The sequence below is a fragment of the Actinomadura sp. GTD37 genome, assembly GCF_041951365.1.
In the GTDB taxonomy this organism is placed as follows: Bacteria; Actinomycetota; Actinomycetes; order Streptosporangiales; family Streptosporangiaceae; genus Spirillospora.
In genome coordinates this window covers 436,543-549,624 of the sequence record NZ_JBGNUS010000001.1, presented here as the reverse complement: position 1 = coordinate 549,624, position 113,082 = coordinate 436,543, and the positions used below count along the sequence as shown (strand labels likewise).

The following is a 113,082-nucleotide window of genomic DNA, read 5'->3' as shown; positions in this document are numbered from 1 at the left end:
TGCCGGGGGTGATCCGCTCTCGGTGCCGCCGCCGGGCAGGAGCCCGGCGGCCCGGCGGACGGCTACGTGTTGTCGATCTCGCGGATGACCTGGCCGCCGAGTTCGCGCTGGATGAGGGCCATGCCGCTCATCTCGGCCTCGTTGCCCTCGGCGTCCGCGTCGCCTTCGGGGTCGACCTCGTCGCTCTCGTCCACGGGCATGGGCTCGTCCGGCGGAGGAGGCTCGTCCGGCGGCGGCGGCAGCGGCCCCGGGTCGACCTGCCTGCGCGGACCCTCGCCGTTCGCGGGGCGCGGGACGGGATTCGAGGACGCGTTCGGCCGTCCCCCCTGGGGCGCGTTCCGCGGGGACTGCGCTTGCGGGGCGCTGCCGAAGCCCCCGGATGCGGACGATCCGCCGTCCGCCGATCCGAAGCCGGAGGACGAGGCGGAGCCGAAACCGCCGTTCGGGCCGTTGCCGGCGGCGCCCGGCCGTCCGCCGCCGCCGGGGCCCTGGCCCGGGGGACGTCCGCCTCCGGACCCGCCCGCGCCGCCGACGACGGTCTCGATGCGCCAGTCGACGCCCATCCGCTCCTTGAAGACCTCGCGGAGGACGGTGTCTCGGCCGCCGTTGACGAAGCCCAGGCGGCGTCCCTCGGCGTCGAATCCCAAGGTCAGGACCTTGCCTTCGAGCGAGAGCGGCTGCACCCCGGCCATGATGACCATCCAGGTGGCGCGGCTCTTCTGCTTGACCGCCTCGACGACGTCCGGCCAGAGCCGCTGGATGGACGAGAAATCGACCCCGCCGCCTCCGCCTTCGGAAGGCGCCCCGGAGGAGGTCTGAGGGGAGCCGGTGGATTTCGGGCCTGGGCCTGTGGCGGGCGCGGGGGTCGGGGCTGGGCCTGGGGCGTGGGCTGGGCCGGCACCGGAACCGGAGCGGCTGGGGCGGTTATCCACAGAACTGCGTTCTGGCGGCGCCGCGGCGGGTTGGGGGTTGACACTGGAAGTGGGGTCGCCCCCCTGGGCGGGCGGGGTGGCTTCTCCACGCGACGTGTCTTCTCCGCGCGTACGAGGCGCAGCGCCATGCCCTTGTCCGCCGCCCCCCTGCCCCTGGGCGGGTGTCACCGGGGGCGCGGCCGCGAACGCTTGCGTCGGCCCGCCGCCCGCGTCCTGCCCTCCGGCCAGGCCGCCTTGGGCGGCTTGGCGTTCCAGGCGGTCGAGGCGGGCGAACATCGACGCCTCGTCCTCGTACGCCCCCGGCAGCAGGATGCGGGCGCAGATCAGTTCCAGCAGCAGCCGCGGGGACGTGGCGCCGCGCATCTCGGTGAGCCCGGTGTGCAGCAGGTCGGCGGCGCGCGTCAGTTCGCCCGGCCCCATCGAGGACGCCTGGCGCCGCATCGCGTCCAGCTCGTCCGGCGGAACGTTCAGCAGCCCCGACCCGCCCGCCTCCGGGACGTTCGAAAGGATCACCAGGTCGCGGACGCGTTCCAGCAGGTCGGTGGTGAAGCGGCGCGGGTCCTGGCCGCTCTCGATCACCCGGTCGACGGCGGCGAAGACGGCGGCGCCGTCGCGGGCCGCGAACGCCGCGATGACCTCGTCCAGCAGCGCGGAGTCGGTGTATCCGAGCAGCGAGACCGCCCGCGCGTACGTGATGCCCTTCTCGTCCGACCCGGCGAGCAGCTGGTCCAGGATCGAAAGCGTGTCGCGCGCCGACCCGGCACCCGCCCGCACCGCCAGCGGCAGCGCGGACGCCTCGTACGGGACGTCCTCAGCCTGGAGGATCTCCTCGACGAGCTCCTGCAGCACCCCCGGCGGGATCAGCCGGAACGGGTAGTGGTGGGTCCGGGACCGGATCGTCCCGATGACCTTCTCGGGCTCGGTGGTCGCGAACACGAACTTCAGATGCGGCGGCGGCTCCTCGACGAGCTTCAGCAGCGCGTTGAAGCCCCCGCTGGTGACCATGTGCGCCTCGTCGATGATGTACACCTTGAAGCGCGCCGCCACCGGCGTGAAGAAGGCGCGTTCCCGCAGGTCACGGGCATCGTCGACGCCGCCGTGGGACGCGGCGTCGATCTCGATCACGTCGATGTGCCCGGTGCCGGACGGGCCGAGCGCGACGCACGAGTCGCACTTGCCGCACGGGTCGGGGGTCGGCCCCTGCTCGCAGATCAGCGAGCGGGCGAGGATCCGGGCGCTGGACGTCTTGCCGCAGCCGCGCGGACCGCTGAACAGGTACGCGTGGTTGATCCGGCCGTTGCGCAGCGCCTGCTGCAGGGGCTCGGCGACATGCTCCTGCCCCTTCAGCTCGGCGAACGTCGCCGGCCGGTACTTGCGGTACAGCGCCAGACTCATCGGGGGACCGCCCTCCTGGAGAAGCAGAGCGTCGGAAGCACAGTGTCGCCTTGAATCACGATGTCGGCTTGATCCACGGTGTCGCCTTGAAGCAAAGGACCCCCCGCACACCCGCCAGAGCCTGTTTATCCTTGCTGCCTTCCGGCCCTGGGGAGGTTCACAGGATGACGCCATGCGAGGGGTCTGCCCAGAGTCTATGACATCCCCGGCCCTGGATTGCCACGCTTCCGCGTAGTCTCCGCGTCATGCCTTCCCCGACCCGGGACACGCTCCTGCACATCGCCGAACGAACCCACTGGGAAACCGCCCGCGCCGCGGGTGTGTCGTACACGATGTCCACGCTGGGCCGGACGCTGGACGACGAGGGCTTCATCCACTGCTCGTCCGAAATGGACCAAGTGGACGGCGTCCTCGCCCGCTTCTACGGCGCCGTCCCCAGAGAAGACCTGGTCCTGCTGGTCGTCGACGTGTCCCGGCTGGACGCCCCCGTCCGCCACGAGCCCGTCGGCGACGACGTCTTCCCCCACGTCTTCGGACCGATCCCCGTGTCCGCGGTAATTGAGGTCAGGTCACTGCCTCAGAACCGGTAGGCTTCACCGTGGAGGATTCGCCTAGTGGCCTAGGGCGCACGCTTGGAAAGCGTGTTGCGTGCAAGCGCTCGCGAGTTCGAATCTCGCATCCTCCGCCACACCGAGGCCGGTGCCCGACGCGGGCACCGGCCTTTCGCGTGCCGCCGCCCGGCCGCCCACCGGGCGCCCACCGGGCCCGGCCGGCGCTTCCCCGCCTCCGGCACCGCCGGACCGCAACTAAGTGACGAGTGGCCTGAGCTGCGCGGTAACTGGTTTACCAAAGGCGGTAACTCCAGTGACGCATGTTGTTATGTTGCCTTCTCCGCGTAGGGCCGACGCCGTAGACTCGGAGGGTGATCTTCAAGGCGGTGGGCGACGGGCGGCCCTACCCGGACCACGGGTTCTCCTCCCGGGACTGGGCCAAGATCCCGCCTCGACAGGTACGCCTCGACCAGCTCGTCAGCACCAAACGCGAGATGGATCTGCAGTCGCTGCTCTCCAAGGACTCCACGTTCTACGGCGACCTGTTCCCGCACGTCGTCCAGTGGCAGGGCGAGCTCTACCTGGAGGACGGCCTGCACCGGGCGCTCCGGGCGGCGCTGCACCAGCGGCTCGTCCTGCACGCGCGCGTCCTCGACCTGGACGCCGTCGACATGGGCTGATCAGCGCGAACGGGCGGGCTCCAGCGCGGGAAGCTCCTGCGGCCGGACCCGCGGACGCGCCGGCCGGACGAATCCGGGACGCGCGGCGAGCAGCCCGAAGACGACCTCCGGCACGACCAGCACGAGCAGGAGGACGATCGGAACGTTCCAGCCGCCCGTGGCGTCGTGCAGCACCCCGACCGCGAGCGGTCCGGCGGCGGCGAGGAGGTAGCCGCCCGTCTGCGCCATCCCGGACAGGCCCGCCGCCACGGACGGGTTCGGCGAGCGCAGGCTGAGCAGCGTGTAGGCCAGCGGGAACGCGCTGCCCGTGCCGATCCCGAGGATGAGGACCCACGTCCAGCCGGCGGACGGGGCGAGCAGCAGCCCGAGGGTGCCCACGACCATGGTGGCGGCGACGGCGACGACCAGGGGACGCTGGTCGCGCAGCCGCGCGGCGAACACGGGGACGACGAAGCCCAGCGGAATGCCGACGATCATCATGGCGGAGACCATCATCCCGGCGGCCGCGGGCGCGTAGCCGGCGTCCTGCATGATCTCCGGCAGCCACGACATCAGGACGTAGAACATCAGCGACGCCAGGCCCATGAAGGCGGCGACGTACCAGGCGGTCGGGGAGCGCACCAGCGACCCCTCGTCGCGCGGAGCCGGGACGGGGACGTCGGGCGCGCGGCGGGCGCGGCGGCCCCGGACGGCGAGCGGCCCCCACACGAGCACGGCGACCAGGGACGGGACGGCCCAGACGGCGAGGGCGAGCCGCCATCCGCCGGCCTCGTCCAGCGGCACCGCGAGCCCGGCCGCGACGGCGCCGCTGGCCGCCATCAGCATCATCGCGAGGCCGGTGAGCGAGCCCACCCGGGACGGGAACGCGCGCTTGATCACGGCCGGCATGAGGACGTTGCCCATCGCGATCCCCGCGCCCGCGAGGACCGTGCCGGTGTAGAGCGACACCGGCGACTGCACCACGCGCAGCACGATCCCCGCCGTGATCATGACGAGGGATCCGGCGATGGCGACCTCGGCGCCGACCCGCCGCGCCACCACCGGCGCGAGGCCGGCGAACGCGCCCAGGCACAGCACCGGCAGCGTGGTGAGGACGCCGACCTCGGCGCCGGACAGGCCGAAGACGTCCCGCAGGTCGCCGAGCACCGGGGAGATCCCGGTGATCGCGGCCCGCAGGTTGATCGTCAGCAGCACCAGCCCCGCGAGCGACCAGACGGCCGTGGCACGGGAAACCGGAGTCGTCACAGAACTGTTCATCACACCTTGCTCGTCATCGCGTCGTCCCGGCGTCGAGCGCCGGGTCATTTCTTGCCTGACCGCGCCTTCTGGGCGGTGGCGGTCAGGACTCGTGTACGGCCTCGCGCCTCGGCTCGGCGCCGGGCGGGGTGGTGGAGGCGAGGATCTGGTCGAGGCACGCGTGCGTGGCCCGGGTCGCGGCGTCGGCGTCGCCGGCCTCGACGGCGGCGGCGATGGGGCCGTGCGGGACGTCCGCGTGCTCCAGCAGGACGCCGGCCGCGCCGATGCTGGCCCGCAGCGCGGCGCTGAAGTCGCGGTAGAGGTCCGTCAGGACGCGGTTGTGCGTGGCGTCGACGACGGCGGTGTGGAAGGCGAGGTCCGCCTCGACGAACGCGGCGTGCTCGCCGGCCGCCCAGGCGGCGTCGCGGCGCGCGAGGGCGACCGCGATGGCGGCGACGTCGGCCTCGGTGCGGCGGGTGGCCGCGAGCCTCGCGGCCTCGACCTCCAGGCCGCGCCGGACCTCCAGGATCTCGACGAGTTCCGCCGTCTCCAGGCGCCGCCGGACGGCCCCGGACAGTTCGCTCGTCGCGCGCACGTACGTTCCGTCGCCCTGCCGGCTTTCGAGGAGTCCCGCGTGCGTCAGGGCGCGGACGGCCTCGCGGACGGTGTTGCGGCCGACCCCGAGCGTCTCCGCGAGGACCGGCTCCGGCGGGATCTTGCCGCCGACCGCCCAGGTTCCCCCGACGATCTCGTCCCTGAGCTGGCCGATCACCTGGTCGACCAGCGACGACCGGCGAGCCGTGCGCAGTGTCATCGCTAACCTCCGGTCAACCAGTCATCCCATGTTTAAGAGTAAAGGAGGATCGGACCGCGCTTGTTCCCGCGCACGGGGAGATCCGTCACATCGCCGACGGGCGCGCGCGCCGGGCGGCTGCGGCCGGGGTTCTGCCCCGCGCCGTCAGATGCCCGGGTCGTCGTGGGGGCCGTGCAGGGACGGCGTCCTCGCACCGGCGGGCGGCGACGTGGTCAGGGAGGCGGAGAGACCCGCTGCCTGGAGGGCCTGTCGGTAGGCGGTGGCCGCGCCCTCGGAATCCTGGACGAGTTCGAACAGCTCGCCCAGTTCCCGGAACAGATGCGCCGCCGGACGGCCCGGAGCCAGCATCGCGAGCTGGTCGGACGCGGCACGCAGCACGACCAGGGCCGCCGTGCGGTCGCCCTGGGCGACGCGTGCGCGCGCCAGGACGAGCCTGGCCAGGATGGTCTTCTGCGTGCGGACGGCGAGGTCGCTGCCAGGCTGCGGGGTCACCGACATGGTGCGGCTGCTCGGCGGGGCGGCGAGGGCCATCCCCGTGTCGAGGAACCGTTCCAGGGTGGCGATCGCGTCGTCCAGTTCGCCGACGAGGACCAGCGCGCGCGCTTTGGCGAGCGTGCTCTCGGTGCTCTCGTCACCGTCGAGATCCGTCGCGCCTTGCAGGAGATCCAGTGCCTCTTGCGCGGCCTCACGCGAGCCCTCGGGCCGCGGACGTTCGAACGCGCCGGACGGCATCGCACCCGGCGGCGCGATGACGGAGAACGGGAGGACTCCCCTGAGCAGTGCCTTTGCGCCGGCGAGGGCGAGACGGGCACGGCTCTGCACGGGCGTGGCGTCGGTGCGCGCCGCCAGGGCCTGATCGGCGAAGTACAGCGAATCGCCGACGGTCCCCTCGTCCAGCGCGCGCATGCTCGCCCGCTGGTAGTGGACGCTCACCGGCTCGGTCTCCGCGGACTGCTCGGGGTGGAGGAGGCGCCGTCCGAGCTCGTGCGCGCGCGCCGGGTCGGAGCGATCGACGTAGGCGAGCAGCAGGATGCGCCCGGCCTCGGTGTACTCGTGGCCGACGCCGAGCCCCAGCTGTTCGAGCCGTGCGACGGCGCGCTCGCCGAGCGCGATCGCCTGCCCCAGGTCGCCGACGGTGTGGTAGCACCTGGCCAGCGCGATCACGGGCGGCAGCCAGCTGGCCCGGCCCGGGTCGCGTTCGGCCTGCTCGCGCAGCTCCTCGAACAGCGCGATGGCGGCGTCCGTCCGGCCCAGCTCCTCCAGGGCGCGGGCGCGGCCCCAGCGGGCGCGGGACGTCAGGTCGGGATCGTCGCTGCGGGCGATCACCTCGTCGAAGCCGGTCTCGGCGGTGGCGGCGTCGCCGCGCAGCAGCGCGAAGTGCGCGTGCCGCTCCCGGACCTCGAGGTGGGCGCGCTGCTCCGGCTCGACGCCCTCGGCGAGGTACTCCGGGGTGCAGCCGAGGCGCTCGGCCAGCATGCGCAGGACGGTCGGGGTCGGCGTGCGCTTCCCCGACTCGATCAATGAGATGTAGCTGTCGGAAAGGTCGTGACCGGCGAGCTGTGCCTGCGACAAGCGTCTGGTCAGCCGCAGGTTGCGGACACGTTCGCCGACATTGCCTGGACCCGGCATGTGGACTCACTTAGCGGAAGTAAACAGGCGGCTGGGGTGCCGACATGATTGCACATTGCGGGTAATCGCACATCGAGAGCAATGAAGCGGGGATCGGAGAGACCGTCCGGCCGGACCCGTCCGGCTCCGGCGCGCACGCTGCTGGAACGCGGTGGCGCGGCGGCCCGTGCCACTGGCCCGTGCCGCTGGATCGTCCGGCGGTCGCGACGTCTGTCACCCCGCCGACGGTATCCGACCGGGCGCGCAAGATCTCGGACACCGCCGATATTGACCAGTCCGCCGCGCTTTCCGGCCACCTGTTCCGTCTCGGCGCGGCGCGCGGATTCCCGGCCGTCCGGCCGGACGTCCGGCGCCGGGCCGCGGAATCACGGCTCGGGGTCGGGGCCGCCCGCGGGGCCGGACGCGGTCGGGACGTCGTCCGGCTGCTTGGGCCGGCGCGGCGGCGGAGGCGGCGGAAGCGTCTTCTCCGGCGGCTCCGGGTTCTTGTTCGGGAAGATCATTTCGCAGACTTCGAGGTACAGCTGCTCGGGGTAGGGCAGGTAGTCCACGTTGGTGAGCGCCTGGTCCTGGCCGGCGGACTCCAGGATGAACTCCCCGTAGCCGAGCATGCGGCCCGCGATCGTCCGCTTGAAGCTCATGTCGGTGACCTTGGCCAGCGGCATCATCGCGACCCTGCGCGTGATCAGGCCGGTGGTCAGCAGCATCCGCTGGTTGGTGATGACGAAGTAGTCGACGGACCATTCGGCCACGCGCCAGACGAACCAGGCGAGCAGGATCAGCCAGCCCCACCAGATCCAGCTGATGACCGTCGTCCCGCCGCCGCTGGCGACGGTGTTGCTCAGCACGCCCGCGATGATCAGGCCGCCGAGGACGAGCCCGACCGGGACCATCAGCACGGCCGGATGCCGCCGCACCGTGATCACCTGGTTCTCGTGCGGGAGCAGGTACTTGTTGACCGACGCGGGCGCCGAGTCGCCGGGGGTGACGAGTCTCATCGCGCCCCCGTCACGCGAGCGCGTTGACGAAGGTGGCCAGGGAACCCGCGGCGGAGGCGATGCCGTTGGCCGCGCTCTCGACCGACTGGGCCGCACCGTCCGGCTGCTGGATGACGTAGAAAGCCACGAAGGCCGCAGCGGCCCACGTCATGTACTTCTTTGCGGGCACCGCAGCCTCCCGGAGCGTTGACTCACGAACCCCGGTTCAGTTTCGCACAGCCCGTCCGACCGGCAAAGCAAGGGCTGTGGCGCGTTGCCGTGACCCAAGGGGCGCCGCGCCGGCGAAGGTCCGTTATGGGGCGTTGTCCAGCGACGACCGGGCCGCCTTGCGGCGCTTCTCGGCCGCGACCGTCGCGAGCACCTCCAGGTGCCGGCGTGCGATGCGTTCCACGAGGTCGGGCGGCGCCGCCCCGGTGACCTCCTCGGCGCCGTAGCGCGCGGCGGAGACGCACCGGTCCACCGTGTCGGCCCCGTGCACCCCGTCGAACTCCTCGGTGAGCCGCTCGCCGATCGCGGCGAAGCGCGGCAGATCGTCCCCTTGGTGAGCCATCACGTTGTCCTCGTCGAGGTCGCTCGCACCGCCCGGTCCGTTACGGTCCCCTGTGCCGGGACGGCGGAGGGGAACGCGCGCCGGCGTTCCGTAGGGGGTTGCTACCCCCTGCGCACCGGAACGAACATCGCAGGTCACGTCGGGTTTCGAGGGCCGGACGGGCCCGGCGGCGGCCGGTTTCAGACGACGCCGTAGAGGCGGTCCCCCGCGTCCCCGAGGCCGGGCATGATGAAGCCCTGCTCGTTCAGGTGGGAGTCGATCGCGGCGGTGACGACCTTGATCGGCGCCGTGATGCCGGTGAACGCCTGCTCCAGGTACTTCAGCCCTTCGGGCGCGGCGAGCAGGCAGATCGCGGTGACGTCGTCGGCGCCGCGCTCGACCAGCAGCCGGATCGCGGCGGCGAGCGTCCCGCCGGTGGCGAGCATCGGGTCGAGGACGTAGCACTGCCGTCCCGACAGGTCGTCCGGCAGCCGGGTCGCGTACGTCTGGGCCTGCAGGGTGCCCTCGTCCCGGATCATGCCGAGGAACCCGACCTCGGCCGTGGGCAGCAGCCGCGTCATCCCGTCCAGCATGCCGAGGCCGGCGCGCAGGATCGGCACGACGAGCGGCTTCGGGCTCGCCAGCTGGACGCCGCGCGCCTCGACGAGCGGGGTCCGGACGGTGGCCTCCGCGACCCGCACGTCGCGGGTGGCCTCGTAGGCCAGCAGGGTGACCAGCTCGTCCGCCAGGCGCCGGAAGGTGGGGGAGTCGGTGCGGACGTCCCGCAGCGTGGTGAGCTTGTGCGCGACGAGGGGGTGATCGACGGCGAGGGTCTGCATGGGCTCACCGTAGCCCACCCCGTCCGCCCGGCCGGACCCTGCCGATCCAGGATAGGACGCCGCTGAGCTGGGCAGTATGGCGATATGAACAGCGAACGCGATCACCAGCCGAGAGGACCGGCGCCGGCGCGCGAACCCGCGCCCGATCCGCCCGGTCCGGGGGCGCCGCCGCCCGGATCCGCCGCTCCCGGACCTCCCGGGACGCCCGGACCCGCCGCTCCCGAGTCCGCCGCTCCCCCGCCTGCCGACGCCGCGGTGACCGAAGTCACAGAGCCGGACGCCCCGCCGCGTCCGGGCCCCCAGGGCAACATCTCCCCCGAGGAGGTGCGCGAGCACCTGCGCCGCCGGGCGATCTTCCTGCGCGAGCTGGCGGAGGCCCGCGAGCTGCGCCGCCGGGTGACGCCGCACCGGTCCCGCCGGGCGCGGATCCACGCGGCGCTGCGCCGCCGCACCTTCCGCATCAATTGATGCGGATTGGATAGGTTCTTGGCGCCAGGTACCAATACGTGGTGTCGACTCCCGGTCTTACTCGGGGGTGCGGCGCCGAGTTTGACGGTGGGGCACGCGAGCGCGCGCCGCATCTGCGACCATGCCCTGGCAGGAGACGCGCCGGTGGGGTGGAAATGACGGATGTGGACGCGACGGACTTCGCCGTGGTGGTGTACCGGGAAGACGAGGGCTGGGAGGCCGAGATCCTCCCGGTCGCGCTGACCGAGGACCTCGCGGGGCTGGTCCATGCCCTGCGCCAGCAGCCGAGCCTCGGCGGCACGGTCGGGCTGGTCTCGGTCGGCGACGACTTCTTCGTGGCGATCCGGCTGCTCGGCGACGACGTCATGGTGTTCCTGTCGGACGTCACGGCCTCGGTCGACTGGCCGCTGGCCGGCCAGGTCCTCGACTACCTGGACATCCCGATCCCCGACGACGAGGAACTCGACCAGGTCCTCCCGGTCGGCGACATGTCGATCTTCGCCGATCTCGGGCTGGACGAGATGGAGCTCGGCGCGATCTCCGGCGACCTGGAGCTCTACCCGGACGAGATGCTCCTCAGCATCGCCGGGCGCATCGGCTTCGCCCCCGCCTTCGAACGCGCCCTCGACGCCGTCTCCTGAGCCGCGGCGCCCGGCCCGCCGTCCGGTCAGGCGGAGCCCGGGAAGCCGTTGGCACGGGCGTAGGCGCTGAGGCCCGCCCAGTCGTCGCCGGTGTGGCTGTGGGCCGGGTCCAGGCAGCCGAGGCTGATCGGGCGGCGGGCGTCGTAGCGGGGTGCGCGCAGGTCGGGCGGCCCGGAGAAGTCGAGGACCTCGGCGATGTTGCGGGCGGCGGCGTCCCGGACGGTCAGCGGCTCCAGGCCCCAGCGCCACTCGATCGCCTTCAGGACGGACGTGTGGTCGTACACCTCGTGCGCGACGGCGCCGCGCCGGGCCCGCGGGGAGATCAGCAGGCACGGGACGCGGAAGCCGCGCAGGCCGGTGCCGAGGTCCGGGCGCGGGTCGGGGCCCTCGGGCGGCGGGACGTGGTCGAAGAACCCGCCCCACTCGTCGTAGTTGATCACGAAGAGGGTGCGCGGCCAGTTCGGCGAGCTCACGACCGTCGTGTAGACCTCGTTCAGGAACGCCTGCCCGAACCGGATGTCGGCGAGCGGGTGCTCGTCCTCGGACATGCCCGGCAGGAAGAGCTCCCCGAGGAAGCCGGGCTCCACGAAGCTGACGGCGGGCAGGCGGCCCTTCCTGGCGTCGCTGCGGAACTCGGTGATGTGCCGGCTGATGTCGAGGTGGCGCAGCCCCCAGAGCGCGGTGATCGGCGCGTCGCTGAAGTAGTAGCGGCACGAGACGCCCTTGGCCTTCAGCCGGTCCCAGATCGTGGTGACCTCGGAGATCGTCAGCGCGTTGTCGATCCGGTCGGTCTGTGCCGCGTGCTGGAAGATCCGGTTCGGGAACGTGCACGACATGATCGCCGAGAAGTAGCGGTCGCAGACCGTCCAGTCGAGGGCGGCGTGGCCGTGGAAGCCGAGGTCGGGGCCCTCGTAGTAGCCGATGGAGAACACGTCGTTGTCGCCGGCGCGCAGCCATCCGTCGCATGCGCCGCCGTTGTACTCGGCGCGTCCGCCCTCGTAGGAGTGGTCGGGGTCCTGGAACCCGCAGCCCCACGGCGCCTTCAGATGGTGGGTGGCGTGCTCGTTGCCCGCGGCGTCGGTGTAGGCGAGTCCGGCCTGGCGGCCGTCCGCGCCCGGGACCCAGCCCATGTAGTGGTCGAAGGACCGGTTCTCCATCATCACGACCACGATGTGGTCGATGCCGGAGTCCTCCGGGTCGGGGAGGTCGGCGACCGGCGCGCGTTTCGCCGCCGCGAGCTGGGCGGCATGGGCCTCGGTGGAGGATCCTCCGGCGGCGCTCGTCGCGAGGATCGCCGCGGCGCCCGCCGTCCCCGCGAGAAACCCGCGCCTGGTCAGTTCGTCCGCACCCATGGCTCTCCTCCCGGAAGGGGACCGCTGTGCAGTATCCGGACCCGTGGGGCGCGGGGGAAGGACGGCGGGCCGTCCGCCACCGGACAAAACCCGAAGTTTATTCACGACTGTTGCCGGGCACGCGGTGCCCGGATTCCGCCGCCGCGAAGGGTGTGACCATGGCAACCACGTGGGTCACAATGAGCACGTGTCATACTTCGCCGCCGTGTTCGCGCAGACCCCCCAGGGCTGGGTCGGCACCGAGGCCGTGCTCGCCGAGGCGGACCACGTCGACGACGTCGCCGACCTGATGCGGGAGGCCGCAGTCGAGTCCTACGGCGACCCGGTGCTGCTGATGATCGAGCAGGACGACGACTGGTTCGCGATCGTCCGGCTGGACGGGGAGGGCGAGCCCCGCGCCTACGTGTCCACCGTCCGCGAGGACCGGCTCGGCTCGCTGTTCCAGCAGCTCGTCGGCGAGGTCCCGGACGGCGACCCCGCAGGCGACCCGGCCCTCCTCCACGACCTCGGGCTCGACGCCAAGCGGCTCGCCGACCTCGGCGAGCGCGCCCTCCCCGGCGACGCCCTCCTCACCGTCGCCGAACACGCCGGTTTCGGCGAAGAGTTCGACCGCCTCCGTGACTGACCGGAACGACCCGGCGGCCGACCCGGTGCTCGCCCGGTTCGCACCGGCGATGCGGCGGGCGCTCGCGGAGGCGCGCAAGGCGGCGCAGGAGGGGGAGATCCCGGTCGGGGCGGTCGTTCTGGACGCGTCCGGCGCGGTCATCGGCACGGGCCGCAATGACCGCGAGCGCTCGTCCGACCCGACCGGGCACGCGGAGATCGTCGCGATGCGGGCCGCGGCGGCGTCCCTCGGGACGTGGCGGCTGTCGGGCTGCACGCTGGTCGTCACGCTGGAGCCCTGCACGATGTGCGCGGGCGCGTCCGTCCAGGCCCGCCTGGACCGCGTCGTCTACGGCGCGGTCGACCCCAAGGCGGGCGCGGCCGGGTCGCTGTGGGACGTCGTCCGCGACCGGCGGCTCAACCACCGCCCCGAGGTGATCGCCGAGTTGCTGGCCGACGAGTGCGCCGCACCGCTTATCGAGTTCTTCACGAACCGCAGAGTCAGGTAGGCTCTCCCGCGGTGGTGTCGCCTAGTGGACGAGGGCGCACGCCTCGAAAGCGTGTGAAGTGCAAGCTTCCGTGGGTTCGAATCCCACCACCACCGCCACCCGAACGGCCGTTCACCTGGCCAGACGCCTAGAGGGCGGGACCGATGGTCCCGCCCTCAGCGCTTTCTAGTCTCAGTTTTAGTCTCGTTTGCCGCTGCTAGGCCGCCCCCTGACCCCCGTCGGGGTCGTCGTCCTGGTCCTCAGTCGGCTCCCAGAGGAGTCCCGCCACGCGCTCCGCGACGTCGCTCCGGATGACGTCGCTCATGTGCTGGTACCGCTTGGCCATGGAGGCGCTCGACCACCCCATGATGGCCATCGCGGTCGGCGTCGGCACTCCCAGGATGAGGAGGACCGTCGCGGCCGTGTGCCGAGCGTCGTGTAGCCGGGCCTCGCGGAGGCCGGCCGTCACGAGGAGGGCTTTCCACTCGTGGTAGTCAGTGAAGGGGTTGAGCGGCTCACCGTCCGGCTTGGTGAAGACGTATCCCTTGTCGGCCCAGAGTTGCCGCGCCTGCTCACGCTCGGCGTCCTGCTGAGCCCTGTGCGCCTTGAGAAGCTCCAGGAGCGGCGCGGGTAGCCCGATCATTCGACGTCCGGCCTTGGATTTGGTGCGGCCGGTCTCCGCCCGAACCTGTTGCCCGGCGTGACGGGCGCGCGGCCCGACCGGTCCCGCCGCGCCGCATCCGCCCGACCGCCGAGGCATAAGCGTTGACCTAACCCGCGAGCAGATATCGATTCGCCTTATGTGCAAGAATATGCACCGCCACGGGGAGGGCAGCTTCGTGATATGTCCAGCATCCTGCACTAACTAATCTTCGGAAGGGTTGCGCCCCGCTCACTCTGTCTCATTCCGAAGCGAGCGGAGTCAATTGCTTCCAGGGTTCGGCTCACGACATCGCTCAGACGCTGTGCGCCGACGGTCAGAGGCTGTCCGGTTGAAGCGGTCGGCAAGCTCCACGGAGTGACGGCGGCCTAGCTTGTCTGCTGCGTTGGGAGGCGAGCGAGGACCCACTCACAGAAGATCCGAACGCAGGTCAGCAGAGTGAGAGCCGCCGATGGTGCGGTTCTAAGCAGTTGACTGAACGGGCAAGGTTGAAAGTGTGGCCACGCCTGGTCGCCTGCCGCACTCACGTCCCCGCGGGTCGTTCCAGTTGCAGATTGTTACCGCGATGACGAGTTCTCCCCTTCCTCCGTCCGCCAGGAGTCGCCTTGCTCGGTCCAGCCCTTGTCGATGACCACACCGTGCCCGAACCGGGCCCGCCCGGCGACGGTCCTTCGCCCCGTGGGCTCTGCCTGTGAGCGACTCTGAAACCGAGGGCGACGGTCAGGAACAGGGGCAGGACGAAACCGCCCAGGCGCCACCCACCAGGCGGTCACTCAGGATCACGTTGCCGACCCAGGATGAACTCGACCGACTCCCCGCCGAGGTGCGACTGGAGTTGCGCGACCGACACCGGGCCGAACGACATCAATGGCTCAACTCGCTGGGCATTCTGTTCGGTGTGCTGTTCACCGCAGGCAGCCTGGTCGCCACCGGTATGGCCGTGCGCACCTCCCAGGAGGACCTGCGCAACTCTCAGAAGAACCTGAAGGTCGCCCAGGAAAGCCAGCTCACCGACCGATACGCCAAGGCCCTCGAAGCCTTAGCCGACGACGACACCACCATCCGCCTCGGCGCCATCCACGCCTTCACCCGACTCCTGACCGACTCCCCCCGCGACCGTGACGCCATCACTGCCCTGCTGGCCGGCTTCACCCGCGAACACGACCCCGCACCCACGATCAAGCAGGCCAAGCTCCCCATAGAACCCTCCACCGACATCGCCGCCGCACTCACCACCCTGGCCAACAACCCCTACCCCGTTCCGCCCCTCGACCTCCACCAGATCCGCACCCCCCACATCAGTCTTCCTAAAGCCCACTTCAGCAAAGCCAACCTGAACGGCGCGGACCTGCACTACGCGGACCTGATCGGCACGAAGCTGAGCGGCGCGGACCTGCGCGTCGCGAACCTGCGCTACGCGGACCTGAGCGGCGCGAAGCTGAGCGGCGCGGACCTGCGCGTCGCGAACCTGCGCTACGCGGACCTGAGCGGCGCGAAGCTGAGCGGCGCGGACCTGCGCGTCGCGAAGCTGAGCAGCGCGGACCTGAGCGGCGCGGACCTGAGAAGCGCGGACCTGAGCGGCGCGAAGCTGAGCAGCGCGGACCTGAGCGGCGCAGACCTGCGCGGCGCGAACCTGAGCGGCGCAAACCTGAGCGGCGCAAACCTGCGCGGCCCGGACCAGCGCAGCCCGGACCTGCGCGGCGCGAACCTGAGCGGCGCGGACCTGCGCTACGCGGACCTGAGCCAGAGTGCAGATGAGATCCGCCGGATAGCGAAGACCGACATAAAAACCAAGTTCTGAAGGACTCGGGCCCACTCGTGCCAGCCAGCGGGGGCCGTTGAGCAGTCTCACTTCTAGTCTCAGTTGGTCGCCGACCGAGGTTCGTTCAGGCTCGTTCATGGGCGTCTGGCCACGAACGCCGAATAGCCTCCTACGTGCCTTGACGACGCCTGAGTGAGTGCGAAGTACTCCGGCGATCATGAGTGGACAGGGGGTCGCAGACCTCGAAAGCGTGTGAAGTGCAAGCTTCCGTGGGTTCGAATCCCACCACCACCGCCTGTGCCGAGGGCCGCGACGCAGTTCGCGGCCCTTTCGCTTTTCCTGGGGGCTCAGCCCACCGTGACCAGTGCCACGCCCGCGACGGCAACGGCCATGCCCACCCGCTGGACGACGCGCAGGCGCTCGCTGTAGGCGATCCTCGCGAGCAGCACCGTGATCGCGGGGTAGAGGGACGTGAGGACGGCGGCGAGGCTGAGCATGCCCTCGTGGACGGCCAGGAAGTACAGGACGTTCGCACCCGCGTCCAGGCTGCCGGACAGCAGCGCCAGCCCGATCAGCGTCCGCCCGGACACCTTCGGGCCCCGGTCGCCGCCGCGGACCGCAAGGACCAGCAGCGCGACCGCGACGATGACCAGGTTGCCCAGCCGCGCGCCGACGATCGGCCACAGGCCGCTGCCGTCCCCGGCCTCCTTCAGCAGGACGAAGAAGACGCCGAAGCAGGCACCGGATATGCCGGCCATGAGGGGGCCCGAGTCGAGGAGCCGGCGCCGGCCGGCCGCACGCGGCGCCGCGGCCCCCGCGGTGTCGTTCGCCTCCATGCTGACCAGCCCGATCGCCACGAGGCAGAGCAGCACCCCGAGCAGGACGGACGCGTCCAGCCGCTCGCCCTTCGCGATGCCCGCGGCGACCGGGAGGACCGCGGCGGCGAGCGCCGACACGGGCGCCACCACGCTCATCGGGCCCCGGGCCAGCGCCCGGTAGAACGTGATCAGCCCGGCGCCGCCCGCGATCCCGGCCACGAATCCCCAGGTCATCGGCATCGCGCCGGGGCTGCCGCCGCTGAGCAGCGCGGCCGCCAGGACGACCCCGAGGCCGATCGGCACGCACCAGGTCAGCGCCCGGATCGCCGTCGAACCGCGGGTCACGGTGCCGCCGAGGAAGTCGGCCACCCCGTAGGCGAGCGCGGCACTCAGCGCGAGGATCGTGACCATCAGCGTCCGCCGAGCAGCCGGCTTTCGATCCGCGCGTCCGGTGTGATGGCGCGGAGCCGCTCCGCGAGCCGCTCGCCCGCCTCGGCCAGCCGCTCCAGCGGGTACGGCTCCAGGCGTTCGAGCAGGAAGAGGGCGTTCTTGGTGTGCTCCGTCACGCGCGTCCGGACGCACTGCCGCCAGTTCCAGCGCCGGCACGTCACGCCCGCGTCGTCGCGCCAGACGACCTCGCCCGCGTTGGGGTGCTCCACGGCGGGCTCCCCTCCGGCGACCACGTCGAACGGCTCGTCGCCGGTGGCGCGGACGAGCCGGGCCGGGCCCTGGTAGGCGTCGAGGTCCTCGCCGCCGATCGGCAGCGCGTACTCGATGCTGACCGAGTTGTAGGCGTCCACGACCTTGTTGATGGACGGGAGCGCGTCCGTGCGGCGGAGCAGCGCGTCCACCGACGGCCGGGTCCGCTTCGGCTTGGCCCCGAACGCCTGGTACGCCTCCCGCCACGCCGCCACGTGCGGGTCGCCGGCGTCGGCCTTCCCGGCGGCCTCGGCCAGCCAGCCCTCCGACACCTGGTCGCCGGGCCCGTTCACCAGCCCTTCGGCGGTCATGACGAGCACGGCGAAATCGGGCCGCAACTCCCGGACCGCCTCGTCCACGGCAACCCGCTCCAACATCCCGAACCCTCCAACGGTCACTTTAATGGTATGTCCATAACACTATACCGACCGCTCGGCGCATACGGTGGAGTCGCCGCGACCGGGCGGAACGCGCGGACCGCACCGCTGGAAGCCGGAGCGTCGCGGCCGCGTGCCGGGGCGGAGCCGGGCTGCGGGAAACTGATCGCGACGGTGCGGCGAAGCGATGCGCGCACCTCGCGCGGCGGGAGGGCGTCCGCTCGCCCGGCACGCCGGACCAACGCGGGAGGGTGATTGAGCGGGCAGGAGGCGATCGGGGAGGCCGTGGCGCGGACCGTCCGCGCGCTGCGGGCCGGCCACGGGTGGAGCCTGGACGAGCTGGCCGGACGCGCCGGCGTGAGCAAGGGCGTCCTCGTCGGGCTGGAGCAGGGGCGCGGCAACCCGAACCTGGGCACGCTCATCCGCATCTCGGACGCGCTCGGCGTGCCGTTGACGCGCCTCGTGCAGGTGGAGGTGGAGCCGCCGGTGCGGATGTTCCGGCCCGAGCGGCACGTCGTCCTGTGGGAGGGCGAGCACGGCGGGACGGGGACGCTGCTGGCGGGGAGCGACCCGAGGCCGTCGCTGGAACTGTGGAACTGGGTGCTCCAGCCGGGGGAGACGCGGGAGAGCGACGCGCACGTGCCGGGCACCAAGGAGATCGTCTACGTCCAGCGGGGCACACTGACCCTCGGCGTGGACGGCAGGACGGAACTCGTCGACGAGGGAGCCGCCGCCGTGTTCGTCGGCGACCGCCCCCACGCCTACGGGAACGCGGGCGAGGACGAGGTCCGCTTCGTCCTCGCCGTCCTGGACCTGTGACGCTGGGCGCGGGCGGTCAGGACGTGCAACGGGCGGTCAGGACGTGAGGCGGACGGGCATGGCCAGGTAGCGGTAGCCGGTGTCGGACTCGGGCGGGGCCTCCTCGTCGTCCTTCTTGTCGGGGATGGCGGTGAGGAGGGCGGCCTTGGTGGGGCCGGCGCATTCGAGGCGGGCGTACTCGGCGTCGATGCCGGCCAGGCCGTCCAGGAGGTACTGCGGCGCGAAGGCGATGTCGATGTCGTCGCCGGTGAGGGTCGCGGAGAGCGCCTCGTTGGCGCGGGCGGAGTCGCCCGTGGCGGCGCGGATGCGGACCTCGTCGGCGGTGAAGGCGAGGCGGATCGGGGTGCCGCGCTCGGTGACGAGGGCGGCGCGTTTGATCGCCTCGACGAACGGGGCGACGCGGATCTCGGCGACGGACGACCAGGTGCCGGTGAGGCGGGACCGGTAGTTGATGTACTGGTCGTCCAGCAGGCGGCTGGTCATGCTGCGGCCGCCGCCGGAGACGCCGATGAGGGTGTCGGCGGCGCCGCCGAGGTCGATGGCGACCTCCGCGCCCCGCTTGATCGACTTGGCGGTGTCGGCGAGGGTGCGCGCGGGGACGACGACGCCGGCGGTGAAGTCGGGGGCGTCGGGCGACCACGTCAGCTCGCGCGCGGCGATGCGGTACCGGTCGGTGCAGGCGAGCCACATCGTGTCGCCCTCGATGTCGATGCGGACGCCGGTGAGCATGGGCAGGGTCTCGTCGCGCCCGGCGGCGGGGGTGACCTGGGCGACCGCGGCGGCGAACAGGTCGCCGGGGACGGTGCCGGCGCGGGCGGGCGGCTCGGGAAGGGTGGGGTAGTCCTCGACGGGCAGCGTCAGCAGGCCGAACTCGGCCGGGCCGCAGCGGACGACGACCTCGGAGCCCTTCGTGAAGACCTCCACGGGGTGCGGCGGGAGGTTGCGGACGATGTCCGACAGGAGGCGGCCGGGGACGAGGACGCGGCCCGGCTCGGCGACGTCGGCGTCCTCCCGGGCGTGCGCGGACACCTCGTAGTCGAACGCGGCGAGGGTGAGCCCGCCCTTGTCGGTGACCTCCACGAGCATCCCCGCCAGGATGGGGAGCGCGGGGCGCGTCGGCAGCGTCCGCGCCGCCCATGCGACGGCGTCGGCGAGCGTCTGCCGGTCGACTCGGAACTCCACCTCGATCAGCCTCCAAGGGTGAACGGCTACGTTGAGCACGTTAGCCGCCGCCTCTGACAAACGGTCAGAAGAGCGTTGCCCCGTCGGCTCCGGTGCGGGTCTCGCGCTCGAAGTCGAGGAGGTGGCGCTTGCGGTCGAGGCCGCCGCCGTAGCCGGTGAGGGAGCCGGTGGATCCGACGACGCGGTGGCAGGGGACGATGACGCCGACCGGGTTGCGTCCGTTGGCGAGGCCGACCGCGCGGGCCGCGGACGGGCTGCCGATCTCGGCGGCGAGTTCGCCGTAGGTGGTGGTCTCGCCGTAGGGGATCTCCTGGAGTGCCGCCCAGACGCGCCGCTGGAACGGCGTCCCGTGGAGGTCGAGCGGGACGTCGAACGCGGTCAGTTCCCCGGCGAAGTACGCGGTGAGCTGCGCGGCGACGGTCGCAAAGGGTTCGGTGTCCGGGTCGGCGAGCGCGCCGAAGGTCTCCTCGGACGGAAGGTGCCGCTGCATCTCCATGTAGAGCCCGGACAGGGCGCCGTCCGTCGCCACCAAGGTGAGGGGGCCGACGGGGCTGTCCAAGACGACGTGTGTAGAGGTGGCGACTTGTGTAGACATGAGGTTCCTCAGTGTGCGGGAAGCAGGTTGATGGGATGGTCGCCCGTGGCCCACAGGTACTGGACGGCGTAGGCCCGCCAAGGGCGCCACTGGGCGGCGCGCCGGGTCAGCGCGGCAGGTGTCGCCGGCAGGTCGAGGGCCTTGGCGGCGGCTCGGATTCCCAGGTCGCTCGGGATGAAGGCGTCCGGATCGCCGAGCGCGCGCATCGCGATGGTCTCGATCGTCCAGGGGCCGAAGCCGGGTAGCTCGGACAAGCGCGCGCGGGCCTCGTCCCAGTCGCTCCCTACGCCGAGGTCGATTCCGCCGTTCGCGAGGGCGTCGACGAGGGCGAGGAGGGTGGTGCGCCGGGTCTTCGGGAAGGCGAGCGCCTCCGGGTCGAGGTCGGCCAGGGCGGACGGCGTCGGGAAGAGGTGCGTCAGGCCGCCGCCGGGGTCGTCTATGGGGTCGCCGTAGGCCGTCACCAAGCGCGCCGCATGGGTGCGGGCCGCGGCCGTGGACACCTGCTGGCCCAGGACGGCCCGTACGGCGAACTCCGGGGCGTCCACAGTGCGTGGCACACGTCGTCCGGGGGCCTTGTCGACCAGCGGCGCCAGGACGGCGTCGGTGCGGAGCAGATCGTCCACCGCGATGGGGTCGGCGTCCAGGTCGAGCATCCAGCGGCAGCGGCTGATCGCGATCGTGAGGTCGCGCAGGTCGGTGAGGCTCAGCGTGCAGGCGACGTGGTCGGGCGTGGGCCGGAGGGTCGCGATGCCGTGTCCGTGGGGGAGGCGCATGGCGCGGCGGAACGCACCGTCCCGCCACTCTTCGACGCCTGGGACGGCGGTGGCCGTGAGATGCCCGAAGAGGTTGTCCGGGCAGAGCGGCGCGCGGAAGGGCAACCGCAGGGAGAGCGTCCCTGAGCCCGCAGGGGGATGTCCCTTGGCGACACGGTCGCGCAACCCGGTGGGAGTGAGCGCGAACACCTCGCGGACGGTGTCGTTGAAGGCGCGGATACTGGCGAACCCCGCCGCGAAGGCGACGTCCCCCATCGGGAGGGGCGTCGTTTCGATGAGGAGACGCGCCGTCTGGGCGCGCTGGGCTCGCGCCAGGGCGAGTGGACCTGCACCCAGTTCAGCGTTGAGCTGGCGTTCGATCTGGCGTGTGCTGTAGCCGAGCCGTCCGGCGAGGCCGGGCACGCCCTCGCGGTCGACGACGCCGTCCGCGATGAGGCGCATGGCCCGCGCGACGGCGTCCGCCCTGTGGTTCCATTCGGGCGAGCCAGGGGAGGTGTCGGGCCGGCATCGCTTGCAGGCCCGGAACCCGGCCTGCTGCGCCGCGGCGGCGCTGGGGTAGAAGCGCATGTTCTCGGGCTTGGGCGGGACGACCGGACAGCTAGGACGGCAGTAGATACCGGTGGTCACCACCCCGGTGAAGAACCATCCGTCGAAGCGGGCGTCCTTCGACTGGACGGCCCGTACGCACCTTTCCACGTCCTCGTGCATGCACCCAGCATCACCCATGGTGGTGCGCCGTCACTAGCGGAAAAGCGACATCAACGTCGCTGCCGCTACGATCCCGGAATCATGGAGCAACCGCCCGATAGTCCCGTGTTACCGGCTTCCGAGCCCGACGAGGTGGTGCTGAGGCCGCCGCGCCCCCTCAGATACGCCGATCGGGTCGTGCTCGGTTGACCGGGTATGACGTCCCAGGTAATCGATCTTCTGTCGCGATGTTGGCAGCGTGGTGGTCACCGGGGGACGAACACGGTCGATCAGACGGGAGTCATGACATGAGCGACGTTCAGCAGCGGGTCGAGCGGTACCTGGCCATCTGGAACGAGACGGACCCGGCCGCGCGGCGCGCCGCGATCGACGAACTGTGGACGGACACCCCGGTCTACGTCGACCCGCTCGGCGTGGCCGAGGGACGGGACGCGATCGACGCGTTCATCGGCGCCGCGCAGCGGCAGTTCCCCGGCCTGGTGTTCCGTCCGGCGGGCGCCGTCGACGCCCACCACAACGTGGCGCGCTTCACCTGGGAGCTCGGCCCCGAGGGCGGGCACGCGGTCGCCGCCGGCTTCGACGTGGCCGTCTTCGGCGACGACGGCCGCTTCGACCGCGTGACCGGTTTCCTCGACAAGGTCCCGGTCTGAAGGGCACTGCCCAATCGGCGGCGTGCCGGACGCCTCCACGGCGTCCGGCACGCGAACCTTCAGAGCCGGCCCCAGCCCCGCCTCGTCGATCCCGGCGGAAGCCGATGACGGTGCGAACCCTGCCACCGGGTTCGAGGTCCGCGGCGGCCCCTTTCAGGCGCGGCGCAGGAACGCGCCGACGAGGGCCGCTCCGGCGAGGACGACCACGGCGTTCACCGCCGTCGCGGTGTGCACGCCGCCGAGGACCGAGGAGTTCGCGGTGGCCACGGCGCTCATCACGGGGATGCCGAGCGTGATCGCGACCTGCTGCGTCATGGTGGCGAGGCCGGTCGCGAGGCCCTGCTCGCCGTCCGGCAGCCCGGACGTCGCGATCCCCATGAACGCGACGATCGCGACAAGGTTCCCGAAGCCCCCGATGGCGGTGGCGGCGAGCAGCAGGCCGAGCCCGCCGCGCGACTCGCCGAGGCCGAGCAGCCCGGCCGTCGCGGCGGCCTGCAGGACGAGTCCGGAGACGAGCGCCGCCCGGCCGCCGAGCCGGCCGATGATCCGGGGCGCGGCGACACCGCCGGCGAACGTCCCGGCGCCGAGGACGCCCAGCGCGAGGCCCGTCGCGAGCGGCGAGAAGTCCATGACCTTCTGGAGGTACAGCGTCAGCAGGAACACCAGCGATGTTTCAGTGGCGAAGGCGACGAACCCACCCACGTTGCCCCAGGTGACGGTCCGGCGGGTCAGGACGCGCGGCGGCGCGAGCGGTGCCGCCGAACGCCGCTCCACCAGGACGAAGGCGACGAGCAGGACGGCCGCGACCGTGAGCGCGCCGATCGCGGGCAGCGAGATGCGCGATCCGGCCGCCGTGATCCCGTAGACGAGCGCGAGGAGGCCGCCGGTGACGGTCACCGCGCCCGGGATGTCCAGCTTCGCGCCGTCCCGCGCCCGGCTCTCGGTGACCACCGCGGGCGTGACCGCGAGGATCACCACCGCGACCGGCACGTTGACCAGGAAGGCCCAGCGCCAGCTCAGCAGGTCGGTGAGCACGCCGCCGAGGATCGCGCCGGTGGTGAACCCGGCCGACATCAGCGCGCCGCTCAGCCCGAGCGCCCGCGTCCTGAGCCGCCCCTCCGGGAAGGACGTGGTGAGCAGCGACAGGGCGGCCGGTGTGGCGACCGCCGTGGCCAGCCCTTGCAGAATCCGCCCGAACAGCAGCATCGCCGGTGACATGGCCAGCCCGCCGATCAGGGACCCTCCGGCCAGGAGAGCCATGCCTGCGAGCAGCATCCGCCGCCGTCCGAACAGATCGGCGACGCGGCCGAACAGGAGCGTGAAGCCGGCGGCGGGAAGGGCGAACGCCGTCGCGATCCATTGCAGGTCGTCCAGGGCGAAGCTCAGCCCCCTGCCGACGACGGGCAACGCCACGTTCAGGATGGAGAAGTCGATGGCGAGCATGAACTGCGCGCCGAGCAGAAGGGTCAGAACCAGCTTGTTCCGCGACGACATCCGCTCGATGGGAGCGGACACAGGCGTGATGAGTGCGGTCATGCGACCGACCATCGCTGCCTAGGGCGCGCTTACCCAGACCCCGCTTGTTCGTACCACTCCCAGTAGCAGGTTCAGAGAACCTGGGAACCAGAACGAACCTGGTTTCCCAAGCATGGCCAGGGTCAGGAGGAGGTCAGCGCCTCCAGGCGGGTCGTGGCGTAGTTCCTCATTTTCTCATCGTTCAGACGGTCGGCGACGTCGCGGGCCTTCTCGTACATGGCGACCGCCTCGTCCTTGGCACCGGTGTCCCGGAGGCATCCGGCGAGCTTGCAGCGGGTCCAGCCCTCCATGAGACGGTCGCCGTGCTCGGTGGCGATGCGCAGGGCGCTCTCCAGTGCTTCCCTGGCCGCATCGAAACTTTCCCGTCCGCGCGCGGACTCGCCGAGGTCGTACCACGCCCAGCCCGCCCCGCCGTGGTTCCCGATCTCCCGCGCGGCCTGGGCGGCCCGCCGGTACAGCAACTCGGCGTTCTCGGGCTCGTCCTGCGCCAGCGCGCAGCGCGCCCTGCCGGCCAGGGCCTCATGCTGGATGTCCGGATGCTCCCGGGACGCGGCCACCCCCGCGTCGTAGCGGGCGGCGGCGTCCGCGGCATCGCCGCGCCGCAGCGCGAGACTCCCGAGGTTGCACAGGTTCCATGCGCGCAGCACGGTGTCGCCGACCTCCTCGGCGATGGCGAGCGCCGCGGCGAACGCCTGCCCCGCCGCGTCGTACTCGCCCCGTCCGTGGCGGCAGACGCCCACCCCGTCCCAGGCCCAGCCCTCGTCCTGGCGTGCCCGGACGGCGGCGGAGCCGTCCCGCGCCTCCTCGAACAGCGTCTCGGCACGGTCGAGCCTGCCCGAGTAGCGTGCGGCGTGCGCCTGGTCCAGCAGGCTGCTCGCCGCCAGCGCGGCGTCCCCGGCGGCGACGGCGATAGCGTGCAGGCCGAAGGCGATGCCCTCGGCTCGGGCGTGCTCGTGCGCGTCACGCGCGTCCTGGTAGGCGGCCTGGAGCAGGTCCACCTGCGGACGGTCCGCCATCGCCTCGCGCAGCGACCGGACGGACGGGCGGGCCGCGGGGTCCTTGGCGAGCGCCCGGCCGACGATGCCACGCAGCCAGCCGGGAACGCCGGATATATCCGGCTCCACGTTGAGGATCTGGTTGATGATCGCCGGTGTCGAGTCCGCCGCGAAGCACCGGCGGCCGGTCGCCGCGTAGGCCATGACCGCGCCCCAGCCGAACACGTCCGCCGCCTCGGTCGGCCGCCTGTCCGCCAGGAGTTCGGGAGCGAGGTAGCACCACGTGCCGATCGGCCTGGTCGTGATCCGGGTCCGGTCGATGTGGTGGGCGATGCCGAGATCGATGAGCACGGGCTCGCCGCCCGCGATGATGATGTTGGCCGGTTTGACGTCCCGGTGGATCAGATCCGCGGCGTGGAGGGCGTCCAAGGCCCGCGCCAGGCCGAGGCCGAGCCTGCGGAGGCCGTCCTCCCCGAGCGGCCCCTCCGCCACGACCGCGTCCAGGGGCCGCCCCTGGACGTACTCGGTGACCAGGTAGGGGGACGGGCCCGCCAGGTCGGCGTCGACGAAGGCGGCGACGTGCGGGTCGTCGACCTTGCGCAGCGCGGCCGTCTCCCGCTCGAACCTCCGGGGGCCGTCCTCGCTGTAGAAGGTGATCCGGTTCATCGTCTTCAGCGCGACGACCCGGCCGTCCGGCGCCCGCCCCAGATAGGCGGTGCCCATGCCGCCCTCGCCCAGTTCGGCCAGCAACTCGTACTTCCCGAACCGCTGTGGGTACATCCGCGGCCCCCGCCTCCCTCACCCGGACAAGTGCGGACAACGGTAACCCAGCGGCCGCGGATAGCCTCGGCGGCATGGCGCGCACCAACGAGCTCGGCGAGTTCCTGAAGTCGCGGCGCGCTCGACTGCGCCCCGGGGACGCCGGCGTCCCCGCGTACGGGACGCGGCGGCGCGTGCCCGGCCTGCGGCGCGAGGAGCTGGCGCAGCTCGCCGGCGTCAGCGTCGCGTACTACATCCGGCTCGAACAGGGGACGGCCGACGGCGTGTCGGCCGAGGTCCTGGACGCCGTCTCGCGCGCGCTGCGGCTGGACGGCGACGAGCACGCCCACCTGCACCGCCTCGCGCACCCGCCGCACCGCGCGGCCGTCGCCGGACCGCCGCGCCCGCGGGCCCCGCTCCAGCACCTGCTCGACTCGATCACGCAAGCGCCCGCGTACATCGTCGGCCACTGCACGAACGTCGTCGCGTGGAACCGGCTCACGGCCGCCGTGTTCGTCGATCTGGCGAACGTCCCGGCGGACGAGCGGACCTGGTCGCACCAGATCCACCTGAACGACGACTACCGGGCCCGGCTGGGCGACAACTGGACGACCGTGGCCCGCCGGAACGTCGCCTATCTACGCCTCCGTGCCGGGCAGGACCCGGACGACCCGCGCCTGCGCGCGCTGATCGACTCCCTGCGGGAGCGAAGCCCTGAATTCGGTCGGATGTGGTCGGACCATCACGTCACCGATCTGACGCACGGCGAGGCGCGCATCGACCACCCGCAGGTGGGGCGGCTCGTCCTGCCGTTCGAGACCCTGCATCTGCCCGGCGACCCCGACCTCAGCCGCCTGATGCTCTACGCGGCCGAACCAGGCTCGCCCTCAGAGGCGGCGCTACGGAAACTGTCCGAGACGTCCACGCACCTGTCCAGCGCGGACCTCGCTTAACGGTGCTCAGGTGGCGGTGCGGAAATGGGCTTCGCGGTCCAGTGTCGCTAGGGCGGTGTTGAGCACGACCACCACGGCGAACACGATCGCTACCGTGCCGTGCTCCACGCCGTAGAACGCCAGTGCGCCGGCGCCGAAAACGACGGCCTTCACCAGGAGGACGAACGGCAGTGCGACCTTGAACCGGGCGCGCGGCGCGGCGAACAGGCCCCACAGCACGATCGCGGCCGCCGGCGCGCCCAGCCCAAGGACGATGTTGAGGAGCACGTTGCCGCCGGTGGTGACACCCCACCACGCCAGCGCGACGATGGCCGCCACCTCCAGCAGGAAGGCGAGCCCCTCGTTCGCGGCATGCAATGCCCCAGGTAGACGCACGCCGGATACGGTACTCGGTGTGGACGAGATCTCCTGGCGGGAGGGCGGCCGGGACCATCGCGTCCGCTGGCGGTCGGAGAACGGCGCGCCGCCGCCCCGCCGCGTCGTGGTCGCCGACGACGAGACCCGCGCGGACGACGCCTACCGGCTGGCGTGCGAGGGCACCGCGCTGCTGTGGCGCGGCGACTTCCAGAACGCGCGGCAGCTCCTCACCGCGATGGCACGCCGGATCGACCGTCCGCCCCGGCGCAAGAAGGGCAAGCAGGAACCGTCCCAGGTGCAGGCGTTCCACCTCTACCGGCAGGCACGGGCCCAGCGCGCGCGGACGCTCGGCATGCTGCTCGTGCCGTTCGACCCGGGACACGTCATCCCGCTACGCCGCGCACCTTCCGTCCAGGACGCCTGTACGGAGGTCTACGGGCCGGACGACCATGCCTACGTCACGTCACTGCGTGAACTGCTCGGGCTGATCGGCGCGCATGAATGGCGTGCGAAGGGCGTGCCCGTCCCCGCGTTGGACGGCGACCGGATCCATCCTCATTACGGGGTCTTCTCTCCGGTCAGAGGGGAGTACGTGGACCTGGTCGCCGAAGCGCCGCTTCCGCCGACGAAGACGGCGTTCGACATCGGAACCGGCACGGGTGTCCTGGCAGTGGTGCTGGCCCGTCGCGGCGTGGAGCGCGTCGTCGCCACCGACCTCGACCCGCGCGCGCTTGCGTGCGCCCAGGAGAACGTCAACCGGCTGGATGTGGCGCAACAGGTCGAGGTCGTCCAAGCCGACCTTTTCCCCGAAGGACGGGCCGGGCTCATCGTGTGCAACCCGCCGTGGGTGCCCGCCAAGCCCAGCTCGCCCCTCGAACACGCCGTCTACGACCCGGACGGACGTATGCTCCGCGGTTTCCTCGGCGGCCTCGCCGACCACCTCGAACCGGACGGCGAGGGCTGGCTGATCCTGTCCGACCTGGCCGAACACCTCGGCCTCCGCTCCCGCGACGACCTCCGCGCGCTGTTCGAGGCGTCCGGCCTGGCGGTCGCGGGCAGGCTCGACGCCAAGCCCGTCCACCCGCGGGCCGCCGACCCGGACGACCCGCTCCACGCGGCCCGCGCCGCCGAGACGACGTCCCTCTGGCGGCTGACCCCCTCGCCCTGAGTCAGACGTGGCTGCGGTGGGCCGTTTCGGGCCCTATGACGCGGAGGAGGGCGAGAGCGTCGGCCGTCGCGCTGCCGGGGGGCGGGGTGAACGCGACGAGGCGCTGGTCCTCGGCCGGCGTGAGGAGGACCTCCGCGTCGAACTCGATCGGCCCCACCTGGGGGTGCAACACCCTCATCCGGCTGGTGCGGCGGACGGCGACCTCGTGGCGCTCCCAGTGCCGGCCGAACTCCTCGCTCGCCTCGCGGAGCCGCCGGACGAGCGCCCGCGCCGGTTCGTCGGCGCCCCGCCGGGTGACGGCGGCACGCAGGTCGGCGACGTGCAGGCGGCTGTAGTACCCGTGCTCCTCCGGCGAATACGCCTCCCGGACGAACGGGTCGGTGAACCACCGCCACACGATGTTGCGGTCGGGCCCTTCCACGGTGCAGACGCAGCCGAGAAGTGATTCGGCCATGGCGTTCTGCGCGAGCAGGTCGCCGAGGTCGCCGATGATCTGTGCGGGCGTCTCGTCCAGCCGGTCGAGGAGGTGCAGCAGGCCCGGCCGGACGTGCTCGCCCGCGAACGGCCCGGCGGGCGGACGGTGCCCGGCGAGGACGTACAGGTGGTCGCGCTCGTCCCCGGTCAGCCGCAGCGCGCGGGCCAGCGCGGCGAGGATCTGGGCGGACGGCTGCGGGCTGCGCGCCTGTTCGAGCCGCATGTAGTAGTCCGCGGACATGCCCGCGAGCTGCGAGACCTCCTCCCGGCGCAGCCCCGGCGTGCGGCGCCTCGGTCCCGCCGCGAGACCGGCGTCCCGCGGGCGCAGCCGCTCCCGCGAGCGCCGGAGGAAGTCGGCGAGGTCGCGGCGGTTCATGTCCATGCCCCAATGATCCGCGCTCGCGGCGCGGTTGAGACTGGGACCGCCTGTCCTAGCCAGAGCGGTCCGCTCCTCATCCCGGCCGCGTTCCGGCAGCGTCGGGGGCATGACGAACCTGACCGTTGGAAACGCCCGGATCACCTACCGGACGCGGGGCGCCGGGCCCGCCCTCGTCCTCGTCCACGGCGCCGGCCCCGGCTCGATCATGTGGGACGCGCTCGTCGACCGCTTCACCGACCGCAACACCGTGGTCCTGCCCGACCTCGCCGGTTCCGATCCCGCCGGGGACGACGGCGCGCCGCTGACCGTCGAGGCGCTCGCGGCCCAGGTCATCGCCGTGATCGAGGACACCGGCGGCGGCCCGGTGGACCTGGTCGGCTTCTCGCTGGGCGCGCCGACGGCCGCCGCCGCGGCCGCGCTGCGCCCCGATCTCGTCCGGCGCCTGATCCCGATCGCGGGCCTCGCGCACGCCGGGGACGAGTACGTCCGGCAGCTGTTCACGCTGTGGCTCTCGCTCGCCGGCAGCCCCGAGGGGTTCGGGCGGCTGGGCACGGTCGCCGCCTACAGCCGCCACTTCCTGAACCGGATCGGGCATGACGCCGCCGAGCAGTCGCACGGCTTCATGCGTCCCACGGACGGCATGCTGCGCCAGCTCGACCTGGTGCGGCGGCTCGACGTCCGGGCGCTGCTCCCGAAGATCGAGGCGCCGACGCTGGTGGTCGGCTGCACTCTCGACCAGACACTCCCCGTCGAGAACCACCGGGAGGTGGCCGCGCTCATCGAAGGCAGCGAGTACACCGAGTTCGACAGCGGGCACGTCCTGATGGCGGAACGTCCGGACGAATTCGTGAAGCTCGTCCGGGACTTCCTCGACCGTCCCTAGCGGACGAGCAGGCGGCCCGTACCCGCCTGCGCGCGCGCTCAGCCGACCTCGCTTCTCCCTACGGGCAGAACGGTGCGTTCTCAGGCATTCGCGACCTCCCAGATCGGCCGGGCCTGGACTCGCGAGATGCGCCAGCCGTCCCCCGTCCGGGCGGCCTCCAGTTCGTAGCGCTCGCCCAGCAGGCGCGGACCGGCCTCGTGCGCGAAGACGACGAGGAGGTTCGCGCCGATCGCGGCCTTGTCGCCGTCCACGTCGATGAGCGGATCGGTGATGAAGTGCTGGGTCGGCACTGTGTGGTTGCGGCGCGCCTGCTCGATGAGCGCGCCGACGCCCTTCGCGACGCCGCCGGGGGTGTGCGCCTCCGCGTCCTCGGTGAACAGGGCGCGCCCGTCGCCGGGGCTCTTGTCGTCCAGCCACCGCCCGAGGCGGCTGACCAGCGTGGACAGCTGCTGCAGATCGTCCATGACCACTCCAATCGTTGGCTCAACCAACAATATGACATTGTTGGCCATGCCAACAACCCCCTAGACTGAGCGGCATGATGACGGCCGACGCACGGACGCCCGCCCGCCTCCGGAACGCCCCGAGCTGGCTGATCAACCTCGTCTCCGCGCACAGCCACCGGCTGGTCGGCGCCGGCTTCGCCGCCGCGGGCGCCCGCGGCTACCACTACCGGCTGCTCGCGGCCCTCGACGAGTACGGCCCGGCCAGCCAGGCGACCCTCGGCCGCACCACCGGGATCGACCGCAGCGACGTCGTCGCCGCCCTGAACGAACTCGCCGCCAAGGGGCTGGTCGACCGCTCACCCGATCCGTCCGACCGGCGCCGCAACATCATCACGCTCACCGCCGGCGGCTCCCGCCACCTCCGGGAGCTGGACGAGGTGCTCGCCGGCATCCAGGACGACCTTCTCGCGCCGCTCTCATCCGCCGAACGCGAACAGCTCACCGGCCTGCTCACCCGCCTCGCCGACCACCACGCAAAGGGCCGATGACCCGATCGCGTCCGCACGATCGCGTCCGCACGTGACCCGGTCATAGGCTCGACCCTTCTCTCGAAAGGAGCCGCGTATGCCTCCCGCCATCCGTCTCGTGGAGCTTCCCCCCGCCGCGATGACCGCGCTCCTGGACGCCGACCTGCCGCGCGCCACCGCCGCGACCGGAATTCCCCTCACCGGCTACTTCACGACCGACGAAGCGAAATCGCTCTGGAGATTCCGCCTCGCCCAGATCGGCCGCGACCCGTCCCACGCACCGTGGATCGTGCGGGCCGCCGTCGCGGAACCGGAAGGGCAGGTCGTCGGCCACGCCGGCTTCCACGGGGCGCCCGAGGACGGCACGGTGACGATCGCCTACTCCGTCGACCCGGCCCACCGCCGCAAGGGCTACGCCCGCGCGATTCTCGCCGCCCTGCTGGAACGCGCCGCCGCCGAACCGTCCGCCACGACCGTCCGCGCCACGATCAGCCCCGACAACAAGGCGTCCCTCGCCACGATCGCCGGCCAGGGCTTCACCTACGTCGGCGAACAATGGGACGAGGAAGACGGCCGCGAACTCATCTTCGATCGCCCCGCCCGCTGACCGCGCCTCCGCGGCCGGGACGACTCGTGTCCATGGACAACGCGACCCGGGAACACGACTTCGCCTGATCTGCACCAAGTCCGGCGGCCGACGGGAACACCCCGCGCGGCCGCCGGTGAGTGCCTTCAGGTGCGGGCGGGGTGTTGCGGGGAGTCATGCGGCCGGACCTGTGCGGTGACGGGGTCGGGCATGTGCGCCCGCTTCGGCAGCAGGAGCGGGGTCGCGAGCAGCAGCACCCCGGAGATCGTGATCGCGGTGAGCGGGCCGGTGAACGTCGCGATCACGCCCCAGACCACCATCAGCGTGGCCTGGGCGAGTTTGCTGCTGATGCTCCACGCGCTGAGCACCCGCGCGACATGCCCGGAAGGCGTGCGCCGCAGGCGCTCTGCCGCGCTGAGGGGGTTGAAGACGCCCGCGCTGGTGATCAGCAGGGCCTCGACGGCGATCACCGTGAGGAGCCCGGGGACGCCGGGGCCGGTGAGCGCGAGTCCGAGGGGGAAGACCGAGCGCAGCCGGCCGGAAACGATCATGACGCGGTAGCGGCCCCAGCGGGCGACGAAGCGCGCGCAGAGGCGGGCGCCGGCGAAGCCGCCGAGCGCCGGAACCCCGAAGGCCAGCCCGTACTGCCAGGCGGGAAGGCCGTACTGGCCCAGCAGGAGGACGGCCATGAGCGGGCCGCACGCCATGATCAGACCGTTGACCGTCATGGTGTTGAGGAAGAGGCGGCGCAGGGCGCGGTCGTGGAAGATGCGACGCCAGCCGTTCAGAAGGTCGGCGGCGCGCATCCTCCTGGCCATGTCGCGCGGTGACGCCATGTCGCGCGGTGACGCCGTGTCGCGCGGTGACGCCGTGTCGCGCGGTGACGCCGTGTCGCGCGGCGACGCCGTGTCGCCTCCGCGGATGCGGAGGACCCCGAATGCGGAGAGCAGGTAGCTGACCGCGTCGGCGGCGACGGTGACGACCGGGCCGAAAACGCCGATGAACGCACCGCCGAGAGGCGGACCGGCCGCGGTCGCCATCCAGCTCGTCCCCTCGAACCGCCCGCTCGCGACGAGGAGATGGCGTGCGTCGACGAGGTGCTTCAGGTACGCCCCGGACGCGGCGGCGAAGGCGATGCCCGCCGTTCCGCAGACGACCGACACGACCAGCAGCTGGCCGTAGGTCAGCAGGCCGACGAGGTACGCGACCGGGACGCTCGCCATCGCGAGGAAGCGGACGAGGTCCATCGCGACCATCACGGGACGCTTGGCCCGGTGCTCCACCCACGGCCCGATCGGGACCGCGACGACCGCGGCGACGGCCAGGCCGGCGGCCTCCAGGACGGAGACGGCGAACGCCGACGAGTGCAGCACCCCGACCGCGATGAGCGGGAACGCCCCGAAAGCGATCCACGTGCCGTACGTGCTGACGGCGTACGCCGACCACAGCCACCTGAAGTCGGACCCCAATCTCACGCGCACATGGCTCCCCTCCGACAACCGGCGGTTTGGACGTCCGCAGCACATCAGCACTGTTCACGCGGGATCAAACAACCGGACCATGGCAAGCCACAACTCCTAGTTGTGCATGCCTAAGGTGAACCCGTGGACACCGAGGCATTGCGATCGTTCGTCCGGGCGGCCGAGCTCGGGCAGCTGCAACGCGCGGCCGATGAGCTGGACGTGACGCAGCAGGCGGTCTCCAAGCGCATAGCCTCCCTGGAGCGCGAGCTGGAAGTCCGCCTTTTCACGCGTACCGCCCGAGGGGTCGAGCTGACGCTCGACGGGCAGGCGTTCCTGCCCCACGCCCGGAGCATCGTCGCGGGCGTCGAGCGCGCCGTCACCGCCGTCAGGCCGGGCTCCCGGGCCCTTCGGATCGACGTTCTCGGCCTGCGAAGCGCGCAGGCCGTCGTCCTGCACGACTATTGGCGGTCGCATCCCGGAACCGACCTCGACGTGGTGACCCTCAGATTCGACGACCCGCGCGCGGCGGTCGCCGCCATCGAAGCGGGCGATATCGACGCCTCGTTCCGCACCGTCACCGATCCGGCCGCGCTGCCGTCCGGATTGCGGATGATCCCCGCGTTCGACTCCCCGCTCGAACTGCTGGTCGGCCCCGGTCATCCGCTCGCGTCCGCCCGCAAACTGACGCCGACGCAGCTGCGCGGACACCGGATATGGGTGCCGGGCATCGCACCCCGAAGCGAATGGGGCGAGTTCTACGACCAGCTCGCCACCGAATTCGACCTGCGCATCGACGCGGCGGGCCCGCATTTCGGAGACGAAGTACTCCTGGACACCCTCGCGGAATCCGCCGACGTGGCCACCCTCATCGGAGCACGCGACCGGTATATCTGGCCGACGAACCACGACCTGCGGCGCATTCCCGTCGTGAATCCGACCCTCGCCTACCCGCTCTCCCTCATCCTCCCCAGCACGAATCCACACCCAGGGCTCCGTGGAATCATCACCCACCTCGAAAGCCTGCCAAGCATTCCAGAGCCGGTCTGGCGCCCCTCTTGGGCAGCAACGCCCCGGCACCGCGTCAGCGGCATCGGCATCGCGAATGCGCGCAAACGCCAGCCCTGACTACCGCTCAGTACACAGAAAGGATCGCGGCGTGTACAGCGACCGTCTCATGCGCATTCACAGCGCCGAATTCCAGGCCATGTCCGAGCGGGTTCTGCGGACCACCGAACTCACCTCCCGCCTGAACGTCCTGCCCTTCGACGACGAAGCGGGCAAGGCCCGCCTGTTCGAGCGGATTCTCGGCAGGCCGCTGCCGGGGAGAGTCACGATCTATCCGCCCTTCTACACCGACCACGGCCTTCACCTGGACCTCGCGGAGCGCGTGTTCATCAACCAGAACTGCACGTTCCTGGACTACGCGGGCATCCGGCTCGGCGAGCGCGTCATGGTCGGGCCGAAGGCCACGTTCATCACCGTCGGCCATCCGGTCGATCCCGGGGAGCGACGCGAGTGGCTGACCGGCGGGCCCATCGACGTGGCGGAGAACGTGTGGATCGGCGCCGGCGCCACGATCCTGCCCGGCGTCGGCATCGGCCGCGACTCGGTGGTCGCCGCCGGCGCGATCGTGGCCGACGACGTCCCGCCGGCGACCCTGGTGACCGGCGGTAAGGCGACCACGCAGCGACAATGGTGAGAAGAGGCCGCTAGTCCGACGGGGGCCGGGGTTGCGGAAGAACACGGGCGAGCCGCCGCGCGGGCCTACTGCGGCTCCGTCACCCGAGTCTGCGCGGCGGTGGCCTCGCGCTCGATCTGGTCGAACTCCGCGCCCATCGCCTCGGCGAGCGCCTTGGCGGCCGAGAGCGGACGCACCATGACGGTGAGGTCGTCGATCAGGCCGTCCTCGTCGAGGTGCAGGAAGTCGCACCCGTGCACCTGGAGCCCGTTCACCGTCGCCTTGAACATGAGCGCGTGGTCGCGGCCGTCCGCACCGACGATCTCCCGCACGTAGTGGATGTCCTGGAAGACCCGCGCCGCGCCCCGCACGATCGCGGCGGTGATCGCCTTTCCCGCGTAGGGCTTGAACACCACCGGGCTCGTGAACACGGCGTCCTCGGCGAACAGCGCCTCCAGGGCCGAGACGTCGCCGGCCTCCACGGCACGTCGGAACGGATGCATGGGAGCTCCCCCGATAGGAAACTTGTTGACTAGGTGCGAATGACACTAGGCGGGGCCTCGGCCGCTCGTCCAGGGAGACGCGACGTGCGGATAGTCACAAAGTTGATTAATGGCGGAAGCACCCAACACCGCCGCTACGCTCGGAGCCATGTCGCTGCGCAACGCGGTCCTGGCCACGCTCCTGGAGGGCGAGGCCTCGGGATACGACCTGGCGAAGAGCTTCGACGCCGGGGTCGCCAACTTCTGGATGGCCACTCCGCAGCAGCTCTACCGGGAACTGGACAAGATGGCGGTCGAGGGCCTGATCCGCGCACGCGTCGTCCAGCAGGAGCGCCGCCCCAACAAGCGCCTCTTCTCCCTCACCACCGCAGGCCGCCGCGCCCTCCACGACTTCACCGCCACCCCGCCGCGTCCCGGCGCGATCCGCGAAGAGCTCATGGTCCAGGTGCAGGCCGTGGACGCGGGCGACACCCGGGCGGTCATGAACGCCATCCGCGAACGCATGACCTGGGCCGAATCCAAGATCGCCCGCTTCGAGCGCCTCCGCGCCCGCATCCTGGACGGCCGCACCGAGGACGAGCACCTCGCCACCGCCGGCCGCATCGGCCCCTACCTCACCCTCATGCGCGGCCTGGCCTTCGAACGCGAGAACCTCCGCTGGTGCGAACAGGCCCTCGCCATCCTCACCCGCCGCACCACCCACAGCCCCCGCTGAGGCGCCGGACGGCTACTGGGCCATGTCGACGAAGCGGCTGTAGTGCCCCTGGAACGCGACGGTGACGGTGGCGGTCGGGCCGTTGCGGTGCTTGGCGACGATCAGGTCGGCCTCACCCGCACGCGGCGACTCCTTCTCGTAAGCATCCTCACGATGCAGCAGGATCACCATGTCCGCGTCCTGCTCGATCGATCCCGATTCGCGCAGGTCGGACACCATGGGCTTCTTGTCGGTTCGCTGCTCGGGGCCTCGGTTGAGCTGCGACAGCGCGATGACCGGGACGCCCAGTTCCTTGGCGAGGAGCTTCAGGGAGCGGGAGAACTCCGAGACCTCGACCTGGCGGCTCTCCACGCGCTTGCCGGACGTCATCAGCTGCAGGTAGTCGATGATGACGAGCCGCAGGTCGTGCTGCTGCTTGAGACGCCGGCACTTCGCGCGGATCTCCATCATCGACATGTTGGGCGAGTCGTCGATGAACAGCGGCGCCTCGGCGACCTCGCTCATGCGGCGGGCGAGGCGCGTCCAGTCCTCGTCCTGCATGGTGCCGGAGCGCATCGCGTGCAGCGCCACCCGCGCCTCGGCGGACAGCAGCCGCATCGTGATCTCGTTGCGGCCCATCTCCAGGCTGAAGAACGCCGAGGTCAGACCGTGCTTGATGGACGCCGCGCGGGCGAAGTCGAGCGCGAGCGTCGAGTTGTGCGTCGGGACGCAGGACCGCCCCGCCAGGTACATGTGGTCGTCGTTGTCGACCTGGACGCACCGCACCGGCACGCTCTCGACGGGCCGCACATCCACGATGTGGCGGACCAGCGCCTCCGGAGGCGCACCCGTGCGCTGCCGGGCCGCTTTGCGCGGCGACCGGAACACCGTCCCGGCGGGCGTGAAGCCGATCTCGTGCGCGCCCTCGATGGCGGGACCGGGCCGCTCGGCGTGATGGCCGAGGCCGAGGACGAGTTCGCGCACCCCCTCGGCGAGCCGCGGAGCGGAGAAGACCAGGTCGACGCGCCCCTCCGCGGACACGTGCCCGCCGACGTCGAGCAGCCCCGCCAGCAGGGCGCGGCGCTGCGCCGCGGATGCCCGCAGGTAGCGCGACGGGACGTGCCTGCCCTCCAGCAGACCGAGCGAGCCGAGGTGGCGGCGCAGCCCCGGCAGCAGGTAGCAGCCGGGGATCGGCTCCGGGACGACCTCTTGCCCCGTCGCGACGATCTGGGTGATGACCTCGCCGTCCAGGCAGGTGATACTGCCGTCTCCGTCCTCTCCGGCGCCGAGCCACACGCCGAGGACATAGGGGTCGACGGGTAGATCGGCCTCGGGCAGGTCGAAGGCGGCGGCGACCTCCACGGCGTGGACGGAGCCCCCCTGGCCGCGCAGGCTCGCGAAGATCTCCTCGGTCGTCGTGATCCCGGGCCGGTCGGCGGACGGAGTGGGCGTCGCCCGAACGGCCTGCGGCGCGAGGTTCACGACGCCGTGACGGCGGCCCCCCGGCCGTTCGGCGCCGACCCGGCCGAACTGGCCGGGGCATCGCCGGCCGGACCCCCGGCGCGCCACGTCCACACGCAGGGCATAACGCCCGCCCCGCTGGGCGCTCCCTGTCGCCGCCGAGTGGACGGGCCTGGTCAAGGAGAACTCGGCATCCCCGACGCCATCCGGATCGGCTGCTCTGGCGCGGGCTTCCTCACCGGACCCGATCTCGTCTGCGCGCGGGCCACTGCTCATCCCCGGCTCGGCCCTGCCTCGCTGCCCCAAGTGGTGGGACGCGGCCTGGCCGGAGGAGGGCGTGATGCGCCACTGGTGCTGGGCGTCGGCGACGATGACCTCGCCGTCGGAGAACTCGACCTCGTAGCAGGGGCGATCGTGCATCACGTCGGTCGCGGCGACGACACGGGTGGGCCTGCCATCGGCCCCGATCAGGTGGTCGCCGACCTCCACCTCGCCCATCGTCGTCCACCCTGCGGGGGTCGGCAGCGGCGTGCCGAGCCCGAGCGCCTTCCCCATGGCGGGACGGGCGGCGACAACGATCATCTGGCCGGGGTGGAGGCCGTTGGTGAGGGCGTCGAGGTCGGCGAAACCGGTCGGGCAGCCGACCATCTGGCCGCCGCGGCTGCCGATGGCCTCGATCTCGTCCAGGGCGCCGGGCATGATCTCCGACAGGGCGACGTAGTCCTCGCCGGCGCGCTTCTCGGCGATCGCGAAGACCTCGGCCTGCGCGCGGTCGAGGACCTCGTCGGCGTCGGCGCCGTCGGCGGCGTAGCCCATCTGGACGATGCGGGTGCCGGCCTCGACGAGCCGGCGCAGGATCGCGCGTTCGTGGACGATCTTCGCGTAGTACCCGGCGTTGGCCGCCGTGGGCACCAGGGAGATCAGAGTGTGCAGGTAGGGGGCGCCGCCGATGCGGGCGATCTCGCCGTTCTTGGTGAGCTCGCCGGCGACGGTGACCGCGTCGGCGGGGTCGCCGCGGCCGTAGAGGTCGAGGACGACGTCGTAGATGATCTGGTGCGCGGGGCGGTAGAAGTCGGGGGTGCGCAGCAGTTCGACGACCTCGGCGATGGCGTCCGGGGAGAGCAGCATGCCGCCGAGCACGCCCTGCTCGGCCGAGATGTCGTGCGGCGGGGTGCGTTCGAACTCGTGCTCCTGTGGTCCGATGTCGGCCACGCTCACCGTGCACCCCCTTCGTCTCGGTCGCCGGCGCCCCGTCCGCCCATCGCCGACCGTTCGTCTCACGTCTACCTGACGCGTCGGACATTCTCCCGAGCCCCCGCGCCCCTGAGCAAAGCCGCCTGTGGACAAGCCTGTGGAGTCCCTGTGCAGACACGCCGTGCCAGTTGTGCACGACCTGTGGAAAACTTTGTGGATTCTCCGTGGACGACTCCCACATTGGCGCGCTGACCTGCAATAACGTCGTCCACCGGTTGTGCGGGAAAGAAAGTCGGCCGGGCATCGTCATGTAAGGCTTGAAGTTCTTAGAAAAGTTACACCGGTGGTAGCCTCGGCGCGGTGACGACTTCCCGGCGACTCGCGACCGCGCACGACCGCGAGATCCTGCGCCTGGCCGTGCCGGCCTTCGGCGCGCTCGTCGCCGAACCCCTGTTCCTGCTGTCGGACTCGGCGATCGTCGGGCATCTCGGCACCGCGCAGCTGGGCGGGCTCGGAGTCGCCGGCCAGGCGCTCAGCACGCTGGTCTACCTGTGCGTGTTCCTCGCGTACGGGACGACCGCCGGGGTCGCGCGGCAGATCGGCGCCGGGAACACGCGGGCCGCGATCAGGCAGGGCATCGACGGGATGTGGCTCGCGGTCGCCATCGGCGCGGTGCTGATCGTCGCCGGCTGGCCGCTGGTCCCGTGGATCGTGGACGCGTTCGGCGCGTCCCCCGCCGTGACCCCGTACGCCGAGACCTACCTCAGGGTGAGCCTGTTCGGCATCCCGTCGATGCTGCTCGTCCTCGCCGGCACCGGCGTTCTGCGCGGCCTCCAGGACACCCGCACGCCGCTCCTCGTCGCCATCGGCGGGTTCTCGGTGAACCTGCTGCTCAACGCGGTGTTCGTGATCGTGCTGGAGTGGGGGATCGCCGGCTCGGCCTGGGGCACCGTCCTCGCGCAGACGGGCAGCGCCGCCGTCTACGCGGCCGTCGTGCTGCGGGCGGCGCGCCGGCACGGGACCCCGGTCCGTCCCGATCTGGACGGGTTGCGGACGTCCGCCACGGCGGGCTTCGGCCTCCTGGTCCGGACGGCCGCGCTCCGCGTCGTCCTCATCGTCGGAACGTCGATCGCCGCCCGGATGGGGGACCCGGAGATCGCCGCCTACCAGGTCGGATTCCAGGTGTGGACGCTGCTGGCGTTCGCGCTCGACGCCATCGCGATCGCCGGGCAGGCCATCACCGGACGCTACCTGGGCGCGTCCGACATCCCGGGCACGCGCGCCGTCACGCGCCGGATGATCTGGTGGGGCATCGGCTGCGGCATCGCGTTCGGCCTGGTCATCCTCGTGGTGCGCCCGTGGCTGCCCGACCTGTTCAGCTCGGACGGCGACGTCCGCCGCCTGCTGCTCGCCTCGCTGCTCGTCGTCGCGGTGCTGCAGCCGGTCGCGGGCGTGGTGTTCGTCCTGGACGGCATCCTGATCGGGGCCGGGGACGGCCGCTACCTGGCGGTGACGACGCTGGTCGCGACGGCCGTCTTCCTGCCCGCGGCGATCGTCCTGTACCGGGTGGACGCCGGCCTCGTCGGGCTCTGGGCCGCGATCGGCCTGTGGATGCTGACCCGCATGCTCACCCTGGGCCTGCGCGCCCGCGGCGACCGCTGGCTGGTCACCGGCGCCGTCCGCTGACCGGACGCTCGCGCCCCGCTCATGTGTCGGGCGTCGTGTACCGGGTGCGGCGGCGGGCGATCTCCGGGTCGATGCCCTCGACCAGGGACCAGATGCCCGCCACCCGTTCCACGAGGGTCTCCGGGGGCAGCCCGGACAGGCCCTCGGCCGCCAGGTCGTCGATCGCCTGCGTCAGCCGGGCCATCCGCTCACCATGCGTGGAACACATGTTCGAATAGTAGCGGGAGTGACCTCCGGTGCGGGTGCGATTCGCGGATTCCGGACGGCGCGAGGCCGGCCACGGCTCCACCCCCGTGGGGACGCGCCCCTGACGGCGCTCAACGACGACCGGCTCAGGGCAGATCGAGCGAAGGAAGCAGCGGCAGGCCCGGATCCGGGTCGCCGGTCGCGTTGCCCTGGTTCGGGCTCGAACTCGGGGAGCCCTCCAGACGGTCGGCGACCGCCCTGCGAAGCTCGGGCAGGCGCGCGTACAGCCTGTCGCCCGGACACGACGTCTTGTTGTAGTCGCGGTGCCCGATGATGGCCTTGGCCGGATCCAGCTTGTACTCCTGGCACAGCCACACGCACACCTCCAGCAGCGAGTTCCACAGGCTGCCGGGGACCGCGCGCGTCATGTACGTCCCCTCGTTCTCGATGCCGATCGTGTGGCTGTTGTGGTGCAGGACCTGCGCGCCGACCGCGAGGTCGCCGGCCCGGATCGCCTTCAGGCTGCGGTTGCGGCCCTCCATCACGATGCCGCCCCGGCTGATGGTGAGCTGCTGACCGGCGTCGTCCCAGCCGTTCTTGTCCATGTGGATGTGCTGGATGGTCCGGGACAGCGCGAACGCGTGGGCGAGCGAAAGGTCGCCGGAGTTCGCCGTGGCCGTGTGGTGGACGATGATGTGGTCCGGCGCCCGATTCCTGACCTTCGCCGGCCGCCTGGGCGCTCTCGCCCTCCACTGCGCACGCGTATAGACGTGCGGGGCCTCCGCCGTGAACATGACCCGTTCGCCGCCGCCCGCGGACGGCTCGTCCGCCATGGCCCCGTGCTGGAGGGGCGACGCCATGGCCAGCATCTCCAGCAGGCCCGCCCCGGCGACGCCGCCGATGACCGACCGGCGTGTCACCGGTGTGCCGTGCCGCCCCCTGCCGTCCGCGCCGTCCCCCGAATGCGCGATCAACACCGTCCCCCTTCGTCCGGGTGATCAACTGATCACGGGACGTCATGGCCGCTGAGTTGATCACCCAAACACAGGGCGGTTCAGGGACGTTTCACAAGAAACCCAGTGTGCGAGCCCTTGGTTTGGGCGCCCATCGCCCTGCTCTTGTGGAAGAGATTGCGGGATCAAAAGCCGCATGCCGTCCCGGCGGGGGTCGGGAAGGCGGGAAGACGCGGAACGGCCCCCAGCCCTGGCGGGGCGGGGGCCGTTCGGCGGACGCGAGTGTCAGTCCTCGACGACGTTGACGTCGATCGTGGCGTTGACGTCGCTGTGCAGGCGCACGCTGACCCGGTGGGTGCCGACGGTCTTGATCGGGTTGCCGATCTCGATGCGGCGGCGGTCCAGGTCGGGGCCGTCGGCGGCGCGGACCGCCTCGGCGATGTCGGCGGCGGTCACGGCGCCGAACAGGCGGCCGTTGCTGCCGGTGCGGGTGCGCAGCGTGACGCGCAGGCCGCCGAGCCGGTCGGCGACCTCCTTGGCGTGCTCGACGGTCGCGATCTCGCGAGCCGAACGCGCCTTCTTGATGGAGTGGATCTCCTTCTCGGCGCCGCGGGTCCACTTGATGGCGAATCCGCGGGGCACGAGGTAGTTGCGGCCGTAGCCGTCGCGGACCTCGATGATGTCGCCGGGCTCGCCGAGCCCGGAGACCTGCTGGGTCAGGATGAGCTTCATGTTCGTTACCCCCGGCCTCAGCGCGCGGTGCTGGTGTACGGCAGCAGCGCCATTTCGCGGGCGTTCTTGATCGCCGTGGCGACGTCCCGCTGGTGCTGGGTGCAGTTGCCGGTCACCCGCCGAGCACGGATCTTGCCGCGGTCGGAGATGAACTTCCGCAGCAGGCCCGTGTCCTTGTAGTCGACGTAGGAGATCTTCTCCTGGCAGAAAACGCAAACCTTCTTCTTTGGCTTGCGGGGAGGTGGCTTCGCCATCGTGGTGCTCCTTTGGGAGAGCCCCGCTCACGCGGGAATGGACGTGTACTTGATGTTGTGTGGTCGTGCCGGAGCAACGGCTCTGGAACGACGTGTCCGTAGTGTCCGGAGCGTCCGGTCTAGAACGGCGGGTCGTCGGAGTATCCGCCGCCGCCGCCACTGCCGCCGCCGGTGGCCCAGGGGTCCGCGGGAGCGTTGCCGCCCTGCTGGCCGCCTCCGAAACCGCCGCCGCCCTGCTGGCCGCCGCCGCCTCCGAAACCGCCGTCCTGGCCGCCGCCACCGCCACCGCCGAACCCGCCGCCGCCCTGGCCGCCGCCGCCTCCGCCGCCGAAGCCGCCGCCACCGCCGCCGCCCTGCCGCTGGGTCTTGTTGACCTTGGCGGTGGCGTTGCGCAGCGACGGGCCGACCTCGTCGACCTCGATCTCGAAGACGGTGCGCTTCTCACCCTCGCGGGTCTCGTACGACCGCTGCTTGAGGCGTCCCTGCACGATGACCCGCATGCCGCGCTGGAGGGTCTCGGCGACGTTCTCGGCCGCCTGCCGCCAGACGTTGCAGGTCAGGAACAGGGCCTCGCCGTCCTTCCAGTCGTTCGACTGGCGGTCGAAGAACCGCGGGGTCGAGGCGATGCGGAAGGAAGCGACCGCCTGGCCACTCGAGGTGAAACGCAGATTCGGGTCCTCGACGAGGTTCCCGACGATCGTGATTACGGTGTCGCCTGCCATGGGGCTCGCTCCGGCTGCTGTGAGGGCTGAGCCTGGCTCAGTGGACCTCGGGGCGGATGACCTTGGTACGGAGGATCGACTCGCTCAGGTTGAGCTGCCGGTCGAGCTCCTTGACCGTGGCAGGCTCGGCCGAAAGGTCGATCACCGCGTAGATGCCTTCGGACTTCTTCTGGATCTCGTACGCCAGGCGCTTGCGGCCCCAGACGTCGACCTTCTCGACGCTGCCGCCGCCGTCCCGGACGACCTTCAGGAACGGGTCGAGCGCCGCGCTCGCGGTGCGCTCGTCGATGGCGGGGTCGAGGATGGTCATGAGTTCGTAACGACGCATGCTGTGTCCCTACCTCCTCTGGACTGATGCGGTCACGGTCTCTCCGTGACAGGAGGGCTCTTGCGTCCTCCGCGGCGGCGCCGGACCCCGGATCGCCGGGCGCACCTGCCGCGAGACCGGTACAGGCTACCAAGTGTCGGCAGCGTACGAGCCGGTTCCCGGAGCGGAGCGCCAGCGGAGCGGAGGGGACCGGCTCGTACCGCCTTGCGGGGGTGTGGGGGTCGCCCCCCGCAAACGACTACGAGCCGGTTCCCGGAGCGGAGCGCCAGCGCCCCGTGTCCGCTGGCGCGGGTCAGCGGTGTGGGCGCGCGTGGGCGGGTCTGGTACAGCGGCGGCGTTCCAGCTCGGCCATGATGTCGGCCATGCGGGCGCGCATTCGGGCGGTCTGGGTCGTCAGCAGCGACAGCTCCTCCACGAGCTCCGCGTCACCGATGAGCCCGAACTCCACTTTCGTCACGGGTGTGCACCTCCTGCTCTCCCCCGCTTCCCCTCGGGGGGCCGGACCCGAGCCGGTGTTCGAATCCATGTTCGACAGTACCGGGTGCCGCGGACATTTTCCGCCCGCCCGCCCCGGTTGATCTCCCCGCAGAGTGGGAATTCCTTACCCACATGGTCCGCCCGGTCCCGCGTTCACCATGCGCCCCACATGCGGGAGCGCGCGGGAGTACGACCTTGAGGAGATCCCGATGCCGCAGGAGGCGACCGGCGCGCAGCAGGCGTCCGTCCGTACCGAGGCCCAATCCGAGTCCCATCGGCTGCAGGACGTGCTGGCGGTGGCCTCCGTCACCATCGGGATCGCCGCCCTCGTCCTCGGCTGGATCCCGGCGACCCACTTCCCCGGCGCGCTGCTCGGGGTCATCGGCCTGCCGGTCGCGCTCTACTCGCAGATGATCTCGGCGACGACCAACGAGCGCTGGCTGAACGTGATCGGCATGGTCGCGTCCTTCATCGGCACCGGCTTCGCCCTCAGCCACGGAGGCTTCTCCATCTGACCCCGGACCTCCCGACGTCCTCTGTCTTTCGCCCCCGACCGGCGTGGGCGGTATCCCGCGCGGCCGGTGTCGGCGACGTCCCAGGTGTCGTAGGGCGCGGTTAGGCTCGGAGCATGCGCATCGGAGCCCACGTCGATCAGAACAACCCGCTCGACAACGCCCGCGCGGTCGGAGCGGACGTCGTCCAGTTCTTCCTGGGCGACCCGCAGGGGTGGAAGAAGCCCGTCCTGCCGGAGGGCGTCGAGGCGCTGGCCGGTTCCGGAGTGGACGCCTATGTCCACGCGCCGTACACGATCAACGTGGCGACGTCGAACAACCGGATCCGCATCCCGAGCCGCAAGAACCTCACCCAGCAGCTTGAGGCGGCGGCGTCCATCGGGGCCAAGGCGCTGATCGTGCACGGCGGGCACGTGCTGAAGGACGACGATCCCGAGACGGGCTTCGAGAACTGGCGGAAGGTGTTCGAGCGGATCGAGTGTCCGATTCCGGTCTACATCGAGAACACCGCGGGCGGCGGGAACGCCATGGCGCGCACGTTCGACCGGATCGCCCGGCTGTGGGAGGTGCTGACCGGCGTCCCGGGGCTGGAGTCCAAGCTCGGGTTCTGCCTCGACACCTGCCACGCGCACGCGGCGGGCGAGGAGCTCGTCGACGCCGTCGACCGGATCAAGGCCATAACCGGCCGCGTCGACCTGGTGCACTGCAACGACAGCCGGGACGCGTTCGGGTCGGGCGCCGACCGGCACGCCAACCTGGGCAGCGGCAGCATCGAGCCGGATCTGATCCTCGGCGTGGTCAGGGCCGCGGGCGCCCCCGTGGTGGTGGAGACGCCGGCGGCGGGGCAGGCCGACGACATCTCGTGGTTGCGCTCGAAGCTCTGACGAAGCAGAGTCGGGTGCGTCTCTGGAACCCCGGCCGCCTGCGCGGCATCTAATCCGCATGTGACCAGCCGGACGACAAAATCCGAAGGTCGCGTCACACTGGCATAATCCGGAACCCAGCCTCAGCGCACGAGCGTTCTCTCCGGCGGCGGGCGCGCGAACCGATCGGGATGCACATGGCACAGCCCCCTTACGACCCCTACGGCTATGGCGCGCAGGACCCCTACGCCCAGTCCTACTCCCAGCCTCCGGCCGTGCAGCACCATTACTACGGGGGCTCGATGCCGGTCGCCCGGCCGACGAACGGGATGGCGACCGCGTCGCTCGTGTGCGGGCTCATCGGCTTCTTCGCGTGCGGTGTGACCTCCATCTTGGCGATCATCTTCGGGCACGTGTCGCTGAGCCAGATCAAGCGGACCGGCGAGGGCGGCCACGGCATGGCCGTCACCGGCCTGATCCTCGGCTACTTGATCAGCGCGGGCTGGCTGCTCATCCTGCTGTTCTACATCCTCGGGATCGCGATGTTCGCGGCGAGCAGCGGCAGCACCACCTACTGACCGTTCGGACGCCCCCAGTCAAGACCCAGCCAAGGCCCTGCCAGGACGAGGACCGGTCAGCCGAGCCGGGGGACGCCCGCCACCTCCACACCCACGCTCGACATCAGCACCGTCATGGGCGTGGGGGTGTCGCGCCAGGTCTTGACCGCGTCCCCGAACACGTCGAGGACGACCCGCAGCGACTTCTGGTCGGCGTCGGCGAGTTCCGACCACGACTCGTACAGCACCAGGTAGCCGTGCTTCGCGGGCGTCCACGACAGGTCCTCCAGGCAGCGGGCGAGGTCGTCCCAGTCGCCGCCGGCCAGCGCCGGCACCTCGAACACGTCCGCGCACAGCCGCACGAACCCGGCCTTGTCGCGGGCGCGGCGGCCGTCCAGGTGGAAGCCGCGCCAGCCGGCCTCCTCGGCCCGGTCCGTCCAGCTCGTGTCGCCGATCGCGCCCGGCGCCGGAGGCGTCCGCCACTGGTAGACGCCCGGCTTGAGCCGTCCCGCGAGCAGTTCGTTCAGTGCTTGGTTCGCGTCCACGTCCTCTCCCGGGATTGCCGCGTCCCCGCGTTCCGTTCGCCGCGGAGGGCCGGGGCGACCCCCGCCCGCCGCGATCACTTCCCCGGCATTCGGCACAGAATCCCTCAAAGCGGGCAGATTCCGGCCATCGGGGCTTGAGTCTCCAGCGGGTGGAGGTCCCAGAGTGACGGGCATGGACGGCGACACCATGGACACGATCGGGGAACTGGCGCGCCGCACCGGCCTGCCGGTGCGGACGATCCGCTTCTACTCCGACGAAGGTGTCGTGCCGCCCACCTGCCGTACCGAAGCCGGCTACCGGCTGTACGACGCGGAGGCCGCCGCGCGCCTCGACCTCGTCCGGACGCTGCGGGACCTCGGCGTCGACCTCGGCACGATCCGGCGGGTGCTGGACCGCGAGATCGGGGTCGGGGAGGTCGCGGCGGCGCACGCGGAGGCGCTGGACGTGCAGATCCGGACGCTCCGGCTGCGCCGGGCCGTGCTGCGGGCGGTGGCGAAACGCGGATCGACCCCAGAGGAGATCGAAATCATGCACAAGCTCGCCCGGCTGTCCGACGAGGAGCGCCGGCGGATCATCACCGACTTCATCGACGAGTCGTTCGCCGGACTCGACGTGAACCCCGGCTTCGAGGCGAAGATGCGCTCCGCGCTGCCGGAACTGCCCGACGACCCCGCGCCCGAGCAGGTCGACGCCTGGGTCGAGCTGGCCGAACTGGTCGGCGACCCGGGGTTCCGGGCGGCGGTGCGGAGGATGGCCGAGCACCAGGCCGCCGACATCGAGAAGGGCGCCTACCCCGAGGACGCCGAGCGACTCGGCCAGTTGACGGGGGAGAAGATCGCGGCGGCGATCGCGGACGGGATCGAACCCCGTTCGGACGCGGCCCGTCCCATCGTCGACGAGCTGGTCGCCGCCTACGCGGCGGCCTACGGCGTCGCGGACGACGCCGGGTTCAGGCGTGAGCTGCTCCGCCGCACGGAGATCGGCACCGACCGGCGCGCGGAACGGTACTGGCAGCTGATCGCCACCATCAACGGCTGGCCCGTCTGGCCTGCGATGACGCCCTCGTTCGAATGGTTCGTCGAGGCCCTGCGCGACTGAGGACGGGCCCCGGCTAGGACGGTACGGGAACGCTGGTGCGGCGGGCGCCGCGCCAGCGTCCCAGGGAGATCACGTCGGCGGCGCCGTCGAGGACGCCGCCCGCCGGATCGTCCGCCCCGTCCGACCTGACGACGTCGCCGGACGGCCGCAGGACGTCCCACACCACCAGCGCGGCCAGCGCGAGGACGGTCACGAACCGGGCGAGCAGGGCCAGCGAGTAGACGTCCTGGCTGATGCCGCCCTCGGGCGCGTCCAGGCTCAGGACCGCCGACACCGTTCCGGACAGGTCCTGCCCGGGGGTCTGCGCCGACACCGACAGCAGGAACCACCAGATGCCGAAGAAGTAGAGGATCTCCCCGAGCTGCCAGACGATGAACGCGGGCAGCTTCGGACGGGCCATCACCGCGAGCGGCAGCAGCCACAGCACGTACTGCGGCGACCAGACCTTGTTCGGCAGCATGAACGCGACCAGCACCAGGAACATCAGCTGCGCGAGGCGCGGGCGGCGCGGCGCGGCCAGCGCGAGGACGGCGATGCCCGCCGCGAGGACGAGGAACGTCCCGGTGCCGAGCAGGTTGAGCCGATCGGTGTCGGCGGCCGGGCCGGGGAGGCCGTGGTCCTGGAGGACGAAGAAGATCGATCCCCAGTCGATGCCGCGTCCCTGGCTGAAGGTGTAGAACTCCTTCCAGCCGTCCCACGCGAAGATCATCACGGGCAGGTTGACGAGCAGCCAGGCCCCGGCGGTGCCGGCGAGCAGCCGTCCCATCGCACGCCACTGCCCCGCGCGGACGCACAGCAGCACGAGCGGGCCGAGGAACAGCAGCGGGTAGAACTTCGCGGCGATCGCGAGGCCGAGCAGCGTGCCCGCGAGCGCCGGGCGGCGCGCCGACCAGGCGGCGACCGCCAGCGCGGACAGCGCGACGGCGAGCAGGTCCCAGTTGATGTAGGCGGTGAGCAGCAGCGCGGGGGACAGCGCCACCATCAGCCCGGCGCGCAGCGAGCGCCGCCCGGCCGCGTACGCCGTGGCGAGGACCGCCACGATCGCGAGGACGGCGAGCAGCAGCGCGGTGACGTTGTAGAACGCGAGGCCGCGCTCGTCCACCCCGAACGGCTGGACGAGCCACGCGACCAGCTGCATGAATCCGCCGCTGAGCACCGGGTACTCGACGTAGTGGAGGTCGGACCCGGTGAACGAGTCGAAGTACGGGAGCTTGCCGTCGCTCAGCCCGCGCACGTAGTAGAGCGGGTAGATGTCGGTGTAGCAGGCGTTCGTCGTCGTCTTGACGAAGTCGAACCCCGCGGACGCGCAGGGCTGCTTCTGCAGCCAGCCGAGCAGGCACACCAGGGCGGTGAGGCCCGTCAGCACGGGCGCGAGCCGCAGCAGCCGGCCGGGCGGGCGCGGGCGGTCCGCCGTGTCGCTGCCGGCGGACATCGCGAGCCTCTCAGAAGACGACGACATGGACAGCAAGCCTATGCGTCTCGGACCGTCCCGGCGATCAGATGCGGAAGGCCCGGAACCCGCCGCGGGTTCCGGGCCTTCCCCGGGTCGGACGCCGGCTCGGTCAGGCGCCGGCGCCGTCCGGATTGGGTTCCTCGTTCCGGCAGGCGGGATCGTTGCGGTGCTCGGGCTTGGCGCACCACCAGCCCTTGTCGCCCTCGGGCGGAAGGTTGGCGTTGCAGCCCAGCGGCATGTTGAACCGGTTGCAGGGCACGTCCTGGTTCGGCGGCGTCGTCGGCGTGTTCGTCGGCGACGGCGGGGCCGACTGGCAGTTCGGCTGGTTCTGCTGGCCCGGACGGCAGGTCGGCGTGTTCGTCGGGCTCGGCGTGGTCGACGGGGTCGGAGCCGGCTTCGCCTTCGCCCACGGGGCCAGCTGGCCGCCGTTGACCGGCGGCGGGAACTGCTTGATCTCCTTGCCCTCCAGCGCCTTCAGCATGAAGCGCTTGAAGAGGTCGGCCGGGACCGTACCACCGTAGACCTGGCTGTAGTTGCCGACGCCGATCAGCGACTTGCGGTTGCCCTTCTTGTCCTGCCGCCACATCGCCGCGGACGTCACCAGGTCCGGCGTGTAGCCGACGAACCAGGCGGACTTGTTCTCGTCCGTCGTACCCGTCTTGCCGGCGACCGGGCGGGTCCCGAGGGCCGCGCGCGTACCGGTACCGCCGCTCTGGACGACCGCCTGCATCGCCGACGTGGCGTCCGCCGCGACGCCCTCGTCGAAGGCCTGCGTCGGCTTCTCGTAGGGCAGCTTGTCCAGCGGCTTGTTCTCGTTGTTGACGATCGTGTGGCCCTTGGCGTCGGTGATCTTGGCGATCACGTGCGCGTCCCGGTGCTTGCCGCCGGCCGCGAACGTCGAGTAGACCGAGGCCATCGTGACCGGGGTCGCGTCGATGACGCCGAGCGGCAGCGACGTGAAGGTCGGGTCGAGCCCCTTGGTCGTCTTGGGGATGCCCATCTTCTTCGCCATGTCGATGACGTTCGTCAGCTGGACCTTCTGCCCCAGCTCGACATAGGCGGTGTTGATGGACATCGCCGTCATCTGCTTGAGGTTGTAGACGCCGTTCTCACTGCGGTTGTCGTTGGTGAACGTCGCACCGGCGATCGTCCGCTTGTAGCGGCCGTCCATCGTCGTCTTCAGGCTGATGCCCTGGTCGAGGGCGGTCGCCAGCACGATCGGCTTGAACGACGACCCCGGCTGCACGTTGCCCTGGAAGGAGTTGTCGAACTGCTGCTTGCGGAAGTCGGGACCGCCGTAGGCGGCCACCACCCCGCCCGTCCTCGGGTCGATCGCCGCGAGACCGAACTGGATGTCCGACTTGAGGCCGTTCTCCTTTTTGAGCTGCTTGACTACCACGTTGGTGTAGTCCTGCAGCTCCTTGTTGAACGTGGTCGTGATGCGCAGGCCGCCGCTCGCCAGCCGCTCCCGGTCGATGCCGAGCCGCTCCAGCTCGCTGATCACGCGGGCCTGGAGGTAGCCGGCGTTCGGGTCGGACGGGGCGTCGCTCCAGACCTTCTGCGTCTGCGGGAACTTCTTCGCCGCCGCGCGCTTGTTCGGGTCGAGCCACTTCTTCTCGACCATGCCGTCGAGGACGTAGTTCCACCGGTTGATCAGCGCCTGCTTGGCCGGGTTGGACGCCGGGCCGTAGGTGGCGAAGTAGCCGGGCCGCTGGATCAGCGCGGCGAGCATCGCCGCCTGGGTGACGTTGATCTCGGTGACGGGCTTGTGGAAGTAGGCCCGGGAGGCCGCCTGGACGCCGTACGAGTCGCGCCCGAACGGGACGACGTTGAGGTACAGCTCAAGGATCTTCTTCTTGTCCATCTCCTTGCCCATCCGGACGGAGATGAGGATTTCCTTGAGCTTGCGGCTGACCGTGCGGTCCTGGCTGAGGTTCGCCCAGTAGTTGCGGGCGAGCTGCTGGGTGATCGTCGAGGCGCCCGCGACCTCGCCGCCGGTCACGGCGCGGAAGAACGCGCCCGCGATGCCGGTCGGCGAGATGCCGGGCTCGCTGTAGAAGTTGCGGTCCTCCGCGGCGAGCACCGCGTTCACCACGAAGTCGGGCACCTTGTCGAGCGGGATGTCCTCGCGGTGGGTGCCGATGCGGGCGAGCGTCGCGCCGTTCGCGTACGTGATCACCGACTCCTGGCGGAGCGCGTCCTGCTGCGCCTTCGTCGGGAGCGGGGTGTTGGAGTAGGCGACGACGACGAGCACCGCCAGGCCGAGGATCAGCACGCCGGCGACGGCGACCGAGATCTTCCAGGACGGGACGAACCGCCGCCAGCCGGTCTTCTTGTCCGCATCGCCGCCGTGCCGCTCGCGGCGCCTTCCACGGCTCTCGTCGCCCCAGAAACCGTCCCCGCCGCCCCCGGAACCGCCGGGACCGCCGCCGGGACCGCGACCGCCAGGGCCGCCGGGCCCACCCGGGCCACCGGGACCACCCGGACCGCCGGGGCCACCGGGGCCACCGGGACCGCCCGGACCACGGCGCGGCGGAGGCGCGCCGGGACCCGACCGGGAGCTCGCGGGAGCGCCCGCGCGGCGCCGTCCGCCGCCGGGGCCGCCGGGACCCACGCGCGGGGGCCCGCCGGACCGTCCGCCCGCCCGGCCGCCGGGGCGCGGGGTCCTGGCGGGGGGCGGCGGCGAGCCGGACGGCCCGCCGCGCGGTCCACCGGACGGTCCGCCGGACGGCATGCCCGCGGAGCCGGGACGGGGGGAGCCCCGCCGGCCAGAACTCTCTCCGTGGTCCGGTCCGTATCGGCTTGGGTTACTCACGCGGCCTCATCAACTGGGGGACGGCTATGCGTCGTCCGAGCGTACTGCGCACCCGTGGCAGCCGAGGCCGATGAGGCGGGGCCGCCCTTTCTCCGGCCGGGCGGGCGCACGTGATCGGGGCCGCTGGCGTGCGGCAATTGGCGAACATGCTTCATGTCACACCCCCACGTTTCCAGTGGACGGTTCGGACGGCGGTGCCCCGCGGGTTCATTCCGGGGGCCTGGTCAAGGGGAGCAGCGGCGCCAGGCTCTCGGTCTCGGCGCCGCGGCGGCCTCCGTTGCGGCAGGCGGGATCGCCTCGGTGGACCTGGCACCACCACCGGGGCGGCGGGTTGGTCGGCGGCTTGTTCGGGTCGCAGTTCCCGTTCGGGAAGGGCGACTGGCAGGGCGGCTGATCGCCCGTGTCGCCGCCGCCGTCGTCCTGGCAGCGCGGGTCGAACCTGCCCAGCCGGCCCTTGCACCACGGCGGCTTGCCGTCGTCCTTCTTCTTCGGCGGCTTCGCCCACTTCTGCACGATCCCGCCCCACGCGGGCGGCGGGAACGCCTGCGCGTTCACGCCTTGCAGCGCGTTCGACATGTAGGCCCGCCAGATGCGGGCGGGGATCGTGCCGCCCTCCACCTCGCCGATCTGCGGCAGGATCACCGACTTCTTCTTGCCGTCCGGGCCCGTCGCGTCGTTGTAGATCGTCACCGCGGTCGAGACCTGCGGGACGTACCCGATGAACCAGGACGCGACGTTGCGGTCGGTGGTGCCGGTCTTGCCGGCCGCCTGGCGTCCGTCCGGCAGCGCCGCCGCCGTCGCCGTCCCGCCCTTGATGACCTGCTGCATGGCGTACGTGGCGTCCGCCGCGACCTTCGGGCTGAACACCCGGCGCTTCTCGACGTCCGGCCGCAGCCGGACGCGCTTGTTGTCGCTGTACTTGACCACGCGGATCACGTGCGGCTGGTGGTACACGCCGCCGTTGGCGAACACCGCGTAGCCCGCCGCCTGCTCGACCGGGCGGATGTTGTTGACGCCGAGCGCCAGGTTCAGGCAGCAGTCGTGCGGTTTCAGCAGGTAGGACTCGATGCCGGCATCCGTTTCGGTCTTGATCACCTCTTGGATGCCGACCTTGCCCATCAGCTGGATGAACGCGGTGTTCACCGAGTCCTGCGTCGCGGTGATGAGGTTGATCGCCGGACCCACGTCATGGCTGTTCGGGACGATCGTGGCGTTCGGGTCGTCCTTCGACACCACGGTGCCGTCCGGGCCGATCGGCGTCTTCGACCGTCCCTCGACGAGGCTCTTCAGGCTGTAGTTCTGCTTCAGCGCCGTCGCCAGCACGTACGGCTTCATCGCCGACCCGGCCTGCGCCGAGCCCTGCCAGACGTTGTCGAACGACTGGTCCAGGTAGTCCGGCCCGCCGTAGAACGCCACGACCTCGCCGTTCGCGGAGTTCACCGACACGAGCCCGACGCGGATCTTCTTCCGCGCGAGCTTCTTCGGATTCACCTGCGGGACGGTCTTCTCCGCCGCCACCCTGGCCATCTTCATCCGCCTGCGGTCGAACGTCGTGTAGACGCGCAGGCCCGCGGTCGTCAGCTCCTTGCGGTAGAGCTTCTGCCGGTCGAGCTCCTTCATGGCGCGCGTCAGCATGTAGCCGCGCTGGCTGCCGTACAGCTGCTTGTCGCTGCCCGGCTTGCTGATCTTGGGCAGCCGCTGCGTGTACTTGGCGGCGTCGGCCTCGCTCAGCTTCCCCATCGAGACCAGGCCCTTGAGCGTGTACTGGTACCGCCCGGTCACCCACGCCTGGTTGTCCTTGCTGCCCGGGTCCCGGTTGGGGTTCTGGATGATGCCGCCGAGGACGGCCGCCTGGTCGGGCTTCAGCTCCCAGACGTCCTTGCCGAAGTACTCGCGGGACGCCGCCTGGACGCCGTAGGTGTCGCGGCCGAAGTAGATCGTGTTCAGGTAGAGCTTGAGGATCTCGTCCTTGGTGTACTTGTCCTCGAGCTTCAGGGAGATGAACAACTCCTTGAACTTCCGGTTCACCGTCCGGTTGTTCGGGTCGGAGTAGTAGTTCTTCGCCAGCTGCTGCGTGATGGTGGAGCCGCCGCCCGAACCGCCGGTCAGGTTGCTCCACACCGCCCGCGTCGTGCCGGTGATCGAGAACCCGGGGTCGGAGCGGAAGCTGCGGTTCTCCGCCGCCAGCACCGCGTCCTGGACGAACGGCGGGATCTGCTTCAGCTCGACGCTCTGCCGCTTCTTGCCGATGCGCCCGATCTCGGTGCCGTCGGTGTAGTAGAAGATCGACGCCTGGTCCTCGACGCCCGCGACCGTCGGTTCCGCGGGCGTCGGCGTGTTCGCGTAGGCGACCCAGATCAGCGTGACGAACGCCGCGAGGCCGAGCCCGGCGGCGCCGGCCACGATCTTCCAGGACGGGATGAACCGCCGCCATCCCTCTTCCCGGGACCGCAGGTGCCCGAGGAACCCCTTCTTCTGCGGAGCCGGCGGCAGCCCGTGCCGTCCGGGACCGCCGGGTCCTCCAGGACCGCCGGGTCCTCCAGGGCCCCCGGGTCCACCGGGTCCCCCAAAGCCTCCGGGGCCGGGACCGCCCGGACCGCCCGGACGCGCCGGGCCCGGCCCGCCGGACCGGTTCGCCGCCCGGACGCCCTTCCCCTGGAACTTGGCGGTCACCTTCGAACCGAGCTCCTGCCCGGTCTTCCCCAGCTCGGCGAGCTTCTCCCGGACACCGGGCTTGGGCGCCGCCCGTCCGGCAGCACCGAACCCGGCCGCCCCGCCCATCCCAGCCGCGCCCATGCCGGACGCGCCCATGCCGGGCGCACCGCCCATTCCAGGGGGACCCATGCCGGGAGCGCCGGGCATTCCAGGCCCGTTCGGAGGCCGCACCCCACCAGGACCGCCGGGACCGCCGGGACCGCCGGGGACTCCGCCCATTCCCGGACCACCCGGCATACCGGGCCCGTGTGCTCCGGCCCCACCCGGCCCGAAACCGCCCGGACCGCCGGAAGGCGCCTGACCGCCCGGCATCCCGGACATGCCCGGACCACCGGCCGCAGCGGGACCGCCGGGACCGGCCGGAAGCCCTCTGGGCGGCATCGGTCCGCTCGGCAGCGCTCCGCCGGGCGCCCCCTGCCCGCCGGACGCGGGGAACCCACCGGGCCCGGGCGGCGGAGGCCCGCCGGACGCCGGAAGACCGCCGGACGCGGGGCCGCCGGGCCGTCCGCCTGCTCCGCCCGGCGCTCCGGGGCCGTTCGGCGGAGTCGGGGACGGGCCGCCCGCCGCGTCGCCGCCGGGTGCCCCGGAGGCCGCGTGGCGGCCCTGGGGGCGCGGGGCGGGAGCCGGGGGGACCACCGGAGTCGGGGCGGTCGGCGCGGCGCCGCCCAGCGGTGCGGGCGGGGCCGGCGGGCCGCTCGGGACGGAGTGGCCGCCCATGAATCCCGGGCTCTGGCCGGCGTCCGGTGTCCCCTGCGCGCCAGGGTTCTGTGGCTCGCCGGGCAGGCCGGTGGGCTGCTCGCTGCGGCCGGGGTCGCCGGAATCACCGGGACGGGGGTTCTGCTGCCCGCCCGGCCTCTGCGACCCGGGTTCCGGTCGGGGCTGGCTTGGATTACTCACGCGACCTCATCAACAGGGGACAACGGTTGCCGCCAGGGGTCCGGAGCGGCCCCCGGCCCTTGTTGCGACTCGTGCGCCGTCCGAAGAGTACTGTGCGGGCTGGTGAGCGGGGGGAGCGCGGGGGGAGCGCGTGCACGGCGGAGTTCGTCCCGGCCGGTCGACGCCCCCGCCGGCGAAGCGGCCGGCTGGACCCTCCTCGTACGTCTGCCGCCCGGGGCTCCGTTCCCCGTAGCCGAGGACGCTCGACATGGCCAGGTGGTTCCAGCCGCAACTTTGGCACACTTCGGCCACATACACCCTGAATTCGCCGCATTCGGCGTCCCACCTCGGCCGTCGTCCGGCCCCTGACGTGGAAGATCCCCTCCGCGCGGTGCGGAGGGGCGGCAGGGTTCGCGCACCGGTCCACTTGCCAGGACGGGGTCCCGTACGTATCTTGGCGATGTATCGAGTCGATACATTCACTCGATACATCGGATCGAGACATCGGCTTCTGCGGAAGAGGGAACCGGGATGGCGGCCAGGAAGGGCGCGGGCGTGCTGGAGCTCGCCGTGCTCGGGCTGCTGCACGAGGCCCCGATGCACGGCTACGAGCTGCGCAAGCGGCTCAACGCCCTGCTGGGCATGTTCCGGGCGTTCTCTTACGGGTCCCTCTATCCGTGCCTCAAGCAGCTTCTCGCGGACGGGATGATCGTCGAGGACCGCTCGGAGGAGGCGAACACGCCACTGGCGCTGCAGAGCCGCCGGTCGAAGATCGTTTACAAGCTCACCGCCGACGGCAAGGAGCGCCTCCAGCAGCTCCTGACCGAGGCCGGTCCGGCGGCGTGGGAGGACGAGGGGTTCGGCGTGCACTTCGCCTTCTTCTCGCACACCCGCGCCGACGTCCGGCTGCGGATCCTCGAAGGCCGGCGCAGCCGGCTGGAGGAGCGCCTGGAGAGCGTCCGCGCCGCCCTGGCGCGGACCCGCGAGCGCGTCGACTCCTACACCCTGGAGCTGCAGAACCACGGGCTGGAGTCGGTCGAGCGCGAGGTCCGGTGGCTCAACGAGCTCATCGGACGCGAGCGGGCCGAGCAGGAACAGCAAGCACAGCAAGCACAGTCAGCTAAGCGAATTGACCAGGACATGCCTCGGGACGAGGGCCGCTGAGCAGCGGCCCGGCGCCTTCGGGGACGGGTGAAACACCACATGTTCCGCTAGAGAGAAGGAGCAAACGGATGGGTTCGGTGCGCGTAGCCATCGTTGGTGTGGGCAACTGCGCCTCTTCACTCGTCCAAGGTGTCGAGTTCTACAAGGACGCGGCCCCCGAGACGCGAGTCCCCGGCCTGATGCACGTGCAGTTCGGCGAGTACCACGTCGGCGACGTGGAGTTCGTCGCGGCGTTCGACGTGGACGCCAAGAAGGTCGGGATGGACCTCTCCGAGGCCATCCACGCCAGCGAGAACAACACCATCAAGTTCGCCGACGTGCCGCCGACCGGCATCACGGTCCAGCGCGGGCACACCTTCGACGGCCTGGGCGAGTACTACCTGGACATGGTCGAGGAGTCGGACGCCGAGCCGGTCGACGTGGTGCGGGTGCTGAAGGACGCCGAGGTCGACGTCCTGGTGTCGTACCTGCCGGTGGGCTCGGAGGAGGCCGACCGCTTCTACGCCCAGTGCGCGATCGACGCCAAGGTCGCGTTCGTGAACGCGCTGCCGGTGTTCATCGCCAGCGACCCCGAGTGGGCGCAGAAGTTCACCGACGCGGGCGTCCCGATCGTCGGCGACGACATCAAGTCGCAGGTCGGCGCGACCATCACGCACCGCGTCATGGCCCGCCTCTTCGAGGACCGCGGCGTCGAGCTGCTGCGCACGTACCAGCTCAACTTCGGCGGCAACATGGACTTCATGAACATGCTGGAGCGCAAGCGGCTCCAGTCCAAGAAGATCTCCAAGACGCAGTCGGTGACCTCGCAGATCCCGCACGAGATGGCGAAGGCGGACGTGCACATCGGCCCGTCCGACCACGTGCCGTGGCTGGACGACCGCAAGTGGGCCTACGTCCGGCTGGAGGGCAGGTCGTTCGGCGACACGCCCCTCAACCTGGAGTACAAGCTGGAGGTCTGGGACTCCCCGAACTCCGCCGGCGTCATCATCGACGCGGTCCGCGCCGCGAAGATCGCCAAGGACCGCGGCATCGGCGGCCCGATCCTGTCGGCGTCCTCCTACTTCATGAAGTCGCCGCCGGAGCAGTACAACGACGACCAGGCGCACGACGCGGTGGAGAAGTTCATCCGCGGCGAAGTGGAGCGCTGACGCGCTGATCAGCGTTCGCTGAGAGTCTGATCACAAAGTTCCCAAAGGACGCCCTGAGAGTGGACATTCCACTCTCAGGGCGTCCTTACTTCTAGAGGAAAACGGAGATGTACCGGCCCTTTGTCACTCAGCGGCCCTACTGTGACACCGCCGGTTACTGCGCGCCAAGTTCGGAGTGTCGAGGTGAGAACGTGACGGCACGCGAGATGTTCAAGGTGACGGTGGGGCTGACGGGGCTGGTGGTGGTCCTCGCCGGATGCGCGGGGGGAGGTGACGACGCGTCCGCGGCGGGCCAGCGCCGGGACGGCGGGACGCTGCGCGTCATCGGGTCGTCCGACGTCGAGCACCTCGACCCCGCGTCCGTGTCCAGCGTCGGCGCGTACGGGCTCGTCCGCACGTTCGCCCGGACGCTGTTCGGGACGCGCGCGTCCAACGACTTCCAGGAGACGGTCCCCGTCCGGCCGGACGTGGCCGAGCGGCTCCCGACCCGCGAGAACGGCGGCCTCGCCAAGAACCGCCGCACGTACACGGTGCGGCTGCGCGACGGCGTCCAGTGGAACACCGAGCCGCCGCGCCCCGTGACCGCGCAGGACTTCGTGCGCGGCTTCGAACGGCTGTGCAACCCGGCGGCGCCGTCCGCCGGCAAGGGCTACTTCATCTCGACGCTCAAGGGGATGGACGAGTTCTGCCGCGGCTACGCCGGCGTCGACGCCGAGGATCCCGCGGCGATGGCGGCCTACCAGCGCGCGCACGGGATCGAGGGCGTCCGCGCCAAGGACGACCGGACGCTGGTGTTCGAGCTGCGGCGCCCCGCGAGCGACTTCCTCAACCTGCTGACGCTGCCGTACTCCGCCGCCGCGCCGAAGGAGTACGACGCCTACGTCCCGGACGGTCCGGAGCTCCGCAAGCACACGATCTCGAACGGCCCGTACCAGATCACCGAGTACCGTCCCGGGCTCTCGTACGTGCTGGCGCACAACCCGGCGTGGCGGGCGGGCGGCGATCCGCTCCGCGAGCGGCACGTCGCGAAGATCCGGATCACCCTCGGGCAGGACTCGCCGGAGGCCGTCCAGCAGCAGATCGAGCAGGGCACCGCCGACCTCGCGTGGGACCAGCCCGTCCCGACGTCGGCGATCCCGCGGCTGCGCGACGATCCCCGGTTCGCGATCAGGGAGACGCCGAACAACAGCCCGTACCTGGTGTTCAACACGCGCAGCCCCAACAACGGCGGCGCGCTCGGCACGCGGGAGGTCAGGCAGGCGCTGGAGTACGCCGTCGACCGCAGCGCCCTCATCAAGATCGTCGGCGGGCCGGCGGTGGCGCGGCCGCTGCACACCGTGATCCCGCCGGGGAACTCCGGATACGCGGCGGTCGACCACTATCCGACGCCGGGCGAGTCCGGCGATCCGGCCAAGTGCCGCGAGCTGCTCGGCAAGGCGGGCCACCCCAAGCTCACACTGAAGTTCCCGTACCGGACGAACAGCGTCCACAAGCTCATCGCCCAGTCCATCGCCGAGAACCTCGACGCCTGCGGGGTCGGCACCGACCTCATCGCCGACTCCGGCGGCTCCTTCTACGCCGGGACCCTCGGCACGCCCGCCCGCGGCCGCGAGGGCGAGTGGGACATCGCGGCCCCCGGCTGGGTGCCCGACTGGTACGGCAACAACGGCCGGTCGATCGTCCAGCCGCTCTTCGACGGCCGCGGCTACGGGCAGAACTCCACCAACTACGGCGGCTACGACAACCCCGAGGTCAACGCCCTCATCGACGCGGCCCTCACCGCCCCCGACGCCCAGCACGCCGCCGGCTACTGGCAGCAGGCCGACCAGAAGATCATGCAGGACGCGGCGATCGTCCCCCTGCTGGACCGCGCGCAGACGCTCTTCCACTCGTCCCGCGTCCACGGCGCCCTCTACCTCCCCACCACCGCCGGCTACGACTTCACCCGCCTCTGGCTCAGCTAGCGCGGGGGCGGCGGTCGTCCGAGGGGAGCCGCGGACGGGCCGGCGCGGTCTGAACATGCGCGCTGGGCAAGCGGCTCAACTCCGCGGCCACAGCCGTGTACTGGCACGTCGGGAGCAAGGACGACCTGGTCCTGCTGGCCACCGACCTGGTCTGGGGCGACCTCGCGCTCCCCGACCCGGACGCGATCGGCTGGCGCGCCGCGGCCGCCGCCATGGCCGCCGACCTGTACCGGATGTTCACCGGCCACCCCTGGCTCGTCCAGGTCTTCGCCGGACATGTCGTCTACGGGGAGAGCAAGGCGCGCCACGACGAGCACCAGCTCGCCGTCTACGAGGCCGGGGGCTTCACCGGCGCCGAGGCCGACCGGGCCGCCGCCGCGGTGTTCACCTACGTCCTCGGCAACGCGGCCGGCGTCGCCGCGACCGCCTCGCTCACCCGCAAGCTCGACCGGAACGGCGACGGCGCCCAGAAACGGCTGGCCGAGGCCATGACCACCGCGCAGGAGATCGCCGCGCGCTTCCCGCGCCTGCGCGCCCGCCTGGAGACCGCGGCGGCGACCGGCTACGCCGCCTCCCCCGACCAGACCTTCGAGTTCGGCCTCCGGGCACTCCTCGACGGGCTGTCCCGCAGCGACTCCCGCCGCGGATGACCACCGGCGGGACGGGCGGGCGGCGCGGTCGGGCGCAGCACGTATGGTGATCGCGTGAAGGCCGGTCAGTTGCGGAAGATCCTGCGCGGACGGGATTTCCAGCGGCTGTACGGGACGCGGCTGGCCTCCCAGCTCTCCGACGGCGTGTTCCAGGTGGCGCTGGCGAGCTACGTGTTCTTCTCGCCGGAGCGGCAGACCACGGCCGGGAAGGCCGCCGCCGCGTTCGCGGTGACGCTGCTGCCGTACTCGGTGCTCGGCCCGTTCGCCGGGGTGTTCATCGACCGGTGGCGGCGCCGGCAGATCCTCGTGTGGACGCCCGTGCTCCGCGCCGTCCTCGTGCTCGGCGTCGCCGGACTCGTGGCCGCCGGGCAGGACGGCCCCGGCTTCTTCCTCGGCGTCCTCGTCGTGCTGGGCGTCAACCGGTTCTTCCTCGCCGCGCTGTCGGCGGCGCTGCCGCACGTCGTGCGGCGCGACCAGCTCGTGACGGCGAACGCGTTCACCGTCACGTCCGGGACGATCATCGCGTTCGTGGGCGGCGGGGCCGGCTACCTGCTGCGCCGCCTGTTCGGCGCCGGGCACGAGGGGACGGCGCTGATCCTCGTGTCGGCGGCGGCGCTGTTCCTGCTCGCGGGTCTCGTCGCGACGACGCTGCCCAAGGACCTCCTCGGGCCGCACCGGGCGGCGGACGCGGCGCCGGCCGCCCCGCGCGTCCGGGACGCGCTCGGCGGCGTCCTGACCGGGCTGGCGGACGGGGCGCGGCACATCGCGCGGCGGCCGCAGGCGGCGCTGGCGCTCGGCGCGATCTCGTTCCACCGGTTCCTGTACGGCGTCGTCCTGATCATGACGCTGCTGCTGTGCCGCAACCACTTCGCCGACGACCCCGACCAGGGGCTGGAGACGTTCGCGCTCATGCTCGGGGTGTCCGGCGCCGGGTACTTCGCGGCGGCGCTGATCACCCCCGCGGTGGTGCGGCGGATCAGCAAGCAGGCATGGACGGCGTGGCTGCTCGCCGGGGCCGCCGTGAGCCTGCTCCTGCTGGGGACGTCGTTCACCGAATACCCCTGGGCGGCCGGCGCCTTCCTGCTCGGCGTCGTGTCGCAGGGCGTGAAGCTGTGCGTCGACACGACGCTCCAGGAGATCATCGACGACGCCTACCGGGGCCGGGTGTTCGCCGTCTACGACATGCTCTTCAACGCGACGTTCGCCGCCGCCGCGGCTGCCGCCGCCACCTGGCTCCCGTCGGACGGCCGCGCCGTCCCCACCCTCCTGGCGGTGATCGTCGCGTACGCGGCGGGCGCGGTCGCCTACCGGACGGCCGCGTCCCGCATCCGCCGCCCCGCGCACGCCTTCCACTGACCCGGCGGCGCCGACCCGGCGCGGCCGATCCGGGCAGGGCGCGTGCCGGTCGCCGCACCCGGCCGGCGGTCAGAGGGATTCGGCGACGGCGTGGAGGGCGGCGGCGATGTGCAGGACCTCGTCCTCGGTGCAGACGTACGGCGGCATCGTGTAGACCAGGTTGCCGAACGGGCGCAGCCAGACGCCGTGCGCCATGGCGATCTCCTGGACGGACGCGACGTCCACCGGCTCCCGCGCCTCCACGACGCCGATCGCGCCGAGGACGCGGACGTCCGCCACCCCCGCAAGATCGGCCGCGCCGTCCAGTTCGCTGGTCAGGACGGCCTCGATGGTGTCGACCTCGTCCCGCCAGTCGCGCGACATCAGCAGGTCGATGGACGCGGACGCGACGGCGGCGGCCAGCGGGTTCGCCATGTACGTGGGGCCGTGCATGAGGACGCCCGCCTCACCGGAGGAGATCCCGTCCGCGACGCGGTCGGTGCACATGGTGGCGGCCATCGTCATGTATCCGCCGGTCAGGGCCTTGCCGAGGCACATGATGTCGGGCGTGACCTCGGCGTGGTCGCAGCCCCACAGCTCGCCCGTCCGGCCGAACCCGGTGGCGATCTCGTCCAGGATCAGCAGCAGGCCGTGCTCGTCGGCGAGGTCGCGGAGCGCGCGCAGGTACTCGGGGGCGTAGAAGCGCATGCCGCCGGCGCCCTGGACGATCGGCTCGACGATGATCCCGGCCAGCTCGCCCGCGTGCTCGGCGGCCAGCCGGGACAGCTCGTCCAGGTAGCCGGCGTCGGGCTCGGCGGAGTACCCGAGCGGAGGCGGCGGCGCGAACACGTGCTTCGCGAGGACGTCGGAGAACAGGTGGTGCATCCCGTTGACCGGGTCGCAGACGGCCATGTCGCCGAACGTGTCGCCGTGGTAGCCGCCCCGGACGGTGAGCAGCCGGTGCCGCTCGGGACGCCCCCGCGACCGCCAGAACTGCAGCGCCATCTTGATCGCGACCTCGACGGCGACGGACCCGGAGTCGGCGAAGAACACCTTCGTCAGCGGCTCCGGGGTGAGCTCGACCAGGCGTTCCGCGAGCCGCACGGCCGGCGGGTGCGTGAGCCCGCCGAACATCACGTGCGCCATCTTGCCGAGCTGCCCCGTGACGGCCGCGTTCAGCTTCGGGTGGTTGTAGCCGTGCACGGCCGCCCACCACGACGACATCCCGTCGATCAGCTCGGTGCCGTCCGCGAGCGTCAGCCGCACCCCGTCCGCCGACACGACCGGCAGGACGGGCGCGGACGCGGGCATCGGCGCGTACGGATGCCAGATGTGCTCCCGGTCGAACGCCAGCATCCGCTCGGCCTCGCGCGGGCTCATCCGCCCCAGCTGCAGCGGGATCACGCCTCGTCACCCCCGGCCGCCGCATCACCGTTCGCGGCCGCCGCACCATCGGGCGCGGCGGGGCGTTCGAGGACGCCCTCGGCGGCGGCCCAGCGGCGCAGTTCGGCGGCGGCGGCCTCCTTGCCGACCATGCCCTGGTCGAGGCGGAGGTCGAGGAGGAACTTGTAGGCCCGGCCGACGAGCGGGCCCGGCCCGATGCCGAGGATCTCCTGGATCTCGTTGCCGTCGATCTCCGGGCGGATCGCGGCCAGCTCCTCCTCCTCGGCCAGCCGGTCGATCCGCGTCTCCAGGTCGTCGTAGGTGCGGCGCAGCCGGTCGGCCTTGCGCTTGTTGCGGGTCGTGCAGTCGGCGCGCGTCAGCTTGTGCAGGCGGCTGAGCAGGGGACCGGCGTCGCGGACGTACCGGCGGACGGCCGAGTCCGTCCACTCGCCGGTGCCGTAGCCGTGGAACCGGAGGTGCAGCTCCACCAGCCGGGACACCTCGTTGATGACGTCCTTCGGGTAGCGCAGCGCGGTCAGCCGCTTGCGGGTCATCTTCGCGCCGACGACCTCGTGGTGGTGGAACGACACCCGGCCGCCGTCTTCGAACCGGCGCGTCCTCGGCTTGCCGATGTCGTGCAGCAGCGCCGCCAGCCGCAGGACGAGGTCGGGCCCCTCCTCCTCCTGCGCGATCGCCTGCTCCAGAACGATCAGCGAGTGCTCGTAGACGTCCTTGTGCCGGTGGTGCTCGTCGATCTCCAGCCGCAGCTTCGGCAGCTCCGGCAGGACGTGCGCGGCGAGGCCCGTCTCGACGAGCAGCGCCAGGCCCTGCCGCGGGTACCGGCCGCAGAGCAGCTTGGACAGCTCGTCCCGGACGCGCTCCGCCGACACGATCTCGATGCGGGACGCCATGTCCGTCATCGCGCGGACGACGTCCGGCGCGACCGTGAAGCCGAGCTGCGAGGTGAACCGGGCGGCGCGCATCATGCGCAGCGGGTCGTCGCTGAAGGAGTCCTCGGGCCTGCCGGGCGTCCGCAGGACCTTGCGCTGCAGGTCGGTCAGGCCGCCGAACGGGTCGACGAACTCGTGCCCCGGCAGGCGCGCCGCCATGGCGTTCACGGCGAAGTCGCGGCGGCGCAGGTCCTCGACGAGGGACGTGCCGTACGCGACGTCCGGCTTGCGGGACTTCGGGTCGTAGGACTCGCTGCGGTAGGTGGTGATCTCCAGCTCGACGCCGGACTTGCGGAGGCCGACCGTGCCGAACTCGATGCCGATCGTCCAGTGCGCGTCCGCCCAGCCGCGGATGATCTCCAGGGTGCGCTCGGGCGGCGCGTCGGTGGTCAGGTCGACGTCCTTGGTGCGGCGGCGCAGCAGCGCGTCCCGGACGGGCCCGCCGACCAGCGCCAGCTCGTGCCCGGCCGCCGCGAACAGGGCGCCGAGGTCGTCGGCGACGGGCGCGATCCCGCGCAGCAGCTCGGCGATCGCGGTCGGCGGCGAGGAGTCTGGGGTCACGTTCTGGTTGGGCACGGCCATCGAGCGTATTTCCTTGACTGATGGGCTGACAAAGGACTTTCCGGCGATCGGCGGCCCCCGCACGGGAGCCTTTGCGGGGCCGGAGCCGGACGGGCCCCTTTCCCTACCGCGATCCCCGGGTTACGTTCTGGACACCCCGATGACGCCAGCGCGACCGCCGGTGAGCCTCCCGCACGACAACGGTAGCGGGATCCCAAGGGCCCCGGTCCGCCGCACGTGCGGCTGAGGCGCATCGTGAGGGTTTACGTGACGTATGACGCGAGTTAGGTCAGTCGTTCCGGGTATGTGGGGATCTCCCCCACAGAGTGCTGAAGCACGGGGACACAGCGAACCAGTTCCGGGGGTGAGCGGGGAGACCCCCGCGGGATGGAGCCCAACATGAAGGACGCTCTCGCCATCCACCGCGCACTGCTCGAATGGGAGACCGTGCACGAGATCGTGCGGCTGCCCGTCGCGGTGGCCCACGCCGACGAACTGCCGAAGGCGCTCGGCCTCCCGGCGAAACGGTGCCTGGTGACGCGCGTCTACTCCTGCGACGACGCCCGCCGCGGCCGCCGCTTCCTGACCGGCGTCATCGTCCCGGCGGGCGAGCGGCCGCCGATGGAGGCCGTCCGGCGCAGCGTCGGCGCGCGCACCGTCCGCCCGGCGCACCCGGACGTCGTGAACGCCGCCACCGAGTACGCGGCCGGCCTGGTCTGCCCGCTGCTCCTGCCCGACACGATGCCGCTGCTCCTCGACCACCGCCTCGCGGACGGCCTGGACGGCGACGGCGTCGTCTACACCGCGACCGGCGAGGCGTCCACGGCCCTCGGCATCCGGGCCGGCTCCCTCTACGCCCTCTGCCACGCCAAGCCGATCGATCCGCTCGTCCCGCCACCGCTCCCCGCGCCCGCGGACGGCCCGCGCGCCACCCGCTCCCACGCCTGACCCTGGCCACGCCAGACGCCGGACGGACTACCATCGACGCCGTGGTGCGGGAAATGTTCGCCCGCCGTCCTGAGGCGGCCGGTAAGGCGTGAGGACGGTCAAACGCGCGGTGGCGCTGGCCGCTCTGCTGCCCTGCATGGCGCTGGCGGCGCCCGCCCTCGCGCACCAGGCGCCCGCGCCCGCGTCCGCGCAGGCTCGGGCGAAGGCCCAGGTCGCCATGGCGCTCACCAAGGTCGACCCCAAGACGGTCACCGCGTCGTCGACGATCGAGATCTCCGGGCTGGCCAAGAACCGCACCGGCCACCAGCTGCCCGGCCTCACCCTGCGGCTGCGCTACAGCGCCCAGCCCGTCACCAGCCGCAGCCAGCTCGACCAGTTCGCGGCCGCCCAGCCCAACGCGCTGCCGAACACCGGCCCCGAGAAGCAGCTCCCCGGGGCCGCCGCGCCCGGCGTGAAGCAGGGCTGGACGTTCAAGTCCACGGTCAAGGACCTGGGCCTCCGCGCCCCCGCGGGCACGCCCGGCGTCTACCCGATGGGCGTCGAGGTGCTGAACTCCGCGCGCCAGGTCGTCGGGGGCGTCACGACGTTCGTGACGTTCATGCCGAAGGAACGGCACTTCAACCCGGTGGCCGTCGGCTGGGTCCTGCCGCTCACCGGTGCGATGCACCGCACCAACGACCGGACGTTCATCGACGACGAACTCGCCAAGGCCGTGGCGCCCGGCGGGCGGCTCAGCCGGCTCGTCGACGCGGCGGCCGGCACCGGCACGCCGCTCACCTGGGCGATCGACCCGGCGCTGCTGGACGACGTGCAGCGGATGGCGTCCGGCGACTACACGGTCCGGGCGCCCGGCGCGAAGAAGGGCGTCCGGAAGAAGAAGAGCGCCGCCGCGGCGAGCTGGCTGGCGGCGCTGAAGGAGGCCTCGAAGAAGGACCCGTACTTCACCCTCCCCTACGCCGACCCCGACGTCGTCGCGCTCGTCCGCCGCAAGACGCCCCGCGACATCGGCGTCGCGTTCGACCAGCGGAACACCGGTGTCGCGACGCAGGTCCTCGGACGCGCCGCGACCACCCGCGTCGCCTGGCCGCCGTCCGGCGCCGCCGGGCCCGGGACGGTCGACGAGCTGGCCAAGATCGCCCTGAAGGACGGCGGGGCGTTCCTGATGAGCAGCTCGCAGTTCCAGAACCCGGCGACCGGGGCGCTGCCGAACGCGACGACGACGCTGCCGACGCACCACGGCGTCAAGAAGGCGCTGCTGTACGACGAGAAGCTCAACCAGATCGTCAGCGAGGGGGCGGGGTCCGGCGGGCTGCTGACCGAGCAGCGCTTCCTCGCCGAGACGGCGATGATCGCGGCGGAGGCGCCGAACCGGCAGCGCACCCTGGTCGTCGCCCCGGACCGCTACTGGGACCCGGCCGGCGAGCTCGCGAAGAACCTGCTGAAGTACACCAAGGGCGCGGCCTGGCTGAACGAGGTCCCGGTCGGCAAGATCGAGACGGCCGAGCCGCAGGGCCGCGTCTTCAACGGCTACAACGACGACTACCAGCAGTACGAGCTCGGCGACGCGCACCTGACCCAGGTGCAGGCGATCGCGCGGCAGGCCGCGGCGTTCCAGGCCGTGCTCACCGGTCCCACCAAGATCTCCTACGAGCGCGCGCTGCTGCGCCTGCAATCGGCGGCGTGGCGGACGTCCCCGCGCCAGGCCAGAGCGGCCCGCAAGCAGCTGGAGGAGGAGCTCGCCTCCGACATGCACCTGGTCCGCATCGTCACCACCAAGAGCAAACGGGTGCTGATGGGAGGCAGCTCGGGACGGCTGCCGGTGCTCGTGGAGAACATGCTGTCCGACCAGTCGGTCAAGGTCCGGCTCGTCGCGACCTCGGAGAACAGCGCGAAGCTCCGGCTCGGCACGCTCGCCGACGAGGACGCGGTCATCGAGCTGCGGCCCGGGGAGCGCGCCCAGCGCTGGATCCCCGCGCAGGCGGCCGGCAACGGCAACTTCCACGTCCAGCTGGAACTGCGGTCCACCGGCTCGGGCGGCCGGACGTACGGCGGCGGCGAGTCGATCACCGTGACCGTCACCGGCTACGGGCGGCTCGCGCTGCTCATCACCGGCGGCGGACTTGCCGTACTCTTCGTGGGCGTCGGAGTGCGGGCCCTCAGAGCGAGGCGCCGCCGGAAAGCGGAGGCAGCCGGTGACGGGTCGACCGGAATGGGATCGGCGGGACCAGGGGAACCGGGGAGCGGACTCCCCGGCTCCGGGTTCCCCGGAGGCGGGATACCCGCCGCCGAATTCCCCGGGGCAGGGCTATCCGCCACGGGGCAACCCGCCGGGCCAGGGATATCCGCAGGGCCCGCCCCAGGGCCCGCCGCAGGGTCCGCCGCAGAGGCCCCAGGGCCCGACGCAGAGGCCGCCGGGTCCGCCCCCGGGGCCGCCGGGCCCGCCGCAGAGGAACACCCCGAATCCGGCGGGATACCCGAGCCCGCCGCCGACGGGCAGGCCCCCGGGCGCGGCGAACATCGCCGCCGAGACGGCGATTGACATTCCCCTTCCGGGCAGTAACGCACCTGTGGCCGAGACGGTAGTGGACACGCCCGTCCCCCCGTCCGGGGAGGGCGACGGCGGCGGGAAGGCCGGGGGCGGCATCCTCCGCTCCGGCGCGATCATGGCCGTGGGCACCCTCGCGTCCCGCGTCACCGGGTTCCTGCGCACCGCCGTCATCGTCGCCGCGCTCGGCACCGGGCTGCTCGCCAACGCCTACAACACCGCCAACACGATCCCCAACCAGATCTACGACCTGCTGCTCGGCGGCATCCTGACGAGCGTCATCGTCCCGCTGCTGGTGCGGGCCAAGCAGCGCGACCGCGCCTACGGCGAGCAGTACGAGCAGCGCGTCTTCACCCTCGCGGTGATCGGGCTCGGCGCCCTCACCGTCGTGGCGGTGCTGTGCGCGCCGCTGTTCATCGACGTGCTCGCCGGCAGCTACACCGGCGACCAGCGCAAGGTCGCCGTCCTGTTCGCGCAGTTCTTCCTGCCGCAGCTGTTCTTCTACGGCGTCGGCGCGTTCGCCGGGGCCATCCTGAACACGCGCGGCAGCTTCGGCGCGCCCATGTGGGCGCCGGTCCTCAACAACCTCGTGGTGATCGCGGTCGGCGGGGCGTTCCTGGCGGTCACGACGGGCCGCGTCGACCCGTCCAGCATCTCCGACTCCCAGCTCATGCTGCTGTCGGCCGGCACGACCGGCGGCATCGTCCTGCAGACGGTCGCGCTGTGGCCGTCGCTGCGCCGCGCCGGGTTCCGGTGGCGGCCCCGGCTCGACTTCAAGCGCGGCGAGATCGGCGAGGTCGGGCGGATGGCCGGCTGGACGCTGCTCTACGTCGTCGCCACCCAGGCCGCGCTCGCCGTCGTCACCGCGCTGGCGAACGCCGCCGGGAACCGGGCCGTGGACGCGGGCCTCGGCGAAGGCTACGGATACACCCCGTACTTCAACGCCTACCAGCTCTTCCAGCTGCCCTACGCGATCGTCGGCGTCTCAGTGATCACCGCGCTGCTGCCGCGGATGAGCCGGTTCGCGGCCGAGGGCAAGACCGCCGACGTGCGGGCCGCGTTCTCCAGCGGGCTGCGGCTCTCCTCGGTGATCATCATGCCGGCGGCGGCGCTGATGCTGGTGCTCGGCCCGGAGATCACCACGGTGCTGTTCGCGCACGGCAACACCTCGCCGGACGACGCGCTGGTCATCGCGCGGGTCATGCAGATGTTCGCCATCGCGCTCGTCCCGTTCTCGATCTACCAGCTCATGCTGCGGGTCTTCTACTCGCACGGGGACACGCGGACGCCCGCGCTGATCGGCCTCGTCGTCACCGTGTCCAACATCGCGATGGCGTTCACCGCCTACAACGTCCTGGACGTCAAGTGGATCGTGGTCGGCATCGCCGGCGGGTTCGCGGTCACCAACGTCGTCGGCACCGTCACCTGCTGGCTGGTGCTGCGCCGCAAGCTCGGCGGCATCGACGGCCGGCGCATCATCGGCGGCCACCTGAAGCTCCTCGTCGCCGTCTGGCCGCTGATCGGGTTCGCCTACGCCGCGCACACCGTCGCCGACGCCGCCGCGAACACCTCGGCGATGCTTCCCGCGCTGGTCACCCTGGTGGCCGGCTCCGTCGGCGGCGGGCTGCTGTACGTGCTCTTCGCCAAGCTGATGCGGGTGGAGGAGATCCAGACGACCATCGCCACGTTCGCGCGCCGGCTGCCCGGCCGCTGAGGGCCGGCCGGCGAACACGTCCCAAAGTAAAAAAGGACGCGCGGCGATAAGGCGGCCACTCAGGCGAGTAACCACTACCATGTGGGGGACTACGGCTTGCGGGGCGACACCCTGGGGAACGCAAAGAGGAGGGTCGGAGGCGTAAGCTGCCACGCCACTAACATGGGATCTGACCACCTGTGCAGGACGTTGCCGTGAGCACGTCAGTCATCGAGCCCGGCACGCGTCTCGCCGGCCGCTACCGCCTCGAAGAGCGCATCAGCGATTCCGGTGGATCGTCGCTCTGGAAGGCCATCGACGAGATCCTCGCGCGGGCGGTCGCCGTCCGCACCTTCGATCCCGAGTTCCCCAGGATCACCGAAGCCGTCACCTCCGCGCGGTCGGCCAGCAGGCTGACCGACCCCCGCCTCACCCAGGTGTTCGACGCCGACGACTCGGGCGAGAGCGCCTACGTCGTCAGCGAATGGGTGGTCGGCGAGACCCTGGAGGGCATGCTCGGCAAGGCTCCGCTGGAGCCCGGCCGCGCCGCGACGCTGCTGTACGAGGCGGCCGAGGCGATCGCCGCCGCGCACTCCGCCGGGCTCTCCCACCTCTGCCTCACCCCCCGCGACCTCGTCTGGACGACCGGCGGCACCGTCAAGATCCTCGGCATCGCGACCGACGCGGTGCTCGGCGACCGGCAGGCCGACGACCCCGCCGCCGAGGACGTCCGCGGCCTCGGCAGGATGCTGTACGCCGCGCTCACCGCGCACTGGCCCGGCGACGAGGACGTCTCCGATCTGCCCGCCGCGCCGGGGGCCGACGGCGTCCCGCACGCGCCCCGCCAGGTCCAGGCCGGCATCTCGCACGCGGTCGACGCGATCGTCTGCCGCTGCCTCGGCCTCGGCCAGGCGGAGGCGCTCGCGTCCCCCGCCGACCTGGCCAAGGCGCTGCGCGGCGTCCCGCGCACCCCGCTGCCGCTGTTCGCCGGGCTCGGCCAGGCCGCACCGCCGTCCCCGCGCCCGGCCGCGCCGCCGCGTCCCGCGACGCCGCCGCCCGCCCCGACGCAGCCCCACCGGCGTCCCGCGCGCGGGCAGCAGGCGGCACCGCGCGGGCAGCAGGCGCCATCGCACGGGCAGCACGCGTCGTCGCACGTCCCGCCGCCGCGCGCCCAGCGCGCGGGGCCGCCGCCGTCCACGTCGACCCGCACGGCGCCCGCGCACGGGCACGGCGCGCCCAAGCGGCCCGCCAACCGCGCGCTCCTCGGCGTCGCGGCCGCCGCGCTGACCGTCATCGTCGGCATCGGCGCCTGGGCGCTGGCCGGTTCCGGCGGCGGCGGCGAGCCCGGCGGCGACGGCGCCACCGGCAAGACCAGGACGAGCGCGCCGGCGGAGCCGACCGTGGTCAAGCTCCAGGCGGCGGGCGTGACGGCCGTCCAGGAGTCGCAGCCCGGCCACCAGGACACCTCGATCACCAAGGACGTCGAGTCCGTCATCGACGGCAAGCCCGGCGGCAAGTGGGAGACCCAGCGGTACGCCGATCCGAAGTTCGGCAACTACTCCAAGGGCCTCGGCGTCCTGCTCGACATGGGCAAGCCCGTCAAGGTCGCCAACGTCAAGATCCACTCTCCGGTGACCGGCGGCGTCATGCAGGTCCGCGTCGGGGACTCGACGTCCCCCGGCGGCCTGAAGCGGATCGGCGAGCAGCCCGCCAACGGCGGATTGGTCACCGTGAACGCGAGCCCCGAAGTTACGGGCCAGTACGTCATGGTCTGGTTCACCTCGCTTCCCACGTCTCCCGTCCCCAAGGGGCGGCTGGGGGAGGTCACCGTCTTCGGCGCCGCCGGCTGACGTCCGTCCGCGCGGTGCACAAGGCCTGTGACGTGGAGTTGCTCTTGTCTGTATCGTGCCTGTGAGCAGAATGTCCCCTCGCCCCCAGGAATCTGTGGTGCCTACCCCAGCAGCCGGTCGCGGATGCCCGGCGCCGACCGGGCGTCCCGAACGAGAAAGCGGTCGCTCATGACGTCGGTGAGCATGCATCGGGTCGGCGAGGTCCCCGACAAGGAACTCCTCGCGCGCCACGCCCAGGGGGACCCGCACGCGTTCGCCGAACTGGTCCACCGGCACCGCGACCGCATGTGGGCGGTCGCGCTGCGCACCCTCGGCGACCCGGAGGAGGCCGCCGACGCCCTCCAGGACGCGTGCCTCTCGGCGTTCCGCGCCGCCGGACGGTTCCGCGGGGACGCCGCCGTCACGACCTGGCTGCACCGCATCGTGGTGAACGCCTGCCTGGACCGCATCCGCCGCAAGTCCGTCCGGCCGGCGACGCCGATGGGCGACGACGCGACGTTCGACGCCGTCGCGCCGAAGCTGCCCGACCCGACGGACGCGCACGGCGTGTCCCTCGACGTCCGCACCGCCCTGGAGCAGCTGCCTTTCGAGCAGCGGGCCGCCCTCGTCCTCGTCGACATGATGGGCTACTCCGTCGACGACGCCGCGCGGGTCATGGAGGTCCCGCCCGGCACGATCAAGAGCCGGTGCGCGCGGGGACGCGCCCGGCTCGCGCCCCTTCTCACCCACCACCGGAACCGACGGGATCGCAAAAACGTCGGAGGTGTGGAAGGAGGTGGCATGCCCAAGTGAACCCCGCACACTATGACTACGACATCCTGGCCGATCTGGCCGAGGGACTGCTCGAAGACGACGAAGCCGCCTCCGTCAACGCGCACCTCGACACCTGCGCCGAATGCCGTGAGCTGTCCGCCGACCTTGCGGACGTCTCCCGGATCCTGGCGGAGGCACCCGTCCCGTCCATGCCCGCCGAGCTGGCCGAGCGCATCGACACCGCCATAGCCGCGGAGTCGATGCACAGCGCCACCGTGGTGAGCATGGAGCAGCGGCGCGGAAGGCGGCATTGGCGGATCCTGTCGGCGGCCGCGGCGGCGGTGATCGTCGTCGGCGGCGGCGCGACGGTCGGCACGATGGCATTGGACGGCGTGAGCGGCGACCACGGCAAGGCGTCGACTCCCGCGCAGGATAATCCCGACCAATCCGGTTCGGAACATGGGGTGGCGCCGAACGCCGCCCCTGCCGGGGCCTTCACGGTCGCGAGCAGCGGCACCGACTACCGCGCCGGGACGCTGGCCCCGCAGGTCGACCGCCTGCTGGCCGACGCGCCGAAGCTCAGGGCCGCGTCGGGCGCACCGTCTGCGCAGCTCAAGGGCTGTGTGAACGGCGTGACCCACGGGTTGACGCCCACGCTCGTCGACAAGGCGAACTACGAGGGCGCTCCAGCGACCGTCATCGCCATGCCCGGCAAGGGCACCGGCAAGTGGAACATCTGGGTCGTCGGTCCAGACTGCTCGGTGCACGACCAGCACCTTCTGAAGAAGCTCGAGAACGCCTGACGCACGGGCCCCGCCGTTCTCGGCCCGATCCGAGAACGGCCCGGGTCGGCGCGTCCCTGAAGCCGCGCGGTACTACCCGGGCTAGAACGGCTCTCACCGGCTCCGGCGGCACAGCACCGCATGTCACGCGACACCATCTGATCCGTCCGGACGGACCGCCTTGCCGGGCGGCTTGAAGGCGACGCCTGGCGGGAACCGTGGTCAGAGGGAGTCGAGGAAGGCCAGCGCGATGGTCCAGGCGCGTTCGGCGGACTCGGAGTCGTAGTCGGGAAGGTCCGGGTCGGTGAAGAGGTGGCCGGCGCCCCGGTAGCGGAAGACCTCGACGTCCGCACCCGCCTTCCGCATCCGCAGGTACCAGGCGTTCAGCCAGTCGACGGGCTCCCACGTGTCGGGGTCGGCGACGTGCAGCTGCACCGGGACCTCGGTCGACGCGTCGTCCGCGATGTCGGACGTGCCGTGCATCAGCAGCAGGCCGCCGGCCCTCTCGTCCGCGAACGCGAGGTTCTGCGCGATGGACCCGCCGAGCGAGAAGCCCGCGTAGACGAGGCCGCCCGCACCGATCAGCGGCGCGGCCGCGTGGACGGCCCGGCGCAGCAGCTCGTCCCGGCCGATCTCCTCCTTGATCCCGAAGCCCTCCTCGGGCGTGTCGACGACCCTGCCGCCGTACAGGTCGGGGACGTGCACCTCGTGGCCGGCCGCGCGGAGCCGGTCCGCCGCCTGGTGCACCGCAGGGCGCAGCCCGTACATCGAGTGGAGGAGCAGGATGCGTGCCATGAACCACACCCTAGAGGGGAGCACACCTGGTGGGACGGCCGGTCCTGGTGTCCCGGGAATCCCCGGGGCCTAGGATCGGTTGACGCGACTGGCAGGCCGGGTCGAGCGGTACCGACGGCCAACGAGGAGAGGCGCAGAACAGTGAGCGACGTCCGCAACGTCATCATCATCGGATCGGGGCCCGCGGGCTACACGGCCGCCGTCTACGCGGCCCGCGGCGACCTGAAGCCGCTGGTGTTCGAGGGGTCGGTGACGGCCGGCGGTGCGCTGATGAACACCACCGACGTGGAGAACTTCCCCGGCTTCCCGGACGGGATCATGGGGCCCGACCTCATGGACAGCCTGCGCAAGCAGGCCGAGCGGTTCGGCGCCGAACTCATCACCGACGACGTCACCGAGGTCGACCTCACCGCCGACCCCAAGGTCGTCAAGGTCGGCGACGAGACCTACCTGGCGAAGTCCGTGATCGTGGCGACGGGCTCGGGGTACCGGGAGCTGGGCCTGCCGGACGAGAAGCGCCTGTCCGGGCGGGGCGTGTCGTGGTGTGCGACCTGTGACGGGTTCTTCTTCCGCGAGCAGGACATCGTGGTCGTCGGCGGCGGCGACACCGCGATGGAGGAGGCGATCTTCCTGACCAAGTTCGCCCGGTCGGTGACCGTCGTCCACCGGCGGGGCGAGCTGCGCGCGTCGAAGATCATGCAGGACCGGGCGTTCGCCAACGAGAAGATCAAGTTCCTGTGGGACAGCGAGGTCGCCGGCATCCAGGGCGATGACCGGGTGACGGGCGTGACCGTCCGCAACACCAAGACCGGCGCCGAGTCCACGGTGGAGATCACCGGGCTGTTCATCGCGATCGGGCACGACCCGCGCAGCGAGTTGTTCGCCGGTCAGCTGGAGACCGACACCGACGGCTACCTGCTGGTGGACGCCCCGACCACGCGGACCAAGATTCCCGGCGTGTTCGCCTGCGGTGACGTGGTCGACCACATCTACCGGCAGGCCATCACCGCGGCCGGCAGCGGCTGCTCGGCCGCCATCGACGCCGAGCGCTGGCTCCAGGACCAGGACGCCGCCGAGACCGTCCCGCAGGTCTGACCGATCGGGCGCGGCCGCCGGCTCGGCCGGCGGCCGCGCCGACGAACCGACGCGGACGGCGCCGGGCCGGGCCCGTCCGAGCGAGAACGAAGGAGAACCATGAAAGCCGTGACCGACGCCGACTTCGCGACCGAGGTCCTCGACAGCGACAAGCCCGTTCTCGTCGACTTCTGGGCGGAGTGGTGCGGCCCGTGCCGGATGGTGTCGCCGATCCTGGAGGAGATCTCCGCCGAGCACGGCGACAAGATCGACATCGTGAAGCTGAACATCGACGAGAACCCGCAGGTGCCGCAGAAGTACGGCATCATGCAGATCCCGACGATGAACGTCTACCAGGGCGGCGAGGTCGTCAAGCAGATCATGGGCGCCAAGCCGAAGGCCGCCCTGCTGCGGGATCTCGCCGAGTTCATCTGAGCCGGCTCCCTTCGAGCGGCTCCCGCAGACCGCCTCCCGTCTCCCGCGGCGAGCGGGAAAACGTGTGGCCCGCACTCCGGTCGGAGTGCGGGCCACACGTATAAACCGTCTCAGAACGCCCTAGACGGGTCGTAGCGCCCCCTCCGGGGTCATGGAGCCCAGCAGCCGTTCCAGGGCCACCTCGACGTCCTCACGCCACGACAGGGCCGACTTGAGCTCCAGCCGCAGCCGCGGATACCGGTGATGCGGCCGGACGGTCTTGAACCCGACCGACAGCAGGTAGTCGGCGGGCACCATGCACCCGCCCTCCTCGCCCTTCAGGTCGCCGAACGCCTCGATCGCCTTCACCGCGCGGCGCGTCAGGTCCTTCGCGACGCCCTGGACGAGCATCCGGCCGAGGCCGCCGCCCGCGAACTCCGGCAGGATGTGCGCCGACATCAGCAGCACCGCGTCCGCGCTGACCGGACTCGTCGGAAACGCCACCGAGCGCGGCACGTACAGCGGCGGCGCGTACATCACGAACCCCGCCGGGACGTTGTCCACGTACGCGATCTTGCCGCAGCTGCCCCACTCCAGCAGCGTCGAGGAGATCCACGCCTCCTTCTCCAGTCCCGAGTCGCCGCTCTCCAGCGCACGGTCCCGGCTGACCGGATCCAGCTCCCAGAACACGCAGCCGCGGCAGCGGTGCGGCAGGTCCTCGAGATTGTCCAGCGTGATGTTCACGAGACGACGTGACACCGGGCCGGCACCCCCTGTCTCGATCCTCGCCCGCGGGCCTGGAGCCCGTGGCGGCGGAAGTTCCCGGCAACCAACCGGGACCCGCGGGCATCGTATCGGACAGGAGTTTCCCCAACCGCACGGCGCGCCACACCCGGAGCGGCCCGGCATGGCCGCCATGCCGTAGTTTGCAGGGAAGCCGTCATACCTCGGAGGTGCCTCGTGGAACAGCATTCGCGTACGGACGTCTACGCCGATCGCTACGCCGCCCGTGCCGCCGGCATGGTGCCGTCCGAAATCCGGGCTCTGTTCGCGATGGCCGCCCGCCCCGAGGTCGTCTCGCTCGCGGGCGGCATGCCCAACGTCTCCGCGCTCCCGCTCGACGCCGTCGGCCAGATGATCGGCGAGCTCGTCGCCGGCAAGGGCGCCGAGGTGCTCCAGTACGGCTCCGCCCAGGGGGACGAGCTGCTGCGCGAGCGCATCTGCGAGGTCATGTCCCTCGAAGGCGTCCAGGCGTCGCCGGACGACGTGGTCGTCACCGTCGGCGCGCAGCAGGCGCTCGACCTCATCACCAAGATCTTCGTGGACCCCGGCGACGTCGTCCTCGCCGAGGCACCGTCCTACGTCGGCGCGCTCGGCACGTTCGCCTCCTACCAGGCGGACGTCGTGCACGTCCCGCTGGACGAGGGCGGGCTCATCCCGTCCGCGCTCCGCGAGACCCTCGCGTCGCTCCGCGCCCAGGGGCGCAGCGTCAAGTTCCTCTACACCGTGCCGACGTTCCAGAACCCCGCGGGCGTCACCCTCACCACCGCGCGGCGCGCCCAGATCCTCGAGATCTGCGCCGAGTACGACGTCCTGATCGTCGAGGACAACCCGTACGGGCTCCTCGGCTTCGACGGCGAGCCCATGCGGGCGCTGCGCGCGGACGACTCCGAGCGCGTCATCTACCTCGGCTCGTTCTCCAAGACCATCGCGTCCGGCCTCCGCGTCGGCTGGGTGCTGGCGCCGCACGCGGTGCGGGCCAAGCTCGTCCTGGCGGCCGAGTCGGCGATCCTGTGCCCGTCGAACTTCTCGCAGCTCGCCGTCCGCGAGTACCTCGCCACGCAGCCGTGGCGCGAGCAGATCAAGGACTTCCGGGAGCTGTACCGGGCCCGCCGTGACGCGATGCTGGAGTCCCTTGACCAGCTGATGCCGGACGGTTGCACGTGGACGCGTCCGGCAGGCGGCTTCTTTGTCTGGCTGACACTCCCCGAAGGGCTCGACGCCAAGGCGATGGCCCCGCGCGCGATCGCCGAACGGGTCGCCTACGTCCCCGGCACCGGCTTCTACGCGGACGGCACCGGGCACCGGCACCTGCGCCTGTCGTACTGCTTCCCGGAACCGCACCGGATCCGATTGGGCGTCCGGCGGCTCGCGTCGGTCGTCGAGAAGGAGATCCGCCTGCGCGACATGTTCGGCGGCGCGGTGGGCGGCGGCTCCACCGGCGTCCAGGCGCCGGGGCCGGACGTCGTCTGAAGGTTTCACGTGAAACGCGCGCCGGTGCGGCCACGGCCGGCCGGCGCGCGGCGCACCATCCGAGAGAGGCACCAGCGTTGGAACTCGGGCATGTCGTCGTCCTCGCCGGCGGGCTGTCGTACGAGCGCGAGGTGTCGCTGCGGTCCGGCAGGCGCGTCACCGACGCGCTGCGCGCGCGCGACATCCCGGTCGAACTGCGCGACGCCGACGCGACACTCCTGGACTCCCTGACCGACGATCCGCCGGACATCGTCTTCCCCGTCCTGCACGGCGCCGCGGGCGAGGACGGCTCGATCCGCGACGTCCTCGGACTCCTCGGCGTCCCCTACCTCGGCGCGCGTCCGGACGCCTGCCGTGTCGCATGGGACAAGCCGACCGCCAAGTCCGTCGTGCGCCGCGCCGGCCTCCGCACCCCCGAGTCGGTCGCGCTCCCGAAGGAGGTCTTCCACGACCTCGGCGCCGCGTCCGTCCTCGACCGCATCCTGAGCGCCCTCGGCCTCCCCCTGTTCGTCAAGCCGACCCGCGGCGGCTCGGCGCTCGGCGCCTCCGTCGTGCGCGAGCCGTCCGAGCTGTCGGCCGCCATGGTCGGCTGCTTCGCCTACGGCGACGCGGCCCTCGTCGAGCGCTACATCTCCGGCACCGAAGTCTCCGTGAGCGTCATCGAGCAGGACGGCGCACCCGTCGCCCTCCCCGCCGTCGAGATCGTCGCCCCCGGCGGCCTCTACGACTACACGGCCCGCTACGACGCCGGCGACACCGAGTTCATCACCCCGGCCCGCCTCACCCCGGACGCCGCCGCCCGCGCCACCGCCGCCGCCGTCACCGCCCACCGCGCCCTGGGCCTCAGCGACATCTCCCGCACCGACCTCATCGTCTCCCCTGACGGCGAAGTCCACTTCCTCGAAGTCAACGTCGCTCCCGGCATGACCGAGACGAGCCTCCTCCCGCGCGCCATCAGCGTCGCCGGGCTGGACCTGGGCGAAGTCTGCGAGTCCCTGCTCCAGAGCCGCCTGGCCTGACCCCCGGCCTCCTGCCGCTGCCGACCGGCCACGTTTCACGTGAAACACCGGGCGTCCGAAGGCGCCTCCTAGCGATCGCCCTCGCCCGCCGCCCGGCTCGGCCGGGACGCCCAGGCCCTCACCGAAGAGATGCGGAAGCGCCGCCCTCGTCCGCCCGGCGATGAGAAAGACGATCGCCCTGAGCGGAGCAGACACGGCCGCCCTCACCCCGCGTCGCGTCCAAGACGCATCAGTGTGGCCACGATGCGCACCCCGCGAAGCCGCCACCTCTTGGCTCCGAAGGCTGGACGGCGGCGGGACCTGCCGGATGCGGTCGGCCGCCCCCAGCGCGAACCGCTTCGGCAGCGGAAGCCGGCCGCGCTGCGGTACTTCAACGTGGCGGGCGCCTACGAGCGGCACGGCGAGCGACACGCCCCCATCTCGAACGTGCTGGAGATCGCGCCGGGGGACGGGTCCGTGATGAAGCTGTTCGACGACGACTACCCGACGTCCGACGGAAGGGCCGAGCGGCACCCGTCGGGACGCGCCTGATCCCGAACGTGCTGGAGATCGCGCCGGGGGACGGGGTCCGCGGTGAAGCTGTTCGACGACGACTACCCGACGTCTGACGGCAGGGCCGAGCGGGCACGAAGGTGTCCTGCGCGTGGACGAGGACGTCCAGGAGCGCCTCCTTGGCCGTCGTGCCCGGCATGAGCCGCCGCGAGCCCGCGACCCGGCGCAGCGAAGTGCTCAGCTCCTCGGTCGGACGGGCCGACGCGCTCGATCACCGCCCCCGGCCGAGCCCGTGAAAGCTCCCGCGCGCGCCCGCACCAGCTCACGCGCGACGACGACCACACTCACCATGCCGACGTGGTGAACGGAAGGCCGCCCGCAACAGCAGAACGCCGAGAGTCAGGCAACGAGACGGCCCCCACCACGAACAGTCGACCCCCGATGTTTCACGGGAAACCTCACCCTGATGGCCAGCGCGAGGGAGACCCATTGGGAGCGCATGACCGCGGTCGGCGCCGCCAACGATCGGAACGATGAGTTCCGCCGTCCACGGATCCAAGGGGCAGCCCGTCGCAGGACGCGAGGTGCTCGACGAGGCGCACCTCGTCCGACGCCGGGGCGAACGGCATGAGTCAACGTTGGCGTGAGCGTGTCGGAGTCCGTCCCGCGCTTCCCGGAACCGGGGTGGCGACGGTGCGCGGGTGGTCTGGATGTTTCACGGGAAACGCTGGGGGAGTCGGCGGTAAACGAGAAGCGCCCCGAACCGGATGAGGTCGGGGCGCTCTGCGTGGGGCGGGTGTCAGGCGTCGTCGTCGGGGGCCATCGACTTGATGATGCGGTCGAGGTCTTCGAGGGTGGCGAACTCTACGACGATCTTGCCCTTATTGCGGCCCATGTCGACGCGGACCTTCGTCTCGTAGCGGTCGGAGAGGCGGTCGGCGAGCTCCCTCAGGCCGGGGGCGACCGGCTGCTTCCGGCGGCCCTGGCGCGGCGCCTTCGGCTCGTCGACCTCGCGGAGCGCGATCATCTCCTCAAGGGCGCGGACGGACAGGCCCTCCTGGACGATCCGCTGCGCCAGATGCTCCTGGGCCTCGATGCTGTCGAGGGAGAGCAGGGCGCGGGCGTGTCCGGCGGACAGCACTCCGGCCGCCACCCGGCGCTGGACGGCGGGCGGCAGGTTCAGCAGCCGGAGTGTGTTGGTGATGTGCGGGCGCGACCGGCCGATGCGTCCGGCGAGCTGCTCGTGGGTGGTGCCGAAGTCCTCCAGGAGCTGCTGGTACGCGGCGGCCTCCTCCAGCGGGTTGAGCTGCTGGCGGTGGAGGTTCTCCATGAGCGCGTCACGGAGCAGGTCGTTGTCGCCGGTGTCGCGGACGATCGCCGGGATGACGTCCAGACCGGCCATCTGGGACGCCCGCCACCGGCGCTCCCCCATGATCAGTTCGTAGTCGTGCCCGTCCGACGCGGACTTGCGGACGACGATCGGCTGCAGCAGGCCGACGATGCCGATCGACTCGGCGAGTTCCTGCAGCGCCTGCTCGTCGAAATGCTCGCGCGGCTGGCGCGGGTTGACCGTGATGGAGGTGACCGGCAGTTCCGCGAAGTGGGCGCCGGCGACCGGTTCGAGCGCAGGCCCGGGGGCGGCGCCGTTCGCGGTGGGGCCGCCCGGGTATCCGGGCTCACCCGCGCTGCCCGGCTCGCCGGGCGTCGGCGGGGGCGGAGCGGTGGGGATGAGGGCGCCGAGCCCCTTGCCCAGACCGCGTCGCTGCTGGCTCACTGGACAGCTCCTCCATGGGCCATCTCCGAGGCGGCTTCGCTGTAGGCGAGCGCGCCACTCGAACCGGGGTCGTACGTCATGACGGACTGCCCGTAGCTCGGGGCCTCCGAAACCCGGACGCTGCGGGGGATCACCGTGTTGAGGACGACGTCTCCGAAGTGGGCCCGGACGTCGTCGGCGACCTGCGCGGCGAGGCGCGTCCGGGCGTCGTACATCGTGAGCAAGATCGTGGACACCTTCAGTTTCTGGTTGAGGTGCGCCTTGACGAGATCGACGGTGCGGATCAGCTGCCCGAGCCCCTCCAGCGCGTAGTACTCGCACTGGATCGGGATGAGCAGTTCGTCCCCGCCGACGAGGGCGTTCACCGTGAGCAGGCCGAGAGACGGCGGGCAGTCGATCAGCACATAGTCGAACTTTTCGGTCTCGTAGGCGTCCAGCGCCCGCCGAAGCCGCGACTCACGGGCCACTTTGGAGACGAGTTCGATCTCGGCGCCCGCGAGGTTGAGGGTCGCGGGCGCGCAGAACAGGTTGGGGATCTCCGACGCCGGGACGACGATGTCGGCCAGCGCCATGTCCTCGATCAGCACGTCGTAGATCGACGGGACCTCCGCGTGGTGGTCGACGCCGAGGGCGGTGGACGCGTTGCCCTGCGGGTCGAGGTCGACCACGAGCACCTGCGCGCCGTGCATGGCGAGGGACGCGGCGATGTTCACCGAACTGGTGGTCTTGCCCACGCCGCCCTTCTGGTTGGCGATGGTGATGATCCGGCATCTGTCCGGCCGCGGCCATTCGCGCTCCCGGCGGCCCGACATGGCCTTCAGCGCGGTGACCGCTGTTTCATGTGAAACCTTGGCGTCCTTGAGCGCCTCGCGCACGAGTTCTGACTCCCCCTGATTCGGTCCCTGGCGCGGCGCCGGCGGCTGTGCGCCGACGTGCGTCGGAACATATCCGACGTTCTCCGCGGTACCGGACGTCGTACTTCCCCACATCGCGTGCCCGGACGGCGTGGTCCCCGGGCCGGAGGCCCCCTGCCCCCCACCCGCGGCCGGCGTCTGCGCGCCCTCGTCCGCACCGGATCCGCCCAAGCCGGACGGCTGCTCGTCGGGGGATTCGTCGGCGCGGTCAGGCCGGCCCAGTCCTGGTCCCGTGCTCATGAAGACCTCTTCCTCGACCCTCTGGCACGCCGGGGCGCGCGCTGTCGTCGCCCGACAACCTCTCCTCGGCCGGCGACCACACGGACGAGTGTTGTCGGCGGGTCGACCATACCGCGCCCCACTTGCAGCAGTTCCGCCGAGCGCGCCCCGAGCCGTTTCAGTACGGGCTCCGCCTCGTCCAGTTCGGCCTGGGCCCGCTCGCCCTTGAGCGCGAGGAGTTCCCCGCCTGGACGCAGCAGAGGGAGGGCCCATTTCGCGAGGCGTTCGAGGGGTGCGACGGCGCGCGCGGTGGCCACGTCCACCGAGAAGTCCTGCACCACCTCCTCGGCTCTGGCCCGGCGCACCTCGACGTTCTCCAGGCCGAGCATCTGGACGCATTCGTCCAGGAACGCGGTGCGGCGCATCAGCGGCTCCAGCAGCGTGATCCGCAGGTCCGGCCGGACGATCGCGAGGACGACGCCGGGCAGGCCCGCGCCGGAGCCGATGTCCACGACGTGCGCGTCCGCCGGGACGGCCTCCGACATCACCGCGCAGTTGATCAGGTGGCGTTCCCACAGCCGGTCGACCTCGCGCGGTCCGATGAGCCCGCGTTCGACCCCGGCGTCCGCGAGGAACGCCGCGTAACGCTCCGCGACCGGCAGCGCGTCACCGAATACCTCACGTCCAGTCCCCACCAGACGAATCGTTCCACATAACGGGGTGCCCGCGTACACGCGCGACGTCCATGCCGCCGTCCGGACGCCGGTTTGCCCGAGCCTTGCGATATGGCAAGAACCACGTGACCCCCCGCATAATCGGGACCCATCGGGTAGAGGGTCGGGTGTCGCCCGACCGTCCCCCCGGAAGGAGCTCCGACAAATGGGAATCGGAGTCAGTCTCGCATTCATCGCCGTGGGCGCGATCCTCGCGTTCGCCCTGCGTGTCGATCTCAGCGGCGTCGACATCCACATGGTCGGCTGGATCCTGATCCTGGTGGGGGCCGCCAGCATGACCTTCACCCTCAAGTACACGCGGCCGCGGCGCCGCGCGGGCCGGGTCGTCGGCGCCGACCCCGCCTACGGGGACGAGCCCGGCACCATCGTCCGCGAGGAGCACATCATCGAGGATCCCGCCCCGCTGGGCCGTCCGGCCGAGCGAGTCGAACGGGTGATCGAACATCCGGCGGACGAGGGCGTGCCGCACGGCCACATCGCCCAGGACCCGGCCTACGCCCAGGATCCCGCGCACGCGCAGGACCCGGCGGAGGAGAACACCACGTCGGTCGTGGACGCCGGGGACCGCATCCCGCCGCAGCGCCGCAGGTGGCGGCGCACCGCACGCCGGTGACACCGGCACCGCGGTAGCACGGACACGGGTACCCGCTCGGTGTGCTTCGGGCGGCGGTGCACACCGAGCAAAGAGGGGCCTCGCGCCGGCCGGGCGCGGGGCCCCACCCGTGCCCGGCGTCCGGACGCCGGGGGATGGCGGGCATGCGAACGGCCCCGGTGCGGATGCATCGGGGCCGTTCGGGCGTCCGGGCGAGCCGCCGAGATCGGGCGGCCGGCGGACGGAGGTCAGGCGGGGTAGACGACGACGTAGCGGTCGGGCTCCTCGCCCTCGGATTCGCTGCGCAGTCCGGCGGCGGCGATCGCGTCGTGGACGATCTTGCGCTCGAACGGGGTCATCGGGGCGAGCGGCTTGGCCTCGCCCGCCTGCTTGACCTCGTCCGCGACGTCCGTGCCGAGCTTGGTGAGCTCGGCGCGGCGGCGCTCGCGGTAGCCGCCGACGTCGAGCATGAGGCGGGTGCGGTTGCCCGTCTGGCGGTGGACGGCCAGCCGGGTCAGCTCCTGCAGCGCCTCCAGGACCTCGCCGCGCTTGCCGACCAGCTCGTCGAGGGAGGCGCCGACGACGGCGACGAGGGCGCGCTCGCCCTCGACGTCCATGTCGATGTCGCCGTCGTAGTCACCGATGTCAAGCAGGCCCTCGATGTAGTCGGCGGCGATCTCGCCTTCCTGTTCGAGCGCCTGGACGTCGACCTCAGTGGTGTCGGTCTGGCTCAACGGGGTCTCCTTCTCCGGCGCGTGTTCGGGGTTCAAACTAGCGCTTCTGGGTGCCGCTGCGCTTGCTGCGCGGCTTGCGGGTCGGCTGGTTGCGCGCGACCTTCGGCTTGTCCTCGGGCTCGGGGGCCGGTTCCGGCTCCTTCTTCAGCCTGGCCTTGGCCTTCACGCCGGACGGGGACTGGCCGTTCTTCGACGTCGCCGGCTTGGCGCCGGTCTTGGCACCGGCCTTGGCGCCGCCCGTCTTCGTGCCGCCCGTCTTGGCGGTGGTCGTCGCCGCGGCGTCGCCGGTCGCGGCGGGCGGCGGGTACTTCTTGTAGATGTAGTGCTGCTGCGCCAGCGTCCAGCTGTTGGACGTGACCCAGTACATGAGGACGCCCAGCGGGAAGCCGAGGCCGAACAGGCCGAACAGCGGCGCGAAGAAGACCATCATCTTCTGCGCCTGCATCATCGGGTTGGCGTCGTCGGTGACCGGCTGGCGCTTCATGCTGGCCCGGACGGTGAAGAACGTCGTGACGGAGCTGATCACCACGGCGATGCCGGTGACGATGATCGCCGTCCAGCTCTTCGGGTCGGCGCCCCACGCGTTCAGGAACGTGTCGGGGATGTGCGCCCCGAAGATGTTGGCGTTCTGCGCGCTCGCGACCAGGTCGGACGAGACGGCGAAGACGCTCTCGCCGGGCTTGGCGTCCGAGATCCGCTTCAGCGTCTGGAACAGCCCGATGAAGATCGGCATCTGCACCAGGAGCGGCAGGCAGCCCGACAGGGGGTTGGCGCCGTTCTCCTGGTAGAGCTTCATGACCTCCTGGTTGAGGCGCTGCTTGTCGTTCTTGTACTTCTTGCGCAGCGCCTGGACCTTGGGGTTCAGCTCCTGCATCTTCCGCGAGGCGTGGATCTGCTTCACGAAGAGCGGGACGAGTATGAGCCGCAGCAGGACGGTGAGCAGGATGATCGAGCCGCCCCACGCCCATCCGCTGTCCTTGGGGACGACCGTACTGAGCCCCGTGTGAATCCACACGATGAGCTGAGAGACGATCTCGTACAACCAGTCAAGCACCGGGCCGCTCCTTGGGCTCTGCTAGGGCGTGGCCGCTCTCCTCGCGGCCGGAGTTCGAGGAGGCCGCCGCGGATCGCTGCTGAGGGGTCGTCCCCTCGGAGTCCCCGGAGAAGACGGACGGTCCCTGAGAGAACGCGTCCCCGGACTCCACGGATTCCCCGGAAGGGGGCTCGCCGGACGTCTTCTTCGGCGGCACCGGGTCGTAACCCCCGGGGTTGAAGGGGTGGCACCGCGCGATCCGGCGGGCCGTCAGCCACGTGCCGCGCAGTGCTCCGTGGACCTGGAGCGCCTCCAGGCCGTACGCGCTGCACGTGGGGTGGAAACGGCACTGCTGCCCGAGCAGGGGACTCAAGAAGCGGCGGTAGGCGCGGACGAGAAGGATCAGCACGTACGCGACGGGGCCGGGACGGCCCGCCTCGTGCTGCGCGGGGGACGCGGTCCCCTGCCGACTCCTCATCTTCGCCCCTTGGACGCGGGCCGCAGCAGCCGGTCGAGTGCCGACTCCAGATCCGCGGCCAGTTCGTCTGGACGCGCCGCTCCCGCGCGGGGGTTGGCGCGCACTACGAGCAGGCTACCCGCTGGAAGCCGGGCGAGGTGCGGACGCATCAGGTGGCGGAGCCGGCGCCGCGCCGTGTTGCGGACGACGGCGTTGCCGACGGTGCGCGCCACGATGAACCCGACCAGCGGCGGTGCGTCCGCCGCCGGCGCCTCGTCCGGGCGGAGCAGGTGGACTACGACGCTCGGCCGCCCGGCGCGGCGACCGCGCCGGACGGCCAGCGTGAAGTCGTCCCGCCGCCGCATCCGGTTGCCGGACGGCAGCACAGTGCCGGGTGGCTCAGACCGCGACGCGGGCGCGGCCCTTGCCGCGGCGGCCGGACAGGATCGCGCGGCCGGCGCGGGTGCGCATGCGCAGCCGGAAGCCGTGCTTCTTGTGGCGACGACGGTTGTTCGGCTGGAAAGTACGCTTGCTCACTTGAGGCTCCAGTGCTGCGGTCGTTCGGCTACGGGTCTTGGGGCTCGATGACTCGCACCGGGGGCCGCGTCCGGTCCCCCGCAGCGGGGGCCCACCCGGACTCGCCTGGAGAGGCTGCCGGAGGGCACGCGGCATCTCCGTCGATGCGACTCGACCTCAGCACGTTACGGGCTCTCCGGCCGCCCGGTCAAACGGAGCCCGCCTCCGGGCGGCGGCTCCCGGCCGCTTCGCCGGGCCCGGAGGGGCGCGTTGTGCGCGTCCTGTGGACAGGGGCTGTTCATGTTGCGGGTGGGGACGGCAGCGATTAAGGTCGTCTGGGCGAGCCGACGCTCCTTCGACGAGTCGACGATCTGATGTCGGCGTTCTGCCCCTCAAGTCCCCCGTTCGAGAAACACCCCGCACCGGCCACGACATGGCCGGAGTCTCCCCGACCTCGTTTCCAGAGACCCGTCTCCCGGGTTTTGCACAGGTGCCGCACGCCTATGCACAGCTTGTGGACAACTCTGTGGACAACTCGTGAGAGAGTAAGTCTTCCGCGTCACGGCCGTGCTCTGCGAGGCGCGCCGTATCCCGTGGGAGAGCCGGGCAGTCAGGTACTCCGTACGGCGGAGTCGGTGGAGGGGGGACCTCGCGCATGGACGGTCAGGATCTCGGATCGGTCTGGGCCCGCACCCTCACCGCACTGGCCGAGAGCGATCTGTCTCCGAGCTATCGCGCGTGGCTGCCGATGGTCCGCCCGCTGGCGCTCGTCGAGGGGACGGCCCTGCTGGCCGCGCCGAACGAGTTCGCGAAGGACGCGCTGGAGACCCGCCTCCGGAACCTCATCACGCAGGCCCTCTCCCATGAGCTGGGCAGGGAGATCCGCGTCGCGGTGACCGTCCAGCCCGAGCCGCCGGGGTCCGCCGGCGGGCCTGCCCCCGGTCCGGCCTCCCGGTCGGGGGAGCCCCTTTCCGCACCCGTCGCCGGGCCCGGCGCTGGGCTCGGCATGCACGAGCCTCCTTCTTCTTATGGCGAGCCTTACGGCGAGCGGCCGCACGACGACCGCGACCGGGACCGCCCTTACAACAAGGACCAGTCCTACGGTGACTCGTCCTATGGGGATAGGTCCGAACGGACCTATCCGGAGCAGCCGTACAGCGACCAGCCCTACGGTGACGCGCCTTACAACGAGCAGGGGTTCCGGCCGCAGTCGGGAGTTGCCCACAACCCCGGTCCGCCCGGAGGTTATCCACAGGCTGCGGATGACGAGCGCGGCACTTATCCCCCCGCCCCGCGTCCACCTTCCTATGGGACGGGCCCGGGGGGACGGGGTCCGTACGAGGGACGCGCCTTTCCCGGCTACGGCGAGCAGGAGGGGTTCGGTGGCGAGCCCCCAGGGCGGCCGCCGCACTCTCATCTCAATGACCGCACGCTCGGCCCGCTGCGGGGTCGCTCAGAGCAGCGCCGTCCGGAACAACACCGTCCGGAACAACGCCGTTCAGAACAGCAGGGCCCCAAGCCCCAGCACGGCGGGAACGAGCCACCGCTCGGGCACACGGACGACTACCAGGGCGGCGAGCAGCCGTTCCCCGGTGGCGACCAGCAGTACCGCGGCGAGGAGCCCTACCGGGGCGAGAGCCCCTTCCGCGACGACGAGGGCACCGACTCCCGCGCCGATCCCAGGGCTCCCGCCCCGGCGCAGGGCGCGGGAGCGGGTGCGTCCGAGCACGCCCGGCTGAACCCCAAGTACACGTTCGAGACGTTCGTCATCGGCTCGTCGAACAGGTTCGCGCACGCCGCGGCCGTCGCCGTCGCCGAGCAGCCGGCCAAGGCGTACAACCCGCTGTTCATCTACGGCGACTCCGGTCTCGGCAAGACGCACCTCCTCCACGCGATCGGGCATTACGCGCAGAGCCTCTTCAACGGGGCGCGTGTGCGCTACGTGAGCTCCGAGGAGTTCACGAACGACTTCATCAACTCCATCCGCGACGGAAAGGCGGACGGGTTCCGCCGCCGGTACCGGGATGTCGACATCCTCCTCGTCGACGACATCCAGTTCCTTGAGGGCAAGGAGCAGACGCAGGAGGAGTTCTTCCACACGTTCAACACCCTGCACAACGCCAGCAAGCAGATCGTGATCTCCAGCGACCGCCCGCCGAAGGAGCTCGTGACGCTGGAGGACCGGCTTCGCAACCGGTTCGAGTGGGGCCTGACGACCGACGTCCAGCCGCCCGAGCTGGAGACGCGGATCGCGATCCTGCAGAAGAAGGCCCGCCAGGAGGGCCTGGCCGCGCCGCCGGACGTGCTGGAGTTCATCGCCTCGCAGATCGCGACGAACATCCGCGAGCTGGAGGGCGCGCTGATCAGGGTGACGGCGTTCGCGAGCCTGAACCGGCAGTCGGTGGACATGAAGCTCGCCGAGATCGTCCTCAAGGACCTGATCCCGAACGACTCCGGCCCCGAGATCACCGCTGCGATGATCATGGCGCAGACCGTCGAGTACTTCGGCACCACGATCGAGGACCTGTGCGGGCCGTCCCGCTCCCGGATGCTCGTCACCGCCCGGCAGATCGCGATGTACCTGTGCCGGGAGCTGACCGAGCTGTCCCTCCCCAAGATCGGGCAGCAGTTCGGGGGACGCGACCACACCACGGTCATGCACGCCGAACGCAAGATCCGCTCGCTGATGGCCGAGCGCCGTGCGATATACAACCAGGTCACCGAGCTGACCGGGCGTATCAAGCACCAGGCCCGCAAGCGCTGACGGCGCGCTTCGTACACACTGTGGACAGACCCGCGTCACGCCTGTGGACGAGTCGCCGCCGCGTCGTCCACACCGCGCCGCCGGTAAAGAACCGACAAAGTGCGCGGTTCCCCAGAGAACCGGAGCCGCTACTCACAGGTTGTGGAAAACCCTGGGGATTTTCGTGGATAACCCGGTGGGCAACCACGGGAAAAGCTGAGGATGAAGGGTGGACGGATGTGGACCGGCGCCGCCGCCTTGGGGAAAACCCGTGGACGAGCGGTGGACGAGCTGGGGACGGCCTGGGGACGAGCCTGTGGGCGGACCTCGCGATCACTCGCCCTCTGTACACAGGCCGCCGAACCCGATGGCATACCCGTGGAGAACTCGTGGAAAACCGGGGGATGACTTGAGGATGACGTGTGGGGACAGTTTCGCCGTCCCCAGGCGCGCCCGCGCCGTCCACCGTCCATGCACAGCCCCCGTGGACAGAGAAACGCGGTCTGACCTGCAAAAACAGCGTCTGTCCACACTATCCACCGCCCCTATTACTAGTACTGCACCACTTCTCTATCCAAGAAAAGATTCACCTCAAGTCAGGGCCTGGGGACAACCTGCCGCGAGCTCCCAGGTCCGGCCGAGATCACCGCACCCTTGTCCGACACCCGCAGGAGGCTGGTCCCGTTGAAGTTCCGCATCGACAGAGATGCCCTCGCCGACGCCGTCGCCTGGACCGCGCGCACGCTGCCCGTCCGGCCCCCGGTGCCCGTCCTAGCGGGCATGCACCTCGTCGCAGGGGGCGAGGGCAACGACGACCGGCTGAAGCTGTCCGCGTTCGACTACGAGGTCTCCGCCCAGGTGTCCACGGAGATCGATGTTGAGGAGGCGGGGACGGCCCTGGTTTCCGGGCGTCTCCTCGCCGAGATCTCGCGCAGCCTTCCTCCCCACCCTGTGGAGGTGACGACGGACGGCGCGAAGGTGATGCTCCGCTGCGGCAGCGCGAAGTTCACACTCCTCACCATGCCTGTGGAGGACTACCCCACGCTGCCGGAGATGCCGCCGGCCGCGGGCTCGGTGGGCAGCGACGAGTTCGCCGCCGCCGTCTCCCAGGTCGCGATCGCCGCGGGCAAGGACGACACGATCCCGATGCTGACCGGCGTCCGGGTGGAGATCGAGGGCGAGACGGTCACGCTGGCGTCCACCGACCGGTACCGGCTGGCCGTCCGCGAGCTGCACTGGAAGCCCGAGCGGCCGGACTTCTCCGCCGTGGCGCTGGTCCCGGCGCGGACGCTCGCCGACACCGCCAAGTCGCTGACGGCCGGCGCGGAGGTCTCGATCGCGCTCGCCGGGACGGGCGGCGCCGGCGAGGGCATGATCGGTTTCGCGGGCGGCGGCCGCCGCACCACGTCCCGGCTGCTGGACGGCGACTTCGTCAAGTACCGGTCGCTGCTGCCGAGCGAGTACGCGGGCCTCGCCGAGATCCAGACCGCGCCGTTCATCGAGGCCGTCAAGCGCGTCTCGCTGGTCGCGGAGCGGAACACGCCCGTCCGGCTGTCGTTCAGCCAGGGCGAGGTCGTCCTGGAGGCGGGCACCGGGGACGAGGCCCAGGCCGTGGAGGCGCTGGAGGCGACCCTGGAGGGCGAGGACATCGACATCGCGTTCAACCCCGCGTTCCTCCTCGACGGCCTCTCAGCGATCGGCTCGGACGTGGCGCGGCTGTCGTTCACGACGCCGACGAAGCCGGCCGTCCTCACCGGGAAGCCGCCGCAGGACGGGGAGAACCCGAACTACCGTTACCTGATCATGCCCGTCCGGCTGTCCGGATGAGGTCCGGGCCCTGGGGCATGCCCCGGGGCCCCGCGGGGAGTACGCCCGGACGTAAGGCAGGGTCGGTAATGCAGGCAGTCACGCACAGGGGAGAGTGAGCTTCATGGAGCTTGGGATCATCGGCCTGGGCAAGATGGGCGGCAACATGGCCGAGCGGCTGCGCCGCGGCGGCCACACCGTCGTCGGCTATGACCGCGATCCGCAGGTGAGCGACGTCGGGTCGGTCGAGGAGCTGGTCGAGCGGCTGTCCCCGCCGCGCGCGGTGTGGGTGATGGTGCCCGCCGGGCGGCCCACGGCCGACACCGTCCACAGCCTGGGCGAGGTCCTGCGGCCCGGCGACCTCGTCATCGACGGCGGCAATTCCCACTATGTGGACGACCAGAAGCACGGCGAGGAGCTGGCCGCCAAGGGCATCGGGTTCGTCGACTGCGGGGTGAGCGGCGGCGTGTGGGGCCTGGAGAACGGCTACGCGCTCATGGTCGGCGGCGACGACGAGCATGTGAAGCGGCTGATGCCGATCTTCGAGACGCTGAAGCCGGCGGGGGAGTTCGGGTTCGTCCACTCCGGCGCGGTCGGCGCGGGCCACTACGTGAAGATGGTCCACAACGGCATCGAGTACGCGATGATGCAGGCCTTCGGCGAGGGCTACGAGCTGATCGAGGCCAGCCCCCTGGTCACCAAGGTGCCGGAGACGTTCCTCAGCTGGCAGGAGGGGACGGTCATCCGCTCCTGGCTGCTGGACCTGCTGAACCGCGCGCTCGCCGGCGACCCGGAGCTGGACGACCTGCGCGGCTACGCCAACGACTCGGGCGAGGGCCGCTGGACGGTGCAGGCCGCGGTCGAGCACGCCGTCCCGCTGCCCGCCATCAGCGCCTCCCTGTTCGCCCGGTTCGCCTCCCGCCAGGACGACTCCCCCGCGATGCGCGTGGTCGCCGCCCTCCGCGAGCAGTTCGGCGGCCACGCCGTCGAGGCCGCCGGCGACGGCGACTCCCCCGGCGCCGACGTCTCCCCTCCCAAGGTCTGACCGGCCCCGGCGAGGCTCTACGCTCGTGTCTCGTGCACGTCGCCCACCTCTCGCTGCAGGACTTCCGGTCGTACCCGGCCGCCGAGGTCGCGCTGGAGGCCGGGGTCACGGCGTTCGTGGGGCCGAACGGGCAGGGCAAGACGAACCTGGTCGAGGCCATCGGATACGTCGCTTCGCACAGCAGCCACAGGGCCGCGACGGACGCGCCGCTCGTCCGGCATGGGGCGCCGCGTGCGATCGTCCGGGCCGGGGTGGTGAAGGACGACCGCAAGGCGCTGATCGAGCTTGAGATCAACCCGGGCAAGGCGAACCGGGCGCGGCTCAACCGGTCCCCCGTCCCCAGGCCGCGGGAGATCCTGGGGGTGCTGCGGACGGTGTTGTTCGCCCCGGAGGACCTCGCGCTCGTGAAGGGCGACCCGGGGGAGCGGCGCCGGTTCATGGACGAGCTGCTCACCGCGCGCGCTCCGCGCTTCGCCGGTGTGCGCTCCGACTATGACCGCGTCCTCAAGCAGCGCAACGCGCTGTTGAAATCGGCGGCCGCGCACAGGCGCTCCCCTGGCCCGGAGGTCCTCGCGACGCTCGACGTGTGGGATTCGCATCTCGCGCGCACCGGCGCGGAACTGCTGGCGGCGCGGCTGAGCCTGGTCGAGGCACTGCGTCCGCTCGTCGTGCGCGCCTATGCGGCCCTCGCCCCGCACAGCGGCGCAGCCGACCTCGTCTACAAGAGCTCGCTGGGGGACGCGGAGTTGTCCACAGACCGTGGACAACTCGCCGAGCAGCTCCTCGCGGCCGTGGGCGAGTCGCGCAAGCAGGAGCTGGAGCGGGGGGTGAGTCTCGTCGGCCCGCACAGGGACGAGCTCGTCCTGCGCCTGGGGGAGCTTCCGGCGCGCGGCTACGCGAGCCACGGCGAGTCGTGGTCGTTCGCGCTGGGCCTGCGGCTCGGCGCCTTCGAGCTGCTGCGCGCGGACGGCGACGACCCCGTCCTCATCCTGGACGACGTGTTCGCCGAGCTGGACACGGGGCGCCGCAGCCGGCTGGCCGGCATGGTCGCGCCGGCCGAGCAGGTCCTGATCACGGCGGCCGTTCCCGCGGACGTGCCCGCCGAACTGACGGGGGGCTCGTATACCGTCTCCGACGGCAAGGTCCTCCGGGACTGACCGGCGGCAGGCGCGGGGCGCGTCCCCGGGACGGACGGAAGGGGTGACCGCGTGACCGACGATCCACAGGATGTGGACGGCCGCTCCCCTGAGAACGGAGCCGTGGACCGGCCCCCCGGCGAGGCGGGCGGAACCCCTCCGGCCAAGTCGGGGATCGAGCTCGCCCGCGAGGCCCTCGCCCAGGCGAAGGCGGACGCCCTGAAGCGGGGCACGCTCCCCGGCCAGAGCGGCAGGCGCAAGGGCCACGGGCGTGTCGTCCGGGTGAGGGATCCCGGGCGCGGCGGCGACCCCAAGCTGTTCGGCTCGGCGATCCGCGATCTGCTGGCGTCCCGCGGGTGGGAGCAGCGGGCGGCCGTCGGCGGCGTGTTCGGGAACTGGCCGGGCATCGTCGGCGCCGAGCTGGCCGAGCACACCCGGCCGGAGCAGTTCGAGGACGGCGTGCTGACCGTCGCCGCCGACTCGACGACGTGGGCGACGCAGCTGCGCCTGCTGTCGTCCACCCTGGTCCGGCGGCTGAACGAGGAGCTCGGGCACGGCACCGTCCGCCGGGTGAAGGTCGTGGGCCCGTCGTCCGGCCCGCGCCGGACCGGCGCCTGGCGGGTCCGCTGAACCGGCTCCGCGCGGGTGGGAACATCTGTTCGGGGTGCGGCGAGGCCAGTTCAGCGGCCAGCGCCACGTAGGCCAGAGAACCCCCCGGGTCCTATAGGGGGATGTAGCTCCGGGCCCACTCGCCCGCCACACGCGCACACAGCGCTCGGGAGTGCCACTTTTTGTCGTCCCAGCCGGTAGAATGCATACGGGTTCAGGATGCTGCGCCGCCATGGGTGCCCGGGGCTCTGACCAACACGAACAGAGCACAACCGGGTGCCCCCATGTGTGTTACGGGGCACACCGCGCCTCCCTCGGGCGCGGAGCGGCGGACATCCCCGGCAGGAGGATCTCCTTTGGAGTACGACGCTAGTTCGATCACTGTCCTTGAAGGGCTTGAGGCGGTTCGCAAGCGACCGGGCATGTACATCGGCTCGACCGGTGAGCGCGGTCTGCACCACCTCGTCTACGAGATCGTGGACAACGGGGTCGACGAGGCCCTCGCCGGCTATGCCGACGCCATCACGGTGACGTTGCTGGCCGACGGCGGTGTCAGCGTGGACGACAACGGCCGCGGCATCCCCGTCGGCGAGCACCCGGTGGAGAAACGTCCGGCCATCGAGTTGGTGTTCACCACGCTGCACGCGGGCGGCAAGTTCGACGGCAAGTCCTATGCCGTCTCCGGCGGTCTGCACGGTGTCGGCTCGTCCGTGGTCAACGCGCTGTCCACCCGGCTGGAGGCCGAGGTCCGGCGCAACGGCCACGCGTGGCGCCAGTCGTACACGTGGCACGGGCCCGAGGGCGCGCTCCAGAAGGGGGAGGAGACCGACGCCACCGGAACCCTCATCAGGTTCTGGCCGGACCCCGACATCTTCGAGACCACCGAGTGGAACTTCGAGACCCTCTCCCGCCGCATGCAGGAGATGGCGTTCCTCAACCGCGGCCTGTCCATCACGCTGCGGGACGAGCGCCCCGACCACTCCAACGGCGAGCCGCATGTCGTCCGGTACCACTACGAGGGCGGCATCGAGGACTTCGTCCGCTACATCAACGCGCGCAAGGACGCCGTCCACGAGTCGGTGGTCTACTTCGACGACGACACGCAGGGCATGTCGTTGGAGATCGCGATGCAGTGGAACTCGTCCTACGCCGAGTCCGTGCACACCTTCGCGAACACCATCAACACGGCAGAGGGCGGCACCCACGAGGAGGGCTTCCGGGCGGCGCTCACCACGATCGTCAACCGGTACGCCCGCGACAAGGGCCTGCTGCGCGACAAGGACGACAACCTCACCGGCGAGGACGTCCGCGAGGGCCTCACCGCGATCATCTCCATCAAGCTGGCCGACCCGCAGTTCGAGGGCCAGACCAAGACCAAGCTCGGCAACACCGAGGCCAAGTCGTTCGTGCAGAAGGCGTGCAACGAGCACCTGCGCGACTGGTTCGAGGAGAACCCGGGCGAGGCCAAGGAGATCATCAACAAGGCGTCGCAGGCGGCGCGCGCGCGCGTCGCGGCGCGGCAGGCGCGCGACCTGACCCGCCGCAAGAGCCTGCTGGAGTCGACGTCGCTGCCCGGCAAGCTGTCGGACTGCCAGTCCACCGACCCGGCGAAGTCCGAGCTGTACATCGTCGAGGGCGACTCGGCGGGCGGTTCGGCCAAGGGCGGCCGCAACCCCCACTTCCAGGCGATCCTCCCGATCCGCGGCAAGATCCTGAACGTGGAGAAGGCCAGGATCGACCGGATCCTGAAGAACAACGAGGTGCAGGCGATCATCACGGCGCTGGGCACCGGGGTGCACGACGAGTTCGACATCTCCAAGCTCCGCTATCACAAGATCATCTTGATGTCGGACGCCGACGTCGACGGCCACCACATCAACACGCTGCTGATGACGCTGCTGTTCCGGTTCATGAAGCCGCTGATCGAGGCCGGCCACGTGTACCTGTCGCAGCCCCCGCTCTACAAGATCAAGTGGGACTCGCGGGGCAACGAGGCCGACTACGCCTTCTCCGACGCCGAACGCGACGCGGTCATCGAGGCCGGGATGGCCGCCGGCAAGCGCGACCCCCGTCCCCGCGACCAGATCCAGCGCTTCAAGGGCCTCGGCGAGATGAACGCCAACGAGCTGTGGGACACCACCATGGACCCCGACAACCGGGTCCTGCTCCAGGTCCAGCTGGACGACGCCGCCCAGGCGGACGAGCTGTTCAGCGTGCTCATGGGCGAGGAGGTCGAACCGCGCCGGGAGTTCATCCAGCGCAACGCCAAGGACGTCCGCTTCCTCGACATCTGAGATGCGCGCCCGCGCCGGGCTCCCGGCGACCCGCTCCCACGGCTCCCGCAGGTGCAGACCCGGCCCGTGCAGGTCCGGCCCGCGCAGGCAGGCGCGCTTCCTTCCCGCTGAGCTTCCCACCGAGCAGAAGAGGTTTTGAGAGTGACGGACGTGACCACAGAGGGCGGCCACCCCGGCGAACGGATCGAACCGGTCGACATCCAGGTCGAGATGCAGAAGAGCTATCTCGACTACGCGATGTCGGTCATCGTCGCCCGCGCGCTGCCCGAGGTACGCGACGGCCTCAAACCAGTCCACCGCCGCGTCCTGTACGCGATGTACGACGGCGGCTACCGGCCCGACCGCGGCTACTTCAAGTGCGCCCGCGTCGTCGGCGACGTCATGGGCAACTACCACCCGCACGGCGACTCCGCCATCTACGACGCGCTCGTCCGGCTCGCGCAGCCCTGGTCGATGCGGTACCCCCTGGTCGACGGCAACGGCAACTTCGGCTCGCGCGGCAACGACCCCGCCGCGGCCATGCGGTACACCGAGTGCCGCATGGCGCCCCTGGCGATGGAGCTGCTGCGCGACATCGACAAGGAGACCGTCGACTTCTCCCCCAACTACGACGGCCGCTCGCAGGAGCCGGACGTCCTGCCGTCCCGGTACCCGAACCTGCTCGTCAACGGGTCCGCCGGCATCGCGGTCGGGATGGCGACGAACATCCCGCCGCACAACCTGCGCGAGGTCGCCGAAGGCGTCCGCTGGTACCTGGACAACTACGGCACGTCCGACGAGGAGCTCCTCGAGGCCCTGATCGAGCGGGTCAAGGGCCCCGACTTCCCGACCGCCGGCCTCATCGTCGGCCGCAAGGGCATCGAGGAGGCCTACCGCACCGGCCGCGGCTCCATCACCATGCGGGCCGTCGTCGAGGTCGAGGAGATCCAGGGCCGCACCTGCCTCGTCGTCACCGAGCTCCCGTACCAGGTCAACCCCGACAACCTCGCCCTCAAGATCGCCGACGGGGTCAAGGACGGCAAGCTCGACGGGATCGCCGACGTCCGCGACGAGACGTCCGGCCGGACGGGGCAGCGCCTCGTCATCGTCCTCAAGCGGGACGCCGTCGCCAAGGTCGTCCTGAACAACCTGTACAAGCACACCCAGCTGCAGGAGACGTTCGGCGCGAACATGCTCGCGCTGGTGGACGGCGTGCCGCGCACCCTGCGGATCGACCAGTTCGTCCGGCACTGGGTCGCGCACCAGATCGACGTCATCGTCCGCCGCACCCGGTTCCTGCTCCGCAAGGCCGAGGAGCGCGCCCACATCCTGCGCGCCCTGCTGAAGGCCCTCGACCGGATCGACGAGGTCATCGCGCTGATCCGGCGTTCGCCGTCCGCGTCGGAGGCGCAGCAGGGCCTGATGGGCCTGCTGGAGATCGACGAGATCCAGGCGCAGGCCATCCTCGACATGCAGCTGCGCAAGCTCGCCGCCCTGGAGCGCCAGGCGATCACCGACGAGTACGACAAGCTCATGACGGAGATCGCCGACTACAACGACATCCTGTCCTCGCCCGAGCGGCAGCGGCAGATCGTCGGCGACGAGCTCGCCCCCATCGTCGAGAAGTTCGGCGACGAGCGGCGCACCGAGATCATCCCGTTCGACGGCGACGTGTCCTACGAGGACCTCATCGCCGAAGAGGACGTCGTCGTCACCATCACTCGAGGCGGCTACGCCAAGCGCACCAAGACCGACCTGTACCGGGCGCAGCGGCGCGGCGGCAAGGGCGTCCGCGGCGCGCAGCTCAAGCAGGACGACATCGTCGACCAGTTCTTCGTCACCTCGACCCACAACTGGATCCTGTTCTTCACCAACAAGGGCCGCGTCTACCGGGCCAAGGCGTACGAGCTGCCCGACTCCGGCCGCGACTCGCGGGGCCAGCACGTCGCGAACCTGCTGGCCTTCCAGCCGGACGAGCGCATCGCCCAGGTCCTGGACCTCCGCGACTACGACGTCGCCCCCTACCTGGTGCTCGGCACGAAGAAGGGCCGCGTCAAGAAGACCGCGCTGCGCGACTTCGACTCGCCCCGCACCGGCGGCATCATCGCCATCAACCTGATCGACGGCGACGAGCTGATCGCCGCGCGGCTGGTGTCGTCCGACGACAACCTGCTGATGGTCTCCACCGGCGCCCAGGCGATCCGGTTCCGCGCCGACGACGAGTCGCTGCGCCCGATGGGACGCGCCACGTCCGGAGTCATCGGCATGCGCTTCGAGGAGGACCAAGAGGTCCTCAACGTGCTCGTCGTCCACAACGGCGTGGACGACGTCCTGGTGGCCACCCGGGGCGGCTACGCCAAGCGCACCCCGGTGGACCAGTACCCGCTCCAAGGTCGTGGGGGTAAGGGCGTCCTCACCGCTAAGATCGTGGAATCTCGCGGGATGTTGGTAGGGGCACTGATGGTCGGCCCCGACGACGAGGTGTTCGCGATGACGTCCAACGGCGGCGTGATCCGTACCACCGCCGCGGAGATCAAGCAGTCCGGCAGGCAGACCATGGGCGTCCGCCTGATGAACCTCGCGGACGGCGACAGCGTGGTGGCGATCGCGAGGAACGTAGAGTCCATGGAGGACTCAGACGACGGCGAGGGGGGCGACGGTGAGTGACGTATCCTGCATCGTCACCGAGCCGCTAGGCCAGGAGGACACGTGAGCACCGAGCCCGGCAAGAACAAGGGCGGGCCGCCCGGCGCGGCCGCCCCGGGGACGGGCGGCGCCGGCCGGAAGCCCGGCGCCAAGCCCGGGTCGGCCAAGTCCGAACCTGCCAAGCCGGAGCCGTCGAAGTCCGCGGCGAAGCCGGGCAGGACGGTGGCCGCCGCGTCCGCCAAGTCCGGCCGGGACGAGACGACCGTCGACATCGACCCGGGCAAGGCGGCCGCCGGCTCCGGCTCCGGCTCCGGGGATGCCCCGTCGGGCGCCGACGCGACCCGGATCGACCTCGCGAAGATCGAGGACAATCCGGCGAAGGACGCCGACACCCCCGAGATCGCCCCGGTCAAGGACACCGCCGAGGACACGCCCCCTTCCTCGTCGCCGTCCACCGCCTCCGCGTCGTCGTCGTCCTCCCCCGGCTCGGCGGGCTGGGCCAAACCCGCCGAGCCGTCCGGTTCGGTCTCGGCAGGACGTACGGAGCCCGCCGCGAAGCCGTTCAAACGGGCGAACCCGTCGTCGGGCAACTCGTCCGGGAACTCGTCCGGCCCTGCCGGCCCCGCCGCGCCGGCGGCGGGTCCGGCGGGCGGCTCCCGCCGCGGCTTCGCCGGCACCGTCCTCAAGGACCGCCCCTCCACCTCCGTGGCGCCGGCGAACTCGGCCAAGCCCGCGAACGGCAAGCCCGCCCGCAAGGCCCAGCTCCAGCTCTCCCGGCTCGAACCGTGGTCGGTGATGAAGTTCAGCTTCGTCATGTCGCTGGTCTGCTTCGTCGTCCTGCTCGTCGCCGTGGTCTTCCTGTACGTGATCCTGTCCGGCCTCGGCGTGTTCGACGCCATCAGCGACACCGTCAACAGCCTCACCAGGGAACAGGGCGAGACCACCGGCAGCGTCGACGCGGGCAGCTGGTTCTCCTTCGTCCGCGTCTTCGGCTACACCGTCCTCCTGGGCGCCCTGAACGTCATGCTCATCACCGCCCTCTCCACGGTCGGCTCCGTCATCTACAACCTCGCCGCCGACCTGGTGGGCGGCGTCGAGGTCACCCTCAAGGAGGCCGAGTAGCCCCGCCCGGCCGCCGCCCGCCAATCGATTTCCGGTTGCCCGCCCAGATGGGGTAACCTCTCGTTGCGCCGCCAGGGGCGGCGGCACACTCCGGGCCTATAGCTCAGTCGGTTAGAGCGCATCCCTGATAAGGATGAGGCCGGTGGTTCAAGTCCACCTAGGCCCACCTAGTACTCCCAGCTCAGAGGCCGGTTCCGCGTCCAGCGGACCCGGCCTCAAGATCTTTTGGCACTCCGATGGCACTGGGACCTCCCACCATCAGGACACACCAGCCGACAGTTCGTGTCCCCCCGTGTGTTGGCCTGTCCCCCCGTCGTGATGCGTGCGAGGCCTTCCCACCAGGCGGCTTCAAGCCGAGGCTCGGAGGCCCGTCCCGGACTCTCAGAGCCTGCCGGTGTGGTGGCCTCTGCTGGCGCGGAGCAAGAAATGGAAATCGTGCACATAAGGCGACCTGGACCGGGCGCGGTCCAGGTGGTGGACGAGGATCGAGCGCGATCCGGGGGTGGCAGCAGTAGCCGGACATGGTGAAGCGAGGCCGCCGAGCGCACCGAGGGTGAACCGGCGAGCACATCGGGCTTCACGGCGAGAACGATCGGTGAGGTTCTCCCTGTCGGACGAAGAGCACGTGCTGGTGGCTTCGGCTGCGGCGGAAGAGCGCTCGCGCTCCGCGCGTATGCGGCACAGGCGGTCCTTACGGCCGCGCGTGGGAGCGTCCAGCCGCAATACGGCCTGCTGAGGGAGGCACTGAAGACGGTGATGCATGCGGCTGGGCAGGCCAGGTGTATCGGCGTGAACCTCAATCAGGCGGTCGCCGCCGTGCACTCGGGCGAACCGCCGCCTGAGGTGCGCCGGTACCTGGATTCGGCGGCGCGTACCGTGCGGCATCTCGATGACCTTGCCGAAGAGATCCGTCGGCACCTGCCTTGACACCGAACTCAGATGGTCGTGTGTCCCGTAAGGGCGGTTACGCCCACTTGTCGGGACGTTGGCGAACCAGCCCGTTGTCCGGGACGGAGTCGGGCAGCAGCGAGGCCTTCAGATGCTCCTCCCTGATCGGGAAGGAGGTCACCATGCCGTCGAACCGGCTGGGGCTGCCTCTTCCAGGAGGACAGGCGACCAGTATCGGGCGAGTGGGTGCCAACTCCAGCGAGGCCTGGATCGCGGGTAGGAAGTCGGTGTCCGTTGAGATCAGCAACGACAGGTCGCCGTTCCCCAGGGCGGCGTCCCGGACCATCTCGGTGGCCAGTGCGACGTCGGTCAGCTTCTCCTCGTAGGTGCGGTAACGCTGCTGAGGCGGCTGGCACCGGCACTGCCACTGCGCGCCGCATGCCCGGCAGCTGATCCGCATGTTCTTCACCTTGAAGTGGCCTCGGATCACCTGCACCTGTGGCCGGTGCGCCGTCAGCGCGGCCAGATACGTCTCCTGGCGACGCGCGGCGTCCGGCTCGCCTTTGACGATGGCGGTGAAGTACTTCACGGCTCGCACCGTGTCATCACGCCGCATCCGTTGCACCAACTCGACGATGTCGAGCCACAGGTAGGCACGGCCGTACTTGGACTTCAACCCGTGGTACAGGTTGAACCCGTCGACGTATGCGATCGTATCCGGCACGTGACACAACGTTAGACCTCGATGGAGGTGGCGCGTGCCGGAAGTAGTAACTATGCTGGCTGGCAGACGAAGTCGGTTACGGCCGACAGGGCGGCCCCGGTCAGGGGCCGCATTTTTTTTGGGGCGGATACGACCCCGATGCGGTGGACCGGCCGTCAGGCCGTGCTCAGGTGGGGGCGGGAGTCGGGGCGGAGAGCCACAGCCACGTCGGCGATCGCGGCTCGAAGACGCTCGTTCTCGGCCTTGAGAGTGTCCAGCTCTGAGGATTCTGGGGCTTCGGTGACCTGGAGTCCGCGGATCTTGTCGAGGGCGGCGAGCGCGGTCTCATCGGCGTTGGGGAGGGTGTGGAGGTACTGCTCGGTCGTGGCTATCGAGGCATGGCCCAGGCGCTCCTTGACGACCTGAAGGTCTGCGCCGCCGGCCAGGAGCCAGGAAGCGTGGGCGTGGCGCAGGTGGTGCGGGGTGACATGGTCCAGCCCGGCGGTCTTGCAGGCCGGGTTCCAGATCTGCTTGCGGAACCAGTCGGCAGGGATGTGGCCGTCGGACTGCCGTGCGCGCGGCGAGCGCGGGCTGTCCTTGCCTGTGGTCCGACGCCGGGCGCGGTAGAGGCGGTACGCCTCCTTGCAGTACTCGCAGCGGCACTGTCCAGTGGTGTAGGCGGTAAGCGAACCGTGGTCGTAGCTCTTCCCCTGTTCGTTGGGGGCCGTCTTGCCGTGGGCACCGGGCACCGGAACGGGCCGTAGCTTCCTGGGCTTGGGTTGATCAACGGGCAGGTACGTGAAGAAGAGGTCGTCCTCCCCGAGGCCTCGGTCCCCAACGTGTGCCTTGAGCTTGCGGACGATCTGGGGGCTGAGTTTGAAGCGGCGGTACTCCTTGCCCTTCGGATAGGGCTTGACGAGGAAGCGGCCCTGGGCCGGATGGAACTTCGGGTTGAGTTCGACGACCGTCCTGCTGATGGTGAGGAGGCGCGTGGCGAAGTCCAGGTCCTTCACACGGAGTTCGGCCGTTTCGCCCCACCGCAGCCCGCTCTCGATGATCGTCTCGACGAGCAGGCGGCTGTCGGCGTCGGGCAGCGCTCGGTAGAGGCCGTCGAATTGCTTGGCCGTGATGACCTTCTTCGGCTTCTTGGGTACCGGCGGGATGCGCACCCCGCGGCTCGGATGCTGACTGATCACCTGGTCATTGAGGGCCGTGGTGAAGATCGAGTTGAGGATCCCGCGCTTGCACTTCTGGATCGTGGCCGCGGATGCCCCCTTGCGCTGCATCTCGGTGATCCACTCGCGGACGTGTTCGGGGAGGATGTCGCACATGCGCATGGGGCCGAAGAAGCCCATGAGGTGCTTGTTGATCTTGTAGGTGTAGTCCTGCCGGGTGGTCGCCTCAAGGACCTGGTGGGGGAGCCACTTCTTCTCGACGTACGTCTGGAAGGTCTGGCGCCCGCGGCGCCGGTCGCCCAGCCCGCCCTTGGCGATCTCCGCCTCGGCGGCGTGCCACGCGGCGATGGCCTCCTTCTCGGTGGTGAACGTTCCGGCCGTCTGGCGCCTTCCGCGCGCATCGTCGTACATCGCGCGGTAGCGGGGGACACCGGTCTTGGTGAACCGGACCTGGGATGAGGCCGGTGGTTCAAGTCCACCTAGGCCCACCACTTCAAAGACCCCCGCCGGGTATCGACGGGGGTCTTTTTGACTGTAGCCGTGACGGCGATGGTTCTAGCTTCTAGAGCTGCCGAGCGGTGCCCCGGCCACGTCGCCAGGGGCTGATGCCGCTGCGTGGCCCCGCGCCAGGCCGCCCGGAGCGTGCGGTGCGGGCGCCGGAGTGATCAGTCGGTTCCCGTGCTCCAGGCTCAGTGGGACGAGGACACGTGGAAGGCGTTCTTTCGCGTCCGGCTGCCTCGTCTCCGGTTGCGATCGACCGCCTCAGGCGAGGCGCGATATGCGGCGGGCCGCCAATCCACAGGCAGACGTCGGTCATGTGGATGACGGCAGACACGGAGAGCGCGGAGGGACCGGTCGCCTGCGACGGATGGAGCCGTAGATGTCGTTGAGCGCCGTCACCTAGTCTGAATGAACCCGCGCTGCGGTGTGAGGCGGACACAATCATTCAGATCGGCGAGGTCGTCGTGATCGCCTTCTCCAACTCGGCAAACGACATGGTGATCGCCTTGAGTTGAGAGTCGGCGAGGCATCTACGGGGACCGTGATCGGCTCGCACGCACGGACCGTATCGCCTGGGGGCAGCGCGGCCGTCCCGCACTCGTCCAGACTGAGAGCGGGCGCCATTCTCGCGGGACGGCAAGCCGGGTGATCGAGAGGACAGGCCGGAGTCTTTCTCCACAGGCTGTGGATAAGTGGGGTCGGGCTGTGATTTACGCCTGTGCTCCGGTTCCGCCGGGGCGGCTGGACGGCGGGGTATCGGGCATCCGCACAGGCTAAGCCTGTTCCCCGGTCAGGACGAGGTCGAACTCGGCGTGGTGGAAGGGGGCGTGCACGCCATTGCGCGCGGCGGCGTCCTCGTCGTCCGACTCGGCGAAGTCGACGATGAGGCTTTGCTTGACCGCGAAGACGGCGTCCGAGTCCAGATAGGGGCTGCCCGCTACGAAGATGTGGGTGGTGAGTGGCGCGTACCCGTCCGCCTGGACGATGAAGTGAATGTGCGCGGGACGGTAGGGGTGCCGTCCGGTGGCGTTCAGGAGGCGTCCGGCCGGGCCGTCCGTGGGGATCGGGTAATGGCTGGGCAGGACGGTGCGGAAACGGAACCGTCCCTCGGCGTCGGTCCGGAAGAGTCCGCGGCCGTTGCCGGATGGCTGCGCGCCGGGTTCCTGGACGTCGTAGAACCCCCTTTCGTTGCACTGCCACACGTCGACCTCCGCGTTCGGCAGCGGCGCTCCTTCGGCGTTGAGCACGCGTCCGGACACCACGCAGGGTTCGGCTTCGCCGACCATGTCGATGCTGTCGCCGAGGGCGCGCGATGGCGACTCGACCATGTGAAAGGGGCCCAGGACGGTGCTCGCCGTCCCGCCTTCCCGTTCGTTGAGGGTTTCCACGAGCATTGAGACGCCCAGGACGTCCGACAGCAGGACGAACTCCTGGCGCGTGTCCGTGCAGGACTGCCCCACGGCGGTGAGAAACGCGATCGCCTGTTCCCACTCGCGGACGGACGGTCTCGCCTCGCGGACGAACGCGTGCAAGTGGCGGGTGAGCGTGTTCAGCAACTCCCGGAGGCGCGCGTCGGGAGTATCGCCGAAGCTGTTCTGGACGGCCTCCGTGGCGGTGTGCTCGTTGAAGTCCACGATGCCTCCCGGGCTCATTGTCCACAGTCTGTGGAAAACCGTTGCGGATAGCGCCGGCCCACTCCGCAGCGCCTCTCTTTCGCGCCTGCCCGACGGGAGGGGGCCGCTGCCCTGGACGGCCGCCATTCCGGCCGGGATAACGCACCATCATCCTCCACGCCCGGGGCTCTCCGTGCGTGGATGCCACGGTACAGGGTTCTCTAATCAAACTTGACTATCTGCCTCGGCCGGACCTACGCTCCGGGCATGAGCGAGAAGGCGATTCCGATCTTTCCGTGCCGTTCGATCGACGCGGCCTGGGAGTTCTACGCGGCTCTCGGGTTCGAGCAGACGGCCTGGCAGACGCGTCCCAATCCCTACCTCGGCGTCCGGCGCGGTGATGTCGAGTTGCACTTCTTCGGGTGGCGGAAGCACGACCCTGCCGCGTCCATGAACATGTGCTACATCGCCACCACGGGTGTGGACGACCTGTACGAGTCGTTTCGCGGCGGGCTGAAGCAGGCGCTAGGCCGGGTCCCCGCGCGTGGGCTCCCCAGGATCAGTGCACTGCGCGACATGTCGTACGGAGTGCGGCAGTTCCTCCTCAGCGACCCGGACGGCCTCCAACTGCGCATCGGCCAACCCATCGCGGACGAGATGGTGCACGCGCCGATCCCGGCGGGGAACGTGGCCAAGGCCCTCCACATGGCCGAGCTCCTGGGCGGCGACTCGAAGGGGGACGCCCCGGCCGCCGCACGGATCCTCGATCGCCTGCTGGCGTCCGACGAGCCCCTGACCCCCTCCGAACGTCTCAGGGCGCTGGTCCTGCGCGCCGATGCCGCCGTCCACATGCGGGAGTGGGACCGCGCTCGCAGCCTCATCGGCGAAGCCCGCGGCGTCACAGGGATCGACCCGTCCGCCCATGCCGATGATCTGCGGCGCCTCGACGACCTGGAGGACGCCCTCTCCGCCTGAACGCCTCGCGGTCGAGGGGTGGCCGGCTGGGGACGCGGTTGGGGATGGCCGGTGGGCAACGTTGTCCACCGCTGAGGCAAGGCTGTGGAGAGTGTTCGCCCACAGCCTGTGAACGGGGTGTGGGTCATGGTGGCCGGGAGCGGTTCTTTTCCCTGGTCACGGGCTTTTCCACGACGTGGATAACTGGTCGCGCGGGTTGGGGGCGACCTGGGGAAGAATGGTGGACGCGGAGTCGGCCGGTCGTACCCAGGTTGTGCACGGAAGTTATCCACAGGTTGTGGATTCTGTGCATCGCGCCGCCGGTGTGCGGACGATGGAGAGGACGGCGCCCAACGCGTCGTACAAACTGTCGAAAGCCCGGCTGTTCTGGGGATCCGTCTGTGGACGGGACCTCCGAACCGCCTGCTGCGGAGGACGAAGAGATGTGTGCGACGGTTGCCCACAGCCTGTGGATGAACGCCTTCGGGGCCCGCTCGTCACGGCGCACCGAGGCGGATCGGCCCCAACCGGCTCCGGCCGGCCGCTCCCCGGCGAACACGCCCGGCGCGGCGGCCGGGTCGCGGGCCATGGGGATGGGAGCCGGAAGGCCGCCTGTTGCCGTGTGCATGGCCTCCGTGTCCCGGCCCGCCGCCGAATCGGCGTCGAGCGCCGCGCCGCGCCCGGCGGGGCGGGTGTCCGCGTGCGTACGATGGCCGGGGCCGAGGGGGGTGAGAACCTCTCCGACCTGCGAACACCAGTTCGAACGCGTGCTACGCTCCCGGCATGGGGCACTTGCTGAACGAGCCGGTCCGGACGGAGCACGACCCGTCGGGACGGCTCACCGCGTACGAGTGGCGGGGCGCGCGCTACGCGGTGGACGAGGTGCTGAAAACCTACGGGACGGCCCACGAGGGCAGGGTCTACCGGGTGCGGATCACCGGCGCCGAGGGCGTGGCCGTCGCGGAGCTCGGCCGTGACGCCGACCGATGGCGGCTCCGGCACGTCTTCTCGGCCTGACCGGAGGCGGCCCGGCGGCGCCGGCCCCGTTCGCGGTGGCGCGCCGACCGCCGACCAGACCCTCTGGACCCGCGTCGGCGGAATCCAGGGCGCGCCGCTCGACCTGCTGACGGCCCGGATCGGCAGCCGGCACTACGCGCCGCACACCCATGACGAATACGCCATCGGGGTGACGGTCGACGGCCTGGAGACGATGCGCTACCGGGGCGAGAAGATCTACTCGGCGGCCGGAAGCGTCGTCGTGATCGAGCCGGGGGAGGCGCACACCGGCGGTCCCGCACGTCCGGAAGGGTTCGCCTACCTGTGCCTCTACCCGGGCGCCGGGCTGCTGGGCGCCGCGACGACCACCGAGCCCGGCCCGGTCCCGGCGGAACCCCACTTCCGCGACCCGATCATCGACGACGTCCGGCTCGGTGAGGCGCTGCGGCAGGCCCATCGTGCCCTCCGGCTCGGCGAAGACCCCCTGGAAGGAGAGTCCCGGCTGCTCGGAGTGCTCGGCGCACTCGTCCGGCGGCACGCGCTGCACGGGCGGAGCCCGGCGCCGCGGCGCCTGCGGCCCGACGCCGACCGGATCGCGCGCCAGGTCGCGGCCCGCCTCTCGGACGAGCTGACCGCCCCGCCGACGCTCGCCGAGATGGCCGCCGACCTGGAACTCTCCCGCTACCAGCTGCTGCGCGCCTTCCGTGCCGCGGTGGGCATGCCGCCGTACGCGTGGCTCGCCCAGCACCGGGTGACACGCGCGCGCACGCTGCTGGAGGCCGGGCACCGTCCGGCCGAGGCTGCGACGCTCGTCGGGTTCGCCGACCAGGCGCACCTCACCCGCTGGTTCCGCCGCGTCCTCGGCGTCACGCCGGGCGCGTACCGCAACAGCGTTCAAGACGGCGCGGCCCGCCGTCCCGCATCCTGACAAAGTCCGCCATAACGGGGCCGCAGCTCCGGTGTCGATCGAGGACCGGGGCTCCAGCGCTGATCAGGGCCGGGCCCGGAGACCGCGCCGCCGACGTTGGTGCCGGAGCCATCAGGGCGGTCGAGGCGGCACGGGCGCGACGGTGAGGTGGCACGGGTGCCCGGCTGAGGCGGCGCGCACGCCCGGCCGGTGGAACACCGCGGACCGGGCGGCGCCCGGCCAACGGTGCGGACGGGGAACGGAGGTCGTAGGTGAGTCGTCGTGGCTGGATCCTGTTCGCGCTGATGAGCGTGCTGTGGGGCATCCCCTACCTGATGATCAAAGTGGCGGTCGAGAGCGTCTCGGTGCCCATGGTGGTGTTCACGCGGACGGCGCTCGGCGCCCTGGTCCTGCTGCCGCTGGTGATCCGGTCCGGGCAGCTGGACGTGGTCCGGCGGCATTGGCGTCCGCTGCTGGCGTTCACCGCCGTGGAGATCCTCGGCCCGTGGGCGCTGCTGTCGGACGCGGAGAACCGGCTGACCAGCTCGATGACCGGGCTGCTGATCGCCGCCGTCCCCATCGTGGGGGTGGTGCTGGCGCGGCTCACCGGCGACGCCGAGCGGCTCGGCCCGGTGCGCTGGGCGGGCCTGCTGGTCGGCCTGGCCGGCGTCGGCGTGCTCGCCGGCCCGCACCTCGGCGGCGGCAGCACGTGGGCGATCTGCGAGGTCCTGCTGGTCGCGCTCGGCTACGCCATCGCCCCGATGATCGCCACGCGGAGCCTCCAGGACCTGCCGAGCCTGCACATGTCCGCGTTCGCGCTGGCCATCGCCGCGCTCGTCTACACCGGTCCCGCGATCGCCACGTGGCCGGACGCGATGCCGAGCGGGCAGGTCCTCGCCGCGCTCATCGGGCTCGGCCTCGTCTGCACTGCGCTGGCCTTCATCGTGTTCTTCGAACTGATCCGGGAGGTCGGCACGTCCCGCGGGATGGTGTTCACCTACGTCAACCCCGCCGTCGCGGTCGCCGCCGGCGTCGTCTTCCTCGGCGAGCCCCTCACCGGAACGATCATCGCCTCGTTCGCGCTCATCCTGGGCGGGTCCGTCCTCGCGACCGCGCGCCGCTCCCCGTCACCGACCTCGGCCGGCGCCGAGGAGGCGCAGGAGGGGGGCGCGAAGGCCGCCGCCGAACCGGCCTCGGGATGATCGACGCCCGACGCCCGCGGTTCAGCGGAGGGTGACGATGAAGCGTTGCGGCGTGCCGGTGTTGCCGGACGGGTCGGTGGCGCGGTACTCGATGGTGTGGCGGCCCTTGCCGAGCTCGCCGTAGGCGAGGCTGTCGATGACCGTGCCGTTCTCGGTGAAGAGCCAGGGGGCGGACGAGTCGGTGGGCCAGCCGAAGTAGTTGAACCAGCCGTCGCCGTCCACACGGAACTCCGAGACCACCACGCCGGGACGGTCGTCCGTGCCGGTCAGCCGCATCGTGAAGGGGCCGTCGAAGACGAACTCGGACGTGTGCCCAGCGCGAACCCGGCTCTCCGCAGCCTGGGACAACTCGTATGCCACTGTCGGACGTTCCGCGTCGATCGTCCACGCGCGGCGCTGGGAACCGACCTGTGCGGTCAGCGTGTGCGTGCCTGTGGACAAGCGGAACCGTCCGAGATCGATGTCTCGGTCACCGCCGCTTACCTGCCGCCCGTCGAGTTCCCAGCGCACCTTGGGCGCGGACCATGCCGGGTGGGTCGTTTCCACATACACGACGGATTCGGCCCCCACCGGCTTGTCGGTCGGGGTGGATGAAGCGAAATCGACTGGCGTTGGAGCCCCAGGTGTCTTCAGGCTGGTGTCCACCGTCCATGTGCGAGCCTGGGTGAGTGCGGCCGACGAGCGTATGGCTGGATCCCGGACGAAATCGGTGGAGTCGGCGACCGTCACCCGTACGGTGTGCACGCCCTTCTTGAGGTGCAGCTTGGGTAGGTCGAGGTTGGAACCCTTCCCCACGGTCTTCCCGTCCACCGGAGTGTCCGTGGGCGTGTGCGCTTGGACGAGGTTGACCTTGCCGGAGATCCGCTCAGTCATCCGCTCACGCGCGACCTGGTCGTAGTAATAGCCGAGCGTTTTCATCATCGAGTGCCGGCTCGGCCTCCAGACGCCCTTACTGGAGTAGAGGCCACCCTCGTAGCGTCCAATGGTGCCTCCGGACTCGCTCCGTTCACCGAGCCACCGCCACCACTTCTTCTTCTGCGTCCTTATCTCCTGCTCGGTCAGCAGCGTGTGGTGGATGGAGTCGGGCTCAGGACCGGTGTACGTCCCGCCGGGGACGCCTCGCTGGTAGTAGTCGTACTCGTCGTTCAACCCACCCAGCGAGTGCCCGAGTTCGTGCGGAGCTATGAGAGCGGACATCGCGTTGCCGCCGGAGGCCGTCGCGTAGGCCCCGCCTGCACCGCCGTAGGTGTCGCTGTTGGCGAGCGCAAGGATCTGCCGGTTCCCCTGTGTCGTCCCTTGGACGAGATCCGCGTACGTCTTGGCCGCCGCAGAGTCCATGACGAGAAGACGCTGGATGCCGTCCTCCCTGCATCCGCTCCAGAACGCCATGTGCAATGGTGTCGTCCGGCGCGGCGACGACAGTGCCGGGTCACAGCTCACCCCCGACTCACTGGACGGGATCTCCACCGCGTACACGTTGACGTAACTGCGGTACGACTTGAACGGCTCGATCGTCCACAGGTCGTTCAGGTGCTTGGCGAGATGGGTGCGGAACTTCGGCATGTCCGCCGCCGTGTAGCCGTCCCCCAGCACCACCAGGTTGAAGCGCCTGGCGGGGTCGCCGGTGACCTGGACCGGCACCACCGTCGCGTCCGCGGGGTCCGCCGCACGCGCGGGAACCGCCATGAGCGGCAGCACGGTCGCGGCCGCCGCCCCGATGACGATCGTCCTGCCCGTCCACATGCGCAGACCTCCCTCGCGAGGGGGCGCACACGGCAGGCGGGGTGCGGCCGGACGCTGCGCCTGGCCGTCCCGCTGATCAAGCGGGACACGTCCGGATTATCGCCGCTGCATCCACTTTTGTCGCCACCCACCGGCGTCCGCAGAGCAGAACTTAGGGGTGGCTCAGCACGTTGACCACCCGGCCGTTGGGGTCGCGGACGAAGAACCGGCGCACTCCCCACTCCTCGTCCTGCAAGGGGTGCACGATCTCCGCACCGCTCTGCCGCATGGCCGCATAGGCCGCGTCCACATCGTCCACTTCCACGCTCATGTCAGGGACGACCGGTCCGGTTTTGTCGTCGGACATGAGGCTGACCTGCGCGGCGGGAATCGACGGCGAGGCGAGTGTCACGATCCAACCGTGGTTCATGACCTCCTGGAAGCCCAGCAGCCCATAGAACTCCCCGCTCTCCTGCAGAGCCTCCGTCTTGATGTTGGGTACGACACGGCGAACGGTCATCGATATCTCCTAGCGAAAACAGACCGCGGCGCCCAGGTCACGGAAGACGGGCAGGGCCTGCGGCGGACGGTCAGTACCGCTGAGCTGCGTCATGGGCCCATCATCGCTATGGCCCGCGCACACGTCTTGTACAGATGGGAACTCCGGAGGCCATCGCGCCTCGGTGACCTCCCCGGCGCACGGAACCTCTCGAACCGATCACCAGGCGACCGAGTCACGGACGTCCGTCCTCCATGCCCACCGCCGAGACGGACGTCGGCTAACGCTTGTCGCGCTGCCCGTCCGCGAGCCCCTCCGCGACGCGCTGCCCGCCCGCGCGCCGCTGCACGGCCGCCGACAGGACGGGCGCGACGCCGCCGATTCTGGCGCCGAGCCGCAGCCCGAGCGGCGCGACGTCGATCTCCGCGACGTTCCGCTCGATGGCCCGCACGGTCGCGCGCGCGACGTCCCGCGGCGACCGCGTCCCCACCCCCTTCGGCAGGGACACGCCGGCGTCCGCGAACATCCCGGCGTCCCGGATGAACCCGGGGAAAATGGTCGACACGCCGATGCCGTGCGGACGCAGATCCTCCCGCAGAGCCAGGGCGAATCCACGCATACCGAACTTTGTCGCGTTGTACAGCGACGCATGACCGGACGCCGTCTTCCCGGACAGCGACGACACGAACACCAGATGCCCGCGGCCACGATCGGCCATCTGCGCCGCGGCGAGCTTCGCCATCACGATCGGCGCGCGCAGGTTGACGTCCAGCGTCCGGTTGATGTCGGTGATCGAGTACTCGCTCAGCAGCCCGGACGCCGGCAGTGCCGCGTTCGCGACCAGCACGTCCACCCGTCCGGCCTCGTCCAGCAGCTTCTCCGCCGCCTCATGATCGGCCAGGTCGGCGACGATGGCCCGGCCGCCGAGCCGGTCCGCCAGCGGCTCCAGGACGTCCGCCCGCCGGCCCGTCAGCACGACCCGGCCGCCCCGATCGGCCAGCGCCTTCGCCAGTGCCTGCCCGATCCCGCCGGTCGCTCCGGTCACCAGGACGTTCGCTCCGCGCAGTTCCATCCCGAGATGATGGCCGATCACATGCCGATCCGCCACAGCAGCAGGACGATCGACGACAGCACCAGCCCCGCCGCGCCCAGCGGCACGTCCCCCAGCACGATCAACGCGGCGCACCCCGCGGCGGTGATCCCCGCGACCAGCACCAGCGCCCGGCTCCCCGACCTGCCCTCCACCGGCGCGTCCGGGTCGAATTCACGCTCCCAGCGCCGGAAGTCGTCCTCTGCCATCGGCACTCCCGGAAGGTCGTCCCCTCGGATTATGCGGCCGCCCCGGACGCCCCGGCGAGGCGCGGGCCATCAGACGCGCAGTCCGATAACGGCGAGCGGGGTGCTGACCGCCCGGCAACGGTTGCTAGGCTTCGAGGACCCTGGGGAAGCAGACACTGATCCGCACATCCCCGGGTTTTGACTTCATAGTCGAGGTGAAGGGGTCCCACCGTGAAGAAGCTGCTCATTCTTGCCGTTGTCGCACTCGGCGGTTTCGCCGTCTGGCGCCGGATGCAGCAGGACCGCGCCGAGCTGGACCTGTGGACCGAGGCCACGTCGTCCGACAGCTGACACGCCGGCGACAGGCCCCGGCGTGACCGACGCGGCGGCGATCACCGTCGCCTGCATCGATCTCGCCGGGACCACCGTCGCGGACGGTGACGCCGTCGAAACCGCCTTCGCCGAGGCGATCGCCACCTTGGGGATCGTCTCCGGCACGGCGGCGTCCGAACGTGCCGTCGCCCGCTTCCGCGACGCGCGCGGCGAATCGAAGATCGGCATTTTCCGCTCGCTCTTCGACGAGCCCCGCGCCCAGGCCGCGCACCTGGCGTTCGAGCGGTCCTACGACCAGTTCGTCGACCGGCGCGGCCTGTTTCCCGTGCCCGGGGCCGACCACGTCCTGAAGCACCTCCGCGCTTCCGGCGTGCGCGTCTGCCTGCTCACCGGCTTCGGCCGCAGCACGCAGGCCCGCGTCCTCGACACCCTCGGCTGGTGGGACCGCGCCGACCTGACGCTCAGCCCCGAGGACGTCCGCCGCGACCGCCCGTGGCCCGACCTCGTCCTGACCGCCGCCCTCCACCTCGGCGTGGACGACGTCCGCCAGATCGCCGTCTGCGGCGCCACCGCGCCCGCCATCCTCTCCGGCCGCCGCGCCGGCGCGTCCATCACCGTCGGCGTCCTCACCGGCCCCCACTCCCGCGACCGCCTCCGCACGGCCGGCGCCACCCACGTCCTCCCCAGCATCGCCGACCTCCCCGCCCTCCTCCTCCCCGCCCCGGCCGATGCCACGCCCGCCCCAGACCACGGGTAAGCTTTGACCCGCCCACACGGGGCCTTAGCTCAGTTGGTAGAGCACCGGCTTTGCAAGCCGGGTGTCAGGGGTTCGAATCCCCTAGGCTCCACCCACCGAAAAGCCCAGGTCAGAAGCTACGTTTCGACCTGGGCTCTCGTGTCTCATGATCTCTTCTTCCGCTTTCGTGCCCGTTGCGTGCCCGATCGCTTCTTCCCCTTGAGCTCGGCCTTGGCCATCGCACTCAAGGTGTCGGCGATCTCCCGGTGCCGCTCGTCCGTCGCGTGCAGGTAGATCATGGCCGCGCGGTCGCTTGAGTGGCCCATGCGCTCCTTGAGTTCCGGGAGCGTCGCCCCAGCGATCGCGGCAAGAGTGTTCCCCGTGTGCCGCAGGTCGTGGAAGCGCACACCCTTGAGCCCCGCCT

At 71.2% G+C, this 113,082-nt stretch carries 108 protein-coding genes, 4 tRNA genes, 1 other RNA gene and 1 pseudogene (1 of these 114 only partly in view); 58 read left to right on the top strand and 56 right to left on the bottom strand.

Features of this window, described 5'->3' with window-relative positions; all coding sequences use genetic code 11:
* Positions 1-62: 62 nt before the first annotated feature.
* Positions 63-2,327: a DNA polymerase III subunit gamma and tau gene (locus tag ACA511_RS02715; protein ID WP_375022400.1), complete on the bottom strand. Its 2,265-nt coding sequence runs from the start codon at positions 2,325-2,327 to the stop codon at positions 63-65.
* Positions 2,328-2,418: 91 nt separating this feature from the next.
* Positions 2,419-2,514: signal recognition particle sRNA small type (ffs, locus tag ACA511_RS02710), an RNA gene on the bottom strand.
* Between the two features lie 58 nt (positions 2,515-2,572).
* Between ffs and ACA511_RS02705 the strand changes: the two genes are divergently transcribed.
* From ACA511_RS02705 to ACA511_RS02695, 3 genes are all read left to right on the top strand, one after another.
* Positions 2,573-2,917: a DUF952 domain-containing protein gene (locus ACA511_RS02705; protein WP_375022399.1), complete on the top strand. Its 345-nt coding sequence runs from the start codon at positions 2,573-2,575 to the stop codon at positions 2,915-2,917.
* Positions 2,918-2,927: 10 nt separating this feature from the next.
* Positions 2,928-3,015 (top strand) — tRNA-Ser (locus tag ACA511_RS02700).
* 234 nt (positions 3,016-3,249) lie between these two features.
* Complete coding sequence (locus ACA511_RS02695) at positions 3,250-3,558, top strand: type II toxin-antitoxin system VapB family antitoxin (protein ID WP_375022398.1); 309 nt, start codon at positions 3,250-3,252, stop codon at positions 3,556-3,558.
* Here ACA511_RS02695 and ACA511_RS02690 read toward each other — a convergent pair whose 3' ends face one another.
* The 7 genes and pseudogenes from ACA511_RS02690 to upp form a co-directional block, all read right to left on the bottom strand.
* Complete coding sequence (locus ACA511_RS02690; RefSeq protein WP_375022397.1) at positions 3,559-4,803, bottom strand: CynX/NimT family MFS transporter; 1,245 nt, start codon at positions 4,801-4,803, stop codon at positions 3,559-3,561. It abuts the gene before it with no gap.
* A gap of 94 nt (positions 4,804-4,897) precedes the next feature.
* Positions 4,898-5,608: a FadR/GntR family transcriptional regulator gene (locus ACA511_RS02685; RefSeq protein ID WP_375022396.1), complete on the bottom strand. Its 711-nt coding sequence runs from the start codon at positions 5,606-5,608 to the stop codon at positions 4,898-4,900.
* Between the two features lie 144 nt (positions 5,609-5,752).
* Positions 5,753-7,237, bottom strand: a complete 1,485-nt coding sequence (locus ACA511_RS02680; RefSeq protein ID WP_375022395.1) for a helix-turn-helix domain-containing protein — start codon at positions 7,235-7,237, stop codon at positions 5,753-5,755.
* Between the two features lie 482 nt (positions 7,238-7,719).
* A pseudogene (locus ACA511_RS02675) lies at positions 7,720-8,232 on the bottom strand (PH domain-containing protein); the annotation flags it as partial.
* 10 nt (positions 8,233-8,242) lie between these two features.
* Positions 8,243-8,401 (bottom strand): hypothetical protein, encoded by a 159-nt coding sequence (locus ACA511_RS02670; RefSeq protein ID WP_375022394.1) that lies wholly within the window; start codon positions 8,399-8,401, stop codon positions 8,243-8,245.
* A 123-nt stretch (positions 8,402-8,524) separates the two neighbouring features.
* Positions 8,525-8,782 (bottom strand): hypothetical protein, encoded by a 258-nt coding sequence (locus ACA511_RS02665; RefSeq protein WP_375022393.1) that lies wholly within the window; start codon positions 8,780-8,782, stop codon positions 8,525-8,527.
* Positions 8,783-8,961: 179 nt separating this feature from the next.
* On the bottom strand, positions 8,962-9,600 hold the full coding sequence (gene upp / locus ACA511_RS02660; protein ID WP_375022392.1) for a uracil phosphoribosyltransferase: 639 nt from the start codon (positions 9,598-9,600) through the stop codon (positions 8,962-8,964).
* A 255-nt stretch (positions 9,601-9,855) separates the two neighbouring features.
* Here upp and ACA511_RS02655 point away from each other — a divergent pair, with 255 nt between their 5' ends.
* Both ACA511_RS02655 and ACA511_RS02650 read left to right on the top strand, forming a co-directional pair.
* Positions 9,856-10,068: a hypothetical protein gene (locus ACA511_RS02655; RefSeq protein WP_375022391.1), complete on the top strand. Its 213-nt coding sequence runs from the start codon at positions 9,856-9,858 to the stop codon at positions 10,066-10,068.
* A 155-nt stretch (positions 10,069-10,223) separates the two neighbouring features.
* Complete coding sequence (locus ACA511_RS02650) at positions 10,224-10,709, top strand: tRNA adenosine deaminase-associated protein (protein WP_375022390.1); 486 nt, start codon at positions 10,224-10,226, stop codon at positions 10,707-10,709.
* A gap of 26 nt (positions 10,710-10,735) precedes the next feature.
* Here ACA511_RS02650 and ACA511_RS02645 read toward each other — a convergent pair whose 3' ends face one another.
* The gene (locus ACA511_RS02645) at positions 10,736-12,061 is read right to left on the bottom strand and encodes an alkaline phosphatase family protein (RefSeq protein WP_375022389.1); all 1,326 of its coding nucleotides are present in this window, start codon (positions 12,059-12,061) and stop codon (positions 10,736-10,738) included.
* Between the two features lie 187 nt (positions 12,062-12,248).
* Between ACA511_RS02645 and ACA511_RS02640 the strand changes: the two genes are divergently transcribed.
* The 3 genes from ACA511_RS02640 to ACA511_RS02630 all read left to right on the top strand — a co-directional run bounded on the left by ACA511_RS02640 (position 12,249) and on the right by ACA511_RS02630 (position 13,271).
* A complete protein-coding gene (locus ACA511_RS02640; RefSeq protein WP_375022388.1) occupies positions 12,249-12,686 on the top strand; it encodes a tRNA adenosine deaminase-associated protein in 438 nt (145 codons plus the stop codon).
* Between the two features lie 49 nt (positions 12,687-12,735).
* Positions 12,736-13,173 (top strand): tRNA adenosine(34) deaminase TadA, encoded by a 438-nt coding sequence (gene tadA / locus ACA511_RS02635; RefSeq protein ID WP_375024672.1) that lies wholly within the window; start codon positions 12,736-12,738, stop codon positions 13,171-13,173.
* A 10-nt stretch (positions 13,174-13,183) separates the two neighbouring features.
* A tRNA-Ser gene (locus ACA511_RS02630) sits at positions 13,184-13,271 on the top strand.
* A gap of 98 nt (positions 13,272-13,369) precedes the next feature.
* Here ACA511_RS02630 and ACA511_RS02625 read toward each other — a convergent pair.
* Positions 13,370-13,795, bottom strand: a complete 426-nt coding sequence (locus ACA511_RS02625) for a tyrosine-type recombinase/integrase (protein WP_375022387.1) — start codon at positions 13,793-13,795, stop codon at positions 13,370-13,372.
* Between the two features lie 709 nt (positions 13,796-14,504).
* Between ACA511_RS02625 and ACA511_RS02620 the strand changes: the two genes are divergently transcribed.
* Complete coding sequence (locus ACA511_RS02620; protein ID WP_375022386.1) at positions 14,505-15,614, top strand: pentapeptide repeat-containing protein; 1,110 nt, start codon at positions 14,505-14,507, stop codon at positions 15,612-15,614.
* Between the two features lie 308 nt (positions 15,615-15,922).
* Here ACA511_RS02620 and ACA511_RS02615 read toward each other — a convergent pair whose 3' ends face one another.
* Both ACA511_RS02615 and ACA511_RS02610 read right to left on the bottom strand, forming a co-directional pair.
* Positions 15,923-16,804 (bottom strand): EamA family transporter, encoded by an 882-nt coding sequence (locus ACA511_RS02615; RefSeq protein ID WP_375022385.1) that lies wholly within the window; start codon positions 16,802-16,804, stop codon positions 15,923-15,925.
* The gene (locus tag ACA511_RS02610; protein ID WP_375022384.1) at positions 16,804-17,469 is read right to left on the bottom strand and encodes a B3/4 domain-containing protein; all 666 of its coding nucleotides are present in this window, start codon (positions 17,467-17,469) and stop codon (positions 16,804-16,806) included. The genes ACA511_RS02615 and ACA511_RS02610 overlap by 1 nt, the downstream gene beginning before the upstream one ends.
* A 255-nt stretch (positions 17,470-17,724) precedes the next feature.
* Here ACA511_RS02610 and ACA511_RS02605 point away from each other — a divergent pair, with 255 nt between their 5' ends.
* Positions 17,725-18,288 carry a helix-turn-helix domain-containing protein gene (locus tag ACA511_RS02605; RefSeq protein ID WP_375022383.1) on the top strand — a complete coding sequence of 188 codons (564 nt, stop codon included), beginning with the start codon at positions 17,725-17,727 and terminating at the stop codon, positions 18,286-18,288.
* Between the two features lie 36 nt (positions 18,289-18,324).
* Here the strand turns inward: ACA511_RS02605 and dnaN (ACA511_RS02600) are convergent, their stop codons facing one another.
* The 3 genes from dnaN (ACA511_RS02600) to ACA511_RS02590 all read right to left on the bottom strand — a co-directional run bounded on the left by dnaN (ACA511_RS02600) (position 18,325) and on the right by ACA511_RS02590 (position 21,546).
* Positions 18,325-19,470, bottom strand: coding sequence for a DNA polymerase III subunit beta (gene dnaN / locus ACA511_RS02600; RefSeq protein ID WP_375022382.1), 1,146 nt, complete (start codon positions 19,468-19,470; stop codon positions 18,325-18,327).
* A 64-nt stretch (positions 19,471-19,534) separates the two neighbouring features.
* Positions 19,535-20,065, bottom strand: coding sequence for a methylated-DNA--[protein]-cysteine S-methyltransferase (locus tag ACA511_RS02595; protein WP_375022381.1), 531 nt, complete (start codon positions 20,063-20,065; stop codon positions 19,535-19,537).
* Positions 20,066-20,073: 8 nt separating this feature from the next.
* Entirely contained in the window at positions 20,074-21,546 is a 1,473-nt protein-coding gene (locus ACA511_RS02590; protein ID WP_375022380.1) for an AlkA N-terminal domain-containing protein, read from the bottom strand.
* Positions 21,547-21,833: 287 nt separating this feature from the next.
* Between ACA511_RS02590 and ACA511_RS02585 the strand changes: the two genes are divergently transcribed.
* Entirely contained in the window at positions 21,834-22,196 is a 363-nt protein-coding gene (locus ACA511_RS02585) for a nuclear transport factor 2 family protein (RefSeq protein ID WP_375022379.1), read from the top strand.
* Between the two features lie 153 nt (positions 22,197-22,349).
* Here ACA511_RS02585 and ACA511_RS02580 read toward each other — a convergent pair whose 3' ends face one another.
* The gene (locus tag ACA511_RS02580; protein WP_375022378.1) at positions 22,350-23,732 is read right to left on the bottom strand and encodes an MFS transporter; all 1,383 of its coding nucleotides are present in this window, start codon (positions 23,730-23,732) and stop codon (positions 22,350-22,352) included.
* Positions 23,733-23,854: 122 nt separating this feature from the next.
* Positions 23,855-25,507 carry a tetratricopeptide repeat protein gene (locus tag ACA511_RS02575; protein ID WP_375022377.1) on the bottom strand — a complete coding sequence of 551 codons (1,653 nt, stop codon included), beginning with the start codon at positions 25,505-25,507 and terminating at the stop codon, positions 23,855-23,857.
* A 74-nt stretch (positions 25,508-25,581) separates the two neighbouring features.
* Here ACA511_RS02575 and ACA511_RS02570 point away from each other — a divergent pair, with 74 nt between their 5' ends.
* A complete protein-coding gene (locus ACA511_RS02570; protein WP_375022376.1) occupies positions 25,582-26,439 on the top strand; it encodes a helix-turn-helix domain-containing protein in 858 nt (285 codons plus the stop codon).
* Positions 26,440-26,445: 6 nt separating this feature from the next.
* Here ACA511_RS02570 and ACA511_RS02565 read toward each other — a convergent pair whose 3' ends face one another.
* A complete protein-coding gene (locus ACA511_RS02565; protein WP_375022375.1) occupies positions 26,446-26,814 on the bottom strand; it encodes a YrdB family protein in 369 nt (122 codons plus the stop codon).
* 19 nt (positions 26,815-26,833) lie between these two features.
* On the opposite strand from ACA511_RS02565, the gene ACA511_RS02560 reads away from it, so the two are divergent.
* Positions 26,834-27,964 carry a 50S ribosomal protein L11 methyltransferase gene (locus ACA511_RS02560; protein ID WP_375022374.1) on the top strand — a complete coding sequence of 377 codons (1,131 nt, stop codon included), beginning with the start codon at positions 26,834-26,836 and terminating at the stop codon, positions 27,962-27,964.
* Between the two features lies 1 nt (position 27,965).
* Here ACA511_RS02560 and ACA511_RS02555 read toward each other — a convergent pair whose 3' ends face one another.
* A complete protein-coding gene (locus tag ACA511_RS02555) occupies positions 27,966-28,820 on the bottom strand; it encodes a helix-turn-helix transcriptional regulator (protein WP_375022373.1) in 855 nt (284 codons plus the stop codon).
* A gap of 103 nt (positions 28,821-28,923) precedes the next feature.
* Here ACA511_RS02555 and ACA511_RS02550 point away from each other — a divergent pair, with 103 nt between their 5' ends.
* On the top strand, positions 28,924-29,700 hold the full coding sequence (locus tag ACA511_RS02550) for an alpha/beta fold hydrolase (RefSeq protein WP_375022372.1): 777 nt from the start codon (positions 28,924-28,926) through the stop codon (positions 29,698-29,700).
* An 80-nt stretch (positions 29,701-29,780) separates the two neighbouring features.
* On the opposite strand, the gene ACA511_RS02545 is transcribed toward ACA511_RS02550, so the two are convergent.
* Positions 29,781-30,164, bottom strand: a complete 384-nt coding sequence (locus ACA511_RS02545) for a nuclear transport factor 2 family protein (protein ID WP_375022371.1) — start codon at positions 30,162-30,164, stop codon at positions 29,781-29,783.
* A gap of 74 nt (positions 30,165-30,238) precedes the next feature.
* On the opposite strand from ACA511_RS02545, the gene ACA511_RS02540 reads away from it, so the two are divergent.
* Both ACA511_RS02540 and ACA511_RS02535 read left to right on the top strand, forming a co-directional pair.
* Positions 30,239-30,694, top strand: a complete 456-nt coding sequence (locus ACA511_RS02540; RefSeq protein WP_375022370.1) for a MarR family winged helix-turn-helix transcriptional regulator — start codon at positions 30,239-30,241, stop codon at positions 30,692-30,694.
* Positions 30,695-30,770: 76 nt separating this feature from the next.
* Complete coding sequence (locus ACA511_RS02535) at positions 30,771-31,280, top strand: GNAT family N-acetyltransferase (RefSeq protein WP_375022369.1); 510 nt, start codon at positions 30,771-30,773, stop codon at positions 31,278-31,280.
* A gap of 125 nt (positions 31,281-31,405) precedes the next feature.
* Here ACA511_RS02535 and ACA511_RS02530 read toward each other — a convergent pair whose 3' ends face one another.
* A complete protein-coding gene (locus ACA511_RS02530; RefSeq protein ID WP_375022368.1) occupies positions 31,406-32,734 on the bottom strand; it encodes an MFS transporter in 1,329 nt (442 codons plus the stop codon).
* Between the two features lie 129 nt (positions 32,735-32,863).
* Here ACA511_RS02530 and ACA511_RS02525 point away from each other — a divergent pair, with 129 nt between their 5' ends.
* Together ACA511_RS02525 and ACA511_RS02520 are read left to right on the top strand one after the other, a co-directional pair.
* Positions 32,864-33,847 carry a LysR family transcriptional regulator gene (locus ACA511_RS02525; RefSeq protein ID WP_375022367.1) on the top strand — a complete coding sequence of 328 codons (984 nt, stop codon included), beginning with the start codon at positions 32,864-32,866 and terminating at the stop codon, positions 33,845-33,847.
* A gap of 31 nt (positions 33,848-33,878) precedes the next feature.
* The gene (locus tag ACA511_RS02520) at positions 33,879-34,421 is read left to right on the top strand and encodes a sugar O-acetyltransferase (protein ID WP_375022366.1); all 543 of its coding nucleotides are present in this window, start codon (positions 33,879-33,881) and stop codon (positions 34,419-34,421) included.
* A gap of 65 nt (positions 34,422-34,486) precedes the next feature.
* Here the strand turns inward: ACA511_RS02520 and ACA511_RS02515 are convergent, their stop codons facing one another.
* Complete coding sequence (locus tag ACA511_RS02515; protein WP_375022365.1) at positions 34,487-34,903, bottom strand: nuclear transport factor 2 family protein; 417 nt, start codon at positions 34,901-34,903, stop codon at positions 34,487-34,489.
* Positions 34,904-35,051: 148 nt separating this feature from the next.
* Here ACA511_RS02515 and ACA511_RS02510 point away from each other — a divergent pair, with 148 nt between their 5' ends.
* A complete protein-coding gene (locus ACA511_RS02510) occupies positions 35,052-35,618 on the top strand; it encodes a PadR family transcriptional regulator (RefSeq protein ID WP_375022364.1) in 567 nt (188 codons plus the stop codon).
* Between the two features lie 12 nt (positions 35,619-35,630).
* On the opposite strand, the gene dnaB is transcribed toward ACA511_RS02510, so the two are convergent.
* Positions 35,631-38,276 carry a replicative DNA helicase gene (gene dnaB / locus ACA511_RS02505; protein WP_375022363.1) on the bottom strand — a complete coding sequence of 882 codons (2,646 nt, stop codon included), beginning with the start codon at positions 38,274-38,276 and terminating at the stop codon, positions 35,631-35,633.
* A 336-nt stretch (positions 38,277-38,612) separates the two neighbouring features.
* On the opposite strand from dnaB, the gene ACA511_RS02500 reads away from it, so the two are divergent.
* Positions 38,613-39,938 (top strand): MATE family efflux transporter, encoded by a 1,326-nt coding sequence (locus tag ACA511_RS02500; protein WP_375022362.1) that lies wholly within the window; start codon positions 38,613-38,615, stop codon positions 39,936-39,938.
* Between the two features lie 19 nt (positions 39,939-39,957).
* On the opposite strand, the gene ACA511_RS02495 is transcribed toward ACA511_RS02500, so the two are convergent.
* From ACA511_RS02495 to ACA511_RS02465, 7 genes are all read right to left on the bottom strand, one after another.
* Positions 39,958-40,146 carry a hypothetical protein gene (locus tag ACA511_RS02495; protein ID WP_375022361.1) on the bottom strand — a complete coding sequence of 63 codons (189 nt, stop codon included), beginning with the start codon at positions 40,144-40,146 and terminating at the stop codon, positions 39,958-39,960.
* 124 nt (positions 40,147-40,270) lie between these two features.
* Positions 40,271-41,098: a peptidoglycan recognition family protein gene (locus ACA511_RS02490; protein ID WP_375022360.1), complete on the bottom strand. Its 828-nt coding sequence runs from the start codon at positions 41,096-41,098 to the stop codon at positions 40,271-40,273.
* Positions 41,099-41,362: 264 nt separating this feature from the next.
* Entirely contained in the window at positions 41,363-41,809 is a 447-nt protein-coding gene (rplI, locus tag ACA511_RS02485; protein WP_375022359.1) for a 50S ribosomal protein L9, read from the bottom strand.
* A 17-nt stretch (positions 41,810-41,826) separates the two neighbouring features.
* On the bottom strand, positions 41,827-42,063 hold the full coding sequence (gene rpsR, locus ACA511_RS02480) for a 30S ribosomal protein S18 (RefSeq protein ID WP_019631633.1): 237 nt from the start codon (positions 42,061-42,063) through the stop codon (positions 41,827-41,829).
* A gap of 119 nt (positions 42,064-42,182) precedes the next feature.
* Entirely contained in the window at positions 42,183-42,785 is a 603-nt protein-coding gene (locus ACA511_RS02475) for a single-stranded DNA-binding protein (RefSeq protein WP_375022358.1), read from the bottom strand.
* 37 nt (positions 42,786-42,822) lie between these two features.
* Positions 42,823-43,113: a 30S ribosomal protein S6 gene (gene rpsF / locus ACA511_RS02470; protein ID WP_371950116.1), complete on the bottom strand. Its 291-nt coding sequence runs from the start codon at positions 43,111-43,113 to the stop codon at positions 42,823-42,825.
* A 292-nt stretch (positions 43,114-43,405) separates the two neighbouring features.
* Entirely contained in the window at positions 43,406-43,570 is a 165-nt protein-coding gene (locus ACA511_RS02465) for a hypothetical protein (RefSeq protein ID WP_375022357.1), read from the bottom strand.
* Positions 43,571-43,799: 229 nt separating this feature from the next.
* Here ACA511_RS02465 and ACA511_RS02460 point away from each other — a divergent pair, with 229 nt between their 5' ends.
* From ACA511_RS02460 to ACA511_RS02450, 3 genes are all read left to right on the top strand, one after another.
* Positions 43,800-44,105: a hypothetical protein gene (locus ACA511_RS02460; protein WP_375022356.1), complete on the top strand. Its 306-nt coding sequence runs from the start codon at positions 43,800-43,802 to the stop codon at positions 44,103-44,105.
* A gap of 113 nt (positions 44,106-44,218) precedes the next feature.
* Positions 44,219-44,986 (top strand): deoxyribonuclease IV, encoded by a 768-nt coding sequence (locus ACA511_RS02455; protein WP_375022355.1) that lies wholly within the window; start codon positions 44,219-44,221, stop codon positions 44,984-44,986.
* 176 nt (positions 44,987-45,162) lie between these two features.
* Positions 45,163-45,543 carry a DUF4190 domain-containing protein gene (locus ACA511_RS02450; protein WP_375022354.1) on the top strand — a complete coding sequence of 127 codons (381 nt, stop codon included), beginning with the start codon at positions 45,163-45,165 and terminating at the stop codon, positions 45,541-45,543.
* Positions 45,544-45,599: 56 nt separating this feature from the next.
* On the opposite strand, the gene ACA511_RS02445 is transcribed toward ACA511_RS02450, so the two are convergent.
* Entirely contained in the window at positions 45,600-46,067 is a 468-nt protein-coding gene (locus tag ACA511_RS02445) for a barstar family protein (RefSeq protein ID WP_375022353.1), read from the bottom strand.
* Between the two features lie 172 nt (positions 46,068-46,239).
* Between ACA511_RS02445 and ACA511_RS02440 the strand changes: the two genes are divergently transcribed.
* The gene (locus tag ACA511_RS02440) at positions 46,240-47,166 is read left to right on the top strand and encodes a MerR family transcriptional regulator (RefSeq protein ID WP_375022352.1); all 927 of its coding nucleotides are present in this window, start codon (positions 46,240-46,242) and stop codon (positions 47,164-47,166) included.
* Positions 47,167-47,179: 13 nt separating this feature from the next.
* On the opposite strand, the gene ACA511_RS02435 is transcribed toward ACA511_RS02440, so the two are convergent.
* From ACA511_RS02435 to ACA511_RS02420, 4 genes are all read right to left on the bottom strand, one after another.
* Positions 47,180-48,625: a glycosyltransferase family 87 protein gene (locus ACA511_RS02435; protein ID WP_375022351.1), complete on the bottom strand. Its 1,446-nt coding sequence runs from the start codon at positions 48,623-48,625 to the stop codon at positions 47,180-47,182.
* Positions 48,626-48,728: 103 nt separating this feature from the next.
* Positions 48,729-50,894 carry a transglycosylase domain-containing protein gene (locus tag ACA511_RS02430; protein WP_375022350.1) on the bottom strand — a complete coding sequence of 722 codons (2,166 nt, stop codon included), beginning with the start codon at positions 50,892-50,894 and terminating at the stop codon, positions 48,729-48,731.
* 747 nt (positions 50,895-51,641) lie between these two features.
* Entirely contained in the window at positions 51,642-54,278 is a 2,637-nt protein-coding gene (locus ACA511_RS02425; RefSeq protein ID WP_375022349.1) for a transglycosylase domain-containing protein, read from the bottom strand.
* A 777-nt stretch (positions 54,279-55,055) separates the two neighbouring features.
* Positions 55,056-55,517, bottom strand: a complete 462-nt coding sequence (locus ACA511_RS02420) for a DUF5318 family protein (protein ID WP_375022348.1) — start codon at positions 55,515-55,517, stop codon at positions 55,056-55,058.
* Positions 55,518-55,556: 39 nt separating this feature from the next.
* On the opposite strand from ACA511_RS02420, the gene ACA511_RS02415 reads away from it, so the two are divergent.
* The 5 genes from ACA511_RS02415 (at position 55,557) to ACA511_RS02395 (ending at position 61,307) form a co-directional block, all read left to right on the top strand.
* On the top strand, positions 55,557-56,189 hold the full coding sequence (locus tag ACA511_RS02415) for a helix-turn-helix transcriptional regulator (RefSeq protein WP_375022347.1): 633 nt from the start codon (positions 55,557-55,559) through the stop codon (positions 56,187-56,189).
* 68 nt (positions 56,190-56,257) lie between these two features.
* On the top strand, positions 56,258-57,337 hold the full coding sequence (locus tag ACA511_RS02410) for an inositol-3-phosphate synthase (protein ID WP_375022346.1): 1,080 nt from the start codon (positions 56,258-56,260) through the stop codon (positions 57,335-57,337).
* 191 nt (positions 57,338-57,528) lie between these two features.
* A complete protein-coding gene (locus ACA511_RS02405; RefSeq protein ID WP_375022345.1) occupies positions 57,529-59,301 on the top strand; it encodes an ABC transporter substrate-binding protein in 1,773 nt (590 codons plus the stop codon).
* Between the two features lie 95 nt (positions 59,302-59,396).
* Complete coding sequence (locus tag ACA511_RS02400) at positions 59,397-59,951, top strand: TetR/AcrR family transcriptional regulator C-terminal domain-containing protein (RefSeq protein WP_375022344.1); 555 nt, start codon at positions 59,397-59,399, stop codon at positions 59,949-59,951.
* 54 nt (positions 59,952-60,005) lie between these two features.
* Positions 60,006-61,307, top strand: a complete 1,302-nt coding sequence (locus ACA511_RS02395; protein WP_375022343.1) for an MFS transporter — start codon at positions 60,006-60,008, stop codon at positions 61,305-61,307.
* 69 nt (positions 61,308-61,376) lie between these two features.
* On the opposite strand, the gene bioA is transcribed toward ACA511_RS02395, so the two are convergent.
* The gene (gene bioA / locus ACA511_RS02390; protein WP_375022342.1) at positions 61,377-62,690 is read right to left on the bottom strand and encodes an adenosylmethionine--8-amino-7-oxononanoate transaminase; all 1,314 of its coding nucleotides are present in this window, start codon (positions 62,688-62,690) and stop codon (positions 61,377-61,379) included.
* Positions 62,687-64,201, bottom strand: coding sequence for a CCA tRNA nucleotidyltransferase (locus ACA511_RS02385; RefSeq protein WP_375022341.1), 1,515 nt, complete (start codon positions 64,199-64,201; stop codon positions 62,687-62,689). Before ACA511_RS02385 ends, bioA begins: the two co-directional genes overlap by 4 nt.
* 378 nt (positions 64,202-64,579) lie before the next feature.
* Here ACA511_RS02385 and ACA511_RS02380 point away from each other — a divergent pair, with 378 nt between their 5' ends.
* The 6 genes from ACA511_RS02380 to ACA511_RS02355 all read left to right on the top strand — a co-directional run bounded on the left by ACA511_RS02380 (position 64,580) and on the right by ACA511_RS02355 (position 72,772).
* Positions 64,580-65,128: an aminoacyl-tRNA deacylase gene (locus tag ACA511_RS02380; RefSeq protein ID WP_375022340.1), complete on the top strand. Its 549-nt coding sequence runs from the start codon at positions 64,580-64,582 to the stop codon at positions 65,126-65,128.
* An 88-nt stretch (positions 65,129-65,216) separates the two neighbouring features.
* Positions 65,217-67,667 (top strand): DUF6049 family protein, encoded by a 2,451-nt coding sequence (locus tag ACA511_RS02375; protein ID WP_375022339.1) that lies wholly within the window; start codon positions 65,217-65,219, stop codon positions 67,665-67,667.
* Positions 67,668-67,695: 28 nt separating this feature from the next.
* Complete coding sequence (gene murJ / locus ACA511_RS02370) at positions 67,696-69,387, top strand: murein biosynthesis integral membrane protein MurJ (protein ID WP_375022338.1); 1,692 nt, start codon at positions 67,696-67,698, stop codon at positions 69,385-69,387.
* A gap of 194 nt (positions 69,388-69,581) precedes the next feature.
* Positions 69,582-71,216 (top strand): protein kinase family protein, encoded by a 1,635-nt coding sequence (locus tag ACA511_RS02365; RefSeq protein ID WP_375022336.1) that lies wholly within the window; start codon positions 69,582-69,584, stop codon positions 71,214-71,216.
* A 168-nt stretch (positions 71,217-71,384) separates the two neighbouring features.
* Entirely contained in the window at positions 71,385-72,008 is a 624-nt protein-coding gene (gene sigM / locus ACA511_RS02360; protein ID WP_375022335.1) for an RNA polymerase sigma factor SigM, read from the top strand.
* Positions 72,005-72,772, top strand: coding sequence for an anti-sigma factor family protein (locus ACA511_RS02355; RefSeq protein WP_375022334.1), 768 nt, complete (start codon positions 72,005-72,007; stop codon positions 72,770-72,772). Before sigM ends, ACA511_RS02355 begins: the two co-directional genes overlap by 4 nt.
* A gap of 201 nt (positions 72,773-72,973) precedes the next feature.
* Here ACA511_RS02355 and ACA511_RS02350 read toward each other — a convergent pair whose 3' ends face one another.
* Entirely contained in the window at positions 72,974-73,546 is a 573-nt protein-coding gene (locus ACA511_RS02350) for a dienelactone hydrolase family protein (protein WP_375022333.1), read from the bottom strand.
* A 141-nt stretch (positions 73,547-73,687) separates the two neighbouring features.
* Between ACA511_RS02350 and trxB the strand changes: the two genes are divergently transcribed.
* Together trxB and trxA are read left to right on the top strand one after the other, a co-directional pair.
* Positions 73,688-74,641 carry a thioredoxin-disulfide reductase gene (gene trxB / locus ACA511_RS02345; RefSeq protein WP_375022332.1) on the top strand — a complete coding sequence of 318 codons (954 nt, stop codon included), beginning with the start codon at positions 73,688-73,690 and terminating at the stop codon, positions 74,639-74,641.
* Between the two features lie 99 nt (positions 74,642-74,740).
* Positions 74,741-75,055, top strand: a complete 315-nt coding sequence (gene trxA / locus ACA511_RS02340; protein WP_375022331.1) for a thioredoxin — start codon at positions 74,741-74,743, stop codon at positions 75,053-75,055.
* Positions 75,056-75,175: 120 nt separating this feature from the next.
* On the opposite strand, the gene ACA511_RS02335 is transcribed toward trxA, so the two are convergent.
* Entirely contained in the window at positions 75,176-75,793 is a 618-nt protein-coding gene (locus tag ACA511_RS02335) for a GNAT family N-acetyltransferase (RefSeq protein ID WP_375022330.1), read from the bottom strand.
* A gap of 261 nt (positions 75,794-76,054) precedes the next feature.
* Between ACA511_RS02335 and ACA511_RS02330 the strand changes: the two genes are divergently transcribed.
* The 3 genes from ACA511_RS02330 to ACA511_RS02320 all read left to right on the top strand — a co-directional run bounded on the left by ACA511_RS02330 (position 76,055) and on the right by ACA511_RS02320 (position 78,837).
* Positions 76,055-77,287, top strand: a complete 1,233-nt coding sequence (locus tag ACA511_RS02330) for a PLP-dependent aminotransferase family protein (RefSeq protein ID WP_375024671.1) — start codon at positions 76,055-76,057, stop codon at positions 77,285-77,287.
* Positions 77,288-77,364: 77 nt separating this feature from the next.
* Positions 77,365-78,306: a D-alanine--D-alanine ligase gene (locus ACA511_RS02325; RefSeq protein WP_375022329.1), complete on the top strand. Its 942-nt coding sequence runs from the start codon at positions 77,365-77,367 to the stop codon at positions 78,304-78,306.
* 243 nt (positions 78,307-78,549) lie between these two features.
* Entirely contained in the window at positions 78,550-78,837 is a 288-nt protein-coding gene (locus tag ACA511_RS02320; protein WP_375022328.1) for a hypothetical protein, read from the top strand.
* Positions 78,838-79,597: 760 nt separating this feature from the next.
* Here ACA511_RS02320 and ACA511_RS02315 read toward each other — a convergent pair.
* From ACA511_RS02315 to rsmG, 3 genes are all read right to left on the bottom strand, one after another.
* Positions 79,598-80,572, bottom strand: a complete 975-nt coding sequence (locus ACA511_RS02315) for a ParB/RepB/Spo0J family partition protein (RefSeq protein ID WP_375022327.1) — start codon at positions 80,570-80,572, stop codon at positions 79,598-79,600.
* Positions 80,569-81,447, bottom strand: coding sequence for a ParA family protein (locus tag ACA511_RS02310; RefSeq protein ID WP_375022326.1), 879 nt, complete (start codon positions 81,445-81,447; stop codon positions 80,569-80,571). The genes ACA511_RS02315 and ACA511_RS02310 overlap by 4 nt, the downstream gene beginning before the upstream one ends.
* A 275-nt stretch (positions 81,448-81,722) precedes the next feature.
* Complete coding sequence (rsmG, locus tag ACA511_RS02305) at positions 81,723-82,400, bottom strand: 16S rRNA (guanine(527)-N(7))-methyltransferase RsmG (protein WP_375022325.1); 678 nt, start codon at positions 82,398-82,400, stop codon at positions 81,723-81,725.
* 184 nt (positions 82,401-82,584) lie between these two features.
* Between rsmG and ACA511_RS02300 the strand changes: the two genes are divergently transcribed.
* Positions 82,585-83,052 carry a DUF6458 family protein gene (locus ACA511_RS02300; RefSeq protein WP_375022324.1) on the top strand — a complete coding sequence of 156 codons (468 nt, stop codon included), beginning with the start codon at positions 82,585-82,587 and terminating at the stop codon, positions 83,050-83,052.
* A gap of 227 nt (positions 83,053-83,279) precedes the next feature.
* Here ACA511_RS02300 and ACA511_RS02295 read toward each other — a convergent pair whose 3' ends face one another.
* From ACA511_RS02295 to rpmH, 5 genes are read right to left on the bottom strand one after another with little or no spacing between them, the layout of a single operon-like run.
* The gene (locus tag ACA511_RS02295) at positions 83,280-83,765 is read right to left on the bottom strand and encodes a protein jag (protein ID WP_375022323.1); all 486 of its coding nucleotides are present in this window, start codon (positions 83,763-83,765) and stop codon (positions 83,280-83,282) included.
* Positions 83,766-83,802: 37 nt separating this feature from the next.
* Complete coding sequence (gene yidC, locus ACA511_RS02290) at positions 83,803-84,819, bottom strand: membrane protein insertase YidC (RefSeq protein ID WP_375022322.1); 1,017 nt, start codon at positions 84,817-84,819, stop codon at positions 83,803-83,805.
* Positions 84,812-85,276, bottom strand: a complete 465-nt coding sequence (gene yidD / locus ACA511_RS02285) for a membrane protein insertion efficiency factor YidD (RefSeq protein WP_375022321.1) — start codon at positions 85,274-85,276, stop codon at positions 84,812-84,814. Before yidD ends, yidC begins: the two co-directional genes overlap by 8 nt.
* Entirely contained in the window at positions 85,273-85,641 is a 369-nt protein-coding gene (gene rnpA / locus ACA511_RS02280) for a ribonuclease P protein component (RefSeq protein WP_375022320.1), read from the bottom strand. The genes yidD and rnpA overlap by 4 nt, the downstream gene beginning before the upstream one ends.
* Positions 85,642-85,654: 13 nt before the next feature.
* On the bottom strand, positions 85,655-85,792 hold the full coding sequence (rpmH, locus tag ACA511_RS02275; RefSeq protein WP_067628126.1) for a 50S ribosomal protein L34: 138 nt from the start codon (positions 85,790-85,792) through the stop codon (positions 85,655-85,657).
* Between the two features lie 682 nt (positions 85,793-86,474).
* On the opposite strand from rpmH, the gene dnaA reads away from it, so the two are divergent.
* The 10 genes from dnaA (at position 86,475) to ACA511_RS02225 (ending at position 100,078) form a co-directional block, all read left to right on the top strand.
* A complete protein-coding gene (dnaA, locus tag ACA511_RS02270; RefSeq protein ID WP_375024670.1) occupies positions 86,475-88,535 on the top strand; it encodes a chromosomal replication initiator protein DnaA in 2,061 nt (686 codons plus the stop codon).
* A gap of 663 nt (positions 88,536-89,198) precedes the next feature.
* Complete coding sequence (gene dnaN, locus ACA511_RS02265) at positions 89,199-90,341, top strand: DNA polymerase III subunit beta (protein WP_375022319.1); 1,143 nt, start codon at positions 89,199-89,201, stop codon at positions 90,339-90,341.
* 103 nt (positions 90,342-90,444) lie between these two features.
* Complete coding sequence (gene gnd, locus ACA511_RS02260) at positions 90,445-91,365, top strand: phosphogluconate dehydrogenase (NAD(+)-dependent, decarboxylating) (protein ID WP_375022318.1); 921 nt, start codon at positions 90,445-90,447, stop codon at positions 91,363-91,365.
* 32 nt (positions 91,366-91,397) lie between these two features.
* Complete coding sequence (gene recF, locus ACA511_RS02255; protein ID WP_375022317.1) at positions 91,398-92,522, top strand: DNA replication/repair protein RecF; 1,125 nt, start codon at positions 91,398-91,400, stop codon at positions 92,520-92,522.
* Between the two features lie 51 nt (positions 92,523-92,573).
* Entirely contained in the window at positions 92,574-93,131 is a 558-nt protein-coding gene (locus tag ACA511_RS02250; protein WP_375022316.1) for a DUF721 domain-containing protein, read from the top strand.
* 335 nt (positions 93,132-93,466) lie between these two features.
* Positions 93,467-95,404 carry a DNA topoisomerase (ATP-hydrolyzing) subunit B gene (gyrB, locus tag ACA511_RS02245; protein WP_375022315.1) on the top strand — a complete coding sequence of 646 codons (1,938 nt, stop codon included), beginning with the start codon at positions 93,467-93,469 and terminating at the stop codon, positions 95,402-95,404.
* 141 nt (positions 95,405-95,545) lie between these two features.
* Positions 95,546-98,050 carry a DNA gyrase subunit A gene (gyrA, locus tag ACA511_RS02240; protein WP_375022314.1) on the top strand — a complete coding sequence of 835 codons (2,505 nt, stop codon included), beginning with the start codon at positions 95,546-95,548 and terminating at the stop codon, positions 98,048-98,050.
* Positions 98,051-98,092: 42 nt separating this feature from the next.
* The gene (locus ACA511_RS02235) at positions 98,093-99,151 is read left to right on the top strand and encodes a DUF3566 domain-containing protein (protein WP_375022312.1); all 1,059 of its coding nucleotides are present in this window, start codon (positions 98,093-98,095) and stop codon (positions 99,149-99,151) included.
* Positions 99,152-99,243: 92 nt separating this feature from the next.
* Positions 99,244-99,317: transfer RNA gene (locus ACA511_RS02230), tRNA-Ile, on the top strand.
* A 623-nt stretch (positions 99,318-99,940) separates the two neighbouring features.
* Positions 99,941-100,078: a hypothetical protein gene (locus ACA511_RS02225; protein WP_375022311.1), complete on the top strand. Its 138-nt coding sequence runs from the start codon at positions 99,941-99,943 to the stop codon at positions 100,076-100,078.
* 37 nt (positions 100,079-100,115) lie between these two features.
* On the opposite strand, the gene ACA511_RS02220 is transcribed toward ACA511_RS02225, so the two are convergent.
* The 3 genes from ACA511_RS02220 to ACA511_RS02210 form a co-directional block, all read right to left on the bottom strand.
* Positions 100,116-100,763: an NYN domain-containing protein gene (locus ACA511_RS02220; RefSeq protein WP_375022310.1), complete on the bottom strand. Its 648-nt coding sequence runs from the start codon at positions 100,761-100,763 to the stop codon at positions 100,116-100,118.
* Between the two features lie 155 nt (positions 100,764-100,918).
* Positions 100,919-102,328 carry a tyrosine-type recombinase/integrase gene (locus ACA511_RS02215; RefSeq protein ID WP_375022309.1) on the bottom strand — a complete coding sequence of 470 codons (1,410 nt, stop codon included), beginning with the start codon at positions 102,326-102,328 and terminating at the stop codon, positions 100,919-100,921.
* A gap of 863 nt (positions 102,329-103,191) precedes the next feature.
* A complete protein-coding gene (locus ACA511_RS02210) occupies positions 103,192-104,070 on the bottom strand; it encodes a dioxygenase (RefSeq protein ID WP_375022308.1) in 879 nt (292 codons plus the stop codon).
* 228 nt (positions 104,071-104,298) lie between these two features.
* Between ACA511_RS02210 and ACA511_RS02205 the strand changes: the two genes are divergently transcribed.
* From ACA511_RS02205 to ACA511_RS02190, 4 genes are all read left to right on the top strand, one after another.
* Positions 104,299-105,006, top strand: coding sequence for a bleomycin resistance protein (locus ACA511_RS02205; RefSeq protein WP_375022307.1), 708 nt, complete (start codon positions 104,299-104,301; stop codon positions 105,004-105,006).
* A 762-nt stretch (positions 105,007-105,768) separates the two neighbouring features.
* Entirely contained in the window at positions 105,769-106,002 is a 234-nt protein-coding gene (locus ACA511_RS02200; protein ID WP_375022306.1) for a hypothetical protein, read from the top strand.
* Positions 105,959-106,909: a helix-turn-helix domain-containing protein gene (locus tag ACA511_RS02195; RefSeq protein ID WP_375022305.1), complete on the top strand. Its 951-nt coding sequence runs from the start codon at positions 105,959-105,961 to the stop codon at positions 106,907-106,909. Before ACA511_RS02200 ends, ACA511_RS02195 begins: the two co-directional genes overlap by 44 nt.
* A 251-nt stretch (positions 106,910-107,160) precedes the next feature.
* On the top strand, positions 107,161-108,090 hold the full coding sequence (locus ACA511_RS02190; protein ID WP_375022303.1) for a DMT family transporter: 930 nt from the start codon (positions 107,161-107,163) through the stop codon (positions 108,088-108,090).
* Between the two features lie 21 nt (positions 108,091-108,111).
* Here ACA511_RS02190 and ACA511_RS02185 read toward each other — a convergent pair whose 3' ends face one another.
* The 4 genes from ACA511_RS02185 to ACA511_RS02170 form a co-directional block, all read right to left on the bottom strand.
* Positions 108,112-109,833 carry a M64 family metallopeptidase gene (locus ACA511_RS02185; protein WP_375022302.1) on the bottom strand — a complete coding sequence of 574 codons (1,722 nt, stop codon included), beginning with the start codon at positions 109,831-109,833 and terminating at the stop codon, positions 108,112-108,114.
* Between the two features lie 151 nt (positions 109,834-109,984).
* Entirely contained in the window at positions 109,985-110,332 is a 348-nt protein-coding gene (locus ACA511_RS02180) for a VOC family protein (protein WP_375022301.1), read from the bottom strand.
* 259 nt (positions 110,333-110,591) lie between these two features.
* Entirely contained in the window at positions 110,592-111,383 is a 792-nt protein-coding gene (locus ACA511_RS02175) for an SDR family NAD(P)-dependent oxidoreductase (protein WP_375022300.1), read from the bottom strand.
* Positions 111,384-111,400: 17 nt separating this feature from the next.
* Positions 111,401-111,610 (bottom strand): hypothetical protein, encoded by a 210-nt coding sequence (locus ACA511_RS02170; RefSeq protein ID WP_375022299.1) that lies wholly within the window; start codon positions 111,608-111,610, stop codon positions 111,401-111,403.
* 210 nt (positions 111,611-111,820) lie between these two features.
* Here ACA511_RS02170 and ACA511_RS02165 point away from each other — a divergent pair, with 210 nt between their 5' ends.
* The 3 genes from ACA511_RS02165 to ACA511_RS02155 all read left to right on the top strand — a co-directional run bounded on the left by ACA511_RS02165 (position 111,821) and on the right by ACA511_RS02155 (position 112,770).
* Positions 111,821-111,940, top strand: a complete 120-nt coding sequence (locus ACA511_RS02165; RefSeq protein ID WP_217711122.1) for a DLW-39 family protein — start codon at positions 111,821-111,823, stop codon at positions 111,938-111,940.
* A 22-nt stretch (positions 111,941-111,962) separates the two neighbouring features.
* Positions 111,963-112,679 carry an HAD family hydrolase gene (locus ACA511_RS02160; RefSeq protein ID WP_375022298.1) on the top strand — a complete coding sequence of 239 codons (717 nt, stop codon included), beginning with the start codon at positions 111,963-111,965 and terminating at the stop codon, positions 112,677-112,679.
* 18 nt (positions 112,680-112,697) lie between these two features.
* Positions 112,698-112,770, top strand: a tRNA-Ala gene (locus ACA511_RS02155).
* Between the two features lie 52 nt (positions 112,771-112,822).
* Here ACA511_RS02155 and ACA511_RS02150 read toward each other — a convergent pair.
* Positions 112,823-113,082 carry the final stretch of a tyrosine-type recombinase/integrase gene (locus ACA511_RS02150; protein ID WP_375022297.1) on the bottom strand. The gene runs 502 nt beyond the window's last position, so the window shows 260 of its 762 coding nt (coding positions 503-762); its start codon lies off the right edge, out of view — the gene reads right to left on this strand; the stop codon is at positions 112,823-112,825.

Bases quoted from the DNA above. Each gene is read 5' to 3' on its own strand.
- ACA511_RS02180 (WP_375022301.1), bottom strand. From the start codon at position 110,332: ATGACCGTTCGCCGTGTCGTACCCAACATCAAGACGGAGGCTCTGCAG.
- ACA511_RS02645 (WP_375022389.1), bottom strand. From the start codon at position 12,061: ATGGGTGCGGACGAACTGACCAGGCGCGGGTTTCTCGCGGGGACGGCG.
- ACA511_RS02705 (WP_375022399.1), top strand. From the start codon at position 2,573: ATGCCTTCCCCGACCCGGGACACGCTCCTGCACATCGCCGAACGAACC.
- ACA511_RS02210 (WP_375022308.1), bottom strand. From the start codon at position 104,070: ATGAGCCCGGGAGGCATCGTGGACTTCAACGAGCACACCGCCACGGAG.
- ACA511_RS02610 (WP_375022384.1), bottom strand. From the start codon at position 17,469: ATGTTGGAGCGGGTTGCCGTGGACGAGGCGGTCCGGGAGTTGCGGCCC.
- ACA511_RS02175 (WP_375022300.1), bottom strand. From the start codon at position 111,383: ATGGAACTGCGCGGAGCGAACGTCCTGGTGACCGGAGCGACCGGCGGG.
- ACA511_RS02425 (WP_375022349.1), bottom strand. From the start codon at position 54,278: ATGGGTCCCCCTGGAATGGGCGGTGCGCCCGGCATGGGCGCGTCCGGC.
- gnd (WP_375022318.1), top strand. From the start codon at position 90,445: ATGGAGCTTGGGATCATCGGCCTGGGCAAGATGGGCGGCAACATGGCC.
- upp (WP_375022392.1), bottom strand. From the start codon at position 9,600: ATGCAGACCCTCGCCGTCGATCACCCCCTCGTCGCGCACAAGCTCACC.
- rpsR (WP_019631633.1), bottom strand. From the start codon at position 42,063: ATGGCGAAGCCACCTCCCCGCAAGCCAAAGAAGAAGGTTTGCGTTTTC.
- ACA511_RS02540 (WP_375022370.1), top strand. From the start codon at position 30,239: ATGATGACGGCCGACGCACGGACGCCCGCCCGCCTCCGGAACGCCCCG.
- ACA511_RS02575 (WP_375022377.1), bottom strand. From the start codon at position 25,507: ATGTACCCACAGCGGTTCGGGAAGTACGAGTTGCTGGCCGAACTGGGC.
- ACA511_RS02615 (WP_375022385.1), bottom strand. From the start codon at position 16,804: ATGGTCACGATCCTCGCGCTGAGTGCCGCGCTCGCCTACGGGGTGGCC.
- trxA (WP_375022331.1), top strand. From the start codon at position 74,741: ATGAAAGCCGTGACCGACGCCGACTTCGCGACCGAGGTCCTCGACAGC.
- ACA511_RS02460 (WP_375022356.1), top strand. From the start codon at position 43,800: ATGCCGCAGGAGGCGACCGGCGCGCAGCAGGCGTCCGTCCGTACCGAG.
- ACA511_RS02410 (WP_375022346.1), top strand. From the start codon at position 56,258: ATGGGTTCGGTGCGCGTAGCCATCGTTGGTGTGGGCAACTGCGCCTCT.
- ACA511_RS02590 (WP_375022380.1), bottom strand. From the start codon at position 21,546: ATGCACGAGGACGTGGAAAGGTGCGTACGGGCCGTCCAGTCGAAGGAC.
- ACA511_RS02185 (WP_375022302.1), bottom strand. From the start codon at position 109,833: ATGTGGACGGGCAGGACGATCGTCATCGGGGCGGCGGCCGCGACCGTG.
- rplI (WP_375022359.1), bottom strand. From the start codon at position 41,809: ATGAAGCTCATCCTGACCCAGCAGGTCTCCGGGCTCGGCGAGCCCGGC.
- ACA511_RS02300 (WP_375022324.1), top strand. From the start codon at position 82,585: ATGGGAATCGGAGTCAGTCTCGCATTCATCGCCGTGGGCGCGATCCTC.
- ACA511_RS02680 (WP_375022395.1), bottom strand. From the start codon at position 7,237: ATGCCGGGTCCAGGCAATGTCGGCGAACGTGTCCGCAACCTGCGGCTG.
- rpsF (WP_371950116.1), bottom strand. From the start codon at position 43,113: ATGCGTCGTTACGAACTCATGACCATCCTCGACCCCGCCATCGACGAG.
- ACA511_RS02595 (WP_375022381.1), bottom strand. From the start codon at position 20,065: ATGTCTACACAAGTCGCCACCTCTACACACGTCGTCTTGGACAGCCCC.
- ACA511_RS02330 (WP_375024671.1), top strand. From the start codon at position 76,055: ATGGTGCCGTCCGAAATCCGGGCTCTGTTCGCGATGGCCGCCCGCCCC.
- ACA511_RS02440 (WP_375022352.1), top strand. From the start codon at position 46,240: ATGGACGGCGACACCATGGACACGATCGGGGAACTGGCGCGCCGCACC.
- ACA511_RS02495 (WP_375022361.1), bottom strand. From the start codon at position 40,146: ATGTGTTCCACGCATGGTGAGCGGATGGCCCGGCTGACGCAGGCGATC.
- ACA511_RS02580 (WP_375022378.1), bottom strand. From the start codon at position 23,732: ATGACCGCACTCATCACGCCTGTGTCCGCTCCCATCGAGCGGATGTCG.
- ACA511_RS02320 (WP_375022328.1), top strand. From the start codon at position 78,550: ATGCGCACCCCGCGAAGCCGCCACCTCTTGGCTCCGAAGGCTGGACGG.
- ACA511_RS02455 (WP_375022355.1), top strand. From the start codon at position 44,219: ATGCGCATCGGAGCCCACGTCGATCAGAACAACCCGCTCGACAACGCC.
- ACA511_RS02350 (WP_375022333.1), bottom strand. From the start codon at position 73,546: ATGGCACGCATCCTGCTCCTCCACTCGATGTACGGGCTGCGCCCTGCG.
- ACA511_RS02510 (WP_375022364.1), top strand. From the start codon at position 35,052: ATGTCGCTGCGCAACGCGGTCCTGGCCACGCTCCTGGAGGGCGAGGCC.
- ACA511_RS02585 (WP_375022379.1), top strand. From the start codon at position 21,834: ATGAGCGACGTTCAGCAGCGGGTCGAGCGGTACCTGGCCATCTGGAAC.
- ACA511_RS02170 (WP_375022299.1), bottom strand. From the start codon at position 111,610: ATGGCAGAGGACGACTTCCGGCGCTGGGAGCGTGAATTCGACCCGGAC.
- ACA511_RS02215 (WP_375022309.1), bottom strand. From the start codon at position 102,328: ATGTACGACGATGCGCGCGGAAGGCGCCAGACGGCCGGAACGTTCACC.
- ACA511_RS02385 (WP_375022341.1), bottom strand. From the start codon at position 64,201: ATGGCCGTGCCCAACCAGAACGTGACCCCAGACTCCTCGCCGCCGACC.
- ACA511_RS02685 (WP_375022396.1), bottom strand. From the start codon at position 5,608: ATGACACTGCGCACGGCTCGCCGGTCGTCGCTGGTCGACCAGGTGATC.
- ACA511_RS02550 (WP_375022372.1), top strand. From the start codon at position 28,924: ATGACGAACCTGACCGTTGGAAACGCCCGGATCACCTACCGGACGCGG.
- ACA511_RS02380 (WP_375022340.1), top strand. From the start codon at position 64,580: ATGAAGGACGCTCTCGCCATCCACCGCGCACTGCTCGAATGGGAGACC.
- tadA (WP_375024672.1), top strand. From the start codon at position 12,736: ATGCGGCGGGCGCTCGCGGAGGCGCGCAAGGCGGCGCAGGAGGGGGAG.
- ACA511_RS02420 (WP_375022348.1), bottom strand. From the start codon at position 55,517: ATGTATCGAGTGAATGTATCGACTCGATACATCGCCAAGATACGTACG.
- ACA511_RS02665 (WP_375022393.1), bottom strand. From the start codon at position 8,782: ATGGCTCACCAAGGGGACGATCTGCCGCGCTTCGCCGCGATCGGCGAG.
- ACA511_RS02205 (WP_375022307.1), top strand. From the start codon at position 104,299: ATGAGCGAGAAGGCGATTCCGATCTTTCCGTGCCGTTCGATCGACGCG.
- ACA511_RS02475 (WP_375022358.1), bottom strand. From the start codon at position 42,785: ATGGCAGGCGACACCGTAATCACGATCGTCGGGAACCTCGTCGAGGAC.
- ACA511_RS02555 (WP_375022373.1), bottom strand. From the start codon at position 28,820: ATGGACATGAACCGCCGCGACCTCGCCGACTTCCTCCGGCGCTCGCGG.
- ACA511_RS02715 (WP_375022400.1), bottom strand. From the start codon at position 2,327: ATGAGTCTGGCGCTGTACCGCAAGTACCGGCCGGCGACGTTCGCCGAG.
- ACA511_RS02625 (WP_375022387.1), bottom strand. From the start codon at position 13,795: ATGATCGGGCTACCCGCGCCGCTCCTGGAGCTTCTCAAGGCGCACAGG.
- ACA511_RS02515 (WP_375022365.1), bottom strand. From the start codon at position 34,903: ATGCATCCGTTCCGACGTGCCGTGGAGGCCGGCGACGTCTCGGCCCTG.
- ACA511_RS02200 (WP_375022306.1), top strand. From the start codon at position 105,769: ATGGGGCACTTGCTGAACGAGCCGGTCCGGACGGAGCACGACCCGTCG.
- ACA511_RS02415 (WP_375022347.1), top strand. From the start codon at position 55,557: ATGGCGGCCAGGAAGGGCGCGGGCGTGCTGGAGCTCGCCGTGCTCGGG.
- sigM (WP_375022335.1), top strand. From the start codon at position 71,385: ATGACGTCGGTGAGCATGCATCGGGTCGGCGAGGTCCCCGACAAGGAA.
- ACA511_RS02650 (WP_375022390.1), top strand. From the start codon at position 10,224: ATGACGGATGTGGACGCGACGGACTTCGCCGTGGTGGTGTACCGGGAA.
- ACA511_RS02570 (WP_375022376.1), top strand. From the start codon at position 25,582: ATGGCGCGCACCAACGAGCTCGGCGAGTTCCTGAAGTCGCGGCGCGCT.
- ACA511_RS02535 (WP_375022369.1), top strand. From the start codon at position 30,771: ATGCCTCCCGCCATCCGTCTCGTGGAGCTTCCCCCCGCCGCGATGACC.
- ACA511_RS02435 (WP_375022351.1), bottom strand. From the start codon at position 48,625: ATGTCGTCGTCTTCTGAGAGGCTCGCGATGTCCGCCGGCAGCGACACG.
- yidD (WP_375022321.1), bottom strand. From the start codon at position 85,276: ATGAGGAGTCGGCAGGGGACCGCGTCCCCCGCGCAGCACGAGGCGGGC.
- ACA511_RS02450 (WP_375022354.1), top strand. From the start codon at position 45,163: ATGGCACAGCCCCCTTACGACCCCTACGGCTATGGCGCGCAGGACCCC.
- ACA511_RS02545 (WP_375022371.1), bottom strand. From the start codon at position 30,164: ATGGACGATCTGCAGCAGCTGTCCACGCTGGTCAGCCGCCTCGGGCGG.